At 63.7% G+C, this 102,699-nt stretch carries 91 protein-coding genes, 4 tRNA genes and 1 riboswitch; of the genes, 54 read left to right on the top strand and 41 right to left on the bottom strand.

Annotation, left to right across the window (positions count from 1 at the left end):
* Positions 1–341: 341 nt before the first annotated feature.
* The 6 genes from LPW39_RS07815 (at position 342) to LPW39_RS07790 (ending at position 5,100) form a co-directional block, all read left to right on the top strand.
* Entirely contained in the window at positions 342–881 is a 540-nt protein-coding gene (locus tag LPW39_RS07815) for a hypothetical protein (protein ID WP_230773189.1), read from the top strand.
* A 60-nt stretch (positions 882–941) separates the two neighbouring features.
* Entirely contained in the window at positions 942–1,277 is a 336-nt protein-coding gene (locus LPW39_RS07810) for a hypothetical protein (protein WP_230773187.1), read from the top strand.
* Positions 1,274–1,798, top strand: coding sequence for a glycoside hydrolase family protein (locus tag LPW39_RS07805; RefSeq protein ID WP_230773185.1), 525 nt, complete (start codon positions 1,274–1,276; stop codon positions 1,796–1,798). Before LPW39_RS07810 ends, LPW39_RS07805 begins: the two co-directional genes overlap by 4 nt.
* Positions 1,795–2,346, top strand: coding sequence for a hypothetical protein (locus tag LPW39_RS07800; protein ID WP_230773176.1), 552 nt, complete (start codon positions 1,795–1,797; stop codon positions 2,344–2,346). Before LPW39_RS07805 ends, LPW39_RS07800 begins: the two co-directional genes overlap by 4 nt.
* 1,086 nt (positions 2,347–3,432) lie before the next feature.
* On the top strand, positions 3,433–3,783 hold the full coding sequence (locus LPW39_RS07795; RefSeq protein WP_230773174.1) for a hypothetical protein: 351 nt from the start codon (positions 3,433–3,435) through the stop codon (positions 3,781–3,783).
* Positions 3,784–4,698: 915 nt separating this feature from the next.
* Complete coding sequence (locus LPW39_RS07790) at positions 4,699–5,100, top strand: BLUF domain-containing protein (protein ID WP_230773173.1); 402 nt, start codon at positions 4,699–4,701, stop codon at positions 5,098–5,100.
* 508 nt (positions 5,101–5,608) lie between these two features.
* Here LPW39_RS07790 and LPW39_RS07785 read toward each other — a convergent pair.
* Positions 5,609–6,901, bottom strand: a complete 1,293-nt coding sequence (locus LPW39_RS07785) for a serine hydrolase domain-containing protein (RefSeq protein ID WP_230773208.1) — start codon at positions 6,899–6,901, stop codon at positions 5,609–5,611.
* Between the two features lie 316 nt (positions 6,902–7,217).
* On the opposite strand from LPW39_RS07785, the gene LPW39_RS07780 reads away from it, so the two are divergent.
* Together LPW39_RS07780 and LPW39_RS07775 are read left to right on the top strand one after the other, a co-directional pair.
* On the top strand, positions 7,218–7,592 hold the full coding sequence (locus LPW39_RS07780; protein ID WP_230773170.1) for a hypothetical protein: 375 nt from the start codon (positions 7,218–7,220) through the stop codon (positions 7,590–7,592).
* A gap of 128 nt (positions 7,593–7,720) precedes the next feature.
* Positions 7,721–7,786: riboswitch (Fluoride riboswitch) on the top strand.
* Between the two features lie 81 nt (positions 7,787–7,867).
* Positions 7,868–9,106, top strand: a complete 1,239-nt coding sequence (locus LPW39_RS07775; protein WP_230773162.1) for a voltage-gated chloride channel family protein — start codon at positions 7,868–7,870, stop codon at positions 9,104–9,106.
* Between the two features lie 48 nt (positions 9,107–9,154).
* Here LPW39_RS07775 and LPW39_RS07770 read toward each other — a convergent pair whose 3' ends face one another.
* Both LPW39_RS07770 and LPW39_RS07765 read right to left on the bottom strand, forming a co-directional pair.
* Positions 9,155–9,451, bottom strand: coding sequence for a DNA-directed RNA polymerase subunit alpha C-terminal domain-containing protein (locus tag LPW39_RS07770; RefSeq protein ID WP_230773160.1), 297 nt, complete (start codon positions 9,449–9,451; stop codon positions 9,155–9,157).
* A 204-nt stretch (positions 9,452–9,655) separates the two neighbouring features.
* Positions 9,656–9,880, bottom strand: coding sequence for a hypothetical protein (locus tag LPW39_RS07765; RefSeq protein ID WP_230773158.1), 225 nt, complete (start codon positions 9,878–9,880; stop codon positions 9,656–9,658).
* 278 nt (positions 9,881–10,158) lie between these two features.
* Here LPW39_RS07765 and LPW39_RS07760 point away from each other — a divergent pair, with 278 nt between their 5' ends.
* From LPW39_RS07760 to LPW39_RS07740, 5 genes are all read left to right on the top strand, one after another.
* Entirely contained in the window at positions 10,159–10,368 is a 210-nt protein-coding gene (locus LPW39_RS07760; RefSeq protein ID WP_230773156.1) for a CsbD family protein, read from the top strand.
* 103 nt (positions 10,369–10,471) lie between these two features.
* Positions 10,472–10,972 carry an MgtC/SapB family protein gene (locus tag LPW39_RS07755; RefSeq protein WP_133859090.1) on the top strand — a complete coding sequence of 167 codons (501 nt, stop codon included), beginning with the start codon at positions 10,472–10,474 and terminating at the stop codon, positions 10,970–10,972.
* A 131-nt stretch (positions 10,973–11,103) separates the two neighbouring features.
* Positions 11,104–11,709, top strand: coding sequence for a lipocalin family protein (locus LPW39_RS07750; protein WP_230773154.1), 606 nt, complete (start codon positions 11,104–11,106; stop codon positions 11,707–11,709).
* A 264-nt stretch (positions 11,710–11,973) separates the two neighbouring features.
* Entirely contained in the window at positions 11,974–12,831 is an 858-nt protein-coding gene (locus LPW39_RS07745) for a siderophore-interacting protein (RefSeq protein WP_230773152.1), read from the top strand.
* A gap of 203 nt (positions 12,832–13,034) precedes the next feature.
* The gene (locus tag LPW39_RS07740; protein WP_230773150.1) at positions 13,035–13,682 is read left to right on the top strand and encodes a LysE family translocator; all 648 of its coding nucleotides are present in this window, start codon (positions 13,035–13,037) and stop codon (positions 13,680–13,682) included.
* A gap of 100 nt (positions 13,683–13,782) precedes the next feature.
* Here LPW39_RS07740 and LPW39_RS07735 read toward each other — a convergent pair whose 3' ends face one another.
* The 4 genes from LPW39_RS07735 to LPW39_RS07720 form a co-directional block, all read right to left on the bottom strand.
* The gene (locus tag LPW39_RS07735) at positions 13,783–14,709 is read right to left on the bottom strand and encodes a hypothetical protein (protein ID WP_230773149.1); all 927 of its coding nucleotides are present in this window, start codon (positions 14,707–14,709) and stop codon (positions 13,783–13,785) included.
* On the bottom strand, positions 14,706–15,266 hold the full coding sequence (locus LPW39_RS07730; protein WP_230773148.1) for a sigma-70 family RNA polymerase sigma factor: 561 nt from the start codon (positions 15,264–15,266) through the stop codon (positions 14,706–14,708). Before LPW39_RS07730 ends, LPW39_RS07735 begins: the two co-directional genes overlap by 4 nt.
* A gap of 103 nt (positions 15,267–15,369) precedes the next feature.
* Positions 15,370–16,305 carry a hypothetical protein gene (locus tag LPW39_RS07725; RefSeq protein WP_230773147.1) on the bottom strand — a complete coding sequence of 312 codons (936 nt, stop codon included), beginning with the start codon at positions 16,303–16,305 and terminating at the stop codon, positions 15,370–15,372.
* Between the two features lie 139 nt (positions 16,306–16,444).
* Positions 16,445–17,656: an ABC transporter substrate-binding protein gene (locus tag LPW39_RS07720; RefSeq protein WP_230773146.1), complete on the bottom strand. Its 1,212-nt coding sequence runs from the start codon at positions 17,654–17,656 to the stop codon at positions 16,445–16,447.
* A gap of 199 nt (positions 17,657–17,855) precedes the next feature.
* Here LPW39_RS07720 and LPW39_RS07715 point away from each other — a divergent pair, with 199 nt between their 5' ends.
* Together LPW39_RS07715 and LPW39_RS07710 are read left to right on the top strand one after the other, a co-directional pair.
* The gene (locus LPW39_RS07715) at positions 17,856–18,134 is read left to right on the top strand and encodes a hypothetical protein (RefSeq protein ID WP_230773141.1); all 279 of its coding nucleotides are present in this window, start codon (positions 17,856–17,858) and stop codon (positions 18,132–18,134) included.
* The gene (locus tag LPW39_RS07710; protein ID WP_230773138.1) at positions 18,118–20,154 is read left to right on the top strand and encodes a VC_2705 family sodium/solute symporter; all 2,037 of its coding nucleotides are present in this window, start codon (positions 18,118–18,120) and stop codon (positions 20,152–20,154) included. Before LPW39_RS07715 ends, LPW39_RS07710 begins: the two co-directional genes overlap by 17 nt.
* A 99-nt stretch (positions 20,155–20,253) precedes the next feature.
* Here LPW39_RS07710 and LPW39_RS07705 read toward each other — a convergent pair whose 3' ends face one another.
* The 5 genes from LPW39_RS07705 to dnaG all read right to left on the bottom strand — a co-directional run bounded on the left by LPW39_RS07705 (position 20,254) and on the right by dnaG (position 27,165).
* Entirely contained in the window at positions 20,254–20,607 is a 354-nt protein-coding gene (locus LPW39_RS07705) for an FKBP-type peptidyl-prolyl cis-trans isomerase (protein ID WP_133858562.1), read from the bottom strand.
* Between the two features lie 112 nt (positions 20,608–20,719).
* Positions 20,720–21,025, bottom strand: a complete 306-nt coding sequence (locus LPW39_RS07700; RefSeq protein WP_027010615.1) for a winged helix-turn-helix transcriptional regulator — start codon at positions 21,023–21,025, stop codon at positions 20,720–20,722.
* A 285-nt stretch (positions 21,026–21,310) separates the two neighbouring features.
* Positions 21,311–22,141 (bottom strand): formate dehydrogenase accessory sulfurtransferase FdhD, encoded by an 831-nt coding sequence (gene fdhD, locus LPW39_RS07695; RefSeq protein WP_230773137.1) that lies wholly within the window; start codon positions 22,139–22,141, stop codon positions 21,311–21,313.
* A gap of 112 nt (positions 22,142–22,253) precedes the next feature.
* A complete protein-coding gene (rpoD, locus tag LPW39_RS07690; RefSeq protein WP_230773135.1) occupies positions 22,254–24,749 on the bottom strand; it encodes an RNA polymerase sigma factor RpoD in 2,496 nt (831 codons plus the stop codon).
* A 352-nt stretch (positions 24,750–25,101) separates the two neighbouring features.
* Complete coding sequence (gene dnaG, locus LPW39_RS07685) at positions 25,102–27,165, bottom strand: DNA primase (RefSeq protein WP_230773134.1); 2,064 nt, start codon at positions 27,163–27,165, stop codon at positions 25,102–25,104.
* Positions 27,166–27,300: 135 nt separating this feature from the next.
* On the opposite strand from dnaG, the gene LPW39_RS07680 reads away from it, so the two are divergent.
* Positions 27,301–28,947 (top strand): acyl-CoA synthetase, encoded by a 1,647-nt coding sequence (locus LPW39_RS07680; protein ID WP_230773133.1) that lies wholly within the window; start codon positions 27,301–27,303, stop codon positions 28,945–28,947.
* A gap of 67 nt (positions 28,948–29,014) precedes the next feature.
* On the opposite strand, the gene LPW39_RS07675 is transcribed toward LPW39_RS07680, so the two are convergent.
* A complete protein-coding gene (locus LPW39_RS07675) occupies positions 29,015–30,832 on the bottom strand; it encodes a glutamine--tRNA ligase/YqeY domain fusion protein (protein WP_230773132.1) in 1,818 nt (605 codons plus the stop codon).
* 207 nt (positions 30,833–31,039) lie between these two features.
* Between LPW39_RS07675 and LPW39_RS07670 the strand changes: the two genes are divergently transcribed.
* From LPW39_RS07670 to gsiD, 8 genes are all read left to right on the top strand, one after another.
* A complete protein-coding gene (locus tag LPW39_RS07670; RefSeq protein WP_027010469.1) occupies positions 31,040–31,387 on the top strand; it encodes a hypothetical protein in 348 nt (115 codons plus the stop codon).
* Positions 31,388–31,542: 155 nt separating this feature from the next.
* Positions 31,543–32,004: a type II 3-dehydroquinate dehydratase gene (aroQ, locus tag LPW39_RS07665; RefSeq protein ID WP_230773130.1), complete on the top strand. Its 462-nt coding sequence runs from the start codon at positions 31,543–31,545 to the stop codon at positions 32,002–32,004.
* Positions 32,005–32,012: 8 nt separating this feature from the next.
* Positions 32,013–32,903, top strand: a complete 891-nt coding sequence (locus LPW39_RS07660) for an alpha/beta fold hydrolase (RefSeq protein WP_230773128.1) — start codon at positions 32,013–32,015, stop codon at positions 32,901–32,903.
* A 52-nt stretch (positions 32,904–32,955) separates the two neighbouring features.
* Positions 32,956–33,966 (top strand): isoaspartyl peptidase/L-asparaginase family protein, encoded by a 1,011-nt coding sequence (locus tag LPW39_RS07655; RefSeq protein WP_230773126.1) that lies wholly within the window; start codon positions 32,956–32,958, stop codon positions 33,964–33,966.
* A gap of 323 nt (positions 33,967–34,289) precedes the next feature.
* The gene (locus tag LPW39_RS07650) at positions 34,290–36,194 is read left to right on the top strand and encodes a dipeptide ABC transporter ATP-binding protein (RefSeq protein ID WP_230773124.1); all 1,905 of its coding nucleotides are present in this window, start codon (positions 34,290–34,292) and stop codon (positions 36,192–36,194) included.
* A gap of 100 nt (positions 36,195–36,294) precedes the next feature.
* Positions 36,295–37,827 (top strand): glutathione ABC transporter substrate-binding protein GsiB, encoded by a 1,533-nt coding sequence (gene gsiB, locus LPW39_RS07645; RefSeq protein ID WP_230773123.1) that lies wholly within the window; start codon positions 36,295–36,297, stop codon positions 37,825–37,827.
* 3 nt (positions 37,828–37,830) lie between these two features.
* Entirely contained in the window at positions 37,831–38,751 is a 921-nt protein-coding gene (gene gsiC / locus LPW39_RS07640; protein WP_021025124.1) for a glutathione ABC transporter permease GsiC, read from the top strand.
* A 15-nt stretch (positions 38,752–38,766) separates the two neighbouring features.
* On the top strand, positions 38,767–39,720 hold the full coding sequence (gene gsiD / locus LPW39_RS07635; protein WP_269075785.1) for a glutathione ABC transporter permease GsiD: 954 nt from the start codon (positions 38,767–38,769) through the stop codon (positions 39,718–39,720).
* Positions 39,721–39,824: 104 nt separating this feature from the next.
* Here gsiD and LPW39_RS07630 read toward each other — a convergent pair whose 3' ends face one another.
* The 3 genes from LPW39_RS07630 to gloB form a co-directional block, all read right to left on the bottom strand.
* Positions 39,825–40,148, bottom strand: coding sequence for a tetratricopeptide repeat protein (locus LPW39_RS07630; protein WP_230773121.1), 324 nt, complete (start codon positions 40,146–40,148; stop codon positions 39,825–39,827).
* 110 nt (positions 40,149–40,258) lie between these two features.
* Positions 40,259–41,809: a transglycosylase SLT domain-containing protein gene (locus tag LPW39_RS07625; protein ID WP_230773119.1), complete on the bottom strand. Its 1,551-nt coding sequence runs from the start codon at positions 41,807–41,809 to the stop codon at positions 40,259–40,261.
* Positions 41,809–42,582 (bottom strand): hydroxyacylglutathione hydrolase, encoded by a 774-nt coding sequence (gene gloB / locus LPW39_RS07620; protein ID WP_230773112.1) that lies wholly within the window; start codon positions 42,580–42,582, stop codon positions 41,809–41,811. The genes LPW39_RS07625 and gloB overlap by 1 nt, the downstream gene beginning before the upstream one ends.
* Here gloB and LPW39_RS07615 point away from each other — a divergent pair.
* On the top strand, positions 42,581–43,444 hold the full coding sequence (locus LPW39_RS07615) for a class I SAM-dependent methyltransferase (protein WP_230773109.1): 864 nt from the start codon (positions 42,581–42,583) through the stop codon (positions 43,442–43,444). The genes gloB and LPW39_RS07615 overlap by 2 nt on opposite strands.
* 103 nt (positions 43,445–43,547) lie before the next feature.
* A complete protein-coding gene (rnhA, locus tag LPW39_RS07610) occupies positions 43,548–43,997 on the top strand; it encodes a ribonuclease HI (protein WP_027010474.1) in 450 nt (149 codons plus the stop codon).
* Between the two features lie 187 nt (positions 43,998–44,184).
* Here the strand turns inward: rnhA and LPW39_RS07605 are convergent, their stop codons facing one another.
* The 3 genes from LPW39_RS07605 to LPW39_RS07595 form a co-directional block, all read right to left on the bottom strand.
* On the bottom strand, positions 44,185–44,898 hold the full coding sequence (locus LPW39_RS07605; RefSeq protein ID WP_230773108.1) for a Crp/Fnr family transcriptional regulator: 714 nt from the start codon (positions 44,896–44,898) through the stop codon (positions 44,185–44,187).
* A gap of 334 nt (positions 44,899–45,232) precedes the next feature.
* Positions 45,233–46,111 carry a DMT family transporter gene (locus LPW39_RS07600; protein WP_230773105.1) on the bottom strand — a complete coding sequence of 293 codons (879 nt, stop codon included), beginning with the start codon at positions 46,109–46,111 and terminating at the stop codon, positions 45,233–45,235.
* A 231-nt stretch (positions 46,112–46,342) separates the two neighbouring features.
* Positions 46,343–46,978, bottom strand: coding sequence for an FMN-dependent NADH-azoreductase (locus tag LPW39_RS07595; protein ID WP_230773102.1), 636 nt, complete (start codon positions 46,976–46,978; stop codon positions 46,343–46,345).
* A 193-nt stretch (positions 46,979–47,171) separates the two neighbouring features.
* Between LPW39_RS07595 and LPW39_RS07590 the strand changes: the two genes are divergently transcribed.
* Positions 47,172–48,098, top strand: coding sequence for a LysR family transcriptional regulator (locus tag LPW39_RS07590; protein ID WP_021025134.1), 927 nt, complete (start codon positions 47,172–47,174; stop codon positions 48,096–48,098).
* 253 nt (positions 48,099–48,351) lie between these two features.
* Positions 48,352–49,038, top strand: a complete 687-nt coding sequence (locus LPW39_RS07585; RefSeq protein ID WP_230773098.1) for an RBBP9/YdeN family alpha/beta hydrolase — start codon at positions 48,352–48,354, stop codon at positions 49,036–49,038.
* A 246-nt stretch (positions 49,039–49,284) separates the two neighbouring features.
* Here the strand turns inward: LPW39_RS07585 and LPW39_RS07580 are convergent, their stop codons facing one another.
* From LPW39_RS07580 to LPW39_RS07570, 3 genes are all read right to left on the bottom strand, one after another.
* Positions 49,285–49,482 (bottom strand): CsbD family protein, encoded by a 198-nt coding sequence (locus tag LPW39_RS07580; protein ID WP_230773096.1) that lies wholly within the window; start codon positions 49,480–49,482, stop codon positions 49,285–49,287.
* Between the two features lie 165 nt (positions 49,483–49,647).
* Positions 49,648–50,874, bottom strand: coding sequence for a GNAT family N-acetyltransferase (locus tag LPW39_RS07575; protein WP_230773094.1), 1,227 nt, complete (start codon positions 50,872–50,874; stop codon positions 49,648–49,650).
* Between the two features lie 43 nt (positions 50,875–50,917).
* Complete coding sequence (locus LPW39_RS07570; RefSeq protein WP_230773092.1) at positions 50,918–51,991, bottom strand: threonine aldolase family protein; 1,074 nt, start codon at positions 51,989–51,991, stop codon at positions 50,918–50,920.
* Between the two features lie 198 nt (positions 51,992–52,189).
* On the opposite strand from LPW39_RS07570, the gene LPW39_RS07565 reads away from it, so the two are divergent.
* The 3 genes from LPW39_RS07565 (at position 52,190) to glnK (ending at position 56,086) form a co-directional block, all read left to right on the top strand.
* Positions 52,190–53,845, top strand: coding sequence for an NAD+ synthase (locus LPW39_RS07565; RefSeq protein ID WP_230773087.1), 1,656 nt, complete (start codon positions 52,190–52,192; stop codon positions 53,843–53,845).
* A 311-nt stretch (positions 53,846–54,156) separates the two neighbouring features.
* Complete coding sequence (locus tag LPW39_RS07560) at positions 54,157–55,614, top strand: SulP family inorganic anion transporter (protein ID WP_230773085.1); 1,458 nt, start codon at positions 54,157–54,159, stop codon at positions 55,612–55,614.
* Between the two features lie 133 nt (positions 55,615–55,747).
* Positions 55,748–56,086, top strand: a complete 339-nt coding sequence (glnK, locus tag LPW39_RS07555; protein ID WP_116925027.1) for a P-II family nitrogen regulator — start codon at positions 55,748–55,750, stop codon at positions 56,084–56,086.
* An 84-nt stretch (positions 56,087–56,170) separates the two neighbouring features.
* Here the strand turns inward: glnK and LPW39_RS07550 are convergent, their stop codons facing one another.
* On the bottom strand, positions 56,171–56,785 hold the full coding sequence (locus tag LPW39_RS07550; RefSeq protein ID WP_230773083.1) for a helix-turn-helix domain-containing protein: 615 nt from the start codon (positions 56,783–56,785) through the stop codon (positions 56,171–56,173).
* Between the two features lie 199 nt (positions 56,786–56,984).
* On the opposite strand from LPW39_RS07550, the gene lhpI reads away from it, so the two are divergent.
* Positions 56,985–57,944, top strand: coding sequence for a bifunctional Delta(1)-pyrroline-2-carboxylate/Delta(1)-piperideine-2-carboxylate reductase (lhpI, locus tag LPW39_RS07545; protein ID WP_230773081.1), 960 nt, complete (start codon positions 56,985–56,987; stop codon positions 57,942–57,944).
* A 68-nt stretch (positions 57,945–58,012) separates the two neighbouring features.
* On the top strand, positions 58,013–59,308 hold the full coding sequence (locus LPW39_RS07540; protein ID WP_230773079.1) for an MFS transporter: 1,296 nt from the start codon (positions 58,013–58,015) through the stop codon (positions 59,306–59,308).
* Between the two features lie 108 nt (positions 59,309–59,416).
* Here LPW39_RS07540 and LPW39_RS07535 read toward each other — a convergent pair whose 3' ends face one another.
* The 6 genes from LPW39_RS07535 to LPW39_RS07510 form a co-directional block, all read right to left on the bottom strand.
* Positions 59,417–60,013, bottom strand: coding sequence for an LOG family protein (locus LPW39_RS07535; RefSeq protein WP_230773077.1), 597 nt, complete (start codon positions 60,011–60,013; stop codon positions 59,417–59,419).
* A complete protein-coding gene (locus LPW39_RS07530; RefSeq protein WP_407928812.1) occupies positions 60,010–60,456 on the bottom strand; it encodes a diacylglycerol kinase in 447 nt (148 codons plus the stop codon). The genes LPW39_RS07535 and LPW39_RS07530 overlap by 4 nt, the downstream gene beginning before the upstream one ends.
* Before the next feature lie 127 nt (positions 60,457–60,583).
* The gene (locus LPW39_RS07525) at positions 60,584–61,153 is read right to left on the bottom strand and encodes an RDD family protein (RefSeq protein WP_407928810.1); all 570 of its coding nucleotides are present in this window, start codon (positions 61,151–61,153) and stop codon (positions 60,584–60,586) included.
* A 10-nt stretch (positions 61,154–61,163) separates the two neighbouring features.
* Positions 61,164–62,093, bottom strand: a complete 930-nt coding sequence (locus LPW39_RS07520; RefSeq protein ID WP_230773066.1) for a DUF3106 domain-containing protein — start codon at positions 62,091–62,093, stop codon at positions 61,164–61,166.
* Positions 62,090–62,527 carry a DUF3619 family protein gene (locus LPW39_RS07515; RefSeq protein ID WP_133858531.1) on the bottom strand — a complete coding sequence of 146 codons (438 nt, stop codon included), beginning with the start codon at positions 62,525–62,527 and terminating at the stop codon, positions 62,090–62,092. The genes LPW39_RS07520 and LPW39_RS07515 overlap by 4 nt, the downstream gene beginning before the upstream one ends.
* The gene (locus LPW39_RS07510) at positions 62,524–63,087 is read right to left on the bottom strand and encodes an RNA polymerase sigma factor (protein ID WP_133858566.1); all 564 of its coding nucleotides are present in this window, start codon (positions 63,085–63,087) and stop codon (positions 62,524–62,526) included. Before LPW39_RS07510 ends, LPW39_RS07515 begins: the two co-directional genes overlap by 4 nt.
* Positions 63,088–63,392: 305 nt before the next feature.
* Between LPW39_RS07510 and LPW39_RS07505 the strand changes: the two genes are divergently transcribed.
* The 7 genes from LPW39_RS07505 (at position 63,393) to LPW39_RS07475 (ending at position 73,152) form a co-directional block, all read left to right on the top strand.
* On the top strand, positions 63,393–65,183 hold the full coding sequence (locus LPW39_RS07505; RefSeq protein ID WP_230773064.1) for an acetolactate synthase 3 catalytic subunit: 1,791 nt from the start codon (positions 63,393–63,395) through the stop codon (positions 65,181–65,183).
* Between the two features lie 142 nt (positions 65,184–65,325).
* Positions 65,326–65,817, top strand: a complete 492-nt coding sequence (gene ilvN, locus LPW39_RS07500) for an acetolactate synthase small subunit (RefSeq protein WP_021024891.1) — start codon at positions 65,326–65,328, stop codon at positions 65,815–65,817.
* A 347-nt stretch (positions 65,818–66,164) separates the two neighbouring features.
* A complete protein-coding gene (gene ilvC, locus LPW39_RS07495; protein WP_230773062.1) occupies positions 66,165–67,181 on the top strand; it encodes a ketol-acid reductoisomerase in 1,017 nt (338 codons plus the stop codon).
* 204 nt (positions 67,182–67,385) lie between these two features.
* The gene (pssA, locus tag LPW39_RS07490) at positions 67,386–68,273 is read left to right on the top strand and encodes a CDP-diacylglycerol--serine O-phosphatidyltransferase (protein WP_230773060.1); all 888 of its coding nucleotides are present in this window, start codon (positions 67,386–67,388) and stop codon (positions 68,271–68,273) included.
* A gap of 221 nt (positions 68,274–68,494) precedes the next feature.
* The gene (gene leuA / locus LPW39_RS07485; protein WP_230773058.1) at positions 68,495–70,219 is read left to right on the top strand and encodes a 2-isopropylmalate synthase; all 1,725 of its coding nucleotides are present in this window, start codon (positions 68,495–68,497) and stop codon (positions 70,217–70,219) included.
* A 152-nt stretch (positions 70,220–70,371) separates the two neighbouring features.
* Positions 70,372–71,910, top strand: a complete 1,539-nt coding sequence (locus LPW39_RS07480) for a 2-isopropylmalate synthase (RefSeq protein ID WP_133858526.1) — start codon at positions 70,372–70,374, stop codon at positions 71,908–71,910.
* A 117-nt stretch (positions 71,911–72,027) separates the two neighbouring features.
* On the top strand, positions 72,028–73,152 hold the full coding sequence (locus tag LPW39_RS07475; RefSeq protein ID WP_230773055.1) for a serine hydrolase: 1,125 nt from the start codon (positions 72,028–72,030) through the stop codon (positions 73,150–73,152).
* A 74-nt stretch (positions 73,153–73,226) separates the two neighbouring features.
* Here the strand turns inward: LPW39_RS07475 and LPW39_RS07470 are convergent, their stop codons facing one another.
* The 8 genes from LPW39_RS07470 to LPW39_RS07435 form a co-directional block, all read right to left on the bottom strand.
* The gene (locus LPW39_RS07470) at positions 73,227–74,024 is read right to left on the bottom strand and encodes an IclR family transcriptional regulator (RefSeq protein WP_021024885.1); all 798 of its coding nucleotides are present in this window, start codon (positions 74,022–74,024) and stop codon (positions 73,227–73,229) included.
* A gap of 54 nt (positions 74,025–74,078) precedes the next feature.
* Positions 74,079–74,837, bottom strand: coding sequence for an arginyltransferase (locus tag LPW39_RS07465; RefSeq protein ID WP_230773053.1), 759 nt, complete (start codon positions 74,835–74,837; stop codon positions 74,079–74,081).
* Positions 74,830–75,630 (bottom strand): leucyl/phenylalanyl-tRNA--protein transferase, encoded by an 801-nt coding sequence (gene aat / locus LPW39_RS07460; protein ID WP_230773051.1) that lies wholly within the window; start codon positions 75,628–75,630, stop codon positions 74,830–74,832. The genes LPW39_RS07465 and aat overlap by 8 nt, the downstream gene beginning before the upstream one ends.
* Positions 75,631–75,761: 131 nt before the next feature.
* Positions 75,762–75,837 (bottom strand) — tRNA-Asn (locus LPW39_RS07455).
* Positions 75,838–75,883: 46 nt separating this feature from the next.
* A tRNA-Asn gene (locus LPW39_RS07450) sits at positions 75,884–75,959 on the bottom strand.
* Positions 75,960–76,006: 47 nt separating this feature from the next.
* Positions 76,007–76,082, bottom strand: a tRNA-Asn gene (locus LPW39_RS07445).
* A 46-nt stretch (positions 76,083–76,128) separates the two neighbouring features.
* Positions 76,129–76,204, bottom strand: a tRNA-Asn gene (locus LPW39_RS07440).
* Between the two features lie 99 nt (positions 76,205–76,303).
* Positions 76,304–76,747 carry a YbaN family protein gene (locus LPW39_RS07435; protein WP_230773048.1) on the bottom strand — a complete coding sequence of 148 codons (444 nt, stop codon included), beginning with the start codon at positions 76,745–76,747 and terminating at the stop codon, positions 76,304–76,306.
* Between the two features lie 128 nt (positions 76,748–76,875).
* On the opposite strand from LPW39_RS07435, the gene def reads away from it, so the two are divergent.
* Positions 76,876–77,415: a peptide deformylase gene (gene def / locus LPW39_RS07430; protein ID WP_230773046.1), complete on the top strand. Its 540-nt coding sequence runs from the start codon at positions 76,876–76,878 to the stop codon at positions 77,413–77,415.
* 13 nt (positions 77,416–77,428) lie between these two features.
* Here def and LPW39_RS07425 read toward each other — a convergent pair whose 3' ends face one another.
* Entirely contained in the window at positions 77,429–80,047 is a 2,619-nt protein-coding gene (locus LPW39_RS07425; protein ID WP_230773044.1) for a [protein-PII] uridylyltransferase, read from the bottom strand.
* A gap of 191 nt (positions 80,048–80,238) precedes the next feature.
* Entirely contained in the window at positions 80,239–81,054 is an 816-nt protein-coding gene (gene map, locus LPW39_RS07420; RefSeq protein ID WP_230773042.1) for a type I methionyl aminopeptidase, read from the bottom strand.
* A 182-nt stretch (positions 81,055–81,236) separates the two neighbouring features.
* Here map and purL point away from each other — a divergent pair, with 182 nt between their 5' ends.
* Positions 81,237–85,247, top strand: a complete 4,011-nt coding sequence (gene purL / locus LPW39_RS07415; RefSeq protein WP_230773038.1) for a phosphoribosylformylglycinamidine synthase — start codon at positions 81,237–81,239, stop codon at positions 85,245–85,247.
* A 68-nt stretch (positions 85,248–85,315) separates the two neighbouring features.
* Here purL and LPW39_RS07410 read toward each other — a convergent pair whose 3' ends face one another.
* Together LPW39_RS07410 and LPW39_RS07405 are read right to left on the bottom strand one after the other, a co-directional pair.
* A complete protein-coding gene (locus LPW39_RS07410; RefSeq protein WP_230773036.1) occupies positions 85,316–86,017 on the bottom strand; it encodes a glutathione S-transferase family protein in 702 nt (233 codons plus the stop codon).
* A gap of 3 nt (positions 86,018–86,020) precedes the next feature.
* Positions 86,021–86,809, bottom strand: a complete 789-nt coding sequence (locus LPW39_RS07405; RefSeq protein ID WP_230773034.1) for an SDR family NAD(P)-dependent oxidoreductase — start codon at positions 86,807–86,809, stop codon at positions 86,021–86,023.
* A 342-nt stretch (positions 86,810–87,151) separates the two neighbouring features.
* Here LPW39_RS07405 and LPW39_RS07400 point away from each other — a divergent pair, with 342 nt between their 5' ends.
* The 12 genes from LPW39_RS07400 (at position 87,152) to LPW39_RS07345 (ending at position 102,689) form a co-directional block, all read left to right on the top strand.
* Positions 87,152–87,727: a sigma-70 family RNA polymerase sigma factor gene (locus tag LPW39_RS07400; RefSeq protein ID WP_230773032.1), complete on the top strand. Its 576-nt coding sequence runs from the start codon at positions 87,152–87,154 to the stop codon at positions 87,725–87,727.
* An 18-nt stretch (positions 87,728–87,745) separates the two neighbouring features.
* A complete protein-coding gene (locus tag LPW39_RS07395) occupies positions 87,746–88,546 on the top strand; it encodes an anti-sigma factor (protein WP_230773031.1) in 801 nt (266 codons plus the stop codon).
* A gap of 221 nt (positions 88,547–88,767) precedes the next feature.
* Positions 88,768–90,081 carry a sigma-70 family RNA polymerase sigma factor gene (locus LPW39_RS07390; RefSeq protein ID WP_230773027.1) on the top strand — a complete coding sequence of 438 codons (1,314 nt, stop codon included), beginning with the start codon at positions 88,768–88,770 and terminating at the stop codon, positions 90,079–90,081.
* Between the two features lie 105 nt (positions 90,082–90,186).
* The gene (locus LPW39_RS07385) at positions 90,187–92,553 is read left to right on the top strand and encodes a TonB-dependent receptor (RefSeq protein ID WP_230773025.1); all 2,367 of its coding nucleotides are present in this window, start codon (positions 90,187–90,189) and stop codon (positions 92,551–92,553) included.
* Positions 92,554–92,668: 115 nt separating this feature from the next.
* Entirely contained in the window at positions 92,669–93,397 is a 729-nt protein-coding gene (locus LPW39_RS07380) for a DUF4198 domain-containing protein (RefSeq protein ID WP_230773020.1), read from the top strand.
* On the top strand, positions 93,394–93,720 hold the full coding sequence (locus LPW39_RS07375; protein WP_230773019.1) for a DUF3649 domain-containing protein: 327 nt from the start codon (positions 93,394–93,396) through the stop codon (positions 93,718–93,720). The genes LPW39_RS07380 and LPW39_RS07375 overlap by 4 nt, the downstream gene beginning before the upstream one ends.
* Positions 93,717–95,423, top strand: a complete 1,707-nt coding sequence (locus tag LPW39_RS07370; protein ID WP_230773018.1) for a PepSY-associated TM helix domain-containing protein — start codon at positions 93,717–93,719, stop codon at positions 95,421–95,423. Before LPW39_RS07375 ends, LPW39_RS07370 begins: the two co-directional genes overlap by 4 nt.
* Positions 95,420–95,707 (top strand): DUF3325 domain-containing protein, encoded by a 288-nt coding sequence (locus tag LPW39_RS07365; protein WP_230773017.1) that lies wholly within the window; start codon positions 95,420–95,422, stop codon positions 95,705–95,707. Before LPW39_RS07370 ends, LPW39_RS07365 begins: the two co-directional genes overlap by 4 nt.
* A gap of 127 nt (positions 95,708–95,834) precedes the next feature.
* Entirely contained in the window at positions 95,835–97,247 is a 1,413-nt protein-coding gene (locus tag LPW39_RS07360) for an SWIM zinc finger family protein (protein WP_230773016.1), read from the top strand.
* Positions 97,244–98,953, top strand: a complete 1,710-nt coding sequence (locus tag LPW39_RS07355; protein WP_230773015.1) for a DUF5691 domain-containing protein — start codon at positions 97,244–97,246, stop codon at positions 98,951–98,953. The genes LPW39_RS07360 and LPW39_RS07355 overlap by 4 nt, the downstream gene beginning before the upstream one ends.
* A gap of 43 nt (positions 98,954–98,996) precedes the next feature.
* Positions 98,997–100,079, top strand: a complete 1,083-nt coding sequence (locus tag LPW39_RS07350) for an ATP-binding protein (protein WP_230773014.1) — start codon at positions 98,997–98,999, stop codon at positions 100,077–100,079.
* Positions 100,080–100,127: 48 nt separating this feature from the next.
* The gene (locus tag LPW39_RS07345) at positions 100,128–102,689 is read left to right on the top strand and encodes a DUF5682 family protein (RefSeq protein ID WP_230773013.1); all 2,562 of its coding nucleotides are present in this window, start codon (positions 100,128–100,130) and stop codon (positions 102,687–102,689) included.
* Positions 102,690–102,699 lie beyond the last annotated feature (10 nt).

The raw sequence follows: 102,699 nt of genomic DNA, 5'->3' as shown, positions 1-102,699 counted from the left end.
GGTGGATCAGGCGGCAGCGGGGCCGGTTTCAATGCCTCCGGCACGCTTGTTTTCGTAGGCCAAACATCTGGAAATCCCGGCACTTCTCAATCGGTCGGAGGGCCCTCTATCGGTGGCTCAACCCAGGGCACAGCCACTGGCGGGCGAGGTGGGGATGGGGGCGCGGCTGGAATGCCGGGAGCCAATGGGAACTATGGCTCAACCAGCGGTACGTTTGATTCGCAATCTGACGGCGCATACGGCATGGGCGGTGCTGCTGGGGCGTACGTGGATGGAAACAGCTTCGTCACATGGATTGGCAACGGCACACGCCTTGGCAATGCGATTAATTGAGGATGCATATGTTCATTGATACAACGACTAAAGAGTGGGGACTGAGCCAAGCCGACATCATGCAGCGCCACCCATCGACGATCTTTCCGGAACCCTTTGTACCTTTGAAGGAATACCAACAGGTGCTTGACCAGCCGCAGCCCGGGTTTGATGGTGCCACCCACAAGGCGGTCGAGGTGAAGCCACTGGAGACAGAGGGCGGCTACCTGCAGCAGTGGGAAGTCGTGCCCCTGAGCGATGAGGAGCTGGCCCAGCTGGAAGCCGAGCGCCAGGCAGCCGAGCAGGCCGCCCGAGATGCTGCGCGGGTGACTGTGACCAAGCGTCAGGCCTTGCTTGCGCTGTTCGACATGAAGGGCATCAAGAACGAGGACATCGAGGCGCAGATCAACCTGATCCCCGACGAGTTCGACCGCTACCGGGCCCTGGTGGACTGGCAGGGATCGGCGGCCATCGAGTCGGACAGCCCCACGGTTCTCAAGCTGGCAGCAGGACTAAACTTGACCGAGGCCGACTTGCACGAGCTGTTCGGCTACGCCGAGACCTTGTAACCCTCGCCACACCACACAACACAACCCGCTTCGGCGGGTCTTTTCATTTAAGAGGCCGTTATGGGTGCAGAAATAAAGATGCCAGTGGTGAAAGCGGCCAGCGCGTTAAGCCTGGCCACAGCGGCAAAGGTAGATGCGGCCGACGCACTGGCGAAGGCGGCCACGGCCAATGCCAGTTTTGAGACCTGGTATTGGGTCAACTCAATCCCGTGGGGGACTATTGCCTCCATCGTGGCGGCTGTATATACGTCGCTGCTCATTTGCGAGTGGTTCTGGAAGAAGCTTTGGAGGCCTGCATTTGAGCGCTGGGGCTGGATCAAGCCGCGCAAGCGCTACATCATCACCCCGCAAGAGTTCAACGCGATGTCAGAAACGCAGAGGGCGGACCTGTCATGAGCAACAAGCAACGGGTCGCAGTGGCGGCCCTTACTGTTTCAGCTGCGGCGATCCTGAGCTTGTTCGGCGCGGAGGGCTTCCGCTCTGCACCCTACATACCCACGCAGGGCGATGTGCCGACCATTGGCTATGGCTCCACGGTCTACGAAGACGGCACCCGCGTGACTCTGGCAGACCCGCCCATCAGCAAGGAAAGGGCCCTGCAGATCGTGCGCGATCACAAGAGCAAGGACGAAACCATGTTCCGGGCCAGCCTGCCAGGGGTGAAGCTCACCCAGGGCGAGTATGACCTGTACATGGACTTCACCTACCAGTTTGGCATCACCAACTGGCGGGCCAGCTCGATGCGCCAACACCTGCTCAATGGTGAATACCTACAGGCCTGCAATGCACTGCCGGCCTGGCGCAAGCAAGCGGGCCGGGATTGCTCACTGCCTCAGAACTGGGGCCCGAAAGGCTGCAAGGGCGTGTGGACCCGGCAGTTGGAGCGTCAGGCCAAGTGCCTCGGGGAGCAGTCATGACTTGGCAAATCAAAGCCGCTCTGGCAGCCATCATTGCCGCGCTGGCCTTCTCTGCCGGCTGGGTGGTCAAAGGCTGGCAGGCCAGCAAGACCATCGCCGAGCTGCGCACGGAGCAGGCCCAGGGCAAAGCAACCCGAGCCGAAGCCGCCCGCACCGATGAAACCCAAACCGCGATCAAGGAGAGCAAGCATGCCCAAGACACGATCTACAACGCCGACCGGCTGGCGAACCTCAAGACTGGTATTGATGTTGATGTGCGCGCTGAACTTGCCCGTGCTGAGCGCCTGCACCGCGACACCGACAGCCGAGCCGCCACTTATCGTGCGCAAGCCCAAGCCGACGCCGCTGCCCGCAGCGATCTTGCAGATAAAGCCGCTGCCCTCGACCGCCAGCTTGCAGAAGGCCTCGGCGTGGTCGCAAGCCTCGGAGGCGATCTTAGGCGGCGAGACGCCGAAGTAGCAGCACTGTGCGACCAGGTGAACATCGAGCGCCGGCTGAGCGGTGACGATAGCGACCAGGCTTGTAGAGCGAAGTTAGTCCATCACTAGTGTGAAACACCTATGTATTTGAAATTATTAGGAATCTTAAAATCTAGTGCAAAGGCCGCTGTTGCGAAAAGTTAACTTTCTGCATAGTTGTGTGCAACTTGCTCACGACTGGCAATTGATTGCAATCTATTGAGTCCACTTGTTGAACAATGACACTTCTTCAATTTTCGATGAGTGGTATCTCGCCAAGAACGTCCCACTCAGCCTCTCATTAAAATTATGGGAATTAGCATGCAATTTCACTTTATTTTTAGCCTCCGCTGCAAGCCTTTTGCAGTCAAAAGAGCGCTAGCTATAGTGCTGGGGATCGCGTCAGGCTCGGTCCTTGCAGCTCCTTGTGTAAGCGGCGTGCCATACACCGTAGTCGGTTTAAACGATTGCGAGGTTCCTGCTGGTGTTACCGCTATCTCCGTTTCTGCCACTGGAGGTGGCGGCGGAGGTGGGGTCGGTAAAGTGGGCGCGGCTGGTGCAGTGGTTACGGGAACCATCACGGTGACTCCAGGCAGCACCTTGCCGCTATTCGTCGGAGGCGGTGGAAAAGGTTTTAACGCTGGAGCCGGCGGCGGTGGATCAAGCAACGTAAACGCAGGCGTCATCGGCAACCAAGTGATTGCTGGAGGGGGTGGTGGTGGAAGCTCCGCTTTAGGTGCAAATGCGACCCCGGGTCTTAGCGGACCTGGTGCAGGGGCTGCCGGAAATGGTGGGCCTGGTGGGAATGGGAATGTTTTAAGTGCAGATGGCGCTGGTGGGGCAGGAGGTATTGGTAACGGAACTGGGGCAGGCCAGGTGAACCCTGGAAACAGTCAGGCTGGTGGTGGTGGTGGCGGTTTCGGAGGCGGCACATCGGTGGGTGGTGGCGGAGGGAAAGGAGGAGGCAGCGTTTCTGCGGGAGCAAATATCTCCTTTGCTGTGGCGTCTAACGGGGGAGCGCTTCGCACAGATGGCGGTGACGGTTCGATAACTCTGACCTTTGCTCCAGCTCCTGCGCCTGAGGTTAGCGTTGCCTGCAGTCCTTCGGAGTTGACTGATGCAGACAACCAGGTCAGCTCCTGCACGGTTACACTGAGCTCGCCTTCTACGCAAGATATGAGCGTCAACCTGAATCTGCCGGCTACAAGCCCGCGCTACAGCACCACCTGCGCCTCGCCTATCACGGTGGCGGCCAATTCAACTTCTGCTTCCTGCACCATCACTGCTACGGCCAACACGACGCCAGGCGATGGAAATGTCACTGCACAGCTGTCCATTGCGGCGCCTACGCTTGCCGATGCCTACACCGTGGCAGGCTCGCCTGCCCAGGTGGTTATCAAAGACGACGACACGCCAGCGGTTGCTGTGGCCACTCCAGTCCCTTCATTGGGGATGTTTGGATTGATTGGCCTGTCATCTTTGTTCGCGATATTCGGGATTTCACGAAGCCGTAAGCGTTCGGCTTAAACCGCTGAAATAGAACCAGCCTCCCCGGCGCCACTACGGCACTGGGGAGGCTTTTTTTCGTTTGTGGGGTGAGGCAAACGTCCGGACCTGCTCCGGACATTTGGAAGAGGTTCGGATATTTGCCAGCGAGACGGTGCAGGACGGGTACAACCGGCGAGACCCCCGTTGTCTCCCGGCCACATGAAGCTCTAACCCTGCAAAGGGCCCGGTCGAGCTGCACGGATCGTGCCAGCGGCAGGGCCATACCGGCGAAGGGTGGGGGCTCGCCGGGTTAGGGCGGCAGGTGTCTCGCTCTGGAGCCGCGCCGGAGCGGCGATAGCTTCGCGCTGGGGCCTGAAAGTGGCGCGAGAGTTCCCAGGGTACTTTTCAGGGAACTAGATGGGGATTCGGGTCGCTTGCTGTCGCATGCTCCAGAGTTAAGAAGCGACAGGATGAGACCTGATTCCCCTGGATTTATGGTTCGAGTCCAATCGCGCCTACCAAATTTTCCCTCTGAAGAGAACCAGAATTCAGGATAACAGGGATTTGGTAAGAAACCTCTCCCAGGTTTCTATTTTGAACAAACCGCCTTCTGGGCGGTTTTTTCATTTCTGAGTTTTTGCACCGGCCTGGCCCGCTCTCGTCGTTGCTGGTCTGCGCGACCCATCACCCCTATAGACTATCCTCAGCGTTTTGGCGCTCTTGTTGCCGATTTGCGTTGCGATGGGGCTGGGGGCACCGCTGTCCTCAGGCTGTCAGCCATTGGCAGGGCGGGGAGCCTGGTATCGTCGTGGGGATCACTGTCATGATCATGCACGGCTTGCTGGGCCTTTGGGCGCCGGTATTGCGTTGACGGTATAGATATAAGTTGAAAACCACTAAAGATATGGCCATAAAAGGGATAAAGTGAATCAATAGCCATTGAAAGGTGCTGCCGTGTCCACTCCGCTGGGTTTTTTTCTTTATTCGAGTCGGCTGAGCCCCGGCTGCGACCCTCTCGAAGTGGGACGCATCGTGAAGGTGGCGCGAGAGTTCAACGCCTCACACGGTATCACTGGCATCTTGGTTTTTGATGGTGAGCGATTCACGCAATACATCGAAGGGCCCGCCAGCGAGGTCGCCGCGCTGGTGGCGAGGCTCCCCAATGACCGCAGGCATACTGACTTCCTGCAGTTGAATGCAGGTGATGACCTGGCAGAGCGCCGCTACGCGACGTGGTCCATGGGGTACAGCGACGTTAGCCTTGAGGAGTTGGACATCGACCTGATGGCTACCATTGATGGCGACGCTGCATTGACCTTGTTTACCAAAGCCGTTGCCGAGATTGATCGCCTGTAGTGTCAGGCTCTCTGCCGCTTGCGGGGTGACCCCGTCATCGTTATCCAAGTATTGCCTCATCTCCATCAATGATCCGTTTAGCACGGGATGGCTAGCGCAAGCGCTGGGTATTGCGGGACACGTCATCAGCTACACGCGGCCTATCCAAAACCCTGAATTCGGCCAGATGTCGGCCAGATATCAATCTCGAATTTTGACTGAGCAGCAGCTGATTAACCAGGTTGGGTGTGTGACTCAGGTTAAAGCGATGAGCGTGGTTTAGCCCTTGGAAGTTGCCCTGCATCTGCATGATCGCCATCAGGCAGCACCGCGCTCCCAGGAAGAAGGAAAACCCGTTGGGAGACAAGATCTTCCGCTGAGGATAACCAGTCTTCAGGCGGGTAAAGGCTCGGTGAGGAATATCTCGAAGCTCCTTATGTTGAACATGCCGCCTTGTGGATGGCCTGTTCATTCCTGAGTGGCTATCGAGGAGCGCTGCAAGGGTTACCCTGGGCAATTCTCAGAAATATCAATTCCCGTCTTTCATCAAATGCGTCGCCAACGCCTCAAATGCTGGCAACGACGTAGGATCATTCGCCGCATTCCCGGCCACTGGGTGAGAGCCATAGCGGGCAATCACCATCTCCGCCTTGGGATCGATATAGAGCGTCTGTCCATGCACGCCGCGTGCGGCAAAGGCGCCATGGTCGTTGTGCGTGATCCACCACATATTGCGGTAGCTCCAGCCGGGCAAGAGGGTGTAGCCGGCTTTGGCGAAGTCGGCGGGCTTGCCGCCTTGGCGGATGTCGGCAATGGCAGCTGCGGGAATGATCTGCTGGCCATTGAAGAAGCCATTGTTGCGGACCATTTCGCCGAAGCGGGCGAGGTCTCGCAGGCCCGTGTTCAAGCCGCCGCCGGCAAACGGTGTGCCGGTCGCGTCGACGGACATGTACGCATCCTGCTCGGCACCCAGGCGGCTCCAGATACGGTTGGACAAGAGCTGCGCCACGGACTGGCCGCTGACGCGCGCAATGATCCAACCCAGCGCGTCGGTGTTGGCGGTGCGGTAGCCAAAGGCTTCGCCGTGCTGACCTTGCGCTTGTACTGTCTGCAGAAACTCGTAATAGCTGCGGGGGCCGCTAAAGTCTTTGGGCTTGGGTAACGGATTGCCTGCGGCCGCATGGGCCCAGACCTCCGCCTGGGGATCTGCATAGTCTTCGCTGAACCGGATGCCGGTGGTCATGTCCATCACCTGGCGCACGGTGGCGCTACCAAAGGCCGATACGGCGAGTTCCGGCACATAGTCCGCCACCTTGCGCTCAGGGTTGAGTTTTCCTTCCGCGACCAGCATCGCTGCCAAGGTGCCGATAAAGGACTTGGTGACCGACATCGCTGCATGCTGGCCATCGGGCTGGAGTGCACCGGCATAGCGTTCGTAAACAATGCGGCCTTTGTGCAGCACGACAATACCGTCGGTGTAGTTGGCGGCCAGCGAGGCACGCCAACGCATTGTTTCACCGGTATCCAGGCGCTTGAATTCCAAGCCGTCGATATCGTCACGCAAAGCTCTTGGCAGTGGCGCGGCAGGCTGCAGGCCGCGCGAGATATTCACGGTCGGCATCAGCTCGCGAAAGTGCGCCACACTCCAGCGCATCGCCGGGAACTTGAAATACGAGCCATCTTCAAAACGCAGAATGCGGTCGGCAGGCGGTGGCGATCCGACCATCCAGCCTAGTTTGACGGGGTCGCTGTCGGCGGCGTTCGGGTATTGCGAGGAGGGCGCGGCAGGTGCTGCGCCGGCATTGAGCGCCAGCAGCACCATTGCGGCGATAGGGCCCGATCTGCGATTCAACCATTGCGAAACTGCCATGTGCTTGTCTCCCGTGCTGGTGTGCTCATCGCAGTATCTTATAGAGCGATAGAACCGGAGAGCTTAATCCGGCGCAATAAACATGGCCATATGCCCAGCCCAGTAGCTGAGGCATCCATGAGGCGCAGGCGCGCTGCTCTGAAGCATCTTGCAAAACCACGGGCCAGATCGGCAAAAGCGCCAGGCGTTGGCGACAGCGATCAGTGATAACTGCACATCACGATGGAGGTGTATTTGGTAGCATCTCTCTTTCTTCACAGGAGGGTCTATGAAAATTACCGGTGGCAGTTTTGGCGTTCAGGGAAAGGCCTATGTGGGCCAAGACAATCGGCTTTACGTCAATGGCGTAGTGGAAAAGTCGTTTGCCGCGGCTGAGGTCGCTGCCGTGAATTCCGAGGTGAATAAAGAGACCAAGTTCTCCGTATTCAGCCTTCTGATTGGGATACCCATGCTCATGCTGGTGGGGTGGTTGGTCTTTGGGCCAGTGGGATCGTTGATAGGACTGGTCATTGCCATTGCTGGCTCGTTTTATTCCAAGAAAACGATCAAGGCGGATGTGCTTTTCCACAGTGGCGAGAAGTTGGCGGTGGAAGGCTGGAATAGCGATATTCAGAGCCTGGTGCGATTTGCTGCCACCAAGTAGTCCTGCGTCACTGCGCGCAGCCCCATGCTCCAGATGGGCCCGGGCATCACTCCCCGATCGTCTTGGCAAGGCAGGAGCCATGGGGAGACATGGGATTCCCAGCGAGGAAACGCCGCCCTCGCTATACTCCCCACCCAGGAGATGACGTACCTCCTTAACCGCCGCGCCATGCGGCTGATGACGTCTACAGAACCTGACTCTTGTCGGGGCTGTAGACGTTGCCGCGTATACATTCCTTGCAGGGTCAGGCCGATACATTCGCGCTTCTGACCCGTATGCCCAAACTCTCTTCCTTTGCACCGCTTGCGCTGCTGCCCCATCTGGGCAAATGGCTGCTGCTGTCCGCCATCACAGCTGCGTTGGCAGGCACGGCTTCAGCTTTCCTTCTTTTTGCGCTGGATGCTGCCACGGCCTGGCGTGACAGCCACCGTTGGCTGGTCTGGCTGCTCCCGCTGGCGGGGCTGGCTGTGGGCTGGGTCTACCAGCGGCTGGGCCAAGCGGCCGAAGGCGGTGTCAACCTTCTTATGGAGGAGGTGCATGCGCCCAACAATACGCTGCCTTTGCGCATGGTGCCCCTGGCATTGGTCAGCACCGTCGTATCGCATTTGTTTGGCGCCTCTGTGGGGCGCGAGGGCACTGCCGTGCAGATGGGTGGGGCGCTCGCAGACCAACTGAGCCAGCGCTTTCGGGTCGGAGCGCAGGGCCGGCCCGTGGTGTTGATGGCCGGCATCAGCGCGGGCTTTGCGTCGGTGTTTGGCACGCCGTTGGCTGGCGCGGTGTTTGGGATGGAGGTGGTGGCCATTGGGCGCATGCGCTACGAGGCACTGTTTCCCTGCGTTGTGGCCGCCATTCTTGCGGACCAGGTCAGCCTGGCCTGGGGTGTGCAGCACACGCATTACGCGCTGGGCGTGCTGGCACCCATGGGTTGGTGGCCGGTGACCGCCGTCGCCTTTGCCGGCATGTTGTTCGGGCTGGTAGGCATGCTCTTTGCCGCAGCTACGCGCAGTCTGGGCGGCTGGATGAAGCGCTGGATCACCTGTGCGCCGATGCGGCCTTTTATCGGCGGCGTGGTGATTGCCGTTGCCGCATGGGCTTGCGATGCCTACCGCTATCTGGGGCTGGGCATTCCGGAGATCGTGCAGGCCTTTCAGCAGCCTGTGCTGCCCTGGGATTTTGTGGGCAAGCTGCTGATGACGGTGGCCTCCATCGGCAGTGGCTTCAAAGGTGGGGAGGTGACACCGCTGTTCTACATCGGCGCCACGTTGGGCAATGCGCTGGCGCCGCTGTTGCAGATGCCGGTAGGCATGATGGCGGGCCTGGGCTTTGTTGCCGTGTTTGCCGGTGCCGCCAACACGCCCATAGCCACCACACTGATGGCGCTGGAGCTGTTTGGTCCGCAGATCGGGCCGTTTGCGGCGATGGCCTGCATGGCGGCCTATCTGTTCTCAGGGCATGCTGGCATTTATCACGCGCAGCGCATCGCTCAGCACAAATATGGCCAGCGCAAGGACTAAGCGGGGAATGTGGTCAGGGCGATCTCAGCGTTGCTGATAAGCAGTGGTTCAGGCCGCAGGGTGCAGGCCCAACGCGGCTAGTGGAGCATCATGCATTTTCTTGGTCGGGCGCTGGCCGTCCTTGAGGTCGGCCAGATAGCACTGGCCGGGGAAGAACACGGCCTCGACTTCGCGCAGGGACTGCAGGCCAAAGCCGGCCAGCTTGAGCAGCCGTTCGGGATAGGCAGCAATGACTTCTTCCACGGTCGTGATGTTGTGGCGGGCCAGGGCGTTGAATGCGCGGTTGGAGAGCTTTCCTGCAAGCGGGGTGGCGTGCGCAAATGGCGCATCGTTCAGCGGAGACATCAGATAGAGACAGGGTTGTGTTGCGAGCCTTGATGCTAGCACCCGAGTCCTAATACAAGCTTACAACCGAGGGGCGCAGTGCGAGATGCGGCGCATGCCACTGCGCCCATGAAAAAGCCCTCGGCAGAGGGCTGTTGGAGAGAGGAATGGATGCATCTGGCAGCACCCATGGAGCGCCATGCTTGCTTGCACACGTGGCGATGCTCAGGAAGGGGTGCTGGGGCTGGCGCTACTTCCCAGGGTGACGATGGTCTTGGGTTTCTGACCCCGATAGCTGAGCTCATTGCCTTTGTATTCTGGCCTCTCTATCCAGGTGATGCGGGAGTCGGGAACACCATCGGGGTAAGAAATTCGGTCCTTTTCATAACGGGCTTGAATCTCTTCCGGGCTCAGTGCCTGAGCCGGAAGGGGTTTGGATGCATAAGTCATGGCTTTCAACTCCTTGAATACCGCTGGAATGCCGGTTCTATGCGAGGCCGTTCCTCGTCGCTGTGCCCAGTATGCGCTGCACTGAACGACCTGACTACTGCATGGCCATAGAAAAAGCCTTGGTCTTACGCAATGGGTTAGACGGTGCACGTGGTAGGAACAGGTGTGGGAGAGTCCTTACGACAAGGCTGCTTGAGTGACTGCAATGGCACCGAGGCAATCGAGCGACACTGAAGTCACACAAGCCGATCAACCATCCAACCCTCAAGGAGTGACAGATGAACGAAGATACTATCAAAGGCAACTGGAAGCAGTTCAAGGGCAAAGTGCAAGAGCAATGGGGCAAGCTGACCAATGACGATCTGGATGTGGTGGACGGCCAGCGCGAGCAGCTGGTGGGCCGTATTCAAGAGCGCGAAGGCATTGCAAAGGATGCTGCTGAGAAGCAGGTCAAGGATTGGGAAACCAAAAACAATTACCGCTGGTAAGTTAAGCAGCCTCCCTCGCCAAGCGGGGGGAGGCTTTTTATTCTGCGGGCAGGCGGCCATCGAATGTGGCCGCCTTGCTGCGTGATGCCACAAGGCCTGGGCCATGAATTCTTCTGACTCCGCGTTCCAAACCATCGTCAATACCGTCGCCGGCGAACTGTCTGATCTGACCGATCTGGCGCAGGCTACGCGCATTATTTTCAAACTGCTGTTGGCGGCGCTGCTGGGCGGCATGCTGGGTTATGAAAGAGAGGCCAGCGGCAAGGCCGCCGGCTTGCGCACGCACATGTTGGTAGCGATGGGCGCTGCCACCTTTTTGGCGGTGGCGCAGCTGATGGGCATGACGCCGATGGATTCCAGCCGCGTGATCCAGGGCCTGATTGCCGGTGTGGGCTTTTTGGGCGCTGGTGCCATCCTGAAACCCGCCAAGGAAAACACTGAAGATGTGAAGGGCCTCACCACGGCTGCGGGCATCTGGTTCACTGCGGCAATCGGCATGGCCGTGGGTGCGGGCGAAGAGGCCGCTGCCATTCTGTGCACCTTGTTCGCGCTGTTTGTGCTAATGGTGCTGCCCAAGAATGTGGTGCCCAAAAAAGGGAGCTGATGCTGCTGTGACGGCGCATGGCCTGGGCAACAGGCCCGTGTCGGAATGGACCTAGGCCGCTGCTGTGGCCAGGCCTACGCAGGCGGACTGCCATCGGCGGTACAAAAGGGTTTTGTTTGAAGGAACCCTTTATGCGCCGCACACCTGAGGCATCGGCCTCCTCCAGAACCTCCTCCCTGCCGTTGGCCATGGCCTTGACGGCAGCGGTGTCCGCCCTGTGGTACACCGGCCAGCGGGTGCGGGTGCCCAAGAATGTTCGCCCCGTGCAGGACTTTGATGCCGAGCAGTACATGGGCCACTGGTATGAGCTGGCGCGGATTGACTATGTGTTTGAGCGCGGGCTGACCTCTTGCACCGCAGACTATAGCCTGCAGGACGACGGCACCGTGCAGGTTACCAACCGTGGCTTTGACCCCGAACGCGGCCAATGGAAGTCGGCGACTGCCGTGGCCAAGCTGCTGTCCGGCCCCGAGGTGGGCTCGCTCAAGGTGTCGTTCTTCCGCCCGTTGTATGCTGGCTACCATGTGGTCTATGTCGACCACGATGCAGGCCATGCGGTGGTGGTGGGGGATGCTGCCAAGTACGCCTGGATTCTGTCGCGCACGCCAAGCATTGACGAAGCGGCCTACACACGCCTGGTAGCCATTGCCGCCAGCAATGGGGTGGATGCCAGCCGCCTGATCCGGGTGCCGCATGGTGCGGCGCTGGAGATGGTGGAGACCAGCAAGGCGGCCTAAACACTGGCAGCTATTGCTGCAAGGGCTGCAAAAGCTGCGTGGGAGGCATGGGTATTAAATGATATTCATTCTCAACTGATTTATGATCCACCCATCGAGAGCTTCAGCCATCGCGCCGCTCTCCGCATCTGTTTCATCGTGGGGCGACCCGGGACCTCAGCGTCTCCAAGGTCGTTTTTGCTAGCCACCGGTAGGCCCATGGGCCTGCCAGCCAGCCAAGCTCTTTTCTCCACGCACTCGATGGCCCTCGCGGCCTGTGGTTCGATGTCCCATTCCTCCGCTTCTCCCCAAACGTCTTCCAGCACAGCGGCGCCGCAGGCGCCCCGTGACCAAGAGCACCAGCGTGGTCTGCACCAGGTGGATGCCACCATCGTCTCGCTGCAGCGCCCGTCCTCGCACACCTTGCGCGTGGGCATGCATCTGGGCGATGTCGGCAACGACCCGGTCTGGGATGAGGCCAATGTGGCTTTCCGTGTGTACCCGGATCTGCAGGCCCCTGCGGTCTCGCGCGTCTACACCGTGCGAAGCTTTGCGCCGCAAACGCGTTGCGCCGAGTTTGATGTGGTGATGCATGGCGGCGACAGCCCCATGATGCGCTGGGCAGCGCAGGCCACCATTGGTCAGCAGGTGCGGCTCACGGGCCCGCGCGTCAATATCGTGCTGCCCGCATCAAACGGCCGGCCGGTGGCAATGTTCTGTGATGACTCCGGCCTTCCGGCGCTCTACTCCATCTTGCAACGCTGGCCCGCAGGGCTGGGCGGTGTGGGCTGGATTGCCAGCGACGATGTGCATGGGATCGCAGAATTGCCATCGGTACCCGGTCTGCAGTTGCAGCGTTTGCCAGGCCATGGCCGCGATCAGCTGCTGCAGCAGGCGCGCCAGTTGGAAGACGCCGCGGGCCATGTGATCTGGGGTGCAGGCGAGCGCGACGAGATGCGCGCGATTCGCAAGTACTTTCAGTCGGAGCTGGGCATGGACAAGGCCGATGTGTCCATCGCCGGCTACTGGAAGCGCGGCGCCAGCAATACCGAGATCGACGCCGAGCGCCAAAGCGCATACCAAAAATTCACCGCCGCCGGTGGCAAGCTGGCAGATTGGGACGACTTGGGCATTGCACTGTAGGTGCAAGGCATGCCGCAGCCCCCTCGGGGCCACCTGCCCGGCTATTGGCGCGCGCGGTGCCGCTGCACCGGGCTTCAGCGGTCGGGGTGGCCGCAATACCGTTCTCCACGGCTTCCGTACATTGATTGACGCGGGGCTTGGATGCACAATCCTTTGCTTTGGCCTGCGTTGCAGGCACGCATCTTTTCCCCAGTTCGCGGCCCATGTCTGATCTCAATCTATCGCTGGTTTTTCTGTTTGCGCTGTCGGTCATTACCTTGCTGGTCACCCCGGGCCCTGTGACCTTGCTGGTGGCCCGCGCCGGGCTGGTGGGTGGCCCGCACCGGGCGTTTGCCACCATTTGCGGTACCAACCTGGCCTCGCTGGTGCTGATTTTCCTGTCGGCGCTGTTGATCAAGGGCTTGCTGGTCATCGATGAATCCGCGTTCAAGCTGGTGCGCCTGGCGGGCTGCCTCTACATCGTCTGGATTGCCTGGGGCATGATCGGCGATGCCTGGGCGATGGATGCCCAAACTGGCACTGCCATGTCCGCAGATCCTGCAGCTGGCAGCAAGCAGGGTGGCTTCAGCCAGGGCTTTATCCTTGGTGTCTCCAACCCGAAGGACATCATTTTCTTTGCGTCGTTTTTGCCGCAGTTCGTCGGCGTGCTGCCTGCGCCTGACCACAGCCTGGCGGTGCTCACCGTCATCTGGGTGGTGCTGGATTTCAGCATGTTGGGGCTGATTGCGCTGCTGGTGCGGACCTTGATTTCTCCCGCCCGCGAAAAGCGCATCTTGCTGGCGGCCTCCTGCCTGCTGCTGGCCATTGGCGTTGCCGGTTTTGGCTATGGGCTTTATGACCTGATGGCGTAGGTCGGCGCGAATCCTGCGTCACTTCTCTGCTGATACCCAGCCAACAGACCTGCCATATGCAGGCCTGTGTTTTTATGCCGGCGCCGCGTTGGGCGATGGTTCAGCGGCTGTCCACTGGCTGCGCAGGCTCTGCCTCATGGGCCGGCGCGGGGCGGCACAGCGGCGCCGGTGCAGGTGCTGGCAGGCCAGCGGCCAGGGCCTTGTCGTAGGCCTGGATGCGGCGGCGCTGCTCGGCCAGGGCCTGGGCATCCAGATGGGTGCCGCATGCGGGCAGGGTAGCTGCAGCGGCCAGTGCGGAGGCGGCTTCGGATGCAGGGGGTGCAGCGGCCATCGGCGCTGCTGGCTGCTCGGCCGCCTGCTTTCTGGCAGCGGGTGCGGCCGCAGGGCCAGCAGGTGCTGCAGGTGCCAGCACGGGCGGCGCTACAGGCGTTGGTGCGGCTGCTGAGGGCATGCGGCGTTCTGCCTGCGGCGCGGGGGCGATGGCAGGCGCAGGCCGTATGTTGGCGCTGCTCGCGCCAGCGCCAGCCGCAGCAGCGGGGGCTGTTGCGGGCGCCTCCTTGGTGGCAGGGCTTGCTGCCTTGCCCATAGGCGCGGCTTCGCTGCGCATCTTGGCGCTGTCGGGGCTCGCCGCCCTGTCAGCCGCAGGTGCAACAGGCGCGCCAGGTGTTGGCGGTGCTGACGCAGCGCTGGGCGCGCTGTCCATTTGGGGGGCCTCCAGCTGCGGCGCACCTGGCTCATGCAAATGTTGCAGCGCCAGCCAGCTGACCAGGCCAATGGCGGCCAGGCTGCCCAGGGCTTGCAGCCACCAGCGGCGATCATTGGCGGCCTCACCCTGGAACTGTTGGCCTTGCCGGCCACTGCTGTCCAGACCGCTGGGCGTGGAGGCTGGGCCTTGCGCTGCCTTTGCGCGCGCATGGGCCAGGATCTGCGCGGTGCTGGCATCGCTGGGGCCGGCATCCTGCGCGCTGGCCTCGCGGTAGAGGTCGACCAGGGCATCGGGGCGCTTGGGGTCTTGCGGCGCGGTCATGCGGTCACCTCCATGGCCTGGCGCAGTTTGGCGCGGGCATAGCGCAAGCGGCTTTTGGCGGTTTCCTGGCTGACCTGCGTGGCTGCTGCAATGTCGGCAACGGACATATCGGCCTCGGCCTGCAGCAAAAACGCCTCGCGCTGCTCGGGCGGCAACTGGGCCAGGGCATCGAGCAGGGCGCGGGCCAGGTCCTTGCGGTCCTGCAGGCGCTCGGGGTCAAAGCCTGAGTTGGCAAACAAGGTTTCGGCCAGGCGCATGCCTTCGCTGTCCTCTTCATCCAGGCTGCGGTGGGCCTTGTGGCGGCGCCAGTGGTCCACCAGCTTGTGGTGGGCCAAGGTAAAGGCCCAGGTACTGAACTTGGCCTCGGGTTGGTAGCGCGCGGCGCCATCGACCACGGCAAACCAGGTCTCCTGCGCCAGGTCATCGGCCAGCGCGGCATTGCCAGTGTTGCGGAAAAAATAGCGCCACAAGCGCTGGCTGTGGCGTTGGTAGAGCTGCTCGAACGCCGCCACCTGACCGCCGGCGTAGGCCAGTATCAGGGCTTGGTCGTCTTGCATCGCATCTTGCATGCGGCAGATTATGCAAAAGCCTGCGCCCGCTGGTGGCCGGTGTGGAGAAAATCGCACGCCGCAGCACGCCTTTGGCTGCGTCGGCAGGCCGTCAATAGGCAGGCGGATCAGGTACATAGCCAGAGGGCGATGCCGGAAAAGGGCGGGGCGCCGGCTGCACAGCGGGCTGCGGTGCGCGGATGACGCCCTGGGCCACCAGGTTGGCATAGCTGTCGTAGCGGATGCGGATGATCTGCGCCGGGCTGCTGCTGGCGCTGTGGAACTCCGTGGTCCGCGTGACGGAGCGCTCCAGTGCGCCATGGCCGGTGCCCAGGCGCGGCGCCACCGGTGCCGGGGCAGCGGGTGCGGCGGTTTGGCGGGATTCTGCAGCGACCGAGGCATTGGGCGCGGCAGCGGCGGCAGGGCTGGAAGGTGGTGGCATGGCGTGCGCTGCGCTGTCGGCGCTGCTGGCCTCGGCGGCCGGTGCCGAGCTTTTTTGCGCCTCGCGGTTGCGCAGGATGGGGGGCTGGGGCTGGGGTTCGCGCTCGCGGAACACCGCCACCCCAATCACGCCGATATCGCGGGGCCGGCCGGTGCGTGCGGCGTACGAGTCTTCGCTGTGCGAGAAGTAGAAGGCGGCCACCTGCTGGTCGCTCTTGCGCCAGCCGGAGATGGCCCATTGCTGGCGGCTGCCCAGCACATAGCCGTCGTCGGGCACGGCAGCCGCCGCCTGGCCGCTGATGGCGTTGATGCCATCAATGCTGAGCACGGCGAGGATGCGGCCCCGGCTGCGGTTCTTGATATCGACGGCATAGCTGCTGCCCGGCTGGCCTGCCACCCAGTACTCGCCCAGGTGGTAGTACAGAGGCAGGCGCTGGCCACTGCTGCGGTCGATGATCTGCACATCGGCCAGCTGGCTGGCCTGCGCGGGCAGGCCGCCCACCAGGCTGCCAGCAAGCAGGGCGAGTGACGCCAGGGCTTTGATGCCGAGGCGCTGGTGTAGGCAAGCGGAGAAGAACGCAGAAACAGGCGCAGAGGGGGCGTGCATGGCAGGGCTTTGCAGAAGTGGTGGTCTGCCCTGAATCGCGCCATCCGCCCGCAAGGGGTTAAAGGGCGCAGCACCCAATCGTATTTATTTGTAAGCCGCACGGGCAGGCGCCCACCACACGCTTGCCTGGCAACTGTGCTTACTTCTGTGTGACCAGTGAGCAGGTGCTCTTGGACAGCGGCTGGAAGGCCTGCTCGCCCGGGATGGTGTCCAGGATCTTGTAGTAGTCCCAGGGGCCCTTGGATTCCTTGGGTGTCTTCATCTGCACCAGGAACATGTCATGCACCATGCGGCCATCTTCGCGCACATAGCCGTTCTGCGAAAACATGTCGTTGATCTTCATGGTCTTGAGCTGCTTGGTCACGGTCAGACCTTCGTCGGTGCCGGCCGCCTCGATGGCCTTGAGGTACTGGGTGACGGCCGAGTAGACGCTGGCCTGGTTCATCGAGGGCATCTTCTTCATGCGGCCCTGGTATTTTTTGGACCACTCGCGCGAGGCATCGTTGCGGTCCCAGTAGAACGCGGTCGCGAAGGTGAGGCCCTGGCCCAGCTCCAGCCCCATCGCATGGGCATCGTTGATGTAGATGAGCTGGGGCACAAAGGTGAGGTTCTTGGTCATGCCGAACTCGCGCGCCGTCTTGATGGAGTTGACGGTGTCCTGCGTGGCATTGGCCAGTGCAATCACCTGGGCCTTGCTGGCCTGGGCCTGCATCATGAAGGACGAGAAATCGCTGGCATTGAAGGGGTGGTAGACGGTGCCCAGCACCTTGCCGCCACCTTCCTTGACGAAGTCGGTGACGGTGGCTGCCGTCACCTTGCCATAGGCGTAGTCAACGGCCACGATGTACCAGTCCTTCTTGCCCTGGGCCAGGATACTTTGCACCGCGGACTTGCCCAGCGAGTACGAATCCACCGTGTAGTGGACCGATGTGGGGCCGCAGAATTCATTGGTCAGCCCGGTGGACAGCGCGCCCGTGCTGATGGCGACCTTGCCTCGCTCCTTGGCCATCGTGAACACCGCACCGGCGATGGCCGAGTTGTTGATGTCGACGATCATGTCCACGCCTTCGGCATCCCACCACTGGCGCGCCTTGGTGCCGCCGATATCGGCCTTGTTCTGGTGGTCGGCAAAAACCACTTCTACTGGCTTGCCCAGCACCTTGCCGCCAAAGTCCTCGACCGCCATCTTGGCCGCTTCCACCGAGCCTTTGCCGCCCGAGTCTGCGTACTGGCCCGACATGTCGCTGAGCACGCCGATCTTGACCTTGTCATCGGAGATGCCGGCGGCCTGGACGGCCAGGGTGGCGCATGCCAGCAAGCTGGCAGCAGCGGTGGATGTGCGAAGGGTCATGCTTGTCTCCTGTCTGTTTTTGTCATCAACGGTCGGTGCCCGGCCTGGCAGCTGCCTGGCCCTGGCCTCGTCAGGAATTATCAAAAGCGTGCAGGCGGTCCATTACCGTGCTTCCCCTAGGGCGCTGGGCAAAGCAGTCCCATCTGCGACAAAATGCAAGAATGATGGCTCTTACTGTCCCATCGCTTGAAAGGCCCCGATGGATCCCACGCCCGCCCAGTCTGCTCCTTTTGAGACCATGCCGCTCAACGCGATGAAGCTGTTGGTCTTGCTGGTGCTTGTGCTCAGCACCTTTGGCGGCTTGTACTGGGCGCCCGAGATTGATGCCCTCTGGGGCAATGGCACGGCCTATCTGTACGGCGCATCGGTGCTGCCCGTGCTGTATGTGCTGCTGGTCGCCGGCTATGCCTTGTACATGCACCACCACCCAGAGAAGGATGTGCAGGTTGCCCGCACCGACCATGGCACGAAACCATAAGTTCTTTGTGCTGTACCTGCTGGGCCTGGGCTGCTTCATCGGCCTGGTCGCCTGGGCCGAGCGCGCAGGTCTGTCGCGCCAGTGGATCGGCCCGCTGTTTCTGTTTGTGCCGGTGATGATGTATGCGGCCATTGGCGTCTGGGGGCGCACGGCCGATTCGGAGGAGTACTACGTGGCCGGGCGGCGCATACCGCCGGTCTACAACGGCATGGCCACAGCGGCGGACTGGATGAGCGCGGCCTCGTTTTTGTCGCTCTCGGGCGCGCTCTATCTGCAGGGCTTTGCCGGCACCAGCCAGCAAGCGGGGGGCTTGGCCTATTTGCTGGGCTGGAGCGGTGGCTTTGTGCTGGTGGCGCTGCTGATTGCGCCGCAGCTGCGGGCGCTCAATCTCTACACCTTGCCCGATTTTTTCCAGCTGCGCTATGGCGGGCGTTGGCCGCGCGTGATTGCTGCAGTTGCTGCAGTGATGTGCTCGTTTTCCTATGTGGTGGCGCAGATCTATGCGGTGGGCCTGATCGCCTCGCGGCTCACCGGGGTGCAGTTCGAGATCGGCATCATGCTGGGCCTGGGCGGTGTGCTGGTCTGCTCCTTTTTGGGCGGCATGCGGGCCATCACCTGGACCCAGGTGGCGCAGTACGTGATGATCCTGCTGGCCTTTCTGATTCCGGTATCGTGGCTGGCCTACCAGCGCCTGGGCAACCCGGTTGCTGCCGTGGCCTACACCCAGGACCTGGGCAAGATCGCCGAATATGAAAAGGGCCTGCTGAGCGATACGGCCGAGCGCGATGTGGAGCTGGTGTATTTGCAAAAGGGCATGCTGTATGAATCGCGGCTGCGCAATATCCCCGCCGCACTGGAGGCTGAGCGTACCCGCCTGCAGGAGAAGGTGCAGCAGCTGCGCATCAGCAATGCGGATCTGAACCTGGTGCTGGCTGCAGGGCGGGAGCTGGCGGCTCTGCCAAAGGACGAGCTCAGCGCGCGTGAGCTCTGGACTGCCGCGATGCGCGAGAACTATGCGCGCGCCCAGCCGCTGGGTGGCATGCCGCAGCACACCTTGCCTTATGCGCCGATGCTGGGGTCGGAGCAAAGCGCGCAGGAGCAGGAGAGCCTGTCGCGGCGTAACTTCATGGCGCTGATGTTTTGCCTGATGCTGGGCACCGCCGGCCTGCCGCATTTGCTGACCCGCTATTACACCTTGCCCAGCCCTGCGGCGGCGCGCAGTTCGGTGGTCTGGACCCTGTTCTTTGTGGTGCTGCTCTACACCAGTGCGCCGGGGCTCGCTGCCCTCGTCAAGCTGGAGGTGATGCAGAGCCTGGTGGGCAGCCATTTCGATGCTTTGCCGGCCTGGATCGCACAGTGGACGCGCATGGACAATGCCCTGCTGTCGATCGAGGATGTGAATGGCGACGGCATTGTGCAGTGGGGCGAAATCCATCTGGGCGCGGACCTGATCATGCTGGCCACGCCCGAGCTGGGCGGTCTGCCGTTTGTGGTCTCCGGGCTGGTAGCGGCCGGGGGGCTGGCCGCTGCGCTATCCACCGCCGATGGCCTGCTGCTGACCATCAGCAATGCGCTGGTGCGTGATCTCTACCTGGTCGAGCGGGGCAAGTCGGTCACGCCGCAGCAGCGCGTGATTTTGTCCAAGTTCACCTTGCTGCTGGTGGCGCTGGCGGCGGCAGCCGTCGCTTCGGTGCGCAGCTCCGGTATTCTGGTGCTGGTGTCGGCCTCGTTCTCGATTGCTGCTGCGGCTTTTGTGCCGGCCATGCTGCTGGGCCTGTACTGGCGCGGCGCGACACGGCAGGGCGCTGTGTGCGGCATGGCGGCAGGCCTGGGCATCACCTTGTACTACATGGTCGTCAACATGCCGATCAACAGCCTGGCGCCCGGCGCGCAGGCCTCTGCCCATCTGTGGTGGGGCATTCAGCCCACGTTGGCAGCGGTGTTTGGTGTGCCGCTGGGCGTGTTGGTGACCTGGGCCGTGAGTTGCTGCACCCGGCAGTCCTTGCCTCTGGCCAAATAAGCATTAATCGTTCGGGTCTGGACATAAAAAACTGCACAGGCATGGTCGCCATGTGCAGTATTTTATGGAAGAGGTTCAAGGCCAGCAGGCCTGTGCGCCTTAGACCTTCAGCAGTTCCACATCGAACTTGAGGGTGGCGTTGGGAGGAATCACGCCGCCTGCGCCGCGTGCACCATAGCCCAGCTCAGCGGGGATGATCAGGGTGCGCTTGCCGCCCACCTTCATGCCTTGCACGCCTTCGTCCCAGCCCTTGATGACCATGCCTGCGCCCAGTGGGAACACGAAGGGGTCATTGCGGTCCTTGCTGGAGTCGAACTTGGCCCCTTGCTCACCGTTGTTGTAGAGCCAGCCGGTGTAGTGCACGGTGACTTGCTTGCCCTTGGCCGCTTCGGCGCCGGTGCCAACTTCCGTGTCTTCGTACTGCAGGCCCGATGGGGTGGTGACGGTGGTCATGTGATTCCTTTGTGAGTGCTTTGCTACCAGCTGCGATCATACCCGCCTCGCAAACACAGAGCCCGCACAAGGCGGGCTCAGGGGGCCAAAAAGGCGAGGGTGGGGCTGGAATTTACTTCTTGGTCTGTGCCGCCACCCAGCGTGTGGCAAAGGCCTGTACATCGGACAGGCGCTTGAGCAGGTCCTGCCCCGATGGCGTGACGGTGTAGCCGTCGCTGTTGTGGTCGAGGAAACCGGCCTCGCGCAGCTCCTTGATGCGGGTGTTGAGCGTGTTGGGCGTAATGCCACCCACGCTGTCCTGCAGCAAGCGGAAGGTCTGGGGATGCCCGTCACGCAATGCCCAGAGCACACGCAAAGCGTAGCGGCATTCCAACCGCTCGAAGAGCTGGTTGATAGCGGTGTTTTCCTTGGCGCTCATGTAAGGGTCTCCTTGCGCTGTGTTGAGGAGCGAGGTCCAGGCCTTCGCATGCAAATCCACTGAGAGGGTGCGATCGGCGTCGCGGCAACATCTGCTACAAGTTTAATAGCTCTTCATCGGCGATGTATAGGCGCAGCTGCCGATTGGGCGCAGGCGGCAGCGGAAGTGTTGTTCAATTGCTACGGTTTTTGAGTGTGCAATCCCCGTCCCAAAGGCGCTGCAGCGCAAAAGTGGCCCCTTGGCGCAGCGCGTTCCGAGCCCCGTTTTGCAGGGCATGGACGCCTGTCAGTGGGCGCTGTAGCGCACCATGCGCGGGCCCCGGCACAGGCCAAACAGGCGCATGCCGGCCTGGTTGGCCACCTGGATGGCCAAGCTGGTGGGCGCCGAGATGGTGGCCAGCACCGGCAAGCCCATGCGCGCGCATTTGCGCACCAGCTCGTAGCTGGCGCGGCTGGTCATCACCACAAAGCCGGGCTGACCCAGCATCTGCTGCTGCGCCATATGGCCCAGCAGCTTGTCGAGCGCATTGTGTCGGCCCACATCCTCCAGCGCGACCAGCAACTGCCCGGACGGCGTGGCCCAGCCGGCGGCATGCACCGCGCCGGCCTGCTGGTTGAGCAACTGCAGCTGGGGCAGCTGAGAAAACGCGGTCTGCAAGGCTTCCAGGTCCAGCTGGCTCGCCCAATCAGCCAAGTCGGGCAAAGGCTCGGGCACCAGGTCCAGCGCGTCCATCGAATCAATGCCGCAGATGCCGCAGCCCGTGCGGCCGGTGAGGGCGCGGCGCCGTTCCTTGAGGCGTACAAAGCAGCGGCTGGCGATCTGCATCTCGACGCTGATGCCCGGTGCCTCCGGGTCCGTGCCGCAGGGCGCCAGCGGCTGCACCTCGATGCCATAGCAGTCTGCCGCCTGGTCGATGATGCCTTCGGACAGCGCAAAACCCAGTGCAAATACTTCCAGGTCCTGGGGGCTGCACATCATCACCGCATGCGAGATGCCGTTGAACACCAGCGCCACCGGCACTTCGGCCGCAATCGCATCCAGGCGCGAGACCGAGGCCTCCGGCGTGATCACGGTGGCGGGCAGTTGCTGGACGGCGCGGGGCAGATCGGAAGACATGGCGCTGATTGTGACGCAAAGCGAATGCCGGCGTTGGGGCCTGGGCAGGCGCACCAAAAACAAACCCCGCCGAGGCGGGGTCTGCAGGCAAGACCAGGTCTTGAAAAGTCGCTTAGATGAAGCTGCGCAGCTTGTCCGAGCGGCTGGGGTGCTTGAGCTTGCGCAGCGCCTTGGCTTCGATCTGGCGGATGCGCTCGCGCGTCACGTCAAATTGCTTGCCCACTTCTTCCAGCGTGTGGTCGGTGGACATTTCAATACCGAAGCGCATGCGCAGCACCTTGGCTTCGCGCGGGGTCAGGCCATCGAGGATGTCCTTGACCACATCGCGCAGGCCGGCCTGCATCGCGGCATCGACCGGGGCAGTGTTGGCGCTGTCTTCGATGAAGTCACCCAGGTGGCTGTCGTCATCATCACCGATCGGCGTTTCCATCGAGATCGGCTCTTTGGCGATCTTCATGATCTTGCGGATCTTGTCTTCCGGGATCTCCATCTTCTCGGCCAGGATGGAGGCATCAGGCTCAAAGCCGAACTCTTGCAAGTGCTGGCGGCTGATGCGGTTCATCTTGTTGATGGTCTCGATCATGTGCACCGGAATACGGATGGTACGAGCCTGGTCCGCAATCGAGCGCGTGATCGCCTGGCGAATCCACCAGGTTGCATAGGTCGAGAACTTGTAGCCGCGGCGGTATTCGAACTTGTCCACGGCCTTCATCAGACCGATGTTGCCTTCCTGGATCAGATCGAGGAACTGCAGCCCCCGGTTGGTGTACTTCTTGGCAATCGAGATCACCAGGCGCAAGTTCGCCTCGATCATTTCCTTCTTGGCATTGCGCGAGGCGCGCTCGCCGTCGTTCATGCGCTTGTTGATGAGCTTGAGCTCATCGAGCGGCACGACGACGCGGGCTTGCAGGTCGATCAGGTTCTGCTGCAGCTCCTGCACCGGCGGGATATTGCGGCCCATGATGGCGCTCCAGCTGTTGCCCGCTTGCGCTTCCTTCTCGATCCATTGCAGGTTGAGCAGGTTGGCAGGGAACAGTTGGATGAACTTCTCTTGGGGCAGGCCGCACTTCTCGACAATGATCTTGCGCAGGGCACGCTCTTTCTGGCGCACGCTGTCGACCTGCTCGCGCAGCATGTCGCAGAGCTTTTCAATGGTCTTGGCGGTAAAGCGGATGGTCATCAGCTCGGCCGACAACTGGTCCTGCACCTTGGTGTACTGGGGCGAGCCGTAGCCGCTCTTGTCATAGGCGGCGTGCAATTGCTCGAACAGCGACTGCAGCTTGGCAAAGCGCGACAGCGCCTCGTTCTTCAGCTCTTCGAGCTTCTTGGTCAGCGCCTTGGAGCCGCCCTTGCCGTCGTCGTCGTCTTCCTCGTCGTACTCGTCGAAGTCTTCTTCAGCGACGTAGTCGTCGTTTTCGTCGGCGTCGGAGAAGCCGTCCACCACGGTGGAGATGACAACCTTGCCCTCACGGATCTCTTCGCCCATCGCCAGAATCTCAGCAATGGTGGCGGGCGATGCGCTGATGGCCAGCATCATGTCCTGCAGGCCGCCTTCGATGCGCTTGGCGATTTCGATTTCGCCTTCGCGGGTCAGCAGCTCGACCGTGCCCATTTCACGCATGTACATGCGGACGGGGTCGGTGGTGCGGCCGAACTCGGAGTCCACCGTCGACAAAGCCGCTTCGGCTTCTTCTTCGGCTTCTTCTTCAGTGGTGGCGGACTGGCCGGTGTTGTTGAGCAGCAGAGTCTCTGCGTCAGGCGTCTGTTCGTAGACGGCCACGCCCATGTCGTTCAACATGGAGATCACCACTTCCAGCGTCTCGGCATCGACCAGCTTGTCGGGCAAGTGGTCGGAGATTTCGGCATTGGTCAGGTAGCCACGGGTCTTGCCCAGCTTGATCAGCGCCTTCAGGCGCTGACGGCGGGTGGACATTTCCTCTTCGGTCAGTACGGCTTCGTCGAGGCCGAATTCCTTCATCAAGGCGCGTTCCTTGGCCTTGGAAACCTTCATGCGCAGCGGCTTGACCTTCTCGGTCGGTGCATCCGACGAAGGGGTCGAGGTTTCTACGACTTCTTCGCTGTCGCCCGCGATGTCCTCTTCGCTGTCGCCCGCGATGTCCTCTTCGATGTCCGAGAAATCGGTATCGTCGATATCTTCATCGCCCTTGTCCTTGGCTTTGGCCTTGGATGTCTTGGCGGCAGCGGTCTTGCGCGACGCCTTGGGCTTGTCTTCTTCGGCCTTGGCGGTCTTGGCCTTGGCTGCAGTCTTGGTGGCGGCCTTGGCCTTCACCGGGGTCTCTTCATCGGCGGCTTCGCTTTTCTTGGCGGCACGCTTTTTGGGGGCACCTGCGTTGAGCAGGGCATCGGCTGCCTTGAGCAGTTCGGCCTGGGACAGGCGTTGTTTTTCGGACACGGAGCTAACCTTCTTCGTCGCTGCCTTGGCTGGGGTGGGCGCAGCACTGGCTTTTACGGTTTTGCCTGCTGCAGCAGTAGCGCGCTTGGCCGCCGGTTTGGCGGCAGGGCTGGCTGCTGTAGCTTTGGCACTTTTGGCCGCGCTGGTGGTAGGGGACGACTTGACGGACGACTTCGCGGACTTTGTAGCTGGCATGGACACCCTCAGAGCAAAGAGAACACACAAAGAAAACTGGCAAGCGCCATCACCGGCGCATGAAAACTGCAGTGGTCAATCACCACAGAACTGTGGCGGCCAACGCGGCTGCACGAGGCGCTAAGCCTCAAGGCAAGATGTGGGGGCGAACATTTGGAATGCAGTCCTTGCGGTATTTTGGGCACTTGCGCTGGTGGCAAATCGCATGATCCTTCATGCGGGCCCGGTCCGGAGGTGCTGCTGTCGCTCTTGCCGATGTGTCAAATATTATACCTTTTTGCCCAATGTCAAGGGCCTGTACGGCAATCGGGACAAATATTTTTATATGCCCCCTGGCTATTTGGAACTCTGCCTATTTGTTGACCTGGCGTTTGAGCAGGCCGATACGGTGGAAATTGCTCTGGTAGCGGCGCAGCGCCTGCGGGTCGGAGGCCTGGCTGACCAACTGGCGGTTTTGCTCTTCGAGCTGGTCGAGCACGATGCGGCTGAGCGAGTCGCGCAGCTCGGCACGGATCTCGTCGAGCGGGCCGTCGATCTGCGCGTGCTGGCCCCGCATCAGTTCGGTGGCAAAGACCTCGATGGCATGGCCGCGCATATGCTCGCGCAGCACTGCCCAGGATTGGGCGCCATGGGCCAGAAACTGCTGCTCCACCCAGGCAAACAGCGGGCCGTGGGGGGCCGGCAACTGGGCCAAGGTGGCGGCATCTTCGGGCGAGAAATTCTCCAGAAAGGCCATGTGCGACAGCAGCAGGCGCGCGGCCTGGTCTTCGCGGGTCACCGCCACACTGGGCATCGGCGGTTGCGGCTCGGGCCGGGCCTGCCAGCCGCCTTTGCGGCCGCCCTGGCCCGGGCGCCATTCGCCGCTGCGCTTGGTGTAGCCGTTGCCGCCGCCATGGGGGCTGCGCGGCTCGCCAAAGCTTTCGTTGCGCTGGCCGGGGTAGCGGTCCATGGCGGTGTCGCCGCCCCAGGGCGGCGCATCGCCATAGGCGGGCATGCTGTCGGTACCCGTCTGCGGGGCATCCCAGGCGGGGGCATGGCGTGGCCCGCTGCTGGCCGCTGCCTGGCTGCCACCGCCTTGGCGGGCCTGCTCCTGGGCCGTGGTCTTTTGCCACAGGCCTTCCAGCTCGGCTGCGGGCAACTGGGCCTTGTCGGCGATCTCGCCAAGCAGCTGGCGCTTGAGGGCGCCATCGGGCAGCAGGTTCCAGAGCGGGCGCGCGTTGCTGGACATGCGTGCCCGACCCTCGGCCTGGCCCAGGTCGCAGAGCTCGCTGGCCGCTTCGAGCAGGAAGCGCGACAGCGGCGTGGCGTCATGCACATGGCGGGCAAAGGCGTCGGCGCCGTACTCGCGCACAAAGCTGTCCGGATCATGCTCGGCTGGCAGAAACAGAAACTTGATGCTGCGCGTGTCGCTGGCGTAGGGCAGTGCGCCGTCCAGTGCCTTGCGGGCGGCGCGGCGGCCGGCGGCATCGCCGTCAAAGCTGAAGACCACGGTATCGGTAAAGCGGAACAGCTTGTGCACATGGTCAGGCGTGCAGGCGGTGCCCAAGGTGGCGACCGCATTCGGAAAGCCCAGTTGAGCCAGCGCCACCACATCCATGTAGCCTTCGGTCACCAGCACATAGCCATGCTCGCGGATGGCGGTGCGGGCCTCGAACAGGCCATAGAGCTCGCGGCCCTTGTGGAAGACCGGGGTTTCGGGCGAGTTCAGGTACTTGGGCTTTTCATCGCCAAATACCCGGCCGCCAAAGCCAATGCATTCGCCCTTGATATTGCGGATCGGGAACATCACCCGGTCACGAAAGCGGTCGTAGCGTTTGCCTTCGCCGTCGTCGGATTCAATCACCAGGCCACATTCGACCAGCTTGGCATCGTCATAGGCGGGGAAGATGCTGGCGAGGCTGCGCCAGCCTTCGGGCGCATAGCCCAGGCCAAAGCGCTTGGCGGTGATGCCGCTGACGCCCCGGCCCTTGAGGTAGGCGATCGCCTTGGGCGATTGCGACAGCTGCTTGCGGTAGGCGTCTCCGGCTTTTTCGAGCAGATCGGTGAGCGAGGCCTGTTTTTCGCGCGCCTGCGCGGCGCGCTCGCGCTGCTGGGGCGATACATCGTCCTCGGGCACCGGCAGGCCCACGCTCTGGGCCAGATCGGTCACCGCTTCGCGAAAGCCCATGCCGGTGTGGTCCATCAGAAAACCGATGGCATTGCCGTTTTTGCCACAGCCAAAGCAGTGGTAGAACTGCTTGGACGGGCTGACGCTGAAGGAGGGCGATTTCTCACCATGGAAAGGGCACAGCCCCATGAGGTTGGCGCCGCCTTTTTTCAGCTGCACATAGCGGCCGACCACGTCGACAACGTCGACGCGGGAGAGCAGCTCCTGGATAAATGACTGGGGAATGGACACCCGGCTATTGTCGCGCATGCCGGGCTGCGCCGCCGCAGCGCCACCCCAATCTGCCCCTGGTCAATGGCAAATTTCGGCTATCGGTCACGTGACAGCGCGCAATGTTCGTGTCAGCCGCTTGTGGCACAGTGTTTGCCGAGGAGACCCACCGCCATGAGCAGCATTTTTGACACCGGATTGGCCCGCAACGGGGCCAACCACACGCCAATGACCCCGCTGGGCTTCATCGCCCGCAGCGCCGAGGTCTACCCCGACCGGCTGGCCATCATCCACGGCGAACTGCGCCAGACCTGGGCGCAAACCTATGCGCGCTGCAGGCAACTGGCCAGCGCCTTGCAGCAGCATGGCATTGGCAAGAACGACACGGTGGCGGTGATGCTGCCCAACACCCCGCCGATGGTGGAGGCGCATTTTGGCGTGCCGATGGCCGGTGCAGTGCTCAATACCCTCAACACCCGGCTGGATCCGCAGACGATTGCCTTCATGTTGGACCATGGCGAGGCCAAGGCGCTGATCGTGGACCCGGAATACGCCAGCGTCGTGGCCAAGGCCTTGGCGCTGCGCCAATCGCAGACGCCCATCCTGCTGGTGGATGTGGAGGATGCGCTCTACGGCGAGGCCAGCGAACGGCTGGGCAGCCTGAGCTACGAGGCCTTGCTGGCCCAGGGCGATGCCGGTTTTGACTGGCAGCTGCCTGGCGATGAATGGGATGCGATTGCGCTGAACTACACCAGCGGCACCACCGGCAACCCCAAGGGCGTTGTCTACCACCACCGGGGCGCGGCCGTGAATGCCATCAGCAACGTGCTGGAATGGGACATGCCCAAGTTCGCGGTGTACCTGTGGACCTTGCCGATGTTCCACTGCAACGGCTGGTGCTTTCCCTGGACGGTGGCGCTGCGCGCCGGCGTCAATGTCTGCCTGCGCCGGGTTGATGCGCAGGCCATTTTTGCGGCGATCAAGCAGCATGGCGTGAGCCACTACTGCGGCGCGCCGATTGTGCACAGCCTGCTGGTCAACGCGCCTGCAGCGTTGAAGGAGGGCGTGCCTGCCGGCGTCAAATGCATGGTGGCCGGTGCCGCGCCGCCAGCAGCGATGATCGAGGGCATGGAGCAGCTGGGCTTTGACCTGACCCATGTCTATGGGCTGACCGAGGTCTATGGCCCGGTGATGGTCTGCGCCCAGCAGCCCGACTGGCAGGCCATGGATGTGGGCGAGCGTGCCCGCCTCAATGCCCGGCAGGGCCTGCGTTACCACCTGCAGCGCGATGCCCAGGTGCGCGACCCGGAGACGATGGCGGCCGTGCCGCAGGACGGCCAGACCATGGGCGAGATCATGCTGCGCGGCAATATCGCGATGAAGGGCTACCTGAAAAATCCCGAGGCGACGCAAGAGGCGTTTCGCGGTGGCTGGTTCCACACCGGCGACCTGGCGGTGCAGGACCCGGATGGCTATATCAAGATCAAGGACCGCAGCAAGGACATCATCATCTCGGGCGGTGAGAACATCTCGTCCATCGAGGTCGAGGATGTCCTCTACCGCCACCCCGCCGTGCTGGCCGTTGCCGTGGTGGCCAAGCCCGATGCGCGCTGGGGCGAGACGCCTTGCGCCTTTGTGGAGCTCAAGCCTGGCGCGCAGGTAAGCGCGGAGGACATCGTGGCCCACTGCAAAAAGCATCTGGCCGGCTTCAAGATCCCGCGTGCGGTGGTGTTTGGCGAGCTGCCCAAGACCAGCACCGGCAAGATCCAGAAGTTCGAGCTGCGCAAGCAGGCGGGGTCTGCGGATGCCATAGACAGTTGATGCGCATGAAAAAACCCGCCGCAGCAAGCTGGGGCGGGTTTGGGTTCAGCGGATCAGGCCCTGGCGCTTACTTGCCCCAGGAATCCTTCAAGCCGGTGATCTTGTTGAACACCGGCTTGTCGCTGCGGTGGTCGTGGCGGTCGGCCACAAAGTAGCCAAAGCGCTCGAACTGGAACTTGTCATCGGGCTGCGCCGCCTTCAGCGAAGGCTCGACATAGGCGGTCACGACCTTGAGGCTCTCGGGGTTGAGAAGGGCCAGGAAGTCCTTGCCGCCGGCATCGGGCTGCGGATCGGTGAACAAACGGTCGTAGAGGCGCACTTCGGCTTGCACGCCATCGGCCACGCCCACCCAGGTGATGGCGGCCTTGACCTTGACGCTGTCCGCACCAGGGGTGCCGCTCTTGGTGTCGGGCACCACAGTGGCCAGCACCTTGGTGATCACGCCGTCGGCATCCTTCTCGCAGCCCGTGCACTCGATCACATAGCCGCCCTTGAGGCGTACCTTGTTACCAGGGAACAGGCGCTTGTAGCCCTTGGGGGGCACTTCGGCAAAGTCTTCGCGCTCGATCCAGACCTCGCGGCCCAGCGTGAAATGGCGCTCAGGGGCGACCTGGCCTTCTGCCGGGTGGGGCAGGGCGGGCAGGCTGCAGGCTTCCAGGTGGTCGGCACTGCCAAACACCTCGGCCCAGTTGCTCAGCTCCAGCTTGACCGGGTCCAGCACCACCATCGCGCGGTGGGCCTGGTTTTCCAGGTCTTCGCGCAGGCAGCCGTCCAAGGTCGCGTAGTCGATCCAGGCGTAGTCCTTGGTAACACCGATGCGCTCGCAGAAATTGCGGATGGAGGCGGGGGTGTAGCCACGGCGGCGCAGGCCGACGACGGTGGGCATGCGTGGGTCGTCCCAGCCGCTGACCAGTTGGTTGTCCACCAGGTGCTTGAGCTTGCGCTTGCTGGTGATCACATAGGTCAGGTTCAGGCGCGAGAACTCGTACTGGCGCGGCTGGGGCGCATCGATCAAGCCACCGGCACGCAGGTGGTCCAGCAACCAGTCATAGAAGGGACGCTGGTCCTCGAACTCCAACGTGCAGATCGAGTGGGTGATGTGCTCGTAGGCGTCCTCGATCGGGTGCGCAAAGGTGTACATCGGGTAGATGCACCATTGGTTGCCGGTGTTGTGGTGCTCGGCATGGCGCACCCGGTAGATCGCAGGATCACGCAGGTTGATGTTGGGCGCCGTCATGTCGATCTTGGCGCGCAGCACGGCCGCGCCATCGGGCAGCTTGCCCTCCTTCATGTCGGCAAAGCGCTGCAGGTTCTCGGCCACGCTGCGGTCGCGGAAGGGGCTGTTGACGCCCGGGCGCGTGAAGTCGCCCCGGTTGGCCTTCATCTCTTCGGCAGATTGCTCGTCCACATAGGCCAGTCCCTGCTCGATCAGGTAGACCGCGCAGCGGTGCATGAAGTCGAAGTAGTTGCTGGCGTAGTACAGGTTCTGCTCGCCGCTTGGGTCCTTCCAGTCGAAGCCGAGCCAGCGCACGGCATCGATGATGCCGTCCACGTACTCCTGGTCTTCCTTCTCCGGGTTGGTGTCGTCAAAGCGCAGGTGGCAGACGCCGCCAAAGTCGCGGGCGAGACCAAAGTTCAGGCAAATGGCCTTGGCGTGGCCCACGTGCAGGTAGCCATTGGGCTCGGGGGGGAAGCGGGTGCGGATCTTGGCCTGGTCGACAGGGCCTTGCTGGTGGTGCTGGGCATCGCCAGGCGAGCCGCCCCAGTGGCGCTGGGCATAGCTGCCTTTTTCGAGGTCGGACTCGATGATTTGTCGCAGGAAATTGGTGGGTTTGACCACTTCGTCACTACCGTTGTGCGAAGCGCTCGGGGCAGGTGCATTCATAGTTGTGTATTCTAAGGGAGTACCCTGATGGCTGGAACGTATTGCGGTTTCTGGGGCTCTGACCCCAGGTCAGGCATGTCACTTACGCTTTGCAACAGGATATCTTGTCTTGAAACCATAATTTGCAGAGCGTTTGGTATCTTTCTGCCTGCTTGCCGCGTTGAAAGTCCAATGACATTTTTCAGGGATTCTCGCAAGGAGATCAATATGCGCAACTCGATGCTGAAACAAGGCTCTCGCTGGGCCGCCGCTGCGGTGCTGACTGGCTTGGCGCTGATGAGCGCTGGCGCCCATGCCAGCCGGGTGTCCTGGTCGGTGGGTATCAATGTGCCAGCCCCGGTGTACGTGGCCCCTGCGCCGGTGTATGCACCCCAGCCCGTCTATGTGGCGCCTCCCCCTGTGTATGCGCCCCAGCCGGTCTATGTGGCACCTCCACCTCCCGCCGTGGTCTACCGCCCCGCACCGGTCTACCGCCCAGCGCCCGTGTACTACGGCCCACCTCCCGGCCGCTACTACCGCCACCATCGCCACGACCGCGATTACTACCGCTATTGAGCAGCCGCGCTGCGCTAGCAACCATGCCCTGGCTCGCCAGGGCTTTTTTATGTGCGCTGGCCAAGGCCTCCAAGCGCTGCGCTGTCGCTTGGGCTGTGCGCTGGAAGGCCGAATGCTCGGATAATCCACAGCTGTTGTCCGTTGTGGAAGCTGAGATGAAAACTGTTTTTGTACTGAACGGCCCGAACCTGAACCTGCTGGGTCTGCGCGAGCCCACCATCTATGGTGCCCACACCTTGGCCGATGTCGAGCAGCTCTGCACCCAGGCGGCTGCGCGCAACCAGCTGGCGCTGCGTTTTCACCAGAGCAACCATGAGGGTGCGCTGATCGACTGGCTGCACGAGGCGGGCCAGCTGCAGCGCGAAGGCCAACTGGCCGGCGTGGTGCTCAATGCCGCCGCCTACACCCACACCAGCGTGGCCTTGATGGATGCGATCAAGGGTGCGGCGCTGCCGGTGATCGAGCTGCACATCAGCAATGTGCATGCCCGCGAGGCCTTCCGCCACCATTCCTATATTGCCCCCGTCGCCAAGGCCGTCATCTGCGGCCTGGGTGTGCAGGGTTACAGCATTGCGATCGATGCCGTGGCCCAGGTGCTGCTGGCACCCGCTGCCTGAGGCTTGCGATGTCGGATGTTCTAGACAGCAGCGCGGCGGGCTTGCCGCCCTTGCCGCCCTTGCCGGCGCTGTACCAGCGCTTGCTGGCCCAGGCGACACGGCGGACCACCCAGCATGAGGGCCAGACCCTGGTCTGGCATACCTGGGGCGAGCGCCGCCCCGGCAGGCTGCCCCTGGTGATGCTGCATGGCGGCAGTGGCAGCTGGACCCACTGGATCCGCAATATCGATGCGCTGCTGGCCCAAGGCTATGAGCTCTGGCTGCCCGATCTGCCGGGTTTTGGCGATTCCGACCCGCCAGCGCAGGGCGCCGATGCCGATGCGATGCTGGCGCCTTTGCATGCCGGCATGGCGCAGCTGGATCTGCTGCCTTGTCAGCTGATGGGTTTCTCGTTCGGTGGCATGACCGCGGCCATGCTGACCGCCGCCTACCCGCAGGCGGTCGAGCGCCTGGTCTTGGTCGGCGCCCCGGCCATGGGGGTGGTGCCGGAGAAGCAGTTCAGCTTGAAGGGCTGGCGCCATCTGCGCGACCCGGCCGAGCAGCTGGAGATGCACCGCTACAACCTGGGCGCGCTGATGCTCTGGGATGCCACCAAGATCGACGACCAGGCCCTGGCCTTGCACCAGCACAATGTGCTGCGCGATCGCCTGCCACGCCGGCGCCTGGCCAACACCGATATCCTGGCGCAGTCGCTGCCGCAGATCGCCTGCCCGGTCGCTGCGATCTATGGCGCTTATGACGCCCTGTACAAAAGCTATATGCCCGCGCTGGAACACCAATACCGTGCGGTCACCCCCCATCTGCAGGCCTTTGTGCGGTTGCCTGACAGCGGCCATTGGGTGCAGTACGAGCAGCCCGAGGCCTTTATGGCGGCGCTGCTGCCGCTGCTTTCTTCCTGATTGATTCACCTGGAACCGGCTGGCAGCGCAAGACGCGAGCGGCCCTAGAACTATGACGACCTCCACCACCTTCCGTCCCGTGATCGCCATCCATGGCGGTGCCGGCACCATCACCCGCGCCTCCATCACCCCCGCGCAACAGCAGGCCTACCGCGATGCCTTGCGCGATGTGCTGCAAGGCGCGCAGCAAAAACTGGCGGCAGGCGCGCCTGCCGAAGAAGTGGCCGTGGAGGCCGTGCGTTTGCTGGAAGAATGCCCGTTGTTCAACGCCGGGCGCGGCGCCGTGTTCACGGCTGACGCCACGCATGAGATGGATGCCTGTGTAATGCGCGGGCGCGATCTGGCCTGTGGATCGCTCGCCGGTGTCAGCACCGTGCGCAACCCGGTGCGCGCGGCCCTGGCGCTGATGGAGGCGGGCGGGCCGGTTTTCATGATTGGCGAGGCCGCCGAGCGCTTTGCCCAGGCCCAGGGCTGCGAGATGGTGGCGCGCGACTGGTTCTCGACCGAGCAGCGCCTGACCCAGCTGCGCACCGTGCAGGCGGCAGCGCTGGCATCGGGCCGTGAGCAGGTGGCGCTTGACCACACCGCCCAAAGCCAGACCCAGGCCGCGCCGCTGGATGAGCGCAAGAAGATGGGCACCGTCGGCGCCGTGGTGCTGGATGTGCATGGCCAGCTGGCTGCTGCCACCTCGACCGGCGGCCTGACCAACAAGAAGCCCGGCCGTGTCGGCGACTCGCCCGTGGTGGGTGCAGGCACCTATGCCAAGCATGGCGTGGTGGCTGTCTCCTGCACCGGCGTGGGCGAGGCCTTTATCCGGGGCTCGGCCGCCCACACGGTGGCGGCGCGCATCGAGCTGCTGGGCGAGTCGGTGGACCAGGCCACGGCCGAGGTGATCCACCGCGTGCTGCCACCGCTGGGTGGCGATGGCGGCCTGATTGCCGTGGGCGCCGACGGTGAGGTCTCGCTGTGCTTCAACTCCGAAGGCATGTACCGGGGCCAGATCGGCATCGACGGCGAGGCGCTGGTGGCCATTTATGCCAACGAGGCATTGGCACCGGCTTGATGGCGCATTGCTGAGCCCGGCCACCACAAACAGGCCCGACCCTGACCCGCCTGGAGTGGCTTGCCTGCAACGGGGCAAGCCACCGCACCACAGTGGTGCGCGCTGCTGCGGATATTGCGTAGGTGAAAACCATAGGAGGTTTTGCATCCAAACCCCATCCCCGGCTTTCTACAATTGCTAGCACTGTCACCCAGGTGAAAGTGTAAGCCCCAGTGTTCTTGCTATCACGGGGATTTTTCTCAAGGATTTGTCCCAACCCGGGTGCCTGTCCTGCATTACGGCTCGTGCCTTCTTCTCGAAGACCAGCACTGCCCCTTCTACCTATGTCCAACCCCAGTTCTCCTCCCGTGCACGATGACCTGACGCCGCCCGTTTTGCAGGTGCGGGATCTGTCCGTGAGCTTCAAGACCGAGCAGGGGCGGGTGCAGGTGGTCAAGAACCTGAACCTCGATGTCTATGCCGGCCAGACCCTGGCGGTGGTGGGCGAGTCGGGCTCGGGAAAGTCGGTTACGTCGCTGGCGCTGATGCGGCTGGTGGAAACCGGTGGCGGCCAGATCGACAGCGGCTCGATGCTGCTGCGCGGCCGCCATGCCGGCACCATCGACCTGGCCAAGGCCACGCCAGCGCAGATGCGCCAGGTGCGCGGGGCCGATATGGCCATGGTGTTTCAGGAGCCGATGACCTCGCTAAACCCGGTGTTCACCGTGGGCGAGCAGATTGCCGAATCGATTCGGCTGCACCAGGGCAAGTCGAACAGCGCCGCCATGGCCGAGGCGCTGCGCATGATGGAGCTGGTGCGCATTCCGGAGGCGCGCAATGTGCTCACGCGCCACCCGCACCAGCTGTCGGGCGGCATGCGCCAGCGCGTGATGATTGCGATGGCTCTGTCCTGCAAGCCCTCGCTGCTGATTGCCGATGAGCCGACGACGGCGCTGGATGTGACCATCCAGGCCCAGATTCTGGCGCTGGTGCAGGAGCTGCAGCGCGAGATGTCGATGGGCGTGATCTTCATCACCCACGACATGGGCGTGGTGGCCGAGGTGGCCGACCGCGTGCTGGTGATGTACCGTGGCGACAAGGTGGAAGAGCAGAACTGCGTGCAGCTGTTTGCCAACCCGCAGCAGACCTACACCCGCAACCTGCTGGCCGCCGTGCCGCAGCTGGGCGCCATGCGCGGCAAGGATCTGCCCGAGCGCTTCAGCCTGCTGGGCCAGAGCACGCAAGCCGAGGCGCCCGCAGCCCAGCCATCGACCGTGCAAGCGGGCGAGCCGGTGCTGAAGGTCAACAAGCTGGTCACGCGCTTTCCGATCAAGGAAGGCCTGTTTGGCGGCGTCAAGCGCCAGGTCTATGCAGTCGAGCAGGTGAGCCTGAGCCTGCAGCCGGGCGAGACCCTGGCTGTGGTCGGCGAATCCGGTTGCGGCAAGTCCACCACGGGCCGTGCGCTGGCCCGTTTGATCGATTTCCAGTCCGGCGATGTGCAAGTGGCCGGGCGCGATATTGCCAAGCTGCAAGGCGCACAGCTGCAAGCGCTGCGCCGCGATATCCAGTTCATCTTCCAGGACCCGTTTGCCTCGCTCGACCCTCGACTGACGGTGGGCTACAGCATTCTGGAGCCCATGCTGATCCACAAGCTGCTGCCGCGCGAGCAGGCCGAGAAAAAGGTGGAGTGGCTGCTGGAGAAGGTGGGCCTGCCACCGGCTGCCGCCAACCGCTATCCGCATGAGTTCTCGGGCGGCCAGCGCCAGCGCATTGCCATTGCCCGTGCACTGGCCTTGAACCCCAAGGTGGTGATTGCCGACGAGGCCGTCTCCGCCCTTGATGTGTCGATCCGCGCGCAGATCATCAACCTGATGATGGACCTGCAGCAGGAGTTCGGCATCGCCTTTCTGTTCATCTCGCATGACATGGCCGTGGTCGAGCGTGTCAGCCACCGCGTGGCCGTCATGTACCTGGGCCAGATCGTCGAGATCGGTCCGCGCCGCGCGGTGTTCGAGAACCCGCAGCACCCCTATACCAAGCGCCTGATGGCGGCCGTGCCGATTGCCGACCCCACGCAGCGCCGCCAGCACACCTTGAATGTGGCCGAGATCCCTAGCCCCGTGCGCGGCGTGGATGACCCGCCACGCGTGCTGCCGATGCGCGAGGTGGGCCCGGGCCACTGGGTGGCGCAGGAGATGCCCCAGCCTGCGGTGCCTGCAGGCGAGGTGCAGGATCTGCAGCCGGCTTGAGCCTGCGCAGGGTGCCTGGGTGCGTAATGCCAAGAATGTAGTGGGTCTGGCCGCCGCCGTGGTGGGCCAGCCGATGCAAAACCTGAAGAGGAGAGTTGATATGCAACGACGTTTGACTTCGATCGCCGCAGCCATGCTGATGGCGGGCTCGGCTTTGCCGGCGTTTGCCGCCAAGGATGTGACGGTGGCCGTGTACTCGTCTTTCACGACGACGGACCCCTATGACGCCAATGACACCGTGTCGCAAGCGATGGCCAAGTCCTTCTACGAAGGCTTGTACAGCTTCGACAAGGACATGAAGATGATCCCCGTGCTGGCCACCGGCTACGACGTGAGCAAGGACGGTCTGGTCTACACCTTCAAGCTGCGCAGCGGCGTGAAGTTCCATGACGGCACCCCCTTCAATGCCGAAGCGGTGAAGGCCAACTTTGACCGCGTGACCAACCCCGACAACAAGCTCAAGCGCTACAACCTGTACAAGAACATCGCCAAGACTGAGGCGGTGGACGAGCACACCGTCAAGTTCACGCTCAAAGAGCAGTTTGCGCCTTTCGTCAACTCGCTGGCCCACCCCTCGGGCGTGATCATCTCGCCCGCTGCGCTCAAGCAGTATGGCAAGGACATTGCCCAGCACCCCGTGGGCACCGGCCCCTTCAAGTTCGTCGAGTGGAAGCCTTCCGACTATGTGAAGGTCAGCAAGTTTGACGGCTACTGGCAGCAAGGCCTGCCCAAGGTGGATTCGATCACCTGGCGCCCGGTGGTGGACAACAACACCCGTTCGTCGATGATGCAGACCGGTGAGGCGCAGTTCGCTTTCAGTGTGCCGCCCGAAGCAGTTGAAAACCTCAAGAAGAATGCCAACCTCGACATCGTGGTGGCGCCTTCGATCATTGCGCGCTACATCTCGCTGAACACCACGCAAAAGCCTTTCGACAATCCGAAGGTGCGTGAGGCGCTGAACTACGCCATCAACAAGGAAGCACTGGCCAAGGTGGCATTTGCCGGCTACGCCATCCCCTCCGAAGGCGTGCTGCCCAAGGGCGTTGAATTTGCCACCAAGCTGGGCCCCTGGCCCTACGATCCAGCCAAGGCCAAGGCCTTGCTGAAGGAAGCGGGCTACCCCAATGGCTTTGAGAGCACCCTGTGGTCGGCCTACAACCACTCGACGGCCCAGAAGGTCATCCAGTTTGCCCAGCAGCAACTGGCCCAGGTGGGAGTGAAGGTGACGGTGCGTGCGCTGGAAGCAGGCCAGCGCGTGGCTGAAGTGGAATCGGTGCAGGACCCAGCGAAGGCTGCCGTGCGCATGTACTACGTGGGCTGGTCCTCGTCCACCGGCGAAGCCGACTGGGCCATGCGCCCACTGCTGGCCGGTGAAAGCCAGCCTCCACGCGGCTTCAACACCGCCTACTACAACAATGCCGAAGTCAATGCCGACATTGCCAAGGCGCTGGTGACCACCGATGCGGCCGAGCGCGGCAAGATCTACGCAGATGCCCAGCAAAAGATCTGGAAGGATGCGCCCTGGATCTTCCTGAACACCGAGCAGCTGGTGTCGGCCAAGTCCAAGAAGCTGACGGGCTTCTACGTGATCCCGGACGGCAACTTCAATTTCACCGACGTCGACCTGAAGTAATCCATGTATCGCTACCTGCTCAAACGCTTGCTCGGGCTGATACCCACACTGCTCATCGTGGGCGTGCTGGTTTTTGGCTTTGTGCACATGCTGCCCGGTGACCCCGCGCGCCTGGCTGCTGGCCCCGAAGCTGGCCCGGAGACGATCGAACTGGTCCGCAAGGACCTGGGGCTGGACCTGCCCATGCACCAGCAGTTCATCCGTTACTTCAGCAATGCGTTGCAGGGCGATTTTGGAAAATCCATCCGGACGAAGCGCCCGGTCTCGCAAGAGATTGCCGAGCGCTTTGGCCCGACCTTCTGGCTCACCGTCGTGGCCATGGCCTGGTCGGTGGTGCTGGGTATGTTCCTGGGCATTGTCTCGGCCGTCTGGCGCAATCAGTGGCCCGATCGCCTGGGCATGACCCTGGCGGTGTCGGGCATCTCCTTCCCATCGTTTGCGCTGGGCATGCTGCTGATGCAGTATTTCTCGGTCAAGCTCGGCTGGCTGCCCACCGTGGGCGCCGACAGCTGGAAGCACTATGTGCTGCCGTCGCTGACCCTGGGTGCGGCCGTGGCGGCAGTGATGGCGCGCTTTACCCGCAGCTCCTTCATCGACATCCTCAAAGAGGACTATGTGCGCACCGCGCGCGCCAAGGGCTTGAAGGAGACCGTGGTTGTTATCAAGCACGGCCTGCGCAATGCGATGATTCCGGTGGTGACCATGATGGGTCTGCAGTTCGGCTTCCTGCTGGGCGGCTCCATCGTTGTCGAGGTGGTGTTCAACTGGCCGGGCATGGGCCGCTTGCTGGTCGACGCGGTCGAGATGCGCGACTACCCCATCATCCAGGCCCTGGTGCTGCTGTTCTCGCTGGAATTCATCCTGATCAATCTGGTGGTCGACCTGCTCTATGCCTGGATCAACCCCACCATCCGTTATCGCTAAGCAGGTGCTTTGGCCATGAATACTCCGAACGCTCCTGAATCTGCCGATCGCCCTGTGGCGGCGGCCTCCGCTGCTGGCGCTGCTGCGCCATCCCTGCCCGCCAACCTGGCCGCGTCGACGCGCATGCGCACGCCGATGGCCGAGTTCTGGCGCAAGTTCAAGCGCCAGAAGCTGGCCTTGTTGGCCGGCGTCTTCATCATCGCGCTGGTGCTGGTCGCCATCCTGGCGCCCTGGATCGTGCCCTACGATGCCGAGAACTTCTTTGACTACGACGCGCTGAACTCGCCCCCCACCGCCAAGCACTGGTTTGGCGTCGATTCGCTGGGCCGCGACATCTTCAGCCGCATCCTGGTGGGTGCGCGCATCTCGCTGGCTGCGGGCTTTGTGTCGGTGGCCATTGGTGCGGTGATCGGCGCCATCCTGGGCCTGCTGGCCGGCTACTACGAAGGCTGGTGGGACCGCAGCGTGATGCGCATGTCCGATGTGCTGTTTGCCTTCCCCGGCATCCTGCTGGCCATCGGTATCGTCGCCATCCTGGGCAACGGCATGATCAATGTGATCATGGCGGTGGCCGTGTTCAGCGTGCCGGCCTTTGCCCGCCTGGTGCGCGGCAATGTGCTGGCGCTCAAGCAGCAGACCTATATCGAGGCGGTACGCTCCATTGGCGCGCCTGACCGGGTCATCATGCTGCGCCACCTGCTGCCGGGCACCGTGTCTTCCGTGGTGGTCTACCTGACCATGCGTATCGGCACCTCGATCATCACCGCTGCCAGCCTGTCCTTTCTGGGCATGGGCGCACAGCCACCGACGCCGGAGTGGGGCGCCATGCTGAACGAGGCGCGCAGCGATATGCTCAACGCCCCGCATGTGGCCCTGTTCCCGAGCCTGGCGATCTTTGTGACGGTGCTGGCCTTCAACCTGCTGGGCGATGGCCTGCGCGACGCGCTGGACCCCAAGCTGGACAACTGATCATCGGTACCTGGCTAGAGCTGCTAGCCAGCTGCCATGATGAAACGGCAAGCGCCTTCCAGGCCCTTGCCGTTTTTTCTTGGACGATCCCGCTCCAAGGCGGCTCAGCCAGCCGCTTTCTGCAGGCGTTTGAGGAACACCGTGAGCTCCTTGACCGTCTGCGTGTCCCCCTGCTGCTCTGCCACCTGTAGGCCTTGCTGCCAGCTGGCCTGGGCTTGTGCACGGGCGTCCGTTGCGCCCGATTCCAGCTGGGCCTTGCCCAGCAGCTTCCAGGCCGCCGAATACTGCGGGTTCTGCGCGACGGCCTGCGCCAGGTGCAGCGCGGCGGCCGCATAGTCTTCTTCCTTCAAGCAGGCCTGGCCCAGGCCAAAGCGCAGCACGGCGCTGTCCTGTCCCTTGGCCAGCAGTTTTTCCAATCCTTCGCGCATGCGCTCTCCTTTGTGGTGCGCCCAGCATAGTGCGAGGCCTTTGTCCGTAAGGTCTGTGCGCATAAAAAAAGACGCTCCGAGGAGCGTCCTGTGCGGGGGCGTGGGTTGCCTCAGCGCTTTTTCTTCGTGGTGCTGGTGCTGCGCTTGGAGGGGGCCTTCTGGGTCGCTGTCTGGCGCACCGCCGGCCTTTTGGCATTGCTGCTGCGGCTGCCGCGCGCCGCCTGGCCGCCGCGCGCTGCTGGTGCAGCACCTACGCGCACGGGCATATACAGCACCACCTGGTGGCCCACCTTGAAGGCGCTCTTGACGCCGACATCGTTCCAGTCAGCCACCTGTGCGGCGGTGACCCGGTAGCGCTGGGCCACGCGGGCGACGGTATCGCCCTTGCGGGCCTTGACGGTCGTGCGGCGGGTGACCACTTCCGGGGTCAGCGCGATGTGGGCGTTGTCGGCCAGGTGGCTGGAGACGTCCTGCTTGACGGCGGCCGAGCGCGGCACCATCAGCGCCGAGCCACCTTTGACCATCATGCGCGGCGGAATGTTGTTGACCGCGCGCAGGTCGTTCTCGCTCATGCCGACCATACCGGCGGCGGTGGCCACGGTCATGGTGCTGGGCACGGTCCACACGGTCCAGCTGGCGTACTGGCCTTTCTCATGGGCCTGCAGGTTGCGGCGGAAGACATTGGCGTTGTCCCAGGGCAGCAGTACCTGCGGTGTGCCGGCCTTGAAGATCACCGGGCGGTTGAACGAGGGGTTGAGCGACTTGAGCTCATCCATCGTGACGCCGGCCATCTCGGCCACCTGGGCGGTGTCGATATCGCGGTCCAGGGTCACGGCCTGGAAGTAAGGGTGGTTCTCGATCAGCGGCAACTCGGCCTGGAAGCGCTCGGGGTGGGCGATGATGTTCTTGACCGCCTGCAGCTTGGGCACGTAGTTGCGCGTCTCATCGGGCATGCTCAGGTCGGTGTAGGCGCCGCCCAGGCCTTGCTTCTGGTTGCGGGCAATGGCGCGGCCCACACTGCCTTCGCCCCAGTTGTAGGCTGCCAGTGCCAGGTGCCAGTCGCCAAACATGTTGTAGAGCTTTTGCAGGTAGTCCAGTGCCGCGCGGGTCGAGGCCAGCACATCGCGGCGGTCGTCGCGGAACATGTTCTGCTTCAGATCGAAATAGGTGCCGGTGGCGGGCATGAACTGCCACATGCCGGCCGCCTTGGCGCTGGAGACCGCCTGCGGGTTGTAGGCGCTCTCGATATAGGGCAGCAGGGCCAGCTCGGTCGGCATGCCCCGGCGCTCGAGCTCCTCGACGATATGGAACATGTACTTGGAGGAGCGCGCGGTCATGCGCTGGATGTAATCGGGGCGCGTGGAGTACCACTGCTCCTGGTTGCTGACCAGGTCGTTCTCCAGATCGGGCATTGCAAAGCCACGGCGTATGCGGTCCCAGAGGTCATCGGGCACGGCCAGGCTGGTGACGGCGCCATTGCCCTGCAGGCTGGCCGCATTGATGGGGCTCAAGGGGCCGCTGGGGTAGCTGGGGGTGTGCGGTACCGAGCTGGTCTTGGTGGCATCGTCTGCATTGGCGGTGGGGGGGCCGCCGGTTTCGGTCATGGCGCAGCCCGTCAGGGCGAGTAGGGCGCTCAGGCTCCACAGGTACAGATACTTCATCAGAATTGGTTCTTCCAGCGACGCAGCGCGGCAAAAACGGCGACCGGGTCGCTGCCAGGGGTGGAGGGATCAAACTGCTGCGCAGCGCGGGCCACGGGGGCCAGGCTGCAGCGCAGGAAAGGGTTGATGCGCAGCTCGTTGCCAAGTTGCGCAGGCAAGGTCGGCTCGCCCCGCTCGCGCAACTGCTCGCAGTGCGCCAGGTAATGGGCGATGTCCTGGTTGTCGGGCTCTACCGCCTGCGCAAAGCGCAGGTTGGAGAGCGTGTACTCATGGGCGGCGCAGACCCGCGTGTTGGCGGGCAGCGCAGCCAGCGCCGACAGTGATGCATGCATCTGCGCGGGCGTGCCTTCAAAAAGGCGGCCGCAGCCGCCTGAGAACAAGGTGTCGCCACAGAACAGCAGTGGCTGCCCGGCTACATCGGCGCAGTAATAAGCGATATGCCCGGCGGTATGGCCGGGCACATCGATCACCTGCCACGGCAGGCCCAACAGATCCAGCTTGTCACCACCCCGCATGGGCTGGCAAGGCTGGGGGATGTCCTCGGTGGCGGGGCCGTAGACCGGGGCGCCGGTGGCCTCGCGCAGCTCAGCCACGCCGCCCGTATGGTCGCCGTGGTGGTGGGTCACTACAATGGCTTGCAGCTGCAGATCGAGGCGGCGCAGCGCGTCAAGCGCGGGCGCGGCCTGGCCTGGGTCGACGACCAGCGCGTGCTGTCCGTCGTGCAGCAGCCAGATGTAGTTGTCGTTGAAAGCGGGCAGAGGTAACAGATGCATGAATGACCAAATTATAGGCACGCAAAATTGGTGGCAGACGCCGCTGGGCAGCTACATGCTGTCCTGGGAGCAAACATGTTACGACGATGCCGTGGCCGATATTTTTGGCTTCCATAGCCTGCAGATCGGGCTTTTCCCGCTGCAGGGGCTGCGCAACAATCGCACGCCCCACCGCTGGCTGGCGCTTGACTCGACAGAGCAGGCCCTGCAGTGGCAGCAAAGCCGGCTGGCAGATGTACAGAGCTTTGCGCCGCCTTTACAAAGCGATGTGGGCCTGCCTGCAACGCCCGCGGAGGCCGTCACTGCCAGCCTGCTCTGTGATGCCCATGCGCTGCCGTTCGGCCCCGATACCTTGGACCTGGTGCTGCTGCCCCATACCCTGGAGCTGAGCGCTGACCCGCATGCGGTGCTGCGCGAGGTGGCGCGGGTGATGGTGCCTGAAGGCCGGGTGCTGATCAGCGGCATCAACCCGGCCAGCCTCTGGGGCATGCACACCTGGGCCCGGCGCATTCCTGGCCTGCAAAAGCTGCCGCCCATGCCCGATGACCGCAACCTGATCGGCTACGGGCGTTTGCGCGACTGGCTCAAGCTGCTGGGGCTGGAGCTGCAAAGCGCCAGCTTTGGCTGCTTTCGCCCTGCGATGCGCAGCGACAGCTGGCTGAGCCGCTGGGAATGGATGGACCGGGTAGGACCCACGGCCTGGCCGGTGCTGGGTGGCGTGTATTTTGCCGAAGCAGTGAAAAAAGTCCCCAGCATGCACAAGCTGGCTGCGCCCTGGAGGGCGCCAGCCCCCAGCGGCGTTGCGCGCCCTGCGGTGGCCGCCCGCGAGCGGCTGACCGAGACCCAGCGCAGCGCCGAATAGCGCGTCAGCACCAAGCCGCGCCCTGCCCATGTGGGAGCGCAAACCGCCCGCAAATGCGCTTATAGTGGCCCCCTGTAATCGTGGCAAGTGCCAAGGAGTGGTTGTGAACCAAGTGGTGATTTATACGGACGGTGCCTGCAAGGGCAACCCTGGCCCAGGCGGCTGGGGCGCTTTGCTCAGCGCTGGCACAGCGCAGAAGGAGCTGTTCGGTGGCGAGCTGGGCACCACCAACAACCGCATGGAACTGATGGCGGTGATCCAGGCGCTCGAAGCCCTGAAGCGCCCCTGCGACGTGCAGCTGTATCTGGACAGCCAGTACGTGCGCAAAGGCATCACCGAATGGATCACCGGCTGGAAGGCCAAGGGTTGGCGCACGGCGAGCAAGGAGCCCGTCAAGAACGTGGACCTCTGGCAGCGCCTGGATGCGCTGGTGCACGGTGGAGAGCACCGCATCACCTGGCACTGGGTCAAGGGCCATGCCGGCGATCCTGGCAATGAGCGCGCTGATGCGCTGGCCAACCGGGGCGTGGCCATGGCGCTGGGCCGGGGCTGAGCCCTTTTAGCATTACAAGCAGGGAGAACGAGCGATGGGACGCATCATGCGCATTCTGGCCGTGGTTGGTGTATTGGCCGCTTTGTACGTGGCCTACAGCTACGGCGTTTTTTAGACAGGTCGTTCGACCTGCGGCCCACCGCGATGCGCAAAGCGTGGGCCGGGGTGTCGCATAACTACTGCGTAATTACTCAGACGCAGCAATGCGGCGCAGCGCATTGCTGTCGCGCACCGTCAGCCCCGAAGGCTCGATGCGGATGGACGATTCGCGCTCCATCGATTTGAGTTCCTGGTTCACGCGCTGGCGCGAGGCGCCGAGTAGCTGGGCCAGCTCTTCCTGGGCCAGTTGCAGGCCGATGCGGGTTTCGCTGCTTTCCTTGCCGGGCACGCCGTAGCTGCGCGAGAGGTGCAGCAGCTGCTTGGCCAGCCGTGCGCGCAGTGGCAGGGTGTTGAGGTCTTCCACCATGCCGTAGAGGCTGCGGATGCGGCGCGCATGCATGCGCGCCAGCGCCTGGTAGAACTCCACATGGGTCTGCAGAATGCGCTGGAAATCCGCCTTGCTGACGCACACCAGGGTGGTCTCGCCATGGGCATAGACATCATGGGTGCGTGTGTCGTCGTCGAACAGGCCGACATCGCCAAACCAGGTGCCTGGCTCGACATAGGTCAGGGTGATCTGCTTGCCGGTCAGCGACGCCGAGCTGACGCGGGCGGAACCCCGGGCCACGGACACCCACTCTTCGGGCTCATCGCCACGGGAGAAGATCAACCCGCCATCCTTGAAGCGCTTGACATAGGCGCAGCGCAGAATGTCATGGCGCAAAGTCGGCGAGAGGGTGCTGAACCAGCGCCCTGTGTTGATGGCTTCGCGCTCTTCGGGGGTCAGGATGGGATCGTCCATGGCATGTCGTCTCGGTGACTGGAATTATGAATTTTGTCGCTTGTGCGACGGTCATCACCGAATGTATAGCATTGCCGCCAAATTGTTAATTGTCACCCAAGCCTCTCAGGCGTCCGGCAATCCAAGTTGTCCGGTTTTGCAACCTGCGCAGCTGCAAAGAATGGGCGCTATATGCTCATTGGGTTTGCATATATAGCTATCAATTTGATATTTGGGTTTCCCCGGTGTGCGCGAATGACGAAGGGGTACTTCTTCAATGGTGAAGCTGGTCTTAAATGCTGGGGTATTGGGGCCCATGCTCCCAGCGCTTTCCCTCTTGTTTTCGCTGGCTTTTTCAGGCCGCCAGGCGCTTGCGCAGGCGCTGTTGCCAGACTTCGACCAGCACCACACCCAGGCCTGCGCAGCAGATCAAGGCCATGCCGGCGGCGGTCGCCGCATCGGGCAGCTGGCCAAAAATCAGCCAGCCCAAGGTGGTGGCAGAGACGATCTGCAGGTAGTTGAACGGCGCCAGCAAGGTGGCGCTGGTCCTGCTGTAGGCGGTGATCTGCAGCCAGTGGCCCACAAAGCCGCTGAGGCCGGTGGAAGCCAGCAGCAGCCATTGCCAGATGCTCAGATCCAGCTGCTTCCAGAAAAAGGGCAGCAGGGCGCTCAGCACCAGCGCGCCAAACAGGCCGCCGTAGAGGTTGCTGGTGAGCGGGTCATCCGCAGCCACGCGGCGCGTGCTGATCTGGAACAGCGCAAAGGTGCTGGCCGTCACCACGCCCCAGATGGCCCCTTCGGTAGATAACTGCCCGCCCGGACGGATGACCACCAGCATGCCGACAAAGCCGAGCACCACGCCTGCCCAGCGGTGCCAGCCCGGGCGCTCGCCCAGCAGCCAGGGCGCCAGCACCATCACCAGCAGCGGCGCCATGAAGTTCATCGCCGTGCCCTCGGCCAGCGGCACCATGCTCAGCACGTGGAAGAACAGCAAGGTGGTGGCAATCATCAGCACCGAGCGCTGGATCTGGCGCGACAGCGACTGCGTGCGAAACAGCCCCATGCCGCGTCTGGGCAGCACCAACACGCCCATCAGCACCACATGGCCCACATAGCGGAACCAGGCCACCATCAACACCGGCACCCCCGCCAGGACCAGCAACTTGCCGCTCGCATCAAGGCTAGAGAGAATCCACAGCCCGCAGACATGCAGGACGATACCGAGTTGGCTCATGAAAAGGCAGTTTTAGCGCAGCAGAGGCGGCCGATTGTAACCATGGGTTGACAATTTTTCAGTCGCTGTATGAATAGGCTGATTCAGTGGATCGCCATGGCATGCAGACGCAAAAAAGCCGATCGGAAGGCTCTCCTTCAGATCGGCGATAAAGCCCTGGCACTGGGTGGTGGGTGCCGGGCCGCAGCCGGAGGATGGAACCCAGCCTCCTGCTGTTCAAGCGCCTGGCAATCAGGCCGCTACGGTCTGCTGCATGGGCGTGGCTACCGCCTGGGCAATCTCGGCCTGCGCCTTGCTGATGGCGGCGGCGCGGGCTTCAGGGCCCATGGCCAGGCCTTCGGCACGGGCAAAGTGCACATCGGTGATGCCGATGAAGCCGAAGATGGTTTGCAGGTAGGTTTCCTGGTGCTCCATCGCACGGCCGCCTTCGCTGGTCGAGTAGATGCCGCCACGCGATTCCACCACGATCACCTTCTTGCCACCGGCCAGGCCTTCTGGGCCGTTGGCGGTGTAGCGGAAGGTGCGGCCGCCTTGCAGCACACGGTCGATCCAGCTGCGCAGCTGGGTGGGGATGCTGAAGTTGTAGAAAGGCGCGCCAATGACCAGCACGTCGGCTTCGAGCAACTGGCTCACCAAGGTTTCGGAGATGGCATTTTGCACACGCTCTGCTTCGGTCTTGGCCTCCTGGCCGGTGCGGAAGCCCAGCGCGTCGGCACCCAGATGGGGTGGTGTGTTGACGGCCAGGTCCAGGTATTGCACCTGGGTGTTGGGATGCACGGCGACCCAGGCCTTGACGGCTTCGGCGCTGAGTTGGCGGGAGACGGAGTTGGCGCCCAGGATGGACGAATCGATATGCAGCAGTTTCATGGTCAGTCCTTCAAACAGGTGACGGCTTTTGCTGCACTCGCAGCATTTTTGCCAATGGACGAATTCTGTCACTCTGAGCGGGCTGGATTAAGGGGTGGGGGTGGGTTGGATTGTTCTATTTTTAGAACTATGATGGGCAGACTTTTTTGCTGCCTCTCTGCCCGCGCAGACCGCGCCCACGCTGCCTCTGACCATGAAATACGACCTCAACGACATGTACTACTTTGCCGAAGTGGTCGAGCGCGGCGGCTTTGCTGCGGCAGGCCGCGCGCTGGGGGTGCCCAAGTCGCGGCTGTCGCGCCGCATTGCCGATCTGGAGGCGCAACTGGGTGTGCGGCTGCTGCAGCGCACGACGCGCAGGCTGTCGTTGACGGATGCCGGTGAGACCTTCTTGCGCCATGCCCAGACGGCCCGCGAGGCGGCACAGAATGCCCAGGCCGAGATGGAGCAGACCCAACGCGAGCCCTCGGGCACGGTGCGGGTGTCCTGCCCGGTGACCCTGGCCCAGGGCGCGGTGGGCAAGCTGCTGCCGGCGTTTTTGCGCACCTATGCCAAGGTGCGCATTGAGATGCTGGTGACCAACCGCACCATCAACCTGATCGAGGAGGGTATTGATGTGGCGCTGCGGGTGCGCGCCAACCTCAATGACAGCGGGAGCCTGGTCGTCAAGCGCCTGGGCATGACGCGCCAGCGCCTGGTGGCCAGCCCCGAGCTGCTGGCTGTGCACGGCGTGCCGCAGACCCCGCAAGACCTGGGCAGCAAGATACCCACCATGTCGCTGACCAGCGCCGATGGCAACAGCACCTTGCAGCTGGTGGGCCCCGAAGGTGAGCATGTGACCATCCACCACCAGGCGCGTTATGTGGCCGATGACCTGGTGACCCTGAAATACGCGGTGCTCGACGGTATCGGCGCCTGCTGGATGCCCGCCGCCATGGTGCGCGATGAGGTGGCCAATGGCGATCTGGTTGAGCTGCTGGCGGGCTGGAGCATCCCCGAAGGCATTCTGCATGCGGCCTTTGTATCGCGCCGCAATATGGCGCCGGCGCAGCGGGCGTTTCTGGACTTCATGGGCGAGAACCTGCCGCTGCAGCGCATCGGCCAAACCGATGGAACCTAAGGACCCTCTGCAAAACTCCCTGCCGTGGTCTGAACGCGGACTCGGGCGATCCGCTGCGTTGTCTTCCTTGTCAATAGCTCGCTATTGACTGCAAAAGACGCCTTGCGGCTCATCCCGATCCGCGTCCATCCCGCTGGGCGAGGGTTTTGCATAGCATCCTGAGTCGACAACATTCTCTAGATATTATTTTTGGAAATAACAATACTCAAAAATAGTCGTTGTTGATCTAAGAGCCTGCTTTGACAATGCATGCATGTCCGGTGCCTGTCTTGTCACGATCAACCCCTCCACCCCGCCACGCCATGCGGCCATTGTGGCCGCACAGCGCAATGGCCAGCGGCCTGTGCTGCCGGGCTGGCGCGGTGAAGCCGAGACGGGCGCGCCGGTCTCGGTGGTGATCGTGCCGGGCTGGCGCAACTCCGGCCCCGGTCACTGGCAAAGCCTCTGGGCCGAGCGCATTGCCGGTGCCTTGCGCGTGGAGCAGGAGGACTGGCTGCAACCCCACCGCAGCCCCTGGGTGGCGAGTGTGGAGCGGGCCATTGCGGCGGCCCCGCACCCGGTCATCCTGGTGGCCCATTCGCTGGGCTGCATTGCCAGCGTGCATGCGATTGAGCAATTGCGCGACAAGCAAGCAGACCACATTGCCGGTGCCCTGTTTGTGGCGCCGGCCGATCCAGAGCGCCGCGCGCTGTTTGAAGACTTCACGCCCGTGCCCGCCAACCCGCTGCCCTTTGCCAGCATTGTGGCGGCCAGCAGCAATGATCCCTATTGCCCCATCCGCATGGCCAGCGCCTATGCCAAAAGCTGGGGCAGCACCTTTGTGCGCGTGCCCTCGGCCGGCCATATCAATGTGGAATCGGGCCATGGCGAATGGCCGCTCGGCTGGGCCTTGCTGGGCGCGCTGGCGGCCTTGGCACCGGTGCAGGCGCAAGCCGCCTGATTCGCTGTTTCCCAACCTCTCTCGCGTCGATTCCTGCCAGGTCTGCACAGACCGTGCACGCGGTCTTGGCGATTCCTGCATATTTGCTGCGGGCAAAAAAATGCCAGCAACGAATGCTGGCCAAGGAGGGGTTCGGTTGAATCAATAGGCTTATATTGCCTTAAATTGAGCGCCTCAATGTCGGTAATTTGTATGTGTTAGTGACGTTCATCAAGGCAGCTGTTACACCCCGAGGGTCGGTCAGGCTCAGAGGCGCTTCTTGGCTGCGTCGGCTGCATCCTTCAAGGTCTCCTTCACATCACCGGCCTTCTTCTGAATTTCGCCTTCTGTTTCCAGCGCCTTGCCCTTGGCAATCTGGCTGGGGCTGTTGATGGCCTTGCCGAGACCCGCTTGTGCTTCGCCTGCGAGGTCCTTGATCTTGCCTACGACTTGGTCCTTGTTCATGGTGTCACTCCTTGCGTGCTTGGTTAAGGTGTAGCCATTGTGCATAAGCGCTCTGAATGGGTTTGTCAGTGCAGCCTTGTGCTTGCTGTGCGGTATCGCCGACAACCGCAGCGCACGACAAAATTAATTACAACTTGGGCAGGGGTGACGGCGCATGGGCGGACCTTATTGCGAATGTTTGAGCGGGCTGTGCTCCTGCAGCGCGCGCTGGTATTCCGCCATGCCTTGTGATTCGCGCGCCAGGTAGCGCTCCACCGCCTGGGCAAAGCCGGCATGGGCCAGCCAATGGGCGCTGGGGGTGCGCACTGGCATGAGGGCGCGCGCCATCTTGTGCTCGCCCTGCGCGCCGCCTTCAAAGCACTGCAGGCCCTGGCGTATGCACCATTCGATGGGCTGGTAGTAGCAGGCCTCAAAGTGCAGGCAGTCCACCCGCTCCAGCGCACCCCAGTAGCGGCCATAGGCATGGCGTGGCCCGCTGCCTGGCGCATCAATGGCAATCAGGCTGGTGGCGATGGGGTGGCCCTCGCGTTCGGCGATGAAGAGCAGCCAGTTCTCTGCCATCTCGGTACGCATCGCGGCAAAGAAGGCCGGGGTCAGGTAGGGCGCGTTGCCATGCTCCAGATAGGTGCGCTCGTAGCACCGGTAGAAAAAGTCCCAATCCGCTGCGCTGATCTGGCTGCCGCAGGCATGGCGGAACGTGACGCCGGCCGTCTGCACCTTGCGCCTTTCCTGGCGAATCTTCTTGCGCTTGTCCTGCTGCAGCCCTGCCAGAAAATCATCAAAGTCGGCATAGGGCCCGGCATCGCCGGCCTGCGTAGCGTCGCGGTTGCGCCAGTGGAACTGCACGTTCTCGCGCTGCATCAGCGCAATGTCTTCTGCCGCCTGCAGATCGGCCGTAGCGCCAAACAGCAGGTGCAGTGACGAGATCTCCTGCTGCTCGCAAAACTGGGTGGCGGCATGCAGCAGGGGCGCACGAAAGCGGTCATCGGCCACCAGCAGGCGGCTGCCCGGCACGGGGGTAAAGGGCACGGCGATGACCGCCTTGGGGAAGTAATCCAGGCCATGCTCGGCATAGGCCCGCGCCCAGGCGAAGTCAAACACATACTCGCCGTAGGAATGGCTTTTGAGGTACATCGGGCAGGCGCCCACCAGCGCGTCGTCCTGCCACAGGCTCAGGTGGCAAGGCTGCCAGCCACTCTCCGCAGTGGCGCTGCCGCTGTCCTCCAGCGCCTGCAGATAGGCGTGGCGCATGAAGGGGGTGGGGCGCTGCTGCAGGGCCAGCAGCCCATCCCAGGCGGGGGCATCGAACTCCGCCATGCTGGGCAGAATGCGCAGCTCCAGGCTGGGGCCGGGGTGGGGTGCGGGCGTAGGGTCAGCGGGCAGCGAGGTCATGGCCCGATTGTGGTCTGCCTGCCGCGCCGCTGCAGGGGGCAGGTTATGCGGCTTGGCGCTGGCGGCTGTGCACCAGGTCCATCAGCGCGGTGATCTCCTCATCGGTGCTGGACCAGGAGGTGACAAAGCGCACCACCACCTCACCCGCCTGCAGCTGGGTGCCTGCCGGCACGCTGCTGGCATACCAGTCGGTGCAGCGCACGCCCTGGGCGCGCAGCTGTTCATACAGCGCGATGGGCATCAGCACAAACACTTCATTCGCCTGGGTGGGCCAGCTCAGGCGCACGCTGGGCGTGGCGGCCAGCGCGGCAGACAGCTTGGACGCCATCGCATTGGCATGGCGGGCCAGCTCCATCCAGTGGCCGCCCTCCAGCCAGGCGCAGAACTGCGCGCCGATGGTGCGGCTCTTGGAGACCAGCTGGCCACTGCGCTTGATGCGCAGCGAGAAGTTCTGGGCCAGCGCCTGGTCGAAGAACACGACCGCCTCGGCCATCAGCGCGCCGTTCTTGGAGGCGCCCAGGCTCAGCACATCGACTCCGGCGCGCCAGGTGATATCGCCGGGGTGGCACTGGAGCGCAGCGACGGCATTGGCCAGGCGCGCGCCATCCATGTGCACGCGCAGGCCAAGGGCATGCGCCTGGGTGGCCAGTGCAGCGATCTCCTGCGGCTGGTAGACGAGGCCGTTCTCAGTCACCTGGGAGATGCTCAGACCGCTGATCACCATGTTGTGGGGGGCGTCATGGGGGGTGCGTTCCACAAAGGCGGCCAGGTCTTCTGCGCTGATCTTGCCATTGTCCGTGGCCATCGGCAGCAGGCTGGCGCCGCCGGTAAACAAGGCCGGGGCGCTGTTCTCATCGACCGCGATATGGGCCATGTTGTGGCAGACCACGGCGTTCCAGGGTTGGGCGATGGTGGACAGCGCCAGGCAGTTGGCCGCCGTGCCGGTGGTGACGAAGAACACTTTCACAGGGGTGCCAAAGGCCTCGCCCAGCATCTGCTCGGCGCGCTGGCTCCATTCGTCGTTGCCGTAGGCGGACTGGATGCCGCTGGCGGCCTCCACCAGGGTTTGCAGGATGCGGGGGGACACGCCGGCTTGGTTGTCGCTGCCAAAGTTCATGGGACGCTGCAGGTAGTGGTGCAAAAGCCTGATTTTGCCTGCAAACCGCCTGCGCCCGCTGTCCCGGATTGGCGGGATTTGCGCGCCGCTGCGCAGGCCTGGGGCTTTGTAAGCTAGACTCTTTGGCTGCACCTGGCGCGGGCCCCGCCCGCTCTCTTTGTGGCCCTGGTGCGCTGCCCCCTTGCCATCGAGTCATCCATGTCCCATTTTTCCATCGCAAACGCCCAGCTGAACTTTGTTGTGGGTGATATGCCGGGCAATGCCCGCAAGATCATTGATGCTGCGGCCCAGGCGGCTGCCCAGGGCGTGCAGCTGTTGCTGACACCCGAGCTGGGCATTTGCGGCTATGCCGCCGAAGACCTGTTCCAGCGCCCCTCGTTCCTGGCGGCCTGCGATGCGGCGGTGGCCCAGGTGGTACAGGCGAGCACGCAGTGGCCGGATCTGACCATCGTGCTGGGCCACCCGCAGGCGGCGCAGCATGCCGCCCATGGCCGCTGCTACAACGCCGCCAGCGTAGTGCGCGCCGGCCAGGTGCTGGATTGCTACCGCAAGCAGCTGCTGCCCAATTACCGTGAATTTGACGAGACCCGCTACTTTGTCGAAGGCTCGCAGACCTGCGTGTTCGACGTGGCGGGCAGCCGCATTGGCCTGCTGATCTGTGAAGACGCCTGGGCCAGCCAGCCCGCGCGTGCGGCCAAGGCGGCGGGTGCGCAGCTGCTGGCTGTCATCAATGCCTCGCCGTTCCAGATGGACAAGCCCGGCCACCGCGAGGCCTTGCTGGCCGAGCGCTGCCGCGAAACCGGTTTGCCGCTGGTCTATGCCCACCTGGTGGGCGGGCAGGACGAGCTGGTGTTCGATGGCCATTCCTTCGCGCTGAATGCCGATGGCCAGGTGGCCGCCCGCGCGCCGGGTTTTGACGAACATCTGCTGTCGGTGCAGGTGGAGGCCACGGCCACCGGTCTGCAACTGTCCGGCCCCGTGGCTGCGCCCGGTGATACCAACCAGCAGCTGTGGCAGGCCTTGGTGGTGGCGGTGCGCGACTACCTGGGCAAGACCGGCTTCCCCGGTGCGGTGCTGGGCCTGTCCGGCGGTATCGATTCGGCGCTGGTGCTGGCGATTGCGGTCGATGCGCTGGGGGCCGACAAGGTCCGCACCGTGATGATGCCGTCGCCGTACACGGCCGACATCAGCTGGATCGATGCGCGCGAGATGGCCGAGCGCCTGTCGGTAGCCTATGAAGAGATCTCGATTGCGCCGCAGTTCGAGGCCTTCAAGGCCGCATTGGCGCATGATTTTGCCGGCCGTGCCGAAGACACAACCGAGGAAAACCTGCAGGCCCGCATCCGTGGCACCTTGCTGATGGCGCTGTCGAACAAGTTTGGCTCCATTGTGCTGACCACCGGCAACAAGAGCGAGATGGCCACCGGCTACTGCACCTTGTACGGCGACATGGCGGGCGGCTTTGCGGTGCTGCGCGATGTGCCCAAGACCCGTGTGTTCGAGCTGGCGCGCTGGCGCAATGCCCATGACCCCTATGGCACCGGCCGCAACCCCATCCCCGAGCGCATCATCACCCGCCCGCCCAGTGCCGAGCTGCGCCCGGACCAGAAGGACCAGGACAGCCTGCCGCCCTATGAGGTGCTCGATGCCATCATCGAGCGCTACATGGAACAGGACGCCGACATCGACAGCATCGTGGCAGCCGGCTACCCTCGCGCCGATGTGGAGCGGGTGGTGCGCCTGATCCGCATCAACGAATACAAGCGCCGCCAGGCCGCCGTGGGCCCGCGCCTGTCGGCCCGGGGTTTTGGCCGCGACTGGCGCTACCCCATCACCAACGGTTTCCGGGGCTGAGCGGCCAGGCTGCGCCCCACGCCTCGCCCATGCCCTTGATGCGCTGTGCCTGCCCAGCCCTTGCGCTTGCTGCGGGGCAGCTGGGGGCTGCGCGTTTCCTGAGCTTTGTGCGCGCGCGCATCGCACGCCTGGTGGCCACGCGCCAGTCGGGCTTTTCGCGGCGCCATCCGCCATAGCGCGGCCCGCCTTTCCTCGCTTTCCTCGCTTTCCTCGCTTTCGTTGATCGCGGCATTGCGCAGCCTGCCTGTGCTGCCGCCATTCCTCCGTCTTTTTTGGAGCGGTACCCGGCGCTGCCGGGTGCGCGCGTTGCCATGTCCCCTTTTCTTCATTATTTCCGTGCCCAGTGGGCGCCGAGTGTGCCGCGCGAGCTGATGGCCGGCGCAGTCGCCACGTTTGCGCTGATCCCCGAGGTCATCGCCTTTTCCTTTGTCGCTGGTGTGGATCCCTCGGTGGGCCTGTTCGCCTCCTTTGTCATCAGCATCGTGATTGCCTTTGTGGGCGGCCGGCCGGCCATGGTGTCGGCCGCTGCGGGCTCGGTGGCCCTGGTGGCTGCGCCGCTGGTGCAGGCCCATGGCGTGCAGTACCTGTTTGCCGCCGGCCTGTTGGCCGGTGCCATGCAGATGCTGTTTGGCTGGCTGCGCCTGGGGGTGCTGCTGCGCTTTGTCTCGGGCTCGGTGCGCACCGGCTTTGTCAATGCGCTGGCCATTCTTATTTTTGCGGCCCAGTTGCCGCATCTGCTGGGCGCCAATAGCGCCACCTGGGCCATGCTGGCGCTGGGCCTGGTGGTCATCTATGGGCTGCCGCGCATCAGCACGGCCATCCCGTCGCCGCTGATCTGCATCCTGGTGCTGACGGGCGTGGCCCATGCGCTGGACCTGCCCCTGAAGACCGTGGCCGATCTGGGCCTGCTGCCCGATACCTTGCCCAGCTGGGCGCTGCCCGATGTGCCAATGTCCTGGCAGACCCTGCAGCTGATTGCGCTGCCGGCGCTGGCCATTGCAATGGTGGGCCTGCTTGAATCCTTGATGACCGCCAGCGTGGTCGATGAGCAGACCGACACCCCGAGCGCCAAGAACCGTGAATGCAGCGGGCTGGGCCTGGCCAATGTGGCGGCCAGCTGCTTTGGCGGCATTGCGGGCTGCGGCATGATCGGCCAGAGTGTGAGCAATGTGCGCTATGGCGGGCGCGGCCGACTGTCCACCTTGTTTGCTGGCGCCTTTCTGCTGGGCTTGATGGTGCTGCTCAAGCCCTGGGTGGCCCAGGTGCCGGTGGTGGCGCTGGTCGCGATCATGGTCATGGTGTCGGCCTCGACCCTGGACTGGGGATCGGCCCGCGCGCTGCTCAAACATCCCAAGCTGTCGAGCCTGGTGATGCTGGCCACCGTGGTGGTCACCATTGCCACCCACAACCTGGCTGCCGGTGTGGCCGTGGGTGTGCTGCTCAGCGGGGTGTTCTTCATGTTCAAGGTGTCCACGCTGCTGCAGGTGCAGCGCAGCGGCGATGCCGAGCTGGTCTATGCCGTGCGCGGCCAGGTGTTCTTTGCCTCGGCCGATCTGCTGGTCGATGCCTTTGATGTGCGCGAGATCGAGGGCCGGCCGGTGCGCATCGACATGGCCCAGGCGCATCTTTGGGACATCACCGCAGTGCAGGCGCTCGCCAAGGTTTGTGCGCGGCTGCGCAAGCATGGCAGTGCGGTGCAGGTGACGGGCCTCAATGCCCAAAGCCAGGCGCTGGCTGCCCGGCTGGACCTGCGTCTGGACGGCGCTTAGACATGGGCTAATGCCGCCGTTGGCTGGAGATTTGGCCCCGGAGGTGCCGAAGGCGGAATCTTGACGCACAATAGCCCCAGTTGCTGCGCGCATCGCCTGCGCAGCGTGTATATGCCCATCCCAGGAGAGCTTTATGAAAATGATTACCGCCGTTATCAAACCTTTCAAGATGGACGAGGTGCGTGAAGCTCTGGCGGATGTGGGCGTGACCGGTCTGACCGTCAGTGAAGTCAAGGGTTTTGGCCGCCAGAAGGGCCATACCGAGCTCTACCGTGGCGCGGAATATGTGGTGGACTTTCTGCCCAAGGTGAAGATCGAAGTCGCCGTGAAGGACGAGGATGTGGACCGCTGCGTGGACGCCATCGTCAACGCGGCCCGCACCGGCAAGATCGGCGACGGCAAGATTTTCGTCACCGAGATCGAGCGCGTGATCCGTATCCGTACCGGTGATCTGGACGAAGCAGCCGTCTGATCCAGACCGCATCCACATCCGCAAAAGCGCCTGGGCAAGCCAGGCGCTTTTTTCATGTCTGCCGCCGGTTGCTGGGCAGCGGGTTCAGGGCTTGATCGTGATGTGTGAGCAGATCCACAGCACCTGCGCATCCTCATCGCCGACCGAGATGCAGGCATGGCCCATGACGCTGTCGAAATAGCAGGAGTCGCCAGCAGCCAGCTCCAGCGGCGCATAGCTGTCGGTATGCACCACCACGGTGCCGCGCATCACATAGAGCATCTCTTCGCCATCGTGGCTCAGCAACTGGGGAAAGGCGCTGCGCTCATGGGCCTTGATGGTGGTGAGCAGCGGAATAAAGCGCTTGTCGGCCAGGTCGGCATGCAGCAGCTCATAGACATATTGCGGCGTGCGGTGCACCAGGCCATCGCCCTGGCGGGTGATGCTGCGCCGGGCACGCAGGCCGGTTTGCTGCAGCGGGCTGAACAGCTCGCCCACATCCACATCCAGCCCGCGCGCGAGCGCCGCGATCTTTTCATAGGTGGGCGAGAGCTGGCCGTGCTCGATCTTGGACAGCGCGGAGGCCGAGATGCCGCAGCGCTGGCTTAGCTGCTGCAAGGTCAGATCGGCGTTGCGCCGCAGCAGGCGCAGCTTGGTGGCCAGCACATCGGTGGTGGCATCGGCGCCGGCGTTGTGGTGGGGCAGGGGGGCGTGGGGCATGGCAGGCTCTTGTGGTGCTCGCCAGTGTAGGGGGCGCTGCGCTGGCCGGTGGCGCAGCGCAGCCGTGGCGGCCGCGTTTTAGGTCCAATTCTCGGGTAAACCCTAGATGGAAAGAACGGATTTAAGAAATTTATTGTCTCAAACTGCATTAAATTTCGTATACGAAAATTATTTCTCTTTAGTAGATATATTGCGCCGTATGCAAATCCTTGACTTCAGCCACACCAGCCAGCATTTGCCGATGGCAGCCTTGATCGACAGTCTCGAACAGATGTTCATCGCGGGCTGCCAAGTGCCACTGCGCCACAACCACGCCATCGCGGGCGAGACCCGTACGCAAGACGGCATCATGCTGCTGATGCCGGCGTGGCAGACCGGCAAGCGCATTGGGGTCAAGACGGTATCGATCTTCCCCGGCAACCAGGCGCGCGGTCTGCCCGGTCTGCACTCGGTCTTCATCCTCTATGACGCGGCCACCGGTGCCCCGCTGGCGGTCTTGGATGGCGATGCCATCACCTCGCGCCGCACCGCTGCGGCATCGGCCCTGGCAGCGCGCTGGCTCAGCCGCCCCGATGCCCACCGTCTGCTGGTGGTCGGCGCCGGCCGCGTGGCCAGCCTGCTGCCCGATGCCTACCGCTGTGTGCGAGATATCCAAGCGGTGCAGGTCTGGGACATCCGCCCCGAGGCTGCGCAAGCGATGGTGGAGCGCCTGCAGGCGCAGGGCCTGCAAGCCTCGGTCGCCACCGACCTGGAGCAGGCAGCGCGCCAGGCCGACATCATCAGCTGCGCCACCTTGTCGACCGCACCGCTGGTGCGCGGCGAATGGCTGCGGCCCGGTGCCCATCTGGACCTGATCGGCAGCTTTACCCCGGCGATGCGCGAGAGCGATGATGCCTGCTTTGCCCGCGCCACGGTTTTTGTCGATACCCCGGAAGCGCTGATGAAAGCCGGGGACATCCTCGATCCGATTGTCAGCGGCGCCTGGGAGCCGAGCCGCCTGGCCGCTACGTTGGAGCAGTTGTGCCGTGGCCAGCACGCCGGCCGCCACAGCGCCGATGAGATCACCCTGTTCAAGGCCGTAGGCACAGCGCTGGAAGACCTGGCTGCCGCATCGCTGGCCTTTGACGCCTTCAGCGCCTCAGGCAGCGCAGCCGCTTGATCTGCATAGCCCCGCCCGGTGCGGGCCGGGCTACCCTTCATTTTTTTGCTATCTGATTCATTCCTTCCATGCGCACATCTTCGACCGAGCCAGCAGCGTCTGCGGCCACCAACAAGCGAGTTCTGATTGCCAGTCTGATGGGGAGCTCCATCGAGTGGTTTGACTATTTCCTCTATGCGACCACGGCGGCGCTGGTGTTCGGGAAGGTGTTCTTCCCGACCTCGGACCCGGTCGTGGGACTGATGCTGTCGTATCTGACCTTCTCGCTGACCTTTTTCATCCGGCCACTGGGCGGCTTTATCTTCTCGCACATCGGAGACCGCATCGGGCGCAAGAAGACCTTGGTGATCACCTTGTCGCTGATGGGTGGCGCCACGGTGCTGATCGGCCTGCTGCCGGGCTATGAACAGATTGGGATATGGGCGCCGATTCTGCTGATCGTGTTGCGGCTGGTGCAAGGCCTGGGCATTGGCGGTGAGTGGGGCGGCGCGCTGCTGCTGGCCTACGAGTACGCGCCCAAGAACCGCAAGGGTCTGTTTGGCAGCGTGCCGCAGATGGGCGTGACCATAGGCATGGTGCTGGCGACCTTGGCCATCACCGTGATGAGCACCTTGCCCGATGACCAGTTCCTGGCCTGGGGCTGGCGCGTGCCTTTCCTGCTGAGCGCCATCCTGGTGTTCCTGGGGCTGTGGATCCGCAAGGGCATCGATGAGACTCCCGCCTTCAAGCAGGCCAAGGCCAGCGGCAATGTGGCCAAGATCCCGCTGGTCGAAACGCTGCGCTACCACTGGCGCGCGGTGCTGGTGGCCGTTGCCATCAAGTTTGTGGAAACGGCTCCGTTCTATATCTTCTCGACCTTCATCGTCAGCTACGCCACCGCCACCTTGGGCTTTGAGCGGATCTCCGTGCTCAATGCGGTGACCATTGCGACCCTGCTCACCACCTTGATGATCCCGATCATGGGGCGCCTGTCGGACAGCATTGGCCGCAAGCGCATGTTTGTGGCAGGCACCCTGGTGATGGCCGCCTTCACCTTTCCGTACTTCATGCTGCTCGAGCAGCGCAGCATGACCAGCCTGGTCATCGCCACCGTCGTCGGCCTGGGTCTCGTCTGGGCGCCCATCACCGCCGTGCTGGGCACCTTGTTCTCGGAGATTTTCTCGACCCGTGTGCGCTACACCGGCATCACCCTGGGCTACCAGATTGGCGCGGCGCTGGCGGGCGGCACCGCCCCCTTGCTCGCCACCTGGCTGCTCAACACCTACAACGGCTCCTGGGTGCCGGTGGCCTGGTACATCGTGGGCACGGCGGTGATCTCGCTGATTGGTATTGCGTTCGCAAAGACCGTGGCGGACAACGACTAAGTGCTCTATCCTAAAAACCTCCACCTCGTTCTATGGTGGAGGCGGTGATCCCGCAAAAGCAAACGGCCCGTTTAATGGGCCGTTTTTTTTGTGTTTGCTGGGCGCTGCTTAGATTACTGCGCGCAGCGCATCGCTTTGCTGCGCCAAGCCGGCTTCTTCGACCAGTTGGGCCAGCAGGGCGGCATGGTCGTTGCCGCTCTTGATGAGGCCCATCTGCCACTCGTCCATAAAGCCCTGGCCCACGCACTGCTGCAGGAACTGCAGCATGCCGTCGTAGTAGCCATTGGCGTTGAGGATGCCGATGGGCTTGTCGTGGTAGCCCAGCTGGCGCCAGGTCCAGATCTCGTAGAGTTCTTCAAAGGTGCCGATGCCGCCGGGGATCGCGATAAAGGCATTGCTGCGCTCGGCCATCATGGCCTTGCGCTCGTGCATGGTGGTGACCACATGCAGCTCGTCGCAGAGCTCATTGGCCAGTTCGCGGTCGACCAAGGCCTTGGGGATCACGCCGACCACGCGGCCGCCGGCCTCGCGCGTGGCGCGGGCCACCGTGCCCATCAGGCCGGATTTGCCGCCGCCGTAAACCAGCTGGCCGCCGTGGCTGCCAATCCAGTGGCCGACCGCCTGGGCGGCCTCGCCAAAGGCTTCGAGCTTGCCAGGGCGCGAGCCGCAGTAAACGCACATCGAAAAGGAAGGGGAGTGGGTCATTTCAACAATCTTTCATACAACGCAGGCAGCCACACCGCCGCGCACAGCACCAGGGCCAGGAACACTGCGGCACTGCCCATGTCCTTGGCCTTCTTGGCCAGCACATGCCACTCAGGGCCAAAGCGGTCCATCGCCATTTCAATGCCGGTGTTGAGCAGCTCGGCGATCAGCACCAGGAAAACCGGGGTGATCAGCAAGGCCCAATCGCGCCAGTCCCGCGCCAGCCAGAAGGAGGCGGGCAGCATCAGCAGCGCGAGGATGGCTTCCATGCGGAAGGCCTTTTCGCCCCAGCCGGCGCGCAGGCCTTGCAGCGAATAACCGGCGGCATGCCAGACGCGCGTCAGGCCGGTGCGGCTTTTTTGCGGGTTGGCGGCATGGATGTCGGCCAGGCCGTGCGCTGGCACGGCGGCGTCGGCAGGGGGGCGGGGATCGTGCTGGTTCATCGGAGGCGTGGTCATCGCCCATCATGGCATAGCGAGGGCAGGTCAAAGCATATTATTGCACTGCAACATTTGATCGGCGCGCTGCCTGGTTCTGGCACCAGGTAGCGCTGGCACAACAGGGGTAAGCCTATACCGCCGGATCCGGTGCCTTGATGTGTGGGGCAGGGCGCTCGGCACTGACCAGGCGTGTGCCGGCCAGCGCATCGTGCCAGAACTGCTGCAGCGGGTGCAACCGGCTGGCCAACGCCCAGAGCACGATCCAGCCGCTCAGCAGCACCACGATCTCGCCCACCGGCAGGCCAAAGGGCATGCTGACCACCAGCGGCGGCAAAAACCACAGCCAGCTGCAGACATAGCGCAGCAGCGCGCGGCCCTGCGTCAGGGTGTGGCCGTTGCGGTCCACGATGCGGATATGCCAGGTCTTCATCGCCAGGGTCTGGCCCTTGTGCCAGAACCAGGTGAAATAGATGCCAAAGATGATGAACAGGAACAGCTGCAGGCCATGGCGGTTGTCCATCGCGTTGCGGGTCTGGCTCAGCGAGCTGTAGAGGTAACCCGACATGAAGACCACGCCAAACATCAGCATGCCCTCGTACAACCAGCAGGCCATGCGCCGCGCCAGGCGCGGTGCGCGCAACAGCGCGCTGGTGGTGACGGAGCCGGGAGGGAGCGCTGTTGTGCTGGTGGAGGTCTGCATGCGGACAGTATCAGGTCGGTGGGTGTACCGGGCTGTCGCTGCTGCGCGACTGTGATTCGCCCGCCGGTGGCCGGCTTGGGGAATCCAGTGGGGGCAGTGGCGAGGAGGTGACCGGCGCGGGCATTTGCACCGGGGCGGTCTCTACCACCGGAGCGGGCGGCAAGGCCTGGGGGGGGGCGGGTGGTAAGGCGGGCGCCGGTGCTGCGCCATGGGCGGCAGGTGCCGGCCCGGTGAGCGGGCCGACCTCGACCGGCGTCACCATGCCGCGCGACTGCACGCGGATCTCAGGCGGCGGCAGGATCTTGGGCGGGTTGGCGCGGTTGGGGTTGATGGCCGCCGCCGGCACTTTGACCAGGCGACCGGTACTGCGGGCCGAAGGGCGGGGTGCCAGCGCCACGCCGCCGTGGTAGAGCGCGCCGCCCTGGGCCAGGCGCTTGCGCTCACGGGCGCTGAGTGCCTGGTAGTCTTCCCAGAGCTTGCGCTTTTCCTCGGCCGAGAGGCTGCTGATGTTCGAATAGTTAAGCCGCGCCTGGCTTTGGTCGGACAGGCTGAACTTGGCCCATTCCTTCATGTGCTCGCCAATGCGCAGCTGCTCTTCGGGGGAGAAATCGTCAAAGCTGTCGGCGATCATCATCCAGCGGCTTTTTTGCTGGGTGGTCAGCCAGTTCCATTGCTCTTCGAGCGGCGCCAGCACGGTGCGCTGGTCGTCATCGAGCGCTTCCCAGCTGGGGCCCTCATTGCGCGGGCTGCTGGAGCGGGTGACGCTGTTGGCGCTGACCAGATCGCTGGCGGCGCTGCCGTAGATGTTGGCGGCCTTGTTGCCGGCGTAGACGCCCACAACAGCAAAAGCAGCCAGCAAAATACTGGCTGCCATGGCGGGGATGGTCGAAGGGGCGGGCGTGTTGCCGGCTACCTCATCGTTATCGTAATCGTGTCTCAACGCTTGTCAGTGGGCTGCTTTTGGGCAGCGATCTTCAGAAACTGGGTAAAACCAGGATCAGTATAGGCGCTTGGCGGCAGCTCGTCAGCCAGCAAGGTGGCATCGTACTCAGCCATTTCGCTGGCGCCTTCGTCGGCCTGAACCCCATTGAAGAAGGCCAGGCCAGCAACCATCGCGCTCAGCGGCACAGCCGACACCACGGCACGCCACCAGTTGCGTTTGCCAGAAGGCGCAGCAGCCTCTTGCTGGGGCTGGCGTGCAATCGCAGGCACCGCCACCACCTTGCGGCGGGACAGGGCGCGCTCCCGGGCCGCTCGCAAACGTTCGCTGATGTCGTAGTCGAGATCAGCCTCGGCTTCGCTCAGCCGGGCGGTAACGCGGCGGGCAAAAATTTCAGCATTGACAACGGTTTGGGCGGTGTTTGAGCGGTTCATAGCACGATTCCTTTGGCCTTAAGCACTTTACTCAAGGTTTGGATGGCGCGAAAGCAGTGGGTTTTTACACTTCCCTCTGAGCAACCCATGGCTGCTGCAGTCTCTGCGATGTCCATCTCTTCCCAATAACGCATCAGAAACGCTTCGCGTTGACGCGCTGGCAACTGTTGTATCTCTTTTTCTATTAATGCAAGGGTTTGTTTGCGGTTGGTGTGGTCCTCGGCACTTTGCTCCGCGTCTCCATTGTCGGCGTTGTAGATGTCCAGGAGGTTGAATTCCCCCTCGTCATCCGGGCCTTCGAAGTCGCTCATCGTCGTGAAGAGCGCATTGCGCGTCTTCTGGCGGCGGAACCAGTCGAGCGTGCTGTTGGACAGAATGCGCTGGAACAGCATCGGCAGCTCGTTGGCCGGCTTGTCCCCATAGTGCTCGGCCAGCTTCATCATGCTGTCCTGCACGATGTCGAGCGCTGCTTCCTGGTCGCGCACATGAAAAAGCGAGCGCTTGAAAGCTCGCTTTTCAACGCTTTTCAGAAAGTCGGACAGTTCTCGTTCTGTGGCCAAATCGTACCCAACACCGTGGTTATTCAGAGATTTCTCGCTTTTTACCCGGGCAAATAAACCAAGTGTGGCAAAAAACACCGCATCAAGCCCTAGATTATCGCATCCTATCGAAAAAAAATCCGCAGCTTGTCGCAAAGCAATGCTGCAGTGCGATAATGTATAAGCATCAAAAAGCAAAAGGGTCACGGTCCGGCGTCGCAAGCATCTCGCCCATGTCCGTTGGCCTCAAGTTCCAAGCAGGCTCCACAAGAGCTGGGCGAGGAGCACCAGAGGTTTTTCGTTAGAGAAATTCACAAAGGTTGATCATGGAAATGTCCAAGGCCGAACAGAACTCGGCGCAAGCGGCGCATCAGTCCGCGCAGAAATCCCAAGAACTCATGGGCGCTGAAGTGCTGGTCAAGGCACTGCAGGCCGAAGGCGTCAAGCAGCTGTGGGGCTACCCCGGCGGTGCAGTTCTCTACATCTACGACGCGCTCTACAAACAAGACACCATCAACCATGTGCTGGTTCGCCACGAACAGGCGGCAGTGCATGCAGCAGACGGCTTTGCCCGCGCCACCGGTGAGGTGGGTGTGGCCCTCGTCACCTCTGGTCCCGGCCTGACGAATGCAGTCACCGGTATTGCCACTGCTTACACTGACAGCATCCCTATCGTCGTGATCTCCGGTCAGACATCCACGACCGCCATTGGCTCGGATGCTTTCCAGGAATGCGATACGGTCGGTATCACGCGCCCCATCGTCAAGCACAACTTCCTGGTCAAGGATGTGCGCGATCTGGCACTGACGATGAAAAAAGCTTTCCATATCGCACGCACCGGCCGTCCCGGCCCCGTCGTGATCGATATCCCCAAGGACGTTTCCTTCAAGAAGGTGGCCTACAACGGCTATCCCTCGACGGTGGAAATGCGCTCCTACAACCCGGTCAAGAAGGGCCACAGCGGCCAGATCCGCAAGGCCCTGCAGCTGCTGCTGGCGGCCAAGCGCCCGTATATCTATACCGGTGGCGGCGTGCTGCTGAGCGGCGCCGAGCAAGAGCTGCGCACCCTGGTGGACCTGCTGGGCTACCCGGTGACCCACACCCTGCTGGGTCTGGGCGCCTATCCGGCCAGCGACAAAAAATACCTGGGCATGCTGGGCATGCACGGCACGATCGAGGCCAACAACGCGATGCAGAACTGCGATGTGCTGCTGGCCGTGGGCGCGCGCTTTGACGACCGGGTGATTGGCAACCCCAAGCACTTCATGTCGGTGGACCGCAAGATCATCCATGTCGACATCGACCCTTCGTCGATCTCCAAGCGCGTCAAGGTGGATGTGCCCATCGTTGGCGACTGCAAGGAAGTGCTGAGCGAGCTGATCGCGATGGTGCGCGAGAGCGTGGCCAGCCCCGATGCCGACGCGCTGCAAAACTGGTGGAAGACCATCGAAGGCTGGCGCAGCCGCGATTGCCTGCGCTATGACCGCGAGAACACCGAAGTCATCAAGCCACAGTTTGTGGTCGAGACGCTGTGGCAGATGACCCGCGATGCGGACTGCTATGTGACCTCGGACGTGGGCCAGCACCAGATGTGGGCTGCGCAGTACTACCGCTTCGAGGAATCGCGCCGCTGGATCAACTCGGGTGGCCTGGGCACGATGGGTGTGGGCATTCCCTATGCGATGGGCATCAAGCTGGCCAAGCCCGATGCCGAGGTGTTTTGCATCACCGGCGAAGGCTCGGTGCAGATGAACATCCAGGAGCTGGCCACCTGCCGCCAGTACGAGACGCCGATCATCATCTGCGCGCTCAACAACCGCTTCCTGGGCATGGTGCGCCAGTGGCAAGAGATCGAATACTCGGGGCGCTACAGCCACAGCTACATGGATTCGCTGCCTGACTTCGTCAAGCTGGCCGAAGCCTATGGCCATGCGGGCATTCTGATCGAGAAGCCCGAGGATGTGGAGCCCGCCCTGCGCGAAGCGCGGCGCATTGCCCGCGAAGAGCGCAAGAGCGTTTTCCTCGACTTCCGCACCGATCCGACCGAGAACGTCTTCCCGATGGTCCAGGCCGGCAAGGGCATCACCGAGATGCTGTTGGGCGCGGACGATCTGTAAACGCCTTCCTGGCTGGGCGCGCCTTGCTGCAAGCGTGCGTCCAAGCTTCCCTTCGGTTTTTCCATTCTGACGAATCTATTGTCTACCGAGCTCAGCGCTTACCGGCGTTGGGGGAGGGTAGCGAAAAGAGGAATCTGTTCTTATGAAACACATCATTGCGGTTCTCCTGGAGAACGAACCAGGCGCCCTGTCGCGCGTGGTGGGCTTGTTTTCGGCCCGTGGCTACAACATCGAGTCCCTCACCGTGGCGCCCACCGAGGATGCCTCGCTGTCGCGCATGACTATCACCACCACCGGCTCGGACGACGTCATCGAGCAGATTACCAAGCACCTCAACCGCCTCATTGAAGTGGTGAAGGTGGTCGATCTGACCGAAGGCGCCTATACCGAGCGCGAGCTGATGATGATCAAGGTGCGGGCGGTCGGCAAGGAGCGCGAAGAAATGAAGCGCATGGCCGACATCTTCCGTGGCCGCATCATCGATGTGACCGAGAAGAGCTACACCATCGAGGTGACCGGCGACCAGGCCAAGAACGATGCCTTCCTGAGCGCGATCGATCGGTCAGCCATCCTTGAGACCGTGCGAACCGGTGCCAGCGGCATCGGTCGCGGTGAACGCATCTTGCGCGTGTAATGCGCTGGTGTCACCGGCTGCGACGCCATGCCCGCCAGGCGGTGGGTGTGGTACTGCTGCTGGTGGGGCTTGTGCTGGTGGAGTCTTCGCTACAGCAAGATGATCCAGAATGCTCCTGGGAACAGGGCGGCTGGACCCAGATTCGCCAATGCGATCCACTGCTCACACAGGCCGATGCCTTTGCTACCCCAGGCTCCCAGTTGTGGTTGTCCCTCATAGTAGGATTGGGCGCTTTTGTAGCGGGGGCTTATTTGCTGGCGTCAGGAAACACCGCAAGGCCCCCTGACGATACAGATTCTTGAACAAGTGTTTGTTTGCATTTTTGACTGATACCAACGGAGCGAAGCATGAAAGTTTTTTACGACAAGGACTGTGATCTGTCCCTCATCAAAGGCAAGACCGTCGCCATCATCGGCTACGGCTCGCAAGGCCATGCGCACGCGCAGAACCTGAACGACAGTGGCGTGAAGGTCATCGTCGGTCTGCGCAAGTCGGGTGCTTCCTGGCCCAAGGCCGAGAAAGCCGGTCTGACCGTGATGGAAGTCAACGACGCCGTGAAGGCCGCTGACGTGGTCATGATCTTGTTGCCTGACGAAGACATCGCCAAGGTGTACAACGACAACGTCAAGGACAACATCAAGCAAGGCGCTTCGCTGGTGTTTGCGCACGGCTTCAACGTGCACTACAACCAGGTCGTGCCACGCGCCGATCTGGACGTGTGGATGGTCGCACCCAAGGCCCCTGGCCACACCGTGCGCAACACCTACAGCCAAGGCGGCGGCGTGCCCCACCTGATCGCTGTGCACCAGGACAAGTCCGGCAAGGCCCGTGACCTGGCCCTGTCGTACGCAATGGCCAATGGTGGCGGCAAGGCCGGCATCATCGAGACCAACTTCAAGGAAGAAACCGAGACCGACCTGTTCGGCGAGCAAGCCGTTCTGTGCGGCGGTGCTGTCGAGCTGATCAAGATGGGCTTCGAGACCCTGGTGGAAGCCGGCTACGCGCCTGAAATGGCCTACTTCGAGTGCCTGCACGAGCTCAAGCTGATCGTGGACCTGATCTACGAAGGCGGCATTGCCAACATGAACTACTCGATCTCGAACAACGCCGAGTACGGCGAGTATGTGACCGGCCCTGAGGTGATCAACGAAGAGTCGCGCAAGGCCATGCGCAACGCGCTCAAGCGCATCCAGAACGGCGACTACGCCAAGATGTTCATTCAGGAAGGCCGTCTGAGCTACCCATCGATGACCGCCCGCCGCCGCAACACTGCTGATCACCAGATCGAGCAAGTGGGTGGCCAACTGCGCGCCATGATGCCTTGGATCGCCAAGAACAAGCTGGTCGACCAGACCCGCAACTAAATCACATCGGCTGCCGCTGCCTGCAACGGCGCGGCGTTGATTCGCAAAGGACTGCCTTGGCAGTCCTTTTTTCATGGGCATCCTGGGGAGGCCCCTGGTGGCAAAAGCTACACTGTAGGCCAAGCTCGGCCGGGTCGCAGCCCGCCGGAAACTATAAAATAAGTAGCTGATTGCGCAGATATAGCTGGCGCTGGAGTGGATTGAATGCTGGACGAAAACGAAACCAAGCCCAAGGCTGCAGCGCCTGCGCTGGTGCCTGCGCAGCGCAAATGGCGCAAGGGCATCTATGTGCTGCCCAACTCGTTTACCTTGGCCGCCTTGTTTGGCGGTTTTTACTCGATCGTGATGGCCATGAACGGCCGTTTCGAGGCTGCCGCCGTGGGCGTGTTCTGCGCGATGGTGCTCGACAGCCTGGACGGGCGTGTGGCCCGCATGACCAACACGCAAAGCGCCTTTGGCGAGCAGATGGACTCGCTGTCGGACATGGTGTCGTTTGGCGCTGCCCCGGCGCTGATTGCCTATGAATGGGCGTTGCGCCCATTGGGCCGCTGGGGCTGGATTGCGGCCTTTGTCTACTGCTCCTGTGCGGCGCTGCGCCTGGCGCGGTTCAATGTGAACACCGGCGTGGTGGACAAGCGCTATTTCCAGGGCATGCCGTCTCCCGCTGCTGCAGCCCTGGTGGCGGGCTTCATCTGGCTGACCAGCGCACTCCTGGTATCGCACCGCGATGTGCCGATCTTTGGCCAGGTGATTGCGCTGTTTGGCGGCTACCCGGCCAGCCGCGATGACCTGTCCTGGATCATGTTCGCCATCACCTTGCTGGCAGGCCTGACCATGGTCACCAATATCCCGTACTACAGCTTCAAGGATGCAGGCGCTGCCAAGAGTGTGCCCTTCATCTCGCTGGTGGTGGTGGTGCTGCTGCTGGCCGTGGTCAGCGTCGAGCCGGCCACCATGCTGTTCCTCATTTTTGTGGCCTACCTGCTCTCGGGCTATGTGATCTATGCCTGGCGCCGCTTCAAGGGCCAGCACGTGTCGATCGTGGCGACCTCGACCGACGAGCCCGAAGAGCGCGGCTTGCACCACGATTGAATTTTTTACGGACTTTCGTCAAAACCTGTGTTAGAGTGAACGCCATGCAAAACCTGTCCCTAGCTCTACTACTAGCATGTCCAACGGGCAGGTAGAGTAGCGCGCAGTTTTTCACCCCTACACCTCGGCCCGTTTGCACCAGCAACGGGCCGATTCTGTTTTAGCAGGTTGCTGGTTTCCAACCCCGAACTTTTTGTTCCGATGAGAAAGACCAGCCAACCATGTTGACCCAACCTTCCAGCAAGTACCGCGCTTTTCCAGCCATTGCGTTGCGTGACCGCACCTGGCCTGATGCCCAGATCACCCAGGCACCCATCTGGCTGTCCACCGATCTGCGCGATGGCAACCAGGCGCTGATCGAGCCGATGGACCTGGCGCGCAAGCTGCGCATGTTTGACATGCTGGTCAAGATTGGCTTCAAGGAAATCGAAGTCGGCTTTCCCGCTTCCTCGCAGATCGAATTTGACTTTGTGCGCCAGTTGATCGAGGAAAAGCGCATTCCCGCCGACGTCACCATCCAGGTGATGACCCCCGCCCGCCCTGAGCTGATCACGCGCACGGTCGAGGCACTGCAAGGTGCGCCACGCGCCATCGTCCACATCTACAACGCGGTGGCCCCCGTCTGGCGCAAGGTCGTGTTCGGCATGAGCGTGCCCGAGGTGATGACCCTGGTCAAAGAGCAGGTGACCCACCTCAAGACCTTGACCGATGCCCAGCCCGGCACTGAGTGGGTCTTGCAATACTCGCCCGAGACCTTCTCCCTGGCCGAACTCGATGTGTCCTTGCAGGCTTGCGAGACCGCGATTGCCGCCTGGGGCGCGGGCCGCGACATCATCCTGAACCTGCCCACCACGGTGGAAAACGCCACCCCGAATGTGTTTGCCGACCAGATCGAGTGGATGGTGCGCAAGTTCGCTGGCCGCCCTGAAGTGGTGGTCTCCGTGCACCCGCACAACGACCGCGGCACCGGCACGGCCAGCGCCGAGCTGGCCTTGATGGCCGGCGCCCACCGCGTGGAAGGCTGCTTGTTCGGCAATGGCGAGCGCACCGGCAACCTTGACATCGTCAACGTGGCCTTGAACATGTATGTGCAGGGTGTATCGCCCCAGCTGGATTTCTCGGACATTGACGCTATCCGTGCCGAGGTCGAGTACTGCAACCAGTTGCCGGTGCCCGCCCGCCACCCCTATGCCGGCGACCTGGTCTACACCTCGTTCTCGGGCTCGCACCAGGACGCCATCAAGAAGGCCTTTGCGGCCCGCCAGGATGCCGATATCTGGGAAATTCCTTATCTGCCGATCGACCCCAAGGACCTGGGCCGCAGCTACGAAGCGGTGATCCGCGTTAACAGCCAGTCGGGCAAGGGCGGTATCTCCTACCTGCTTGAAGAAGCCTATGGTCTGGCCATGCCACGCCGCTTGCAGATCGAGTTCAGTCAGGTGGTGCAGCGCGCGATGGACACGGCCGGCACCGAGTTCACTGCCAAGGATTTGTGGCAGATCTTCGAGCGAGAGTACCAACTCTGCGCCAACCATGCACTGGCCCAGTACCGTGTGGAATCGGGCGACAGCGATGAGGTGCGCATCAGCGGCAAGCTGCAATGGGCCTGCCAGGCTGTCAGCATTGCCGGCCAGGGCAATGGCCCGATCGATGCCTTTGTGCAGGCCGTCAGCAGCGCCATCGGCATTCCTGTGCGCCTGCTCGACTACAGCGAGCATGCCGTTGCCGCCAGCGATGCACGCGGCGACAAGGGTGCCAATGCCACGGCAGCCGCCTATATCGAGCTGCGCGTGGGCGACAGCCAGAGCCTGTACGGCGTGGGCATGGACAGCAACAGCACCCAGGCGGCTTTCCGCGCGGTGATGAGCGCGGTAGCACGTAGCGGTGCTGTCGCCAGCGTGCAAACGGCAGCGCCACAAGCAGCTGCGGAAACGGCTGCTGCCTAACCACAGGCAGAGCAAAGCACGTAAACTACAGCGCGGTTGATGCAGGCTGCAGGAGGGCGAGCAGATCGCTTTCCTGCAGCCTGTTTTAGAGATTCCACTCACCCACGGTGGTAGCACGGCGGCAGCGCAAGACCAATGCAATGGAGAACACGATGAGCGAGCAACTGATTATTTTTGATACCACCTTGCGCGATGGCGAGCAATCGCCCGGCGCGTCCATGACCAAGGATGAGAAACTGCGCATTGCGCGCCAGCTCGAGCGCCTCAAGGTGGACGTCATCGAAGCCGGTTTTGCCGCCAGCTCCAACGGTGATTTCGATTGTGTGCAGAGCATCGCCTCCATCATCAAGGACTCGACCATCTGCTCCTTGGCCCGCGCCAATGACCGCGACATCGCCCGCGCTGCCGAGGCCTTGAAGCCCGCCAACCGTGCGCGTATCCACACCTTCATTGCGACCAGCCCGTTGCACATGGAGAAGAAGCTGCGCATGTCGCCCGATGAGGTGTTCGAGCAGGCCAAGATGTCGGTGCGTTTTGCCCGCAACCTGGTGGGCGATATCGAGTTCAGCCCCGAAGACGGCTACCGCAGCGACCCAGATTTTCTCTGCCGCGTGATCGAGGCCGTGATTGCCGAAGGCGCGACGACCATCAATGTGCCCGACACCGTCGGCTACGCGATCCCCGAGCTCTATGGCCAGTTCATTCTGAACCTGCGCGAGCGCATTCCCAACAGCGACAAGGCCATCTGGTCGGTGCACTGCCACAACGACCTGGGCATGGCCGTTGCCAACTCGCTGGCCGGCGTCAAGATCGGTGGAGCACGCCAGGTGGAGTGCACGATCAACGGCCTGGGCGAGCGCGCGGGTAACTGCTCACTTGAAGAGGTTGTCATGGCCGTCAAGACGCGCCGCGATTACTTTGGCCTCGATGTCAACATCGACGCCCAGCACATCGTGGCCGCCAGCCGCCTGGTGAGCCAGACCACCGGTTTTGTGGTGCAGCCCAACAAGGCTGTGGTGGGGGCCAATGCCTTTGCCCATGCCTCCGGCATCCACCAGGATGGCGTGCTCAAGGCCCGCGACACCTACGAAATCATGCGTGCCGAAGATGTGGGCTGGAGCGCCAACAAGATCGTGCTGGGCAAGCTTTCGGGCCGCAATGCCTTCAAGCAGCGCCTGCAGGAGCTGGGCGTGGTGATGGACAGCGAAAGCGAGATCAATGCCGCATTCGCCCGCTTCAAGGACCTGGCCGATCGCAAGAGCGAGATTTTTGACGAAGACATCCTGGCGCTGGTGCACATGGAAGGCGCCGAGGCGCAGGCCGAAGCCTACCGCTTTGTGTCGCTGTCGCAATCGAGCGAAACGGGCGAGCAGCCCAAGGCAAGCGTGGTGCTGATTGCCAACGGCCAGGAAGTGCGCGGCGAGTCCACCGGCAACGGTCCCGTTGATGCATCGATGAAGGCGATTGAATCGCAGGCCCGCAGCGGCGCCGAGATGGTGCTGTACGCGGTTAACGCCATCAGCGGCTCCACCGAAAGCCAGGGCGAGGTGACCGTACGCTTGCAAATGGGGGGCCGTGTGGTCAACGGTGTAGGCGCAGACCCTGATATTGTGGTGGCGTCAGCGAAGGCTTACATCGCTGCCCTCAATAAGTTACAAAATCCTACGGAGCGAGTAGCTGCACAAGGTTGAGACTTCGGAATATAATTTCACTTAAATAATTGAAGAATCGCGTAAGTTCATGAATTTGCGCGATTTTTTGAATCCAAATTTCCGCTGTCAGCTATCGTATTTGTAGGGAGCAGAATAATGGCGCTACGTCATCGCAGTGTTTTGCGTCGTTTTTCACATTTGTTTGCAATTTGCACCCTGGCCTTTGGTTTGGCAGCACCCAGCGTGCATGCCAGTACCAAGAATAAACCGGCAGCCAAGGCGCAGGTGCAGGCCAAGGCGGGCAAAAAGCAGGCAGCCGTGGCCTCCAAGGGCGAGCGCAATGGCCGCCACAAGCAGGCTGCCGCCCCCGCTTCCAAAAAGGTGGCCGCCAAGGCCGTCAAGGGCAAGACCACCGTAGCCAAAGCAGGCCGCCATGCCGGGCGCGCTGCCGTAGCCGCAGCGGTCATCATTCCTGAGCGCCAATCCTTTGGCCAGTTGGCCGGTCTGCATGATGTGACCGACCCGCTGGCGCTCAAGTCCAGCGTGGCCCTGGTGCTGGACCAGGACACACACGAAGTGCTGCTGTCCAAGAACGACCATGCCGTGCTGCCGATCGCATCGCTGACCAAGCTGATGACCGGCCTCATCATCTCCCAGGCCCAACTGCCGATGGACGAGATGATCACCATCACCCAGGACGATGTGGATACCGAAAAGCACAGCAGCTCGCGCCTGCGTGTGGGTACCACCTTGATGCGCGGCGAACTGCTGCACCTGGCGCTGATGTCCAGCGAAAACCGTGCAGCACATGCGCTGGGCCGTACCTACCCCGGTGGCATGCAAAGCTTTGTGGGGCTGATGAACATGAAGGCCAAGATGCTGGGCATGGCCGATACCCGCTATGTCGAGCCCACTGGCCTGTCGAGCTCCAACCAGTCCAGCGCCTTTGACCTGGCAACCCTGGTCAACGTGGCGCATTCCGATCCGCTGCTGCGCGATCTGACCACCTCGCCGTCGTATCAGGTGGAAGTGGGTGAGCGGACTGTGCAGTTCAACAACACCAACCGCCTGGTGCACAACCCGGACTGGAATATCGGCCTGCAAAAGACCGGCTACATCTCCGAAGCGGGCCGCTGCCTGGTGATGCAGACCCAGGTGGCTGGCCGCAAGCTGATCATGGTGTTCCTGGATTCGGCTGGCAAGTTTGGCCGTCTGGCCGATGCCGAGCGCGTGCGCCACTGGGTGGAAGGCTCTGCCTCCCACTTGCTGGCCAAGCACTGAGCGCCAAGCACCCAACAAAAAACCTGCCTCGGCAGGTTTTTTTGCGTCTAGGTATTGGGTAGAAGCGGCTGGGCTCAGCGTGCGTTGGGCTGGCGGTGTTCGTCAAAGCCCAAGGCGGATGAGATCTCGCTGGCCGTGGCCTGCAGGCGCGTGGTCCAGGCGTCTTCCAGCCGGTCTGCGGGGGCGGAGACGGACAGGCCGGCTACCAGGCGCCCCTGGTCGTCATAAATGCCTGCGGCCATGCAGCGCACGCCCAGCTCCAGCTCTTCGTTGTCGCGTGCCACGCCGTACTGGCGGGTTTTGGACAGCTCACGCTCCAGAACGGCCAGGTTGGTGATGCTGTTCTTGGTGTTGCCGGCCAGGCCCGTGCGCATGGCGTAGGCACGCACGCGTTCGGGTTCGTCATTGGCCAGGAAGAGCTTGCCCGTCGATGTCAGGTGCAGCGGCGCATGGCCGCCGATGGCGCGCACCACCTGCATGCCCGAGCGCTCGCTGAAGCTGCGCTCCACATAGACGATCTCATCGCCCTGGCGCATGCTCAGGTTGATGGCCTGCTGGGTCGCCAGGTGCAGGCGGCGCATCGGCAGCAGGGCCACTTCGCGCACATTGATGCGGGCCTTGACCAGGTTGCCCAGCTCCAAAAGGCGCATGCCCAGGCGGTAGCTGCCCGATTCGGGGCGGTCCACAAAGCGGCCGATGGTCAGGTCGTTCAAGATGCGGTGCGTCGTCGACGGATGCAGGCCGGTGATTTCGCTGAGCTCTTTCAGTGACACCGCTTCCTCGCGCGTGGCCAGGACGTCCAGCAGCGTGAACATGCGCTCTAGCACTTGTACGCTGGGCTTGGTGACGGTGTCATGTGTTGTTTTGGTCATGCGTAGACTGGCGCTCAGATAACAAAGATAGGGGTGGCCGCTTGATCGCAGCGATCAAGGGGCGCAATGGTTGGCGAGCTGGCCCGGTTGCCAGCGCTGGTCGATATAGACCTCAAAGGGCTGGTAATCGGCCTTGTATTGCATTTTGGGGCTGGCGGCAATCCAGTAGCCCAGGTAGAGGTAGGGCAGGCCCATCGCGCGGCACTGTTCAATCTGCCAGAGCACGTTGTAGGTGCCGTAGCTGGTGTGGGCCTCGGGCTCGTAAAAGGTGTAGACGGCAGACAGGCCGTCATTGAGGATGTCGATGATCGAGACCATCTTCAAGGCGCCGGGCTGCTGGTTCTGCGTGGGCTCGCGGAACTCTACCAAACGGCTGTTGACCCGGCTTTGCAGCATGAACTGCGAATACTGCTCGACGCTGTCCTCATCCATGCCGCCACCGGTATGGCGGGCCGATTGGTAGCGCAGGTAGAGCTCATAGTGCTCGCGCAGAAAGCCCAGCGGCAGCACACGCACCTCCAGTGCCTCGTGCTGCTTGCGCGCGCGGCGCTGGTGGCGCTTGGGTTTGAAATCCTGCACATGCACGCGCAAGGGCACGCAGGCCTGGCAGCCATCGCAATAAGGGCGGTAGGTGAACAGGCCGCTGCGGCGAAATCCCTGCTGGATCAACTCGGAATAGACGTCGTTCTGAATGGCGTGGCTGGGCGTGGCTACCTGAGACCGCGCCATGCGCGCTTCGAGATAGCTGCATGGGTAGGGCGCTGTCGCATAAAACTGCAAGCTGTGCAGCGGTAGTTCGTTCAGCCTACTCATCCGGATGCGGAGATGTCATTTCAGATAGTGGGATTATGTCAGTCCAATCGCGAGATGCAAACTCCCAGCGCATCGGAGGCAGCGCTATTTGCGTGCGCACATGGGCCACAAACCGGCTGCGCGGTATCTCCGCTGCGCCCATGAAGGCCAGATGCCCGGTGTTTTGCTGGCAATCGATCATCGGCGCCTGCTCACGGCGGCAGATCTGCACCAGTGCGGCCAGCGCAATCTTGGAGCCATTGGGGACTGTGGTGAACATCGATTCACCAAACACCGCGCGGCCGATGGCCACGCAGTACAGCCCGGCCACCAACCGGCCGCGTTGCCACAGCTCCACGCTGTGGGCAAAGCCATCCCGGTGCAGCTGGGTGTAGGCGGCCTGGATGTCGTCAACGATCCAGGTGCCATCCTGGCCCGGGCGGTCCTGCTGGCTGCAGGCTGCAATCACGGCCGCAAAGTCGCTGTCGATGCGCAGTTCGCTGTTGGGATCCTGCTCAAACTTGCGAATCGCCTGCTTGAGCGAGCGGTGCAGCCTGAAATCGGCCGTTTGCAGCACCATGCGCGGATCGGTGGACCACCACAGGATCGGTGAGCCTTCGCTGAACCAGGGGAAGATGCCCTGGCGGTAGGCCTGCTGCAAATGGGCGCTGTCGAGCACGCCGCCGGCGGCGAGCAGGCCGGGGTGGGGCGTGTCGTGTCCCCAGGCCATGTCGACCGGTGGAAAGTCGTCATCGGGCTGCAGCCAGGCAAGCGGAGGGGTGTGGTGGTTGGCGCTCATGGTGTCTGTTGCCATGGTAGCGGCCAAATGGCGGGCTGCTGGCCCCCAAGGGCACGCGGGGGTGACAAATACTGCAGTTCTGCCACCGCTGCGGGGCAGGGGCTGCAAAAACAAAAAAGCCTGCGCGTGTGTGCAGGCTTTTGAAGTGGCTCCTCAACCTGGGCTCGAACCAGGGACCTACGGATTAACAGTCCGGCGCTCTACCAACTGAGCTATTGAGGAATAAACGGTGAACAGGCTTTGTGCGATTGCAAAGCCAAAAATGCTTTGGCTCCTCAACCTGGGCTCGAACCAGGGACCTACGGATTAACAGTCCGGCGCTCTACCAACTGAGCTATTGAGGAACAAATTTTTGGTCAATGCCCTGAACGATTGCAGGGCAGATAAGTGATGGCTCCTCAACCTGGGCTCGAACCAGGGACCTACGGATTAACAGTCCGGCGCTCTACCAACTGAGCTATTGAGGAATATCGGTAAACAGGCTTTGTTCGATTGCAAAGCCAAAAAATTCTTTGGCTCCTCAACCTGGGCTCGAACCAGGGACCTACGGATTAACAGTCCGGCGCTCTACCAACTGAGCTATTGAGGAACAAGACTGCGATTATAGAACGAATTTTTGGCCTGAAAAACAGTGCAGGTCATTTTTTGCCGCCAAGGGCTGCCTAGAACTGCCAGGAGGGCGCTGCGCTCACTGGGGTGCCGGCGGCTCGGGCCGACACCACAGCCAGGCCAGCACGCAGGCCATGCAGCCGATCGACAACAGCTTGGCCCAGCCCGGCGCGGGTACCAGCAGCATGATGACGGCACACACCGCCATCGTGATGCTGGCGCTCCACTTGGCCTTGCGGCTGACAAAGCCGCCTGCCGCCCAGTTGCGCAGCATGCCGCCAAACAGGCGGTGGCGCCACAGCCAGCCATGCAGCCGCGGCGAGCTGCGCGCCGCGCAGGCCCCGGCCATCAGGATGAAGACCGTCGTGGGCAGGCCCGGCACAAAGATGCCGATGATGCCCATTGCGAGGCAGGCCACCGCAGCCAGCAGCAGCAGCCAGCGCAGCACCGGGCTGCGGATGGGGCAGTAGGCCGGTGTCTGCACTTCCTGCAGCGCAGTGGAGGAGGCTCCGGGCTCGTTCATGGTCATGCATTGTGCATCGCGCCGCATAACAGTGTCTTGATGCTGGGCAAGCTGGGCCTCTTGCTGCGCCACTGTTTTGGGTGGCAAAAGGCGGCAGATGGGCTTGCCCGCTGCGCTACCATGCCGGCATGGCGATCTATCCAATCCTGAAAATGGGCGATGCCCGTTTGCTGCGCACGGCGCAGCCCGTGACCGAATTCGACACCGATGCGCTGCACCAGCTGGTGCAGGACCTGCTCGACACCATGCGCGACGCCCATGGCGCGGGCCTGGCGGCGCCGCAGATCGGGGTGGATCTGCAGGTGGTGTTCTTCGGCTCGCCCGATCGCAACCCGCGCTACCCGGATCGTCCGCTGGTGCCGCCCACGGTGCTGGTCAACCCGGTGATCACGCCGTTGTCGGACGAGGAAGAGGATGACTGGGAAGGTTGTCTGTCGGTGCCGGGCCTGCGCGGCATGGTGCCGCGCTGGCGCAAGATCCGCTACACCGGTTTCGACCAGTATGGTGATCCGATCGACCGCGTGGCCGAAGGCTTCCATGCCCGGGTGGTACAGCATGAATGCGACCACCTCTGGGGCAAGCTCTACCCGATGCGGGTGCGCGATTTCAGCCAGTTCGGCTTTACCGAGGTGCTGTTCCCCGGCATCAGCGCGGCTGAGGACGACTGAGCCGGCCCCCGCATCAGCCGGCGGCGCCGCTGCCGGTTGCGGCCAGTGCCCACAGCAGCTCGGTCTCGATTGCGATCTGGCTCACATTGTTCTGCAGCTCCGGGCCCTGCAGCAAAAAGCTGTCTTCCACCCGCTCGCCCAAGGTGCTGATCTTGGCCAGCTCCACACTCAGCTGGTGGCGGGCCAGGATGCGCGCCACGGTATAGAGCAGGCCTGCGCGGTCGGCGGCCGAGATCGACAGCAGCCAGCGCTGGCCCTTGTCATCGGGGCGCAGCAGCACGCGTGGCGCCACCGGAAAGCTCTTGACCCGGCGCGATACCCGGCGTTGCGCCGGCTCGGGCAGCGGCTGGGCATCCACCAGCACGCGCGTCAGCTGGCTCTCCACCAGGTTGATCAGCTCGCGGTAGCTTTGTGGCGCATCGGTGGCCACCACCTGGAAGGTATCGAGCGCACAGCGGTTGAGGGCGGTGTGCACCCGGGCGTCCAGAATCGAGAAGCCCGCCTGGTCGAAATAGCTGCAGATGCGGGCAAACAGATCGGGCTGGTCGGGTGCGTACACCATCACCTGCAGGCCCTCGCCGGCCAGCGACTGGCGCGCACGCACCAAGGTGGCCTTGCTGCCCACCGACCGGGACAGGTGGCGCGTGTGCCAGGCAATGTCGGCGGCCTCGTGGCGCAGAAAATAGTCCAGGCCCAACGTGTCCCACAGCGCTTTTTGTGACTCGTGCGGCTGGGCCGAGAGTGCCAGCAGCACCAGGGCCTCGCGCTTGCGGATTTCCACTTGCGCGGCCACATCGGGTGCCCGTCCGCCCAGCACGCGCAGGGTGGCGCGGTACAGGTCTTCCAGCAGCTTGCCTTTCCAGGCGTTCCAGACCTTGGGGCTGGTGCCCCGGATGTCGGCCACCGTCAGCAGGTAGAGCGCGGTGAGCCGGCGCTCATTGCCCATGCGCGCAGCAAAGGCGGTGATCACCTCGGGATCGGACGTGTCCTGCTTTTGCGCCACCTGGCTCATCGTCAGGTGCTCGCGCACCAGAAACTCGACCAGCTGCCGGTCTTCCTTGGCGATCTGGTGGTCGCGGCAAAAACGCTTGACCTCCAGCGCACCGATCTCCGAATGGTCGCCACCCCGGCCCTTGCCGATGTCGTGGAACAGGGCGGCCAGGTACAGAATCCAGGGCTTGTCCCAGCCGGCGGCCAGCTGGGAGCAGAACGGGTACTCATGCGCATGTTCGGCCATGAAGAAGCGCCGCACATTGCGCAGCACCATCAGGATGTGCTGGTCCACCGTATAGACATGGAACAGGTCATGCTGCATCTGGCCCACGATGCGGCGGAACGGCCAGAGGTAGCGGCCCAGCACCGAGGTCTGGTTCAGCAGCCGCATCGCATGGGTGATGCCATGGGGCTGCTGCAGGATCTGCATGAAGGTGGCGCGGTTGACCGGATCGCGCCGGAACTGCGCATCCATCAGCTGGCGCGCATGGTAGAGCGCGCGGAAGGTGCGGGCCGACAGGTCCTTCAGGCCCGGCTCGGTCTCGTAGAGCAAGAAGGTGCGCAAGATCGCATGCGGGTTGCGCTGGTAGACCTCGTCGTCGGCCACCTCGATGAGGCCGGCCTTGTCATAGAACTCATCATCGATGCGGCGCAGGGTGTGGTTGCCCGGGTGCAGGCGCTCATCCATGTTCAGCATCAGGATCTGCGTGAGCTGGGCCACCGCCTTGGCAGCCCAGTAGTAGCGCTTCATCAGCTCCTCGCTGGCGCGCTTGGGAAAGCGCTGGCCGGCCGGCGTGATGGTCTTGAAGCCAAAGGACTCGGCCACCGGCGTTTGCAGGTCGAAGACCAGCCTGTCCTCACGGCGCCGCGCCACAATGTGCAGCCGCGCGCGGATGAGGCAAATCAGGTCCTCGTTGCGCTGCAGGTTGCGCACCTCGTAGACGGTAGCCAGCCCCTTGTCGGCCAGCTCCTTCCAGCGGCTGCCCAGGCCAGTGGCACGGCCCAGCCACAGGATCAGCTGCAGATCGCGCAGGCCGCCGGGCGATTCCTTGCAGTTGGGCTCCAGCGCATAGACGGTGTTCTCGTACTTGTTGTGGCGCTGCTGCATCTCCAGCACCTTGGCCACGACAAAGGCATCGGGCTTGATCGACTGGGCCAGCGCCGCCTGGAACAGGTGGTAGAGGCGCGGCGAGCCGATGATGCGGCGCGATTCCAGCAGCGCCGTCTGCACCGTCACATCGGCCTGGGCCTCGCTGATGCACTGGCTGATGGTGCGCACGCTGGAGCCAATCTCCAGCCCCGCATCCCAGCAGGAGCCGATGAATTGCTCGATCGCGCTGCGCAATTCGCTGTCCTGCTCGGGGTCGGTGCCTTCGGGCAGCAGCAGCAGCACATCGATATCGGAATAAGGGAAAAGCTTGCCCCGGCCAAAACCGCCCACTCCTACCAGGTTCAGCCGGCCGGGCAGGCCGGCCAGGTGCCAGAGGTCGCGCAGCAGCACATCGGCCAGCTGCGAGAGCTTGCGCAGCTGCGTCTGTATGCCCCGGGTACTGCTGCCCCCGGCCATGATGTCGTCAAACAGGGCGCTGCGTTGCGCCTGGTACTGCTCGCGCAGCTGCGGAATGCGAGGATCGTTCATGGTGCCTAACTGTGCTGTCGCTGGCAGTGTGCCATAGCAATAAACAGCGCATGCGAATAAGCACATTCCATGCCACGGCGCACCAAATCAGGGCGTTCCAGCGGCAGAGGCCGCCATAACAAAAGGCGGCACGCTTGTCGCGGTGCCGCCTTCAGGGCGCGTTGCAGGGCTGCGCTATTATCGCGCTGCCATCAGCACTTGATAGTGGTCACAAAGCTCGGCGGCGTGGGCGAGCCTTCCGACCAGGTCAGCACTTCGTAGCCGGTGTCGGTCACCAGCACTTCGACTTCCCATTGGGCCGACAGGCTGTGGTCCTTGGTGATGACGGTCCAGCCATCATTGCCCAGGTCCTTGATGTCCTTCTTGCCCAGGTTGAGCATGGGCTCGATCGTGAAGATCATGCCGGTCTTGAGCTCGACGCCGGTGCCTGGGCGGCCATAGTGCAGCACCTGGGGCTCGTCGTGGAACACCTTGCCGATGCCGTGGCCGCAGTACTCGCGCACGACCGACAGGCCCTGGCCTTCGGCAAACTTCTGGATCGCATGGCCGATATCGCCCAGGTGGGCGCCGTTCTTGACCTGCACAATGCCATGCCACATGGCTTCAAAGGTCAGCTGGCACAGGCGCTTGCCGGCAATCGTACCTTCGCCGATCACGAACATGCGGCTGTTGTCGCCAAAATAGCCTTCGGGCGTGATGATGGTCACGTCCACATTGACAACGTCACCCTTCTTGAGCGGCTTGTCATTGGGGATGCCGTGGCAGACCACATGGTTCACCGAGGTGCAGACATAGGCCGGGTAGGGCGTCATGCCCGGTGGCTGGTAGCCCAGGCAGGCCGACTTGGTGCCCTGCTTTTCCATGGCCTCGGCGCACAGCAGATCGATCTGCTTGGTCGTGATGCCTAGTTGAATGTGGGGGGTGATGTAGTCCAGGACCTCCGAGGCCAAGCGGCCTGCGATGCGCATCTGCGCAATATCTTCTTCCGTATTGATTTTGATGGTCATAGCCCATGATTATCCCACCGCTGCCATTGGCCTGTTGTCCATGCGGCTACGTGACCTAGCGCAGCACAGTAGAATCCCGGGTTATCCCGCCCTTGTCATTGTGCTGCCACGGTCCGCCCGTAGCAGTGGGCAAGGCGCATGCGTGCTTTCTTCCCATCCTCCTAGTCCACATAGGCTGCCACGTGACACTGCACCTGACTCAGCTACCAGGCGGTAACGCCCTCAGCTCCTTCCGCGCCCAACAACTGCAGACCGCATTGACGGCGATCCATCCAAAGATAACGGGCATTGCTGCCCGTTTTGTGCATCTGGTAGCCACGGAGCAGCCTCTGGCGGGTGCTGAGGCCGAGCGCGTAGCGGCCCTGCTGACCTATGGCGACCCCTATGAAGGCGGCAGCGACGGCCAGGCCTTCATCGTCACCCCCCGCATGGGCACCATCTCGCCCTGGGCCTCCAAGGCCACCGACATTGCCCGCAACTGCGGCCTGGCGGTGTTCCGCATCGAGCGCCTTACCGAGTACCGTATCGAGCTCAAGGCCGGCCTGCTGGGCGGCAAGCCCGAGCTGAGCGCCGAGCAGACCGCGCAGATCGCCGCGCTGCTGCACGACCGCATGACCGAGTCGGTGTTCGGCACCCGCGCCGAAGCCGAGCAGCTGTTCTCCGCACTGCAAGCCCAGCCGATGGAGTTTGTCGATGTGCTGGGCGGTGGCCGCAGCGCGCTGGAAAAAGCCAACAAGCAATGGGGCCTGGCGCTGGCCGAGGACGAGATCGAGTACCTGGAAAACGCCTTCAAGGGCCTGGCTCGCAACCCCAGCGATGTCGAGCTGATGATGTTTGCCCAGGCGAACTCCGAGCACTGCCGCCATAAGATCTTCAACGCCAACTTCACCATTGACGGCGTGGCACAGGACAAGAGCCTGTTCGGCATGATCCGCCACACCGAGGCGGTATCGCCCCAGCACACCGTGGTGGCGTATTCGGACAATGCCTCCATCATGGAAGGCCACCAGGTCGAGCGCTTTGTGGCGCCGTTCAACACCCAGGCCGATGCCGTGACGGCACCCAGCTACCAGAAGCAGGCAGCCACCAGCCATGTGCTGATGAAGGTCGAGACCCACAACCACCCCACGGCCATCTCGCCTTTCCCCGGTGCCTCCACCGGCGCGGGCGGTGAGATTCGAGACGAAGGCGCGACCGGCCGGGGCTCCAAGCCCAAGGCTGGCCTGACCGGATTCACCGTCTCCAAGCTCTGGGGTAGCGAGGTCGGCAAGCCCGAGCACATCGCCAGCCCGCTGCAGATCATGATCGAAGGCCCGCTGGGCGGCGCCGCGTTCAACAACGAATTCGGCCGCCCCAACCTGACCGGCTACTTCCGCGAGTACGAGCAGCAAGTCGGTGACATCACCCGTGGCTACCACAAGCCCATCATGATCGCCGGCGGCCTGGGCGTGATCGATGCCGCGCAGACCCAGAAGATCCTGTTCCCCGCCGGCACCTTGCTGATCCAGCTGGGCGGCCCGGGCATGCGCATCGGCATGGGCGGTGGTGCCGCCAGCTCCATGGCCAGCGGCACCAACGCGGCCGAGCTGGACTTTGACTCGGTGCAGCGCGGCAACCCCGAGATCGAGCGCCGTGCGCAGGAGGTCATCAACCACTGCTGGCAGCAGGGCGCGGCCAACCCCATCCTGGCGATCCACGATGTGGGCGCCGGTGGCCTGTCCAACGCCTTCCCCGAGCTGACCAATGACGCCGGCCGTGGCGCCCGCTTTGACCTGCGCAAGGTCAACCTCGAAGAATCGGGCCTGGCGCCCAAGGAAATCTGGTCCAACGAAAGCCAGGAACGCTATGTGATGGCGATTGCGCCCGAGTCGCTGGCGCAGTTCACGGCCTTCTGCGAGCGCGAGCGCTGCCCGTTTGCCGTCATCGGCACGGCCACCGAAGAGCGCCAGCTGGTGCTGCAGGACCCGGCTGCCACCGCAGACGACCAGAAATTCCCGGTCGATATGCCGATGGACGTGCTGCTGGGCAAGCCGCCCAAGATGCACAAGGATGTGCAGACCGTGGCGCGCAGCCTGCCCGCCATTGACCTGACCGGCGTGCCGCTGGAAAAGGCCGTGATCGATGTGCTGGCCCACCCCACGGTGGCCTCCAAGCGCTTCCTGGTCACCATTGGTGACCGCGCGGTGGGCGGCCTGACCCACCGCGACCAGATGGTCGGCCCTTGGCAGGTGCCGGTGGCCGACGTCGCCGTGACCCTGGCCGATTTCCAGGGCTTCAAGGGCGAGGCCATGGCCATGGGCGAACGCACCCCGCTGGCTGCCATCAATGCACCCGCCTCGGGCCGCATGGCGGTTGCCGAAGCCATCACCAATATGCTGGCCGCGCCGATTGCGCTGTCCAAGGTGAAGATGTCGGCCAACTGGATGGCCGCTTGCGGCGAACCCGGTGAAGACGCGGATCTGTACGCCACCGTCAAGGCCGTGGGCATGGAACTGTGCCCGCAGCTGAACATCTCCATCCCCGTGGGCAAGGACAGCTTGTCGATGCGCACGCAGTGGAGCGAAGGCGGCGAAACCAAGAAGGTCACCTCGCCCGTCAGCCTGATCATCACCGGCTTTGCCTCCATCGATGATGTGCGCAGCACGCTCACGCCCCAGCTGGATGCCAGCGAAGCCGACACCACCCTGGTGCTGGTTGATCTCTCGCGCGGCAAGATGCGCATGGGCGGCTCCATCCTGGGCCAGGTGCTGGGCCAAAGCGGCAACGAGACACCCGACCTGGACGAAGCCAAGGACCTGATCGCACTGGTCGACGCCGTCAACGCGCTGCGCGCCCAGGGCAAGATCCTCGCCTACCACGACAAGGGCGACGGCGGCCTGCTGGCCACCGTAGCGGAAATGGCCTTTGCCGGCCATGTCGGCGTGGCACTGAATGTGGACATGCTGATCACCGAAGGCGATGGCATCTCCGACAGCCGCATGGACAGTGGCGAAGGCAAGAACTGGGGCGCCCAGGTATCGGGCCGCCGCGAAGACCTGACCCTGCGCGCGCTGTTCAACGAAGAGCTGGGCGTCGTGCTGCAGGTCAAGACCAGCGACAGCGCCGAGGTGCTGCAGACCCTGCGCGAGCATGGCCTGTCCACCTGCAGCCACATCGTGGGCAAGACCCGTCCGGCCTCGTCCAGCATGGACATGGGCAAGGGCGAGCTGCAAGTCTGGCGCGATGCCAAGAAGGTGTTTGGCGCCAGCCTGAGCGATCTGCACCAGGTCTGGGATGCCGTGAGCTGGAAGATTGCCCAGCAGCGCGACAACCCCGCCTGCGCCGACAGCGAGCACGCCTCGGTCGGTGTGCCGACTGACCCCGGCATGCATGTGCACCTGACTTTCGATCCGCAAGAAGCGCTGTCTGCGCCTTTCGTCAACGTCGCGGCCAAGCCCCGCGTGGCGGTGCTGCGCGAGCAGGGCGTGAACTCCCACGTCGAAATGGCCTACGCCTTTGGCGAAGCCGGCTTTGAAGCGGTGGACGTACACATGACCGACCTGCAGACGGGCCGTGCCCAGCTGCGTGACTTTGCCGGTATCGTCGCCTGCGGCGGCTTCAGCTACGGTGACACCCTGGGCGCCGGTATTGGCTGGGCCCGCTCCATCACCTTCAACGAGCCGCTGTCCGAGCAGTTCCAGGCCTTCTTCAGCCGCAAGGACACCTTCGGCCTGGGCGTCTGCAATGGCTGCCAGATGTTTGCCGAGCTGGCCGACATCATCCCCGGTGCGCAAGACTGGCCGCGCTTCACGCAAAACCAGAGCAACCGCTTCGAGGCGCGTCTGTCCATGGTCGAAGTGCTGGAGTCGCCCAGCCTGTTCCTGCAAGGCATGGCTGGCTCGCGCCTGCCGATCGCCGTCGCGCACGGTGAGGGCTATGCCAACTTCCGCTTCCGTGGCAACGCCGATGCGGTGATCGCTGCGATGCGCTATGTGGACAACCACGGCCAGGCGACCGAGCAGTACCCGTTCAACCCGAACGGTTCGGCCGGCGGCCTGACGGCGGTCACCACGGCCGATGGCCGCTTCACCGCGATGATGCCGCACCCCGAGCGCGTGTTCCGCAACGTGCAGATGAGCTGGACCGACGGCGACCGCTCGGCCCACAGCCCCTGGATGCGCGTCTGGCGCAATGCCCGCCACTGGCTGGGTTGATTTGCACAACGCCCCATGACGAAGGCCCTGCACTGCAGGGCCTTTTTACTTGGAGGGGTGCCAAGCGCTCAGAGCTTCACCACCACCGGGCCGCCCTTGGCAATCGCCCGCTGGTAGGCATCGCGCGCCTGCATGCGCTGGCGGTAGGCATGCAGATGCGGCCAGTCGGCAGGGTTGGCGCAGCGCGTCAGTGCGGCCTCAACCGCAAAGCCCATCTGAAAATCGGCCATCGTCAGGTGCTCGCCGGCAAACCAGGGCTGATGGGCCAGGTGGTTGTTCATATAGGCCATCGCCGCTTCCATATGGGGGGCGATCAGCTGCTTGTGCACTTGCTGGCGCAGGCCGCGCAGCACCGGGCCCACGATGGGGCGCAGCAGCAGCGGCAAGGGCTTGGCCGCGATGCTGTCAAACACCAGCTGCAGCAGCAGCCAGTTCATCAGCGAGCCCTCGGCAAAGTGCATCCAGTAGCGGCACTGCAGGTGCTCGGGGCTGCCGCGCTTGGGATCCAGGTGGGCCATGTCGGGCGGCGCCCAGGCGCCATAGCGCTCGGCCAGGTATTCGATGATGGCGCCGGATTCGGCAATCACCAGGCCCCGGTCGCAGAGGATGGGCGACAGGCCCAGCGGGTGAATACGCTTGAGCGCCGGCGGCGCCAGCCGGGTCTTGGCGTCGCGCGGGTAGGTCTCCAGCGCATAGGGCAGGTTCAGCTCTTCCAGCAGCCAGAGCACGCGCTGCGAGCGTGAGGTTTCCAGGTGGTGAAGGGTCAGCATGGTTCAGTTTCCTTGCAGGCGGCGCACCCAGGCGACCAGCCCGGATGCCGTGGATTTATAGCCCGGGCGCCAGCTCAGCCGGGAGCGCCAGGGCACGCCCAGCAGAAAGCGGCCCCGGCTCCAGCCCTTGACCATGGCGCTGGCCGCCTGTTCGGGCTGCGGCCAGAGTGGCAGACTGGCGGGGTGGGGATCGGTGAAAAAAGCATCGCTCAGGCCGGGCTTGACCACGGCCAGACTGACACCTACGCCCTGGGGTACCAGCTCCAGCTGCAAGGTCTCGGCCAGGTTGATCAATGCCGCCTGGCAGGGCCCATAGGCCAGATTGCCCGGCAGGCCACGCAGGCCGGCCACGCTGGCCACCAGGCTCAGATGGGGTTGGCGCCCCCCGCGCGCCGCTGCCAGCAGGTGGGGGGTAATAGCCGCGATCACATGCAGGGCACCGGTCAGGTTGACCTCGCGGTGCTGCAGCAAGCTGTTGAGGTCCAGGTCATCGGCGCGCATGGTCTGGCGCTCGCCCGCACAGTAGCAGACCAGGTCGAGCGGGCCATCCTCCAGCAGCTGGTGCACGGCGCTGACCACCGCGTCACGGTCCGTCACATCCAGCGGCAGCGGCAGGCAACCAGGGTGCTGCTCGGCAAAGGCGTCCAGCACCTCCTGCCGGCGTGCCGACACGATCACCTGGGCGCCTGCGGCATGCAAGTGCTTGGCCAGCGCCAGCCCGATGCCCGCGCTGGCGCCGACCAGCCAGACACGCATGCCATACCAGCGCTCGATGGGGGTATTCAGCGGCATGGCTGCCTCCTGGCGCAGCGGCTGGATGGCTGGAGGACGGCGGTAGGGGCGTTGCTGGCTGTTTTCATTGGGTGTTCCGGTTATCCGACCCTGTCTGGGCAGGGTCTATGCCCATCACTACGCGCCAGCCGCAGCTTTGGATTCAGCACAGCCGATTATTTTTTTGCATCGTTTCTGCATCCAATCGGCCGTTGGCTGCGTATAGCGGCCAGAAGCAGGGAAGTTGGGGCAGTGAGCAGTCGCTGACCTGGGCCGGACCAAGGCGGTTTTTGCGGGTGCTTGCTGCTTGGCAGCAATACAACGGATTGACCGGCCAGCCGGCCTTCGCCCCACAATGCTTGCATGCGCACACCAACCACAGACACTGAACTGATGCTTTTGTTAGACCGCATAGCCGCCCGCGAGGACAAGGCGCTCCGGCTTTTGTACGACGAGACGGCCTCCCGGCTGTATGGCCTGGCGCTGCGCATTCTGGGCAACAAGGCCTGGGCCGAGGATGTGCTGCAGGACAGCTTTGTCGCCATCTGGCGCCATGCCGGCAGCTACCGCGATTCGCTCAGCCCGCCGCTGGCCTGGATGGGCATGCTGGTGCGCAGCAGGGCGCTGGATTTTCTGCGCCGGCGCAAGGCCGAGCGGCTCGACCAGCATGCGGTGGTGGATGACATGGATGACCTGCCGCAGGGCGACGAGGCCCAAGGCCCCCTGCAATCGGTGGAGGCCAGTGAACAGGCAACGGTCTTGCAGCAGTGCATGGAGCGCCTGCAGCAGGCCCAGCGCCAGGTGGTGAGCCTGGCCTATTTGCGCGATTTGAGCCACAGCGAGCTGGCCAGCCATTTCCAGCTGCCGCTGGGCACCGTCAAAACCTGGATGCGCCGCAGTCTGGAGCAGCTGCGCAAGTGCATGGACCGCCACGTGTAGGCGCAAAGGAGTGCTCTGATGAACCTGGTACAACACCCCGAACTGCTAGACCGCCTGGCCGCCGCCTATGCCCTTGGCACCTTGCGCGCTGGCGCCCGCCGCCGCTTTGAGCAGATGGCCCGCGCGCATCCCCAGGTGCGCTCGGCCGCGCTGCTGTGGCAAGGCCGCTGGTCGGCGCTGTCCGAGCTGCAGTCGCCTGTGCAACCCGATGCCGCCGTCTGGACCCGCATCCAGAACCTGGTCGATGCCGACCAGGCAGGCCTGGCGCTGGCGCAGCAGCGCGCCACGGCCCAGGCCCGCAGCCCCAAAGCCCTCAGCTGGTGGCGCTCGCTGGCGCTGACCGGTGCCGTGGCCACCGTCGCTGCCGTCGCCATTGGCCTGTATGCGCAGCAAAGCCTGCAACGCAACACCGGCCAGCAGCTGGCCGCCTTGCAGACGGAGCTGCAAAAGACCCAGACCGCCTTGCAGGCCACCCCGCAACTGCAGTATGTGGCCGTGCTGGCCGATGGCAAGGCGCAGGCCTCCATGCTGGTGACCTTCGATGCCCGCCATGGCCGGCTGGAGCTGCAGCGGGTCGGCGGCTACCAGGAGGCAGCCGACCGGTCACTGCAGCTCTGGGCCTTGCCCACGCAGGGCGCGCCGCAGTCCTTGGGCGTCATGGGCGAGGGGCGGCTGGAGCAACTGCAGGCGCAGCTGGCCCAGGTGCAGGCCATCCCAGCGCTGGCGATCAGCCTGGAGCCCAAGGGCGGCGTGCCCAGCGAGACGGGGCCCACCGGGCCGGTCTTGTTCAGCGGGGCTTTGATCAAGCGCGATTTGTAAGTGGTTTTTGCCCGTCCCCACGCTCTGTAGCTGGCGCTACAGGGCGTTTTTTATGGTGTCTTTCATAGCGGGAAACGGCTGCGCTGGCAGCAGTAACCGCCTCCACCGGCGGGCGATTTAACACCCTGTTTTTAAAGAGAATTTATATAACAAATGAGATTTATTCTCATTCGTAATATACTAGCGCGCCTTGTCATTTTTAGCGCCCGCCCGTCCCCGTCATGTCCGCCCTCCCGTTGGAAGCCTTTCGCGATAGCTATCGCGAGCTGATCGCCTTTGTGGCGCGCCGTACCGGCAGCCGCCAATCGGCGCAGGACATCGTGCATGACGCCTGGCTGCGCGTGGTGGAAGCGGGGCCGATGGCGCAGAGCCAGCACCCAGCGCCACGCGCCTATTTGTACACGGTGGCCGAGCACCTGGTGATCGACCACCTGCGCCGGGCGGCGCGCACTTCCGAGCGCTTTGACAGCGCCCTGCATGACGGCAGCGCCGGCGTGCAAGCACTGGGCCAGGATGTGGCCGAGGCCAGCCTGCGGCGCGAGGCGCTGGTGGCGGTCGATGCCGCCATTGCCGCCTTGCCCGAGCGCTGCCGCAGCATGTTCCTGGCCGACCGGCTCGATGGCGAATCGCAGGCAGCGATTGCTGCCGCCCATGGCGTGTCGGTCAAGACGGTGGAGCGCGAGATCATGCGCGCCATGGATGCCATCGAGGCGGCTTTGCATGAATGGCGTGGCGATGGTGTTGTGCAGGCGCTGCCGCGCAAGGGCCGGCGCCGCGCACTGTCGGCCTTGCTCGGTGTGGCCGGCCTGGGCGCCAGCGGCAGCCTGGCCTGGCGCTTGTACCAGAGCCAGGTGGTGACATGGCAGATCCAGCTGGGCACCGCTACCGGCCGCCAGCTCAACCAGGCGCTGCCCGATGGCAGCAGCATTGCGCTGGATGCGCAGACCCGCCTGGATGTACGCTACTACGGCAGCCGCCGCTATGTGCAGATGCACCATGGCGCGGCCTTCTTCAAGGTGGCACGCAATGCCGATGCGCCTTTTATCGTCGATGCCGGCCCGGCCCGCATCACCGTGCTGGGCACCCGCTTTGAAGTGGCTCTCGATGACCAGGGTGGGCTGCGCGTGGCGGTGGAAGAGGGCCGGGTGCGCGTGCAGCAGCGCGGCAGCGAGGGCGATCTGGCCGATGCCGGCGATGGCTGGGAGCTGACCGGCAGCCAGACCCTGGACTGGCAACAAGGCCAGTCGCCCCGGCGCGATACCAGCGCGGGCGAGGTGGCCGCCTGGCGCAATGGCTGGCTGGACTTCCGCCACGAGCCGCTGGGCCTGGCCGTGCAGCGCCTGGCCCGTTATTGCCAGGTTCCCATGCAGGTGGCGCCCGATGCCGAACACCTGACGATTTTTGGCCGGGTGCGCATTGCTGATGCCCGCGCCTGGCTGCAACTGCTGCCACGCAGTGTGCCGGTGGTGGTGCGCGAAGAAGGCCAGGGCGCTGCGCGCCGCATCACGATTGCGCGGCGCAAGGCGCAGAGTTGAGCGATGGTGCGCATGCACTATGGGCCGCTGACCGGCCATTTAAAAATACTTGCGCTGTCGTTGAGGGAAAACTGCGTCTCGTTCGTATTACCTCTTGTGAACCACATGAGGAAAGTTCCCAACGATATGTCGCACCCCTGCAAACGCCACTTGATCGCCCTGGCCATTGCCACCTTGGCTGGCGCAGCCTCGGCCGCTGATTTTGATATTTCCGCCCAGCCGCTTGACAGCGCGCTGGCCCAGCTGGCCCGCCAGGCCGGCCTACAACTGATGGCGCCACCGGCGCTGGTACAAGGCCGCCCCGGCGCTGCCGTCAAGGGCAGCATGAGCGCCCAGGATGCCGTGCGCCAGTTGCTGCGCAACACCAACCTGGTGGCCCGCATCGAAGGCACGACCCTGGTCATCGACAACGGCCAGACCGCTGGCGAAGTAGCGCTGAACCCGGTGGTGGTGATGGCCCCCGCCACCCGCGCCGGCGACCGCCCCGAGGCCTATGCCGGCGGCAAGCAGGCGCGCGGCAGCCGCATTGGCATGCTGGGCGACCAGGATGTGATGGACACGCCGTTTTCCACCGTGGCATACACCGCAGAAGCGGTGGCGGACCAGCAGGCACGCACCTTGGGTGAGGTGCTGGCCAACGACGCCTCGGTGCGCCTGACCACCGCCTCGCAGGGCTTCAGCGAAGACATCCAGGTGCGCGGCTTTGGCATCAGCGGTGGCGATGTGGGCCTCAACGGCCTCTATGGTCTGACCTCGGCCAGCCGGGTGCCGGCCGAGATTCTGGAGCGTGCCGAGCTGCTCAAGGGCCCGGGCGCGATGGTGGGCGGAATGCCGCCCGGCGGCAGCATTGGCGGCGCCATCAATGTGCAGACCAAGCGTGCAGGCGATGCGCCGCTGAACCGCGTGGGCCTGCAGTACCTGGGCCGTGCGCAGTTTGGCACCAGTGTCGATATCTCGCGCCGCTTTGGCGAGAACAAGGAATGGGGCGTGCGCGTCAATGGCGCAGCACGCGGTGGCGAGGCCAGCATCCGTGGTGGCGACCAAAAGCTGGGCGTGGGCGCAATCGCGGTCGACTACCGGGGCAGCCATCTGCGCTGGTCGCTCGATGCCTATGCACAGCGCGAAGAGCTGGAAGACTTCCGCCCGCAGATCGGCTTCAACCCGGCGCTGACGTCCTTGCCCAAGCCGCCCAACGCGCGCAGCAACTGGTTCCCCGATACCGATCTGTCGCTGGACGACAAGGTCATCGCCTCGCGCCTGGAAGTCGATCTGAACGACCAGGTCACAGCGTTTGCCGGCATCGGCTACCGCAAGGGCAAGGCCCAGCAGATTTTCCCGACCACGACGACGTCGATGAATGCGGCCGGCGACTTCACCGTGCGCAGCAGCTTCTATGATTCGTACAGCGAGACCAGCAGCGCCGATGCGGGGCTGCGGGCCAAGTTCGCGACCGGCGGTATCAAGCACTCGCTGGTGGTCAGCGCCACCGACCTGCGCCAGGAATCCGGCAACGCCTATGTGGCCGGCCTGACCACGTCGCCATCGAACATCTACAACCCCGCGCCACTGCCACCAGTCGAAGGCGCGCGCGCCGAGCCCAACAAGGCCTCCAAGGCGCACAACTACGGCATCGCGGTGACGGACACCATGGCCCTGGCCGATGACCGCCTGCTGCTGACCCTGGGCCTGCGCCGCCAGACCGTGGACCTGCGCAACTTCAGCACCGCCAGCGGCGCGCAGACCAGCAGCTACGCCAAGAGCGCAACCACGCCGCTGGTCGGCCTGGTGGTCAAGGCCAATGACCAGGTCTCCGTCTACGGCAACTACACGGCCGGCCTGTCGCGCGGTGCCACGGCGCCCAACACGGCGGTGAATGCTGGCGAGGTGTTTCCGCCGTTCAAGTCCAAGCAGTACGAAGCGGGCGTGAAGGTGGATTGGGGCAGCTTCATGACGACAGCCAGCCTGTTCCAGATCAGCCGCCCCAACAGCATGACCGACCCGACCACCAACATCTACAGCTTTGATGGTGAGCAGCGCAACCGGGGCCTGGAGCTGGCCGCCTATGGCGAGCTGCAGCACGGTCTGCGTTTGATGGGTGGCCTCACCTTCAACCGCGCCAAGGTCACCAAGGCGGCGCAGTACCAGGGCAACGATGCCTATGGCGTGCCCAAGATCAATGCCAACCTGGGCGCCGACTGGGATGTACCCGGCGTGCAGGGCCTGTCCGTCAACGGCCGCATGATCCACACCGGCTCGGCCTGGGCCAGCAATGCCAACACCCTCAAGCTTTCGGGCTGGACCCGCTTTGACGTGGGCGCGCGCTACCGCACCCAGGTCAGCGGCAAGGCGGTGGTGCTGCGTGCCAATGTCGAGAACCTGACGGGCAAGAACGTCTGGTTGATCAGTGGCAACAACTACCTGACCTTGAGCGCACCGCGTACCGTGGTGCTGTCGGCAACGGTTGATTTTTGAGAACCTGCGGGTGGTCTCCGCGCAGCTGCGTAGAGACCGCCCACCGGTTCTGGGGAGTGGGCTGCGGGAGCGCAAGGCGCCAGCAGCATGTTTATCAAAAAAGGAGAGAGAGCATATGTTGAAGAAATCCCTGTCTGCCCTGAGCCTGGCCGTGCTGGCCATGTCCGCCCAAGCCCACCAGATCTGGCTGGAGCCTGCCGGTGCAGACCATGCCGTGGTGCTGCGCTTTGGCGAGTTTGGCGACAACCTGCGTGAAGCATCCCCCGGCCTGCTGGACCACTTTGGCAAGCCCCAGGGCGTGCTGATCAACGCCAAGGGCGAGGAAAAGGCCGCTGCCGGCAACAAGACCGCCAATGGCTTTACCTTGCCGTTCAACGTCCAGGAGGGTGTCTCCATCGTCGCTGAAGACGCCAACTATCCGCTGTCCAAGTTCAAGCGCGATGGCAAGGATGTCACCAACTGGTACCACCCCGCTGCACGCCTGGTCACCGGCTTTGCCGCGCAAAAGCCCAAGCTGGCGCTGGACCTGACCCCGACCGGCAAGGACGGTGAGTTCAAGGCCACCTTCAAGGGCCAGCCGCTGCCCAAGACCCAGGTCGCCGTGGTCACCCAATCGGGCTGGATGAAAGAGGGCCACACCGATGCCCAAGGCCTGGTGCATTTCGACCTGCCATGGCAAGGCCAGTACGTGGCCGAGATCAAGCACAACGACCGCACGCCCGGCGAACGCGCTGGCGAAAAGTACGACGGCGTGAGCTATGTGACCTCGGTCACCTACGTGAAGCCTGAGGGCGTGGCCCCTGTGGCTGCCGGCCCCGTGGCAACGCCCAACCCGGCCAAATGACCAGCCAAGTGCTGAGCGGCGCCTTGCGCGCCGCGCTGGCCAAGGCCTGCCAGGTCGGCCCGCTGCTGTCACGCATCGCCGCCGCCATTGGCGGCGGCTACGCGCTGGCGGCCGTGGCCAGCGTGGCCGTGCTGGCCTTGCCCATGGCCAAACCCCAGGCCGTGCTGGCCGGCACCATGGCCAGCTTTCTGGTCTACACCGGCGCGGTGATCTGGGTGTTCGCGGTGCGTTCGGCCACCCGTGCCTGGGTGGGGCTGCTGCTGGCCGCGATACCGCTGCTGCTGGCCGCCTGGCCGGTATGGAATGGAGTGACTCCGGCATGACTGCCATTGATAAAAAAGATAGCAAACCGAGCAAACCAGCGGTACGCGGCATTCGCCAGACCATGTCCGACCTGCACATCTGGGCTGGGCTGCTGGTGGGCTGGATCCTGTATGCGATGTTCCTCACCGGCACGGTGAGCTACTTCAAGGAAGAGATTTCGCAGTGGATGCGGCCCGAGCTGGCCCACCAGGCCGTGGTGCCCGATGCTGCCGAAGTGGCACCGCGCGTGGCGCAGGTGCTGGAGCAAGTGGCCCCTGGCAGCAACCAGTGGAGCCTGGGCATGCCCGATGCGCGCAACAACGTCGTGAGCGCGTTCTGGCGCATTGCCAAGCCCGAAAAGGGCGAGCGCGGCTTTGGCAGCGCGGTGTTCGATCCGCAGACCGGCCAGAAGGTAGCCGGCCGCGAGACCGTGGGTGGTGAGTTCTTCTACCGTTTCCACTTCCAGTTTCATTACATGCCCGTGCTTTGGGCCCGCTGGCTGGCCAGTTTCTGCGCCATGTTCATGCTGGTGGCCATTGTCAGCGGCGTGATCACGCACAAGAAGATCTTTGTCGACTTCTTCACCTTCCGCTGGGGCAAGGGCCAGCGCTCCTGGCTGGATGCGCACAATGCGCTGTCGGTCTTCGGGCTGCCTTTCCACGCGATGATTACCTATACCGGCCTGGTCACCTTGATGGCCATGACCATGCCCTGGGCCAGCAGCGCCGCCTTCAAGACCCAGGCCGAGCGCCAGGCCATGCAAAGCGAGCTGAGTGCCTTCATCCCCGCAGGCAAGCCCAGTGGGGTGGCCGCGCCGTTGGCTCCCCTGGGCGACATGGTGCGCCAGGCCCAGCAGCGCTGGGGCGAGGACCGCATTGGCCGCGTCACCGTCAACAACGCCGGCGATGCCTCGGCGCGCGTGATCGTCACCTATGGTGATTTCGAGCGCGTGTCGATCAGCCCCAAATACATGCTGTTCGAGGGCAGCACCGGCAAGCTGCTGGAGGTCAAGGACCAGGTCGGCGCGGCGGCGGAGACGCGTGGCGTGCTCTATGCGCTGCACCTGGGCCGCTTTGGCGATACCACCGTGCGCTGGCTCTACTTTCTCACCAGTCTGGCGGGCACGGCCATGGTGGGCACCGGCCTGGTGATGTGGACCGTCAAGCGCCGCACCAAGCTGCCCAACCCGGACAAGCCTTACTTTGGCTTCTGGCTGGTGGAGCGGCTGAACATTGCCGCGATTGCGGGGCTGAGTATCGGCATGGCCGCCATGCTCTGGGCCAACCGCTTGCTGCCGCTGGGCATGGAAAAGCGCAGCGACTGGGAGATCCACTGGTTCTTCATCCTCTGGGGTGCCAGCCTGGTCTGGGCCATGCTGCGGCCTGCCAAGCGCGCCTGGGTGGAGCTGCTCTGGGCCGGGTGCGCGGCGCTGGCCTTGCTGCCGGTCCTCAATGTGCTGACCACCGACCGGCCGCTGTGGCGCAGCCTGATCGAGGGTGACTGGGTGTTCACCGGGCTGGAGTTGACCTTGCTGGCGCTGGCCGCGCTGCATGCCTGGCTGGCGATCCGCACCTGGCGCCACCAACCCAAGCGCAAGCCGCAGCGCCAGGCGGCGCCACGGCAAGCGCCTGCCGCCCGTGCTGCCGATAGTGGCGGCGTGGCCGTCAATACGGTGGCTGCCAATGCTGCTATTGCGCCCGATTTGCAGGAGGCCCGGCCATGAACCACCTCGCCATTCAGCTGGTGTCGCTGCCCGCGTTTGCACTGCTGGCGCTGGCCATGGACCGCCACCAGCTCGACCTGTTGGGCCGTGAGCTGCCACCCGGCCCAACCCGGCGCCTGCGCCTGGCCGGCTGGCTGGCGTTGCTGGCCTCGCTGGCGATTGCCGTGGGGCTCAAGGGCTGGTCGCTGGGCCTGGTCACCTGGTGCGGCCATATCTCGCTCAGCGCCGCCATCGTCATCCTCACGATGGTGGCCTGGGAACGCCGCAAATCTGTAAAAAAGTGAGACGCCAGGCGGGTGGGAGGCCCGTCTTGCATCATTTCGTCTTGGACCCTGCCTACAATCGTGCGATGCCGCTAGTAATAAATCTATAAAGCGGATTACTAACAGATTGAACGGAAGGGGAGGCGGTTTGTCACGTGTCTTAGCAACCGAAGCCGAGGTGGTGGCGCTGTCCCCGGATGCCTCTTCCACCAAGGCGGCACAAGGGTTGAAGAACCCCAGCAAATGGCCCAGCCTGGGCTGCAACGAAACGGCAGCCTGGGGCGAATGCCAGGGCAGCGGCTCCAAGCCCTACCAGACCCAGGTCGATCTGAGCGGGCCCTCCTTCAAGTGCTCTTGCCCGAGCCGCAAATTCCCCTGCAAACATGGCCTGGCGCTGATGCTGCTGCGCGCTGCCGGCCAGGTGGCCGACAATGCCGAGCCGCCCGCCTGGGTCAGCGCCTGGCTGGACAGCCGCGCTGAAAAAGCCGAGAAAAAAGAAGCCAAGGCCGCCGCCATTGCGGCCGCCCCGCCGCCCGATCCCGAGGTACTGGCCAAGCAACAGGCCAAGCGCGACGACAAGCGCTGGGACAAGGTGGCCGCCGGCATGCAGGAGCTGCAGCTGTGGATGCAGGACATGCTGCGCAACGGCCTGGCCAATCTCTCGGGCGACCACCAGGCGCGCCAGCACTGGAACACCATGGCCGCGCGCATGGTCGATGCGCAGGCCAGCGGCATGGCCGCCCGCATCAAGGAGGCCTGGGAGCTGGTGGACAGCCACCCGCAATGGTCGCGTGACCTGCTGGTGCAGCTGGGCCACTGGCAGTTGCTGGCCGATGCGGTGGCACGCCGCGATGCCCTGAGCGCCGAGACCCGTGCCGATGTGATGGCCGCGCTGGGCTGGCCCATGGACAAGGCCGAAGTGCAGGCGCGCGGCCAGGTGGTGGCCGACGACTGGCGGGTGGTAGGCCTGCGCCAGATCGAGCGCGAAGGCCGCTTGCTGGAGCGCCGCGTATGGCTGCAAGGCCAGCACAGCGGGCGCATCGCCTGGTTGCTGGATTACGCCCAGGGCGGGCGTGGTTTTGAGACCGCCTGGGTGCCGGCGCAAAGCTACCGGGGCAGCCTGCATTTCTACCCCGGACAGGCACCGCTGCGCGCCATCGCGGGGGCTGATATCGAACTGCTGGCGCCCGGCGCTGGCGCCCCGTTGGGCGAGGGCGCATGGCGCGATGCGTTGGCGCAGCTGAGCCAGCGCATTGCCGCCAATCCCTTGCAGCCGGTGCAGCCGCTGTGGTGCGGCCAGGCGCGTCTGCAGGTCAGCGCGGGCCAGTGGTATGCGGTCTGGCCGCAAGGGGACGCGGCCGCCGCGCTGGTGCCGCTGGCCGTGGCCGATGACCATGCCTGGCAACTGCAGGCGCTCGGTGGTGGCGCGCCGATGGCGCTGTTTGGCGAATGGGAGGGCGGCCAGCAGTCAGGGCGCTGGCGCCTGCTCAGTGCCTGGCAGGCCGGCGATGGCCAGGCGCCTTGGACCAACATCTGGCAGAACCGGGGTGAAGTGCTGTGAGCCATGCAAATCTTTGGGCTGCGTTGCAGCAATCGGCGCTCGTGGGCGCCGAGCGGCTGGCGCTGCCAGCCATCTTTACGCAGGGCATCGACCGCACAGCGCCCGCCAGCCAGCAGGCGCTGCAGGCGGCGCTGCTGCTGCCGGCAGACAGCAAGGCGGTGCAGCTGCTGCGCGCCACCGCTGTGGCTGCGGTGCTGGAGCGCGCCGGTTGGCGCCCCGCAACGCCCGCTGCGGCGGCGCTAGCCGCCGCCTTGCCGCCACCGGCGGCTGAATCGCGCCCGGCGCCGCAGGGCGAGCCGCTGTTGCGCCTGCTCGGCGAGGTGCTGCAGGGCAATGCGCCCGAGCTGCTGGCGCTGGCCTTGGCCAGCCTCGATGAGGCCGGCCAGCGCCTGCCCTATGCGCTGCTGGTGGATGCGCTGCACCAGGGCCGCCAATCGGTGGAACTGCGCCAGTGGCTGACCCCGGTGCTGGGCGAGCGCGGCCGCTGGCTGGCCGCCCAGAACCCGCAATGGGCCTATGCCCACGGCGTGCAAGAGACGGCCGATGCCGAGCAGATCTGGCAGGAAGGCTCGCTAGAGCAGCGCGTGGCCTTGTTGCAGCAGCAGCGTGCCACGGACCCGGCAGGCGCCCGCGCACGGCTGGAGGCCAGCCTCAAGGAGCTGGGCGCCCGCGAGCGTGCGCCCATGGTGCAGAGCCTGGCGCGCGGCTTGTCGGCAGACGATGAGGCCTTGCTGGAAAAGCTGCTGGGCGACCGCAGCAAGGAAGTGCGCGAATCGGCCGCCAGCCTGCTGGCCCGCCTGCCGCACAGCCCGCACAGCCAGCGCATGGGCGCCGCGCTGCAGGCGATGCTGAGCCAGGATGCCAAGGGCGAGTGGCAGATCGAGCCACCCCAAGAGGGCCACAAGGACTGGGAGCGCGACGGCGTCACCTTGCAGCCGCCCGCCTATATCAAGGGCCATCGCGCCTGGTGGCTGCAGCAGCTGGTGGAGCTCACGCCCCTCGATTTCTGGCACCGCCATCTGGACAAGACGCCCGAGCAGCTCTGGGAATGGAGCCGGCGCAGCGACTGGAAAAGCGCGCTGCGCCAGGGCTGGATCGCGGCTTTGCGTGCGCAGCGCGATGTGCGCTGGCTGCCGCTGATCCAGAGCATGGAGAGCGACTCGCGCAGCAGCGATGTGCTGCCGCTGCTGATGGCCGAGCTGAGCGCCGAAGAACGCGAAACCCAGTGGCTGGCCCAACTGCAGGCCAAGCTGGGCAAGAGCGCCTTCATCGAGGCCATCCACCGCATAGACGAGAGCATGGCGCGCACTGCCTTGCTGTCGCCTGCGATGTCCAGCTGGTTGCTGGAGGCCTTGCTCAGCACCTTGCAGGCGCGCCAGCCTGCGGGCAACTGGCACAGCTGGCAGGCTGACCATGCCATTCTGGCCTGCGCACGCCGCCTGCAGGTGGTTGACCTGGAGCGCTTTGCGCAGCTGTGGCGTGCGCCACGGGCGGCAGCGCCGGCCGAGCCCACGGCAACCGACGACGCCGCCGCGCTGGTGGTGCCCGAGGGCAGCAGCGAGGCCGACATCGCCAAGCTCAAGCAGGAGCAGCAAGCGCGCCTGGAGCGCTCGCGTCTGCGCCCCTGGGATGACGAGCAGGTGCTCGCCCAACTCAACCGCATTGTCGATCTGCGCCTGGCGCTGCAAGCGGCCCAGCCCGCCTGATGGCGCCCACCCCGAACCTTTTGATCTCTACCGGAAGCACACCATGAGCCAAGTACTACGCCAGCACGCCGAGCAGCAATTTGCCGAAGAACTAGATGCCCTGCAAAAGGCCGATGACCGTCCGCGTCCGCCCAACTGGAAGCTCTCGCCCTGGGCCGTGCTGCAGTACCTGATGGGTGGCAAGCTGAGCAATGGTTTTGAAGTGAGCGCAAAGTACATCGGCAGCCCACGCCTGATGGAGATTGCCGTCTCGACCCTGGCCACCGACCGCGCACTGCTGCTGTACGGCGTGCCCGGCACGGCCAAGTCCTGGGTGTCCGAGCATCTGTCGGCGGCAGTGAGTGGCGACTCGACCATGCTGATCCAGGGCACGGCCGGCACCAGCGAAGAGCAGTTGCGCTACGGCTGGAACTATGCCCAGCTGCTGGCCCATGGCCCCTCCGAAAAAGCGCTGATCCCCAGCCCGCTGGTGCATGCGATGAAGCTGGGCAAGATCGCCCGCATCGAAGAGCTGACCCGCATCCCCGCCGATGTGCAGGACACCTTGATCACCGTGCTGTCCGAAAAGACCTTGCCGGTGCCCGAACTCTCGACCGAGTTCCAGGCCGTTGCCGGCTTCTCGGTGATCGCCACGGCCAACAACCGCGACAAGGGTGTCAACGAGCTGTCGAGCGCCTTGAAGCGCCGCTTCAACACCGTCGTGCTGCCCGTGCCTGCGTCGCAGGATGAGGAGGTGCAGATCGTCACCAAGCGCGTGGGCGAGCAAAGCCGCGCGCTGCAGCTGCCTGCCGAGGCCCCGGCGCTGGAAGAAGTGCGCCGCGTGGTGCAGATCTTCCGCGAGCTGCGCAATGGCCAGACCGAAGATGGCAGGACCGTGCGCATCAAGTCGCCCAGCTCCACCTTGTCGACCGCCGAGGCGATCTCGGTGATCAACAGCGGCATGGCGCTGGCCGGCCATTTTGGCGATGGCGTGCTGCGTGCGCATGATGTCGCCTCCGGCCTGCTGGGTGCTGTCATCAAGGACCCGGTGCAGGACAGCGTGGTCTGGAAGGAATACCTGGAGACCGTGGTCAAAGAACGTGCCGAATGGAAAGACCTGTACCGCGCCTGCCGCGAGCAAATCTAAGCAGCTGACACCGTTCTTCTTCTGTCCCCGACAACGCTGACCGAGCCCATGGCCACTTCTGCTGACAACGTCCATTTCTTTGGCATTCGCCACCACGGCCCCGGCTGTGCGCGCAGCCTGGTGCAAGCGCTGGCGCAACTGCAGCCCGACTGCCTGCTGGTGGAAGGCCCGCCCGAAGGCGAGGCCTTGCTGCCCATGCTGCGCAGTGCCGAGCTGCGCCCGCCAGTGGCCATGCTGGTGTACATGCAGGACGAGCCCAGCCAGGCGGCGTTCTACCCCTTTGCCGAGTTCTCGCCCGAGTGGCAGGCGCTGCAATGGGCGAGCGAGCAGGGGGTGGCCACGCGCTTTATCGACCTGCCCCAGACCCATGCGATGGCCCAGGACTGGGCACGGCGCCAGGCGCTGAAAACGCCGGAGCCTGCGCAAGACGTGGATGGCGAAGAGGGCGAGGACGATGCGGTGGCGGCAGCGGACGAGGCGCCAGGCGATGCCGCCGAGGCCAGCGCCGACACGGCCCCGGTCGCGGATGTGGACAGCGATGCAGCGGATACCACTGCGCCCCCGCAGGCGCCGATGCGCGACCCGCTCGACTGGCTCGCCCATGCGGCCGGCTTTGAGGATGGCGAGAGCTGGTGGAACCGCCTGGTGGAAGAGCGCGGCAACAGCGAAGCGCTGTTTACCAGCATCAACGAGGCCATGACGGCGGTGCGCAGCGAACTGGGCGACGAGGGCGAGGCCTGGCGCGGCCCCCACTATGTGCTGCGCGAGGCCCAGCGGGAGGCGCATATGCGCCAGTGCATCCGAGAGGCAGTCAAGGCCGGCTACCAGCGCATTGCCGTGGTCTGCGGCGCCTGGCATGTGCCGGCCCTGCAGCAAAGCACCACCGCCAAGGCCGACAGCGCCGTGCTCAAGGGCCTGCCCAAGGCCAAGGTGCTGGCAACCTGGGCGCCCTGGACCTACCGCAACCTGGCCAGCCGCAGCGGCTATGGCGCAGGCGTCACCTCGCCGGGCTGGTACGAGCATCTCTGGCAGTGCTACAGGGCCGATGCGGCCCTGGCACAGCAAGCGGCAGAAGGCCTGGCCGTACCTGCCCGCAGCGCGCGTGATGCCGCCACCTTGCGCACCGCAGGCTGGCTGACCCGCGTGGCACGCCTGCTGCGCGACAAGGACCTGGACTGCTCCAGCGCCCACATCATCGAGGCCACCCGTTTGGCCGAAGGCCTGGCTGCCATGCGTGGCCAGCCGATACCCGGGCTGCAGGAGATCAACGAGGCCATCGTCACGGTGGTCTGCATGGGAGAGACCGCGCCGCTGAACCTGATCGACGACGAGCTCACCGTCGGCCATGTGCTGGGCACGGTGCCCGCCGATGTGCCGCAGGTGCCCTTGCAACGCGATAGCGAGCAGCAGCAGAAATCGCTGCGCATGAAGCCCGAGGCGGCCAGCAAGCTGCTGGCCTTGGATCTGCGCAAGGAAACCGACCTGGCGCGCAGCCATTTTCTGCACCGCCTGCGCTTGTTGGGCATTGGCTGGGGTACGCGTGCGGCCGATGCACAGCGCAACCGTGGCACCTTCCGCGAGAGCTGGCAGATGCAGTGGGAGCCAGAGCTGGCCGTGCGCATCATCGAGGCCAGCGTGCATGGCGCCACCGTGGCGCAGGCCGCCACCGCGCGCCTGCGCGCCAGCCTCTCGCCCGATACGCCCTTGCCGGAGATTGCGCAGGCCATTGATGACGCGCTGCTGGCGAACTTGCCGCAACTGGTCGAGTCGCTGATTGCCACCCTGGCCGAGCGCGCGGCCACCACCGGCGATGTGGCCCAGCTGCTGCAGGCGCTGCCGCCGCTGGCCAATGTGTACCGCTATGGCAGCGTGCGCCAGACCGATACCGCCTTGCTGGCCACGGTCATCGATTCGCTGGTGCTGCGCGCCGCCATTGGCTTGCCAGTGGCCTGTATGGCGATGGACGAAGAGGCCGCTGCAGCGATGAAGGGCAAGGTACTGGCCGCGCACGAGGCACTGCGCTTGCGCGGCACCGATGCCCAGGCCGCCGTGGACGCCTGGCGCGCCGCGCTGCGCAGCCTGGCGATGGGCGATGCCGCTGCGGCCTTGCTGCGCGGCATGGCCTGCCGGCTGCTGCTCGACGAGCATCTGCTGGACAGCGCCGAGGTGGTGCTGCAGTTCAACCGCAACCTCTCGCTGGGCGCGGCGCCGCTGGATGTGGCAGCCTGGCTGGATGGCTTTTTGAACCAGCAGGCGCTGGTGCTGCTGCACGACGAAGCGATCTGGGGCGCCGTCGATGCCTGGCTGGCCGGGTTGGGCGAAGTGCAGTTTGCGCAGATTTTGCCGCTGGTGCGGCGCAGCTTTGCCAACTTCAGCAAGCATGAGCGCCAGAGCCTGGGCGACAAGGCCCGGCGCGCGCCGGTGGGCGGTGCGGCCGCGCCTGCCGCTGCGTTGGCTGCCGGGGATGACGATTCGCCCTGGGACGAGGCGCGCGCCGTGCTGGCGCTGCCGCTGCTCAACACCCTGCTGGGGCTGGAGCTGCCGCCCGAGTTGCTGGCGCAGATCGCCGCTGCCTCGGCCCCCCACAACGACGCCCCCACGCTGGAGTGATGACGATGAC

The organism is Comamonas koreensis (assembly GCF_021026195.1).
GTDB classification, from domain to species: Bacteria; Pseudomonadota; Gammaproteobacteria; order Burkholderiales; family Burkholderiaceae_C; genus Comamonas; species Comamonas koreensis.
Note: the sequence above shows the minus strand (reverse complement) of the source record. Positions and strands in the feature narration are given on the sequence as shown.

Coding starts and splice junctions, on each gene's coding strand:
- LPW39_RS07560 (WP_230773085.1), top strand. CDS start 54,157: ATGTCCCCTTTTCTTCATTATTTCCGTGCCCAGTGGGCGCCGAGTGTG.
- map (WP_230773042.1), bottom strand. CDS start 81,054: ATGACCATCAAAATCAATACGGAAGAAGATATTGCGCAGATGCGCATC.
- LPW39_RS07540 (WP_230773079.1), top strand. CDS start 58,013: ATGCGCACATCTTCGACCGAGCCAGCAGCGTCTGCGGCCACCAACAAG.
- LPW39_RS07785 (WP_230773208.1), bottom strand. CDS start 6,901: ATGGTGCTGCTGGCGCTCAATGCCGGCGCAGCACCTGCCGCGCCCTCC.
- LPW39_RS07465 (WP_230773053.1), bottom strand. CDS start 74,837: ATGAGTAGGCTGAACGAACTACCGCTGCACAGCTTGCAGTTTTATGCG.
- LPW39_RS07760 (WP_230773156.1), top strand. CDS start 10,159: ATGAACGAAGATACTATCAAAGGCAACTGGAAGCAGTTCAAGGGCAAA.
- LPW39_RS07670 (WP_027010469.1), top strand. CDS start 31,040: ATGCGCAACTCGATGCTGAAACAAGGCTCTCGCTGGGCCGCCGCTGCG.
- LPW39_RS07780 (WP_230773170.1), top strand. CDS start 7,218: ATGAAAATTACCGGTGGCAGTTTTGGCGTTCAGGGAAAGGCCTATGTG.
- LPW39_RS07595 (WP_230773102.1), bottom strand. CDS start 46,978: ATGAAACTGCTGCATATCGATTCGTCCATCCTGGGCGCCAACTCCGTC.
- LPW39_RS07475 (WP_230773055.1), top strand. CDS start 72,028: ATGGCGCTACGTCATCGCAGTGTTTTGCGTCGTTTTTCACATTTGTTT.
- LPW39_RS07390 (WP_230773027.1), top strand. CDS start 88,768: ATGTCCGCCCTCCCGTTGGAAGCCTTTCGCGATAGCTATCGCGAGCTG.
- LPW39_RS07470 (WP_021024885.1), bottom strand. CDS start 74,024: ATGACCAAAACAACACATGACACCGTCACCAAGCCCAGCGTACAAGTG.
- LPW39_RS07745 (WP_230773152.1), top strand. CDS start 11,974: ATGTCCCATTCCTCCGCTTCTCCCCAAACGTCTTCCAGCACAGCGGCG.
- LPW39_RS07425 (WP_230773044.1), bottom strand. CDS start 80,047: ATGAACGATCCTCGCATTCCGCAGCTGCGCGAGCAGTACCAGGCGCAA.
- LPW39_RS07700 (WP_027010615.1), bottom strand. CDS start 21,025: ATGAGCGCCAAGGAAAACACCGCTATCAACCAGCTCTTCGAGCGGTTG.
- LPW39_RS07580 (WP_230773096.1), bottom strand. CDS start 49,482: ATGAACAAGGACCAAGTCGTAGGCAAGATCAAGGACCTCGCAGGCGAA.
- LPW39_RS07530 (WP_407928812.1), bottom strand. CDS start 60,456: ATGAACCAGCACGATCCCCGCCCCCCTGCCGACGCCGCCGTGCCAGCG.
- dnaG (WP_230773134.1), bottom strand. CDS start 27,165: ATGCGCGACAATAGCCGGGTGTCCATTCCCCAGTCATTTATCCAGGAG.
- LPW39_RS07655 (WP_230773126.1), top strand. CDS start 32,956: ATGACGACCTCCACCACCTTCCGTCCCGTGATCGCCATCCATGGCGGT.
- LPW39_RS07380 (WP_230773020.1), top strand. CDS start 92,669: ATGTTGAAGAAATCCCTGTCTGCCCTGAGCCTGGCCGTGCTGGCCATG.
- aroQ (WP_230773130.1), top strand. CDS start 31,543: ATGAAAACTGTTTTTGTACTGAACGGCCCGAACCTGAACCTGCTGGGT.
- fdhD (WP_230773137.1), bottom strand. CDS start 22,141: ATGTCTTCCGATCTGCCCCGCGCCGTCCAGCAACTGCCCGCCACCGTG.
- LPW39_RS07365 (WP_230773017.1), top strand. CDS start 95,420: ATGAACCACCTCGCCATTCAGCTGGTGTCGCTGCCCGCGTTTGCACTG.
- gloB (WP_230773112.1), bottom strand. CDS start 42,582: ATGCATCTGTTACCTCTGCCCGCTTTCAACGACAACTACATCTGGCTG.
- leuA (WP_230773058.1), top strand. CDS start 68,495: ATGTTGACCCAACCTTCCAGCAAGTACCGCGCTTTTCCAGCCATTGCG.
- LPW39_RS07405 (WP_230773034.1), bottom strand. CDS start 86,809: ATGCCGCTGAATACCCCCATCGAGCGCTGGTATGGCATGCGTGTCTGG.
- LPW39_RS07375 (WP_230773019.1), top strand. CDS start 93,394: ATGACCAGCCAAGTGCTGAGCGGCGCCTTGCGCGCCGCGCTGGCCAAG.
- LPW39_RS07630 (WP_230773121.1), bottom strand. CDS start 40,148: ATGCGCGAAGGATTGGAAAAACTGCTGGCCAAGGGACAGGACAGCGCC.
- LPW39_RS07705 (WP_133858562.1), bottom strand. CDS start 20,607: ATGACCACCGTCACCACCCCATCGGGCCTGCAGTACGAAGACACGGAA.
- LPW39_RS07715 (WP_230773141.1), top strand. CDS start 17,856: ATGGATCCCACGCCCGCCCAGTCTGCTCCTTTTGAGACCATGCCGCTC.
- def (WP_230773046.1), top strand. CDS start 76,876: ATGGCGATCTATCCAATCCTGAAAATGGGCGATGCCCGTTTGCTGCGC.
- LPW39_RS07370 (WP_230773018.1), top strand. CDS start 93,717: ATGACTGCCATTGATAAAAAAGATAGCAAACCGAGCAAACCAGCGGTA.
- LPW39_RS07770 (WP_230773160.1), bottom strand. CDS start 9,451: ATGTCTCCGCTGAACGATGCGCCATTTGCGCACGCCACCCCGCTTGCA.
- LPW39_RS07410 (WP_230773036.1), bottom strand. CDS start 86,017: ATGCTGACCCTTCACCACCTGGAAACCTCACGCTCGCAGCGCGTGCTC.
- LPW39_RS07775 (WP_230773162.1), top strand. CDS start 7,868: ATGCCCAAACTCTCTTCCTTTGCACCGCTTGCGCTGCTGCCCCATCTG.
- LPW39_RS07675 (WP_230773132.1), bottom strand. CDS start 30,832: ATGAATGCACCTGCCCCGAGCGCTTCGCACAACGGTAGTGACGAAGTG.
- LPW39_RS07400 (WP_230773032.1), top strand. CDS start 87,152: ATGCGCACACCAACCACAGACACTGAACTGATGCTTTTGTTAGACCGC.
- LPW39_RS07345 (WP_230773013.1), top strand. CDS start 100,128: ATGGCCACTTCTGCTGACAACGTCCATTTCTTTGGCATTCGCCACCAC.
- LPW39_RS07565 (WP_230773087.1), top strand. CDS start 52,190: ATGTCCCATTTTTCCATCGCAAACGCCCAGCTGAACTTTGTTGTGGGT.
- LPW39_RS07535 (WP_230773077.1), bottom strand. CDS start 60,013: ATGACCCACTCCCCTTCCTTTTCGATGTGCGTTTACTGCGGCTCGCGC.
- LPW39_RS07680 (WP_230773133.1), top strand. CDS start 27,301: ATGAGCAGCATTTTTGACACCGGATTGGCCCGCAACGGGGCCAACCAC.
- LPW39_RS07575 (WP_230773094.1), bottom strand. CDS start 50,874: ATGACCTCGCTGCCCGCTGACCCTACGCCCGCACCCCACCCCGGCCCC.
- LPW39_RS07570 (WP_230773092.1), bottom strand. CDS start 51,991: ATGAACTTTGGCAGCGACAACCAAGCCGGCGTGTCCCCCCGCATCCTG.
- LPW39_RS07795 (WP_230773174.1), top strand. CDS start 3,433: ATGAGCGTCAACCTGAATCTGCCGGCTACAAGCCCGCGCTACAGCACC.
- LPW39_RS07625 (WP_230773119.1), bottom strand. CDS start 41,809: ATGAAGTATCTGTACCTGTGGAGCCTGAGCGCCCTACTCGCCCTGACG.
- LPW39_RS07765 (WP_230773158.1), bottom strand. CDS start 9,880: ATGACTTATGCATCCAAACCCCTTCCGGCTCAGGCACTGAGCCCGGAA.
- LPW39_RS07800 (WP_230773176.1), top strand. CDS start 1,795: ATGACTTGGCAAATCAAAGCCGCTCTGGCAGCCATCATTGCCGCGCTG.
- LPW39_RS07505 (WP_230773064.1), top strand. CDS start 63,393: ATGGAAATGTCCAAGGCCGAACAGAACTCGGCGCAAGCGGCGCATCAG.
- LPW39_RS07755 (WP_133859090.1), top strand. CDS start 10,472: ATGAATTCTTCTGACTCCGCGTTCCAAACCATCGTCAATACCGTCGCC.
- glnK (WP_116925027.1), top strand. CDS start 55,748: ATGAAAATGATTACCGCCGTTATCAAACCTTTCAAGATGGACGAGGTG.
- LPW39_RS07435 (WP_230773048.1), bottom strand. CDS start 76,747: ATGAACGAGCCCGGAGCCTCCTCCACTGCGCTGCAGGAAGTGCAGACA.
- LPW39_RS07605 (WP_230773108.1), bottom strand. CDS start 44,898: ATGGACGATCCCATCCTGACCCCCGAAGAGCGCGAAGCCATCAACACA.
- gsiC (WP_021025124.1), top strand. CDS start 37,831: ATGTATCGCTACCTGCTCAAACGCTTGCTCGGGCTGATACCCACACTG.
- rpoD (WP_230773135.1), bottom strand. CDS start 24,749: ATGCCAGCTACAAAGTCCGCGAAGTCGTCCGTCAAGTCGTCCCCTACC.
- LPW39_RS07810 (WP_230773187.1), top strand. CDS start 942: ATGGGTGCAGAAATAAAGATGCCAGTGGTGAAAGCGGCCAGCGCGTTA.
- LPW39_RS07515 (WP_133858531.1), bottom strand. CDS start 62,527: ATGAACCGCTCAAACACCGCCCAAACCGTTGTCAATGCTGAAATTTTT.
- LPW39_RS07395 (WP_230773031.1), top strand. CDS start 87,746: ATGAACCTGGTACAACACCCCGAACTGCTAGACCGCCTGGCCGCCGCC.
- LPW39_RS07740 (WP_230773150.1), top strand. CDS start 13,035: ATGTCTGATCTCAATCTATCGCTGGTTTTTCTGTTTGCGCTGTCGGTC.
- LPW39_RS07615 (WP_230773109.1), top strand. CDS start 42,581: ATGAATGACCAAATTATAGGCACGCAAAATTGGTGGCAGACGCCGCTG.
- LPW39_RS07805 (WP_230773185.1), top strand. CDS start 1,274: ATGAGCAACAAGCAACGGGTCGCAGTGGCGGCCCTTACTGTTTCAGCT.
- lhpI (WP_230773081.1), top strand. CDS start 56,985: ATGCAAATCCTTGACTTCAGCCACACCAGCCAGCATTTGCCGATGGCA.
- LPW39_RS07350 (WP_230773014.1), top strand. CDS start 98,997: ATGAGCCAAGTACTACGCCAGCACGCCGAGCAGCAATTTGCCGAAGAA.
- LPW39_RS07730 (WP_230773148.1), bottom strand. CDS start 15,266: ATGCAAGACGACCAAGCCCTGATACTGGCCTACGCCGGCGGTCAGGTG.
- LPW39_RS07735 (WP_230773149.1), bottom strand. CDS start 14,709: ATGACCGCGCCGCAAGACCCCAAGCGCCCCGATGCCCTGGTCGACCTC.
- LPW39_RS07480 (WP_133858526.1), top strand. CDS start 70,372: ATGAGCGAGCAACTGATTATTTTTGATACCACCTTGCGCGATGGCGAG.
- LPW39_RS07585 (WP_230773098.1), top strand. CDS start 48,352: ATGTCCGGTGCCTGTCTTGTCACGATCAACCCCTCCACCCCGCCACGC.
- gsiD (WP_269075785.1), top strand. CDS start 38,767: ATGAATACTCCGAACGCTCCTGAATCTGCCGATCGCCCTGTGGCGGCG.
- LPW39_RS07590 (WP_021025134.1), top strand. CDS start 47,172: ATGAAATACGACCTCAACGACATGTACTACTTTGCCGAAGTGGTCGAG.
- LPW39_RS07525 (WP_407928810.1), bottom strand. CDS start 61,153: ATGCAGACCTCCACCAGCACAACAGCGCTCCCTCCCGGCTCCGTCACC.
- LPW39_RS07725 (WP_230773147.1), bottom strand. CDS start 16,305: ATGCACGCCCCCTCTGCGCCTGTTTCTGCGTTCTTCTCCGCTTGCCTA.
- LPW39_RS07660 (WP_230773128.1), top strand. CDS start 32,013: ATGTCGGATGTTCTAGACAGCAGCGCGGCGGGCTTGCCGCCCTTGCCG.
- aat (WP_230773051.1), bottom strand. CDS start 75,630: ATGGCAACAGACACCATGAGCGCCAACCACCACACCCCTCCGCTTGCC.
- LPW39_RS07720 (WP_230773146.1), bottom strand. CDS start 17,656: ATGACCCTTCGCACATCCACCGCTGCTGCCAGCTTGCTGGCATGCGCC.
- LPW39_RS07710 (WP_230773138.1), top strand. CDS start 18,118: ATGGCACGAAACCATAAGTTCTTTGTGCTGTACCTGCTGGGCCTGGGC.
- pssA (WP_230773060.1), top strand. CDS start 67,386: ATGCTGGACGAAAACGAAACCAAGCCCAAGGCTGCAGCGCCTGCGCTG.
- LPW39_RS07650 (WP_230773124.1), top strand. CDS start 34,290: ATGTCCAACCCCAGTTCTCCTCCCGTGCACGATGACCTGACGCCGCCC.
- gsiB (WP_230773123.1), top strand. CDS start 36,295: ATGCAACGACGTTTGACTTCGATCGCCGCAGCCATGCTGATGGCGGGC.
- LPW39_RS07600 (WP_230773105.1), bottom strand. CDS start 46,111: ATGAGCCAACTCGGTATCGTCCTGCATGTCTGCGGGCTGTGGATTCTC.
- LPW39_RS07815 (WP_230773189.1), top strand. CDS start 342: ATGTTCATTGATACAACGACTAAAGAGTGGGGACTGAGCCAAGCCGAC.
- LPW39_RS07550 (WP_230773083.1), bottom strand. CDS start 56,785: ATGCCCCACGCCCCCCTGCCCCACCACAACGCCGGCGCCGATGCCACC.
- ilvC (WP_230773062.1), top strand. CDS start 66,165: ATGAAAGTTTTTTACGACAAGGACTGTGATCTGTCCCTCATCAAAGGC.
- ilvN (WP_021024891.1), top strand. CDS start 65,326: ATGAAACACATCATTGCGGTTCTCCTGGAGAACGAACCAGGCGCCCTG.
- LPW39_RS07385 (WP_230773025.1), top strand. CDS start 90,187: ATGAGGAAAGTTCCCAACGATATGTCGCACCCCTGCAAACGCCACTTG.
- LPW39_RS07750 (WP_230773154.1), top strand. CDS start 11,104: ATGCGCCGCACACCTGAGGCATCGGCCTCCTCCAGAACCTCCTCCCTG.